102 protein-coding genes (2 of these 102 only partly in view) are annotated in these 115,343 nt (G+C 38.6%); 67 read left to right on the top strand and 35 right to left on the bottom strand.

Features of this window, described 5'->3' with window-relative positions; translation table 11 throughout:
* From pepN to I6E69_RS07320, 13 genes are all read left to right on the top strand, one after another.
* On the top strand, positions 1-516 hold the end of the coding sequence (gene pepN / locus I6E69_RS07260; protein ID WP_197120928.1) for an aminopeptidase N. Its footprint begins 2,079 nt before the window's first position; the window shows 516 of its 2,595 coding nt (coding positions 2,080-2,595); its start codon lies off the left edge, out of view; the stop codon is at positions 514-516.
* Positions 517-738 carry a DUF2835 domain-containing protein gene (locus tag I6E69_RS07265; RefSeq protein WP_197120929.1) on the top strand — a complete coding sequence of 74 codons (222 nt, stop codon included), beginning with the start codon at positions 517-519 and terminating at the stop codon, positions 736-738. It abuts the gene before it with no gap.
* A gap of 252 nt (positions 739-990) precedes the next feature.
* On the top strand, positions 991-3,090 hold the full coding sequence (locus I6E69_RS07270) for a DUF1302 domain-containing protein (protein WP_076924576.1): 2,100 nt from the start codon (positions 991-993) through the stop codon (positions 3,088-3,090).
* Between the two features lie 13 nt (positions 3,091-3,103).
* Complete coding sequence (locus tag I6E69_RS07275) at positions 3,104-4,468, top strand: DUF1329 domain-containing protein (protein ID WP_170070824.1); 1,365 nt, start codon at positions 3,104-3,106, stop codon at positions 4,466-4,468.
* Positions 4,469-4,599: 131 nt separating this feature from the next.
* A complete protein-coding gene (locus I6E69_RS07280) occupies positions 4,600-5,595 on the top strand; it encodes a YCF48-related protein (RefSeq protein ID WP_197120930.1) in 996 nt (331 codons plus the stop codon).
* Entirely contained in the window at positions 5,595-7,916 is a 2,322-nt protein-coding gene (locus I6E69_RS07285) for an RND family transporter (RefSeq protein ID WP_076924579.1), read from the top strand. The genes I6E69_RS07280 and I6E69_RS07285 overlap by 1 nt, the downstream gene beginning before the upstream one ends.
* A gap of 208 nt (positions 7,917-8,124) precedes the next feature.
* Positions 8,125-12,966: an NAD-glutamate dehydrogenase gene (locus I6E69_RS07290; protein WP_076924580.1), complete on the top strand. Its 4,842-nt coding sequence runs from the start codon at positions 8,125-8,127 to the stop codon at positions 12,964-12,966.
* Between the two features lie 120 nt (positions 12,967-13,086).
* Positions 13,087-14,097, top strand: a complete 1,011-nt coding sequence (pyrD, locus tag I6E69_RS07295; protein WP_197120931.1) for a quinone-dependent dihydroorotate dehydrogenase — start codon at positions 13,087-13,089, stop codon at positions 14,095-14,097.
* Between the two features lie 117 nt (positions 14,098-14,214).
* Positions 14,215-14,745, top strand: a complete 531-nt coding sequence (locus tag I6E69_RS07300) for a cell division protein ZapC (protein ID WP_002961896.1) — start codon at positions 14,215-14,217, stop codon at positions 14,743-14,745.
* Between the two features lie 91 nt (positions 14,746-14,836).
* Entirely contained in the window at positions 14,837-16,954 is a 2,118-nt protein-coding gene (gene rlmKL / locus I6E69_RS07305) for a bifunctional 23S rRNA (guanine(2069)-N(7))-methyltransferase RlmK/23S rRNA (guanine(2445)-N(2))-methyltransferase RlmL (protein WP_138489126.1), read from the top strand.
* Positions 16,947-17,186, top strand: coding sequence for a glutaredoxin family protein (locus I6E69_RS07310; protein ID WP_002961779.1), 240 nt, complete (start codon positions 16,947-16,949; stop codon positions 17,184-17,186). Before rlmKL ends, I6E69_RS07310 begins: the two co-directional genes overlap by 8 nt.
* A gap of 15 nt (positions 17,187-17,201) precedes the next feature.
* On the top strand, positions 17,202-19,115 hold the full coding sequence (locus I6E69_RS07315; protein WP_197120932.1) for an ABC transporter ATP-binding protein: 1,914 nt from the start codon (positions 17,202-17,204) through the stop codon (positions 19,113-19,115).
* Between the two features lie 11 nt (positions 19,116-19,126).
* Positions 19,127-20,872 (top strand): DUF3466 family protein, encoded by a 1,746-nt coding sequence (locus I6E69_RS07320; protein ID WP_197120933.1) that lies wholly within the window; start codon positions 19,127-19,129, stop codon positions 20,870-20,872.
* Positions 20,873-20,973: 101 nt separating this feature from the next.
* Here the strand turns inward: I6E69_RS07320 and I6E69_RS07325 are convergent, their stop codons facing one another.
* Positions 20,974-21,480, bottom strand: a complete 507-nt coding sequence (locus tag I6E69_RS07325; protein ID WP_024595571.1) for a DUF2062 domain-containing protein — start codon at positions 21,478-21,480, stop codon at positions 20,974-20,976.
* Here I6E69_RS07325 and I6E69_RS07330 point away from each other — a divergent pair.
* The 7 genes from I6E69_RS07330 to tcdA are packed head-to-tail and all read left to right on the top strand — an operon-like array spanning position 21,460 to position 28,921.
* On the top strand, positions 21,460-23,727 hold the full coding sequence (locus tag I6E69_RS07330; RefSeq protein ID WP_197120934.1) for a DNA internalization-related competence protein ComEC/Rec2: 2,268 nt from the start codon (positions 21,460-21,462) through the stop codon (positions 23,725-23,727). The genes I6E69_RS07325 and I6E69_RS07330 overlap by 21 nt on opposite strands.
* Before the next feature lie 60 nt (positions 23,728-23,787).
* Complete coding sequence (gene msbA, locus I6E69_RS07335; RefSeq protein WP_149602576.1) at positions 23,788-25,533, top strand: lipid A export permease/ATP-binding protein MsbA; 1,746 nt, start codon at positions 23,788-23,790, stop codon at positions 25,531-25,533.
* The gene (gene lpxK / locus I6E69_RS07340; RefSeq protein WP_197120935.1) at positions 25,530-26,510 is read left to right on the top strand and encodes a tetraacyldisaccharide 4'-kinase; all 981 of its coding nucleotides are present in this window, start codon (positions 25,530-25,532) and stop codon (positions 26,508-26,510) included. Before msbA ends, lpxK begins: the two co-directional genes overlap by 4 nt.
* A complete protein-coding gene (locus tag I6E69_RS07345; RefSeq protein ID WP_002961789.1) occupies positions 26,500-26,697 on the top strand; it encodes a Trm112 family protein in 198 nt (65 codons plus the stop codon). Before lpxK ends, I6E69_RS07345 begins: the two co-directional genes overlap by 11 nt.
* Positions 26,685-27,446, top strand: a complete 762-nt coding sequence (gene kdsB, locus I6E69_RS07350) for a 3-deoxy-manno-octulosonate cytidylyltransferase (protein ID WP_165743201.1) — start codon at positions 26,685-26,687, stop codon at positions 27,444-27,446. Before I6E69_RS07345 ends, kdsB begins: the two co-directional genes overlap by 13 nt.
* Positions 27,443-28,123 carry a TIGR01621 family pseudouridine synthase gene (locus I6E69_RS07355; RefSeq protein WP_002961792.1) on the top strand — a complete coding sequence of 227 codons (681 nt, stop codon included), beginning with the start codon at positions 27,443-27,445 and terminating at the stop codon, positions 28,121-28,123. The genes kdsB and I6E69_RS07355 overlap by 4 nt, the downstream gene beginning before the upstream one ends.
* Positions 28,124-28,921: a tRNA cyclic N6-threonylcarbamoyladenosine(37) synthase TcdA gene (tcdA, locus tag I6E69_RS07360; RefSeq protein ID WP_002961793.1), complete on the top strand. Its 798-nt coding sequence runs from the start codon at positions 28,124-28,126 to the stop codon at positions 28,919-28,921.
* 66 nt (positions 28,922-28,987) lie between these two features.
* Here the strand turns inward: tcdA and I6E69_RS07365 are convergent, their stop codons facing one another.
* The 3 genes from I6E69_RS07365 to I6E69_RS07375 form a co-directional block, all read right to left on the bottom strand.
* Positions 28,988-29,404, bottom strand: coding sequence for a SufE family protein (locus tag I6E69_RS07365; protein WP_002961794.1), 417 nt, complete (start codon positions 29,402-29,404; stop codon positions 28,988-28,990).
* Positions 29,405-29,437: 33 nt separating this feature from the next.
* The gene (locus I6E69_RS07370) at positions 29,438-30,664 is read right to left on the bottom strand and encodes a SufS family cysteine desulfurase (RefSeq protein WP_197120936.1); all 1,227 of its coding nucleotides are present in this window, start codon (positions 30,662-30,664) and stop codon (positions 29,438-29,440) included.
* 115 nt (positions 30,665-30,779) lie between these two features.
* Entirely contained in the window at positions 30,780-32,066 is a 1,287-nt protein-coding gene (locus I6E69_RS07375) for a citrate synthase (protein ID WP_002961796.1), read from the bottom strand.
* Between the two features lie 420 nt (positions 32,067-32,486).
* Between I6E69_RS07375 and sdhC the strand changes: the two genes are divergently transcribed.
* The 8 genes from sdhC to sucD all read left to right on the top strand — a co-directional run bounded on the left by sdhC (position 32,487) and on the right by sucD (position 42,350).
* Positions 32,487-32,864, top strand: coding sequence for a succinate dehydrogenase, cytochrome b556 subunit (sdhC, locus tag I6E69_RS07380; RefSeq protein WP_197120937.1), 378 nt, complete (start codon positions 32,487-32,489; stop codon positions 32,862-32,864).
* Positions 32,855-33,202, top strand: a complete 348-nt coding sequence (gene sdhD, locus I6E69_RS07385; protein WP_002961798.1) for a succinate dehydrogenase, hydrophobic membrane anchor protein — start codon at positions 32,855-32,857, stop codon at positions 33,200-33,202. Before sdhC ends, sdhD begins: the two co-directional genes overlap by 10 nt.
* Positions 33,203-34,975, top strand: a complete 1,773-nt coding sequence (gene sdhA, locus I6E69_RS07390) for a succinate dehydrogenase flavoprotein subunit (protein ID WP_002961801.1) — start codon at positions 33,203-33,205, stop codon at positions 34,973-34,975.
* Positions 34,976-34,985: 10 nt separating this feature from the next.
* The gene (locus I6E69_RS07395) at positions 34,986-35,702 is read left to right on the top strand and encodes a succinate dehydrogenase iron-sulfur subunit (RefSeq protein WP_002961804.1); all 717 of its coding nucleotides are present in this window, start codon (positions 34,986-34,988) and stop codon (positions 35,700-35,702) included.
* Positions 35,703-35,793: 91 nt separating this feature from the next.
* Positions 35,794-38,613 (top strand): 2-oxoglutarate dehydrogenase E1 component, encoded by a 2,820-nt coding sequence (gene sucA, locus I6E69_RS07400; protein ID WP_033021680.1) that lies wholly within the window; start codon positions 35,794-35,796, stop codon positions 38,611-38,613.
* A 3-nt stretch (positions 38,614-38,616) separates the two neighbouring features.
* A complete protein-coding gene (gene odhB / locus I6E69_RS07405) occupies positions 38,617-40,134 on the top strand; it encodes a 2-oxoglutarate dehydrogenase complex dihydrolipoyllysine-residue succinyltransferase (protein WP_039487977.1) in 1,518 nt (505 codons plus the stop codon).
* A 177-nt stretch (positions 40,135-40,311) separates the two neighbouring features.
* Positions 40,312-41,478 (top strand): ADP-forming succinate--CoA ligase subunit beta, encoded by a 1,167-nt coding sequence (sucC, locus tag I6E69_RS07410; protein WP_002961809.1) that lies wholly within the window; start codon positions 40,312-40,314, stop codon positions 41,476-41,478.
* Positions 41,478-42,350 (top strand): succinate--CoA ligase subunit alpha, encoded by an 873-nt coding sequence (gene sucD, locus I6E69_RS07415; protein ID WP_024599573.1) that lies wholly within the window; start codon positions 41,478-41,480, stop codon positions 42,348-42,350. The genes sucC and sucD overlap by 1 nt, the downstream gene beginning before the upstream one ends.
* Positions 42,351-42,409: 59 nt before the next feature.
* Here sucD and I6E69_RS07420 read toward each other — a convergent pair whose 3' ends face one another.
* Positions 42,410-43,480, bottom strand: coding sequence for a DUF3083 family protein (locus I6E69_RS07420; RefSeq protein WP_197120938.1), 1,071 nt, complete (start codon positions 43,478-43,480; stop codon positions 42,410-42,412).
* Positions 43,481-43,698: 218 nt separating this feature from the next.
* Here I6E69_RS07420 and glnS point away from each other — a divergent pair, with 218 nt between their 5' ends.
* Positions 43,699-45,357: a glutamine--tRNA ligase gene (glnS, locus tag I6E69_RS07425; RefSeq protein ID WP_197120939.1), complete on the top strand. Its 1,659-nt coding sequence runs from the start codon at positions 43,699-43,701 to the stop codon at positions 45,355-45,357.
* Positions 45,358-45,466: 109 nt separating this feature from the next.
* Here the strand turns inward: glnS and fur are convergent, their stop codons facing one another.
* The 5 genes from fur to I6E69_RS07450 form a co-directional block, all read right to left on the bottom strand.
* Positions 45,467-45,910 (bottom strand): ferric iron uptake transcriptional regulator, encoded by a 444-nt coding sequence (gene fur, locus I6E69_RS07430; RefSeq protein WP_007586857.1) that lies wholly within the window; start codon positions 45,908-45,910, stop codon positions 45,467-45,469.
* A 186-nt stretch (positions 45,911-46,096) separates the two neighbouring features.
* The gene (gene fldA, locus I6E69_RS07435) at positions 46,097-46,624 is read right to left on the bottom strand and encodes a flavodoxin FldA (protein ID WP_007586856.1); all 528 of its coding nucleotides are present in this window, start codon (positions 46,622-46,624) and stop codon (positions 46,097-46,099) included.
* A gap of 14 nt (positions 46,625-46,638) precedes the next feature.
* Positions 46,639-46,917, bottom strand: a complete 279-nt coding sequence (ybfE, locus tag I6E69_RS07440) for a LexA regulated protein (RefSeq protein WP_002962928.1) — start codon at positions 46,915-46,917, stop codon at positions 46,639-46,641.
* 2 nt (positions 46,918-46,919) lie between these two features.
* On the bottom strand, positions 46,920-47,141 hold the full coding sequence (locus I6E69_RS07445; protein WP_002962930.1) for a DUF2788 domain-containing protein: 222 nt from the start codon (positions 47,139-47,141) through the stop codon (positions 46,920-46,922).
* A gap of 95 nt (positions 47,142-47,236) precedes the next feature.
* Positions 47,237-48,004: an alpha/beta fold hydrolase gene (locus I6E69_RS07450; RefSeq protein ID WP_024599569.1), complete on the bottom strand. Its 768-nt coding sequence runs from the start codon at positions 48,002-48,004 to the stop codon at positions 47,237-47,239.
* A gap of 220 nt (positions 48,005-48,224) precedes the next feature.
* On the opposite strand from I6E69_RS07450, the gene seqA reads away from it, so the two are divergent.
* The 7 genes from seqA to I6E69_RS07485 all read left to right on the top strand — a co-directional run bounded on the left by seqA (position 48,225) and on the right by I6E69_RS07485 (position 56,204).
* A complete protein-coding gene (seqA, locus tag I6E69_RS07455; protein ID WP_076924595.1) occupies positions 48,225-48,821 on the top strand; it encodes a replication initiation negative regulator SeqA in 597 nt (198 codons plus the stop codon).
* A gap of 9 nt (positions 48,822-48,830) precedes the next feature.
* Positions 48,831-50,468 (top strand): phosphoglucomutase (alpha-D-glucose-1,6-bisphosphate-dependent), encoded by a 1,638-nt coding sequence (pgm, locus tag I6E69_RS07460; protein ID WP_024599567.1) that lies wholly within the window; start codon positions 48,831-48,833, stop codon positions 50,466-50,468.
* Positions 50,469-50,587: 119 nt separating this feature from the next.
* Positions 50,588-51,640 carry a succinylglutamate desuccinylase gene (gene astE, locus I6E69_RS07465; protein WP_197120940.1) on the top strand — a complete coding sequence of 351 codons (1,053 nt, stop codon included), beginning with the start codon at positions 50,588-50,590 and terminating at the stop codon, positions 51,638-51,640.
* 265 nt (positions 51,641-51,905) lie between these two features.
* Positions 51,906-53,120: a thiamine pyrophosphate-dependent dehydrogenase E1 component subunit alpha gene (locus I6E69_RS07470; protein ID WP_197120941.1), complete on the top strand. Its 1,215-nt coding sequence runs from the start codon at positions 51,906-51,908 to the stop codon at positions 53,118-53,120.
* Complete coding sequence (locus I6E69_RS07475) at positions 53,120-54,097, top strand: alpha-ketoacid dehydrogenase subunit beta (protein WP_024599564.1); 978 nt, start codon at positions 53,120-53,122, stop codon at positions 54,095-54,097. Before I6E69_RS07470 ends, I6E69_RS07475 begins: the two co-directional genes overlap by 1 nt.
* Positions 54,098-54,105: 8 nt before the next feature.
* Positions 54,106-55,689, top strand: a complete 1,584-nt coding sequence (locus I6E69_RS07480) for a dihydrolipoyllysine-residue acetyltransferase (protein ID WP_197120942.1) — start codon at positions 54,106-54,108, stop codon at positions 55,687-55,689.
* Between the two features lie 149 nt (positions 55,690-55,838).
* Complete coding sequence (locus tag I6E69_RS07485; protein WP_197120943.1) at positions 55,839-56,204, top strand: DUF805 domain-containing protein; 366 nt, start codon at positions 55,839-55,841, stop codon at positions 56,202-56,204.
* 69 nt (positions 56,205-56,273) lie between these two features.
* Here the strand turns inward: I6E69_RS07485 and I6E69_RS07490 are convergent, their stop codons facing one another.
* Both I6E69_RS07490 and I6E69_RS07495 read right to left on the bottom strand, forming a co-directional pair.
* Positions 56,274-57,449 carry a putative manganese transporter gene (locus tag I6E69_RS07490; protein WP_197120944.1) on the bottom strand — a complete coding sequence of 392 codons (1,176 nt, stop codon included), beginning with the start codon at positions 57,447-57,449 and terminating at the stop codon, positions 56,274-56,276.
* Positions 57,450-57,609: 160 nt separating this feature from the next.
* Positions 57,610-59,235 carry a M28 family metallopeptidase gene (locus I6E69_RS07495; RefSeq protein ID WP_197120945.1) on the bottom strand — a complete coding sequence of 542 codons (1,626 nt, stop codon included), beginning with the start codon at positions 59,233-59,235 and terminating at the stop codon, positions 57,610-57,612.
* Between the two features lie 113 nt (positions 59,236-59,348).
* On the opposite strand from I6E69_RS07495, the gene I6E69_RS07500 reads away from it, so the two are divergent.
* From I6E69_RS07500 to I6E69_RS07515, 4 genes are all read left to right on the top strand, one after another.
* On the top strand, positions 59,349-60,161 hold the full coding sequence (locus I6E69_RS07500; protein WP_170070844.1) for a DUF3025 domain-containing protein: 813 nt from the start codon (positions 59,349-59,351) through the stop codon (positions 60,159-60,161).
* Positions 60,158-60,946, top strand: a complete 789-nt coding sequence (locus tag I6E69_RS07505; protein ID WP_007586825.1) for an ABC transporter ATP-binding protein — start codon at positions 60,158-60,160, stop codon at positions 60,944-60,946. The genes I6E69_RS07500 and I6E69_RS07505 overlap by 4 nt, the downstream gene beginning before the upstream one ends.
* On the top strand, positions 60,939-62,147 hold the full coding sequence (locus I6E69_RS07510) for an ABC transporter permease (protein ID WP_197120981.1): 1,209 nt from the start codon (positions 60,939-60,941) through the stop codon (positions 62,145-62,147). Before I6E69_RS07505 ends, I6E69_RS07510 begins: the two co-directional genes overlap by 8 nt.
* A gap of 275 nt (positions 62,148-62,422) precedes the next feature.
* Positions 62,423-65,482, top strand: a complete 3,060-nt coding sequence (locus tag I6E69_RS07515) for an ATP-binding protein (RefSeq protein ID WP_197120946.1) — start codon at positions 62,423-62,425, stop codon at positions 65,480-65,482.
* A 25-nt stretch (positions 65,483-65,507) separates the two neighbouring features.
* On the opposite strand, the gene I6E69_RS07520 is transcribed toward I6E69_RS07515, so the two are convergent.
* The 6 genes from I6E69_RS07520 to I6E69_RS07545 form a co-directional block, all read right to left on the bottom strand.
* Complete coding sequence (locus I6E69_RS07520; RefSeq protein WP_197120947.1) at positions 65,508-66,341, bottom strand: UDP-2,3-diacylglucosamine diphosphatase; 834 nt, start codon at positions 66,339-66,341, stop codon at positions 65,508-65,510.
* 580 nt (positions 66,342-66,921) lie between these two features.
* Complete coding sequence (locus I6E69_RS07525) at positions 66,922-68,646, bottom strand: proline--tRNA ligase (protein ID WP_024599556.1); 1,725 nt, start codon at positions 68,644-68,646, stop codon at positions 66,922-66,924.
* An 89-nt stretch (positions 68,647-68,735) separates the two neighbouring features.
* Positions 68,736-69,440 (bottom strand): tRNA (N6-threonylcarbamoyladenosine(37)-N6)-methyltransferase TrmO, encoded by a 705-nt coding sequence (gene tsaA, locus I6E69_RS07530; protein ID WP_197120948.1) that lies wholly within the window; start codon positions 69,438-69,440, stop codon positions 68,736-68,738.
* 205 nt (positions 69,441-69,645) lie between these two features.
* Complete coding sequence (locus I6E69_RS07535) at positions 69,646-70,215, bottom strand: outer membrane beta-barrel protein (RefSeq protein WP_002961225.1); 570 nt, start codon at positions 70,213-70,215, stop codon at positions 69,646-69,648.
* A 259-nt stretch (positions 70,216-70,474) separates the two neighbouring features.
* Positions 70,475-70,939 (bottom strand): acyl-CoA thioesterase, encoded by a 465-nt coding sequence (locus I6E69_RS07540; RefSeq protein ID WP_002961226.1) that lies wholly within the window; start codon positions 70,937-70,939, stop codon positions 70,475-70,477.
* Positions 70,940-71,071: 132 nt separating this feature from the next.
* A complete protein-coding gene (locus I6E69_RS07545; RefSeq protein ID WP_197120949.1) occupies positions 71,072-72,718 on the bottom strand; it encodes an electron transfer flavoprotein-ubiquinone oxidoreductase in 1,647 nt (548 codons plus the stop codon).
* Positions 72,719-72,939: 221 nt separating this feature from the next.
* Between I6E69_RS07545 and I6E69_RS07550 the strand changes: the two genes are divergently transcribed.
* On the top strand, positions 72,940-73,689 hold the full coding sequence (locus I6E69_RS07550) for an electron transfer flavoprotein subunit beta/FixA family protein (protein WP_182715514.1): 750 nt from the start codon (positions 72,940-72,942) through the stop codon (positions 73,687-73,689).
* Positions 73,690-74,616, top strand: coding sequence for an electron transfer flavoprotein subunit alpha/FixB family protein (locus I6E69_RS07555; protein ID WP_002961229.1), 927 nt, complete (start codon positions 73,690-73,692; stop codon positions 74,614-74,616).
* Between the two features lie 128 nt (positions 74,617-74,744).
* Here I6E69_RS07555 and asnS read toward each other — a convergent pair whose 3' ends face one another.
* Complete coding sequence (asnS, locus tag I6E69_RS07560) at positions 74,745-76,142, bottom strand: asparagine--tRNA ligase (protein WP_002961230.1); 1,398 nt, start codon at positions 76,140-76,142, stop codon at positions 74,745-74,747.
* 297 nt (positions 76,143-76,439) lie between these two features.
* Here asnS and I6E69_RS07565 point away from each other — a divergent pair, with 297 nt between their 5' ends.
* A complete protein-coding gene (locus I6E69_RS07565) occupies positions 76,440-76,874 on the top strand; it encodes an ATP-binding protein (protein ID WP_002961231.1) in 435 nt (144 codons plus the stop codon).
* An 89-nt stretch (positions 76,875-76,963) separates the two neighbouring features.
* On the opposite strand, the gene I6E69_RS07570 is transcribed toward I6E69_RS07565, so the two are convergent.
* The 5 genes from I6E69_RS07570 to bioA all read right to left on the bottom strand — a co-directional run bounded on the left by I6E69_RS07570 (position 76,964) and on the right by bioA (position 82,808).
* Positions 76,964-77,980: an ABC transporter ATP-binding protein gene (locus I6E69_RS07570; RefSeq protein ID WP_197120950.1), complete on the bottom strand. Its 1,017-nt coding sequence runs from the start codon at positions 77,978-77,980 to the stop codon at positions 76,964-76,966.
* A gap of 14 nt (positions 77,981-77,994) precedes the next feature.
* Positions 77,995-79,494 (bottom strand): iron ABC transporter permease, encoded by a 1,500-nt coding sequence (locus I6E69_RS07575; RefSeq protein WP_197120951.1) that lies wholly within the window; start codon positions 79,492-79,494, stop codon positions 77,995-77,997.
* Positions 79,494-80,534 (bottom strand): extracellular solute-binding protein, encoded by a 1,041-nt coding sequence (locus tag I6E69_RS07580; protein WP_039487939.1) that lies wholly within the window; start codon positions 80,532-80,534, stop codon positions 79,494-79,496. The genes I6E69_RS07575 and I6E69_RS07580 overlap by 1 nt, the downstream gene beginning before the upstream one ends.
* Complete coding sequence (locus I6E69_RS07585; protein WP_193226447.1) at positions 80,535-81,347, bottom strand: hypothetical protein; 813 nt, start codon at positions 81,345-81,347, stop codon at positions 80,535-80,537.
* Positions 81,348-81,506: 159 nt separating this feature from the next.
* Positions 81,507-82,808 carry an adenosylmethionine--8-amino-7-oxononanoate transaminase gene (gene bioA, locus I6E69_RS07590; RefSeq protein ID WP_197120952.1) on the bottom strand — a complete coding sequence of 434 codons (1,302 nt, stop codon included), beginning with the start codon at positions 82,806-82,808 and terminating at the stop codon, positions 81,507-81,509.
* 94 nt (positions 82,809-82,902) lie between these two features.
* Between bioA and bioB the strand changes: the two genes are divergently transcribed.
* The 7 genes from bioB (at position 82,903) to I6E69_RS07625 (ending at position 90,242) form a co-directional block, all read left to right on the top strand.
* Positions 82,903-83,943 (top strand): biotin synthase BioB, encoded by a 1,041-nt coding sequence (gene bioB, locus I6E69_RS07595; protein ID WP_002961242.1) that lies wholly within the window; start codon positions 82,903-82,905, stop codon positions 83,941-83,943.
* 12 nt (positions 83,944-83,955) lie between these two features.
* Positions 83,956-85,107 (top strand): 8-amino-7-oxononanoate synthase, encoded by a 1,152-nt coding sequence (locus tag I6E69_RS07600; protein WP_197120953.1) that lies wholly within the window; start codon positions 83,956-83,958, stop codon positions 85,105-85,107.
* Positions 85,104-85,979: a methyltransferase domain-containing protein gene (locus I6E69_RS07605; protein ID WP_197120954.1), complete on the top strand. Its 876-nt coding sequence runs from the start codon at positions 85,104-85,106 to the stop codon at positions 85,977-85,979. The genes I6E69_RS07600 and I6E69_RS07605 overlap by 4 nt, the downstream gene beginning before the upstream one ends.
* Before the next feature lie 47 nt (positions 85,980-86,026).
* Positions 86,027-86,710: a dethiobiotin synthase gene (bioD, locus tag I6E69_RS07610; RefSeq protein WP_197120955.1), complete on the top strand. Its 684-nt coding sequence runs from the start codon at positions 86,027-86,029 to the stop codon at positions 86,708-86,710.
* 121 nt (positions 86,711-86,831) lie between these two features.
* On the top strand, positions 86,832-88,415 hold the full coding sequence (locus tag I6E69_RS07615) for an FAD-dependent oxidoreductase (protein ID WP_197120956.1): 1,584 nt from the start codon (positions 86,832-86,834) through the stop codon (positions 88,413-88,415).
* 212 nt (positions 88,416-88,627) lie between these two features.
* Positions 88,628-89,491 carry a protease HtpX gene (gene htpX / locus I6E69_RS07620; RefSeq protein ID WP_197120957.1) on the top strand — a complete coding sequence of 288 codons (864 nt, stop codon included), beginning with the start codon at positions 88,628-88,630 and terminating at the stop codon, positions 89,489-89,491.
* Between the two features lie 232 nt (positions 89,492-89,723).
* Positions 89,724-90,242, top strand: a complete 519-nt coding sequence (locus I6E69_RS07625) for a hypothetical protein (protein ID WP_197120958.1) — start codon at positions 89,724-89,726, stop codon at positions 90,240-90,242.
* Between the two features lie 98 nt (positions 90,243-90,340).
* Here I6E69_RS07625 and gloA read toward each other — a convergent pair whose 3' ends face one another.
* Positions 90,341-90,868, bottom strand: a complete 528-nt coding sequence (gloA, locus tag I6E69_RS07630; protein WP_193226439.1) for a lactoylglutathione lyase — start codon at positions 90,866-90,868, stop codon at positions 90,341-90,343.
* Between the two features lie 120 nt (positions 90,869-90,988).
* On the opposite strand from gloA, the gene I6E69_RS07635 reads away from it, so the two are divergent.
* Entirely contained in the window at positions 90,989-91,429 is a 441-nt protein-coding gene (locus tag I6E69_RS07635; RefSeq protein ID WP_197120959.1) for a GNAT family N-acetyltransferase, read from the top strand.
* Positions 91,430-91,520: 91 nt separating this feature from the next.
* Positions 91,521-92,030, top strand: coding sequence for a DUF421 domain-containing protein (locus I6E69_RS07640; protein WP_197120960.1), 510 nt, complete (start codon positions 91,521-91,523; stop codon positions 92,028-92,030).
* A gap of 71 nt (positions 92,031-92,101) precedes the next feature.
* On the opposite strand, the gene I6E69_RS07645 is transcribed toward I6E69_RS07640, so the two are convergent.
* Entirely contained in the window at positions 92,102-92,722 is a 621-nt protein-coding gene (locus I6E69_RS07645) for a trimeric intracellular cation channel family protein (protein WP_007586765.1), read from the bottom strand.
* Positions 92,723-93,114: 392 nt separating this feature from the next.
* Between I6E69_RS07645 and I6E69_RS07650 the strand changes: the two genes are divergently transcribed.
* The 4 genes from I6E69_RS07650 (at position 93,115) to dgt (ending at position 96,409) form a co-directional block, all read left to right on the top strand.
* Complete coding sequence (locus tag I6E69_RS07650) at positions 93,115-93,759, top strand: cold shock domain-containing protein (protein ID WP_197120961.1); 645 nt, start codon at positions 93,115-93,117, stop codon at positions 93,757-93,759.
* A 281-nt stretch (positions 93,760-94,040) separates the two neighbouring features.
* Complete coding sequence (locus I6E69_RS07655; protein WP_197120962.1) at positions 94,041-94,355, top strand: hypothetical protein; 315 nt, start codon at positions 94,041-94,043, stop codon at positions 94,353-94,355.
* A gap of 258 nt (positions 94,356-94,613) precedes the next feature.
* Complete coding sequence (locus tag I6E69_RS07660; protein WP_197120963.1) at positions 94,614-95,072, top strand: hypothetical protein; 459 nt, start codon at positions 94,614-94,616, stop codon at positions 95,070-95,072.
* Positions 95,073-95,206: 134 nt separating this feature from the next.
* Positions 95,207-96,409 (top strand): dGTP triphosphohydrolase, encoded by a 1,203-nt coding sequence (gene dgt, locus I6E69_RS07665; RefSeq protein WP_197120964.1) that lies wholly within the window; start codon positions 95,207-95,209, stop codon positions 96,407-96,409.
* A gap of 334 nt (positions 96,410-96,743) precedes the next feature.
* Here dgt and I6E69_RS07670 read toward each other — a convergent pair whose 3' ends face one another.
* Entirely contained in the window at positions 96,744-97,346 is a 603-nt protein-coding gene (locus I6E69_RS07670; RefSeq protein ID WP_197120965.1) for a thiamine biosynthesis protein ThiC, read from the bottom strand.
* Positions 97,347-97,686: 340 nt separating this feature from the next.
* Positions 97,687-98,388: a metal-dependent hydrolase gene (locus tag I6E69_RS07675; RefSeq protein WP_197120966.1), complete on the bottom strand. Its 702-nt coding sequence runs from the start codon at positions 98,386-98,388 to the stop codon at positions 97,687-97,689.
* A 264-nt stretch (positions 98,389-98,652) separates the two neighbouring features.
* On the opposite strand from I6E69_RS07675, the gene I6E69_RS07680 reads away from it, so the two are divergent.
* Entirely contained in the window at positions 98,653-99,075 is a 423-nt protein-coding gene (locus tag I6E69_RS07680) for a hypothetical protein (protein WP_197120967.1), read from the top strand.
* Positions 99,076-99,106: 31 nt separating this feature from the next.
* Here the strand turns inward: I6E69_RS07680 and I6E69_RS07685 are convergent, their stop codons facing one another.
* The 4 genes from I6E69_RS07685 to I6E69_RS07700 form a co-directional block, all read right to left on the bottom strand.
* The gene (locus I6E69_RS07685; protein ID WP_197120968.1) at positions 99,107-100,738 is read right to left on the bottom strand and encodes a sensor domain-containing diguanylate cyclase; all 1,632 of its coding nucleotides are present in this window, start codon (positions 100,736-100,738) and stop codon (positions 99,107-99,109) included.
* Positions 100,731-101,171 carry a hypothetical protein gene (locus tag I6E69_RS07690; protein WP_138489075.1) on the bottom strand — a complete coding sequence of 147 codons (441 nt, stop codon included), beginning with the start codon at positions 101,169-101,171 and terminating at the stop codon, positions 100,731-100,733. The genes I6E69_RS07685 and I6E69_RS07690 overlap by 8 nt, the downstream gene beginning before the upstream one ends.
* Positions 101,171-102,433 carry a hypothetical protein gene (locus tag I6E69_RS07695; RefSeq protein WP_197120969.1) on the bottom strand — a complete coding sequence of 421 codons (1,263 nt, stop codon included), beginning with the start codon at positions 102,431-102,433 and terminating at the stop codon, positions 101,171-101,173. The genes I6E69_RS07690 and I6E69_RS07695 overlap by 1 nt, the downstream gene beginning before the upstream one ends.
* Positions 102,434-102,767: 334 nt before the next feature.
* On the bottom strand, positions 102,768-103,682 hold the full coding sequence (locus I6E69_RS07700; protein ID WP_197120970.1) for a 2OG-Fe(II) oxygenase family protein: 915 nt from the start codon (positions 103,680-103,682) through the stop codon (positions 102,768-102,770).
* A 323-nt stretch (positions 103,683-104,005) separates the two neighbouring features.
* On the opposite strand from I6E69_RS07700, the gene I6E69_RS07705 reads away from it, so the two are divergent.
* Positions 104,006-104,245 carry a hypothetical protein gene (locus I6E69_RS07705; protein ID WP_002962631.1) on the top strand — a complete coding sequence of 80 codons (240 nt, stop codon included), beginning with the start codon at positions 104,006-104,008 and terminating at the stop codon, positions 104,243-104,245.
* A 68-nt stretch (positions 104,246-104,313) separates the two neighbouring features.
* On the opposite strand, the gene msrA is transcribed toward I6E69_RS07705, so the two are convergent.
* Positions 104,314-104,913: a peptide-methionine (S)-S-oxide reductase MsrA gene (msrA, locus tag I6E69_RS07710; RefSeq protein ID WP_039487894.1), complete on the bottom strand. Its 600-nt coding sequence runs from the start codon at positions 104,911-104,913 to the stop codon at positions 104,314-104,316.
* 281 nt (positions 104,914-105,194) lie between these two features.
* Here msrA and I6E69_RS07715 point away from each other — a divergent pair, with 281 nt between their 5' ends.
* Positions 105,195-105,389 carry a CPXCG motif-containing cysteine-rich protein gene (locus tag I6E69_RS07715; RefSeq protein ID WP_002962627.1) on the top strand — a complete coding sequence of 65 codons (195 nt, stop codon included), beginning with the start codon at positions 105,195-105,197 and terminating at the stop codon, positions 105,387-105,389.
* 58 nt (positions 105,390-105,447) lie between these two features.
* On the opposite strand, the gene I6E69_RS07720 is transcribed toward I6E69_RS07715, so the two are convergent.
* Positions 105,448-105,648, bottom strand: a complete 201-nt coding sequence (locus tag I6E69_RS07720; RefSeq protein ID WP_002962626.1) for a hypothetical protein — start codon at positions 105,646-105,648, stop codon at positions 105,448-105,450.
* A gap of 107 nt (positions 105,649-105,755) precedes the next feature.
* Here I6E69_RS07720 and I6E69_RS07725 point away from each other — a divergent pair, with 107 nt between their 5' ends.
* The 3 genes from I6E69_RS07725 to I6E69_RS07735 all read left to right on the top strand — a co-directional run bounded on the left by I6E69_RS07725 (position 105,756) and on the right by I6E69_RS07735 (position 107,923).
* Positions 105,756-106,238, top strand: a complete 483-nt coding sequence (locus I6E69_RS07725; RefSeq protein WP_002962624.1) for a GNAT family N-acetyltransferase — start codon at positions 105,756-105,758, stop codon at positions 106,236-106,238.
* A 162-nt stretch (positions 106,239-106,400) separates the two neighbouring features.
* A complete protein-coding gene (locus I6E69_RS07730; protein ID WP_231619735.1) occupies positions 106,401-106,922 on the top strand; it encodes a MarC family protein in 522 nt (173 codons plus the stop codon).
* Positions 106,923-107,041: 119 nt separating this feature from the next.
* Positions 107,042-107,923 (top strand): alpha/beta hydrolase, encoded by an 882-nt coding sequence (locus I6E69_RS07735; protein WP_197120971.1) that lies wholly within the window; start codon positions 107,042-107,044, stop codon positions 107,921-107,923.
* Positions 107,924-108,703: 780 nt separating this feature from the next.
* Here the strand turns inward: I6E69_RS07735 and I6E69_RS07745 are convergent.
* Positions 108,704-109,912, bottom strand: coding sequence for a porin (locus I6E69_RS07745; RefSeq protein ID WP_188160771.1), 1,209 nt, complete (start codon positions 109,910-109,912; stop codon positions 108,704-108,706).
* 637 nt (positions 109,913-110,549) lie between these two features.
* Between I6E69_RS07745 and I6E69_RS07750 the strand changes: the two genes are divergently transcribed.
* The 5 genes from I6E69_RS07750 to I6E69_RS07770 all read left to right on the top strand — a co-directional run.
* Positions 110,550-112,139: an ABC-F family ATPase gene (locus I6E69_RS07750; protein WP_076914937.1), complete on the top strand. Its 1,590-nt coding sequence runs from the start codon at positions 110,550-110,552 to the stop codon at positions 112,137-112,139.
* A 151-nt stretch (positions 112,140-112,290) separates the two neighbouring features.
* The gene (purE, locus tag I6E69_RS07755) at positions 112,291-112,773 is read left to right on the top strand and encodes a 5-(carboxyamino)imidazole ribonucleotide mutase (protein ID WP_002962540.1); all 483 of its coding nucleotides are present in this window, start codon (positions 112,291-112,293) and stop codon (positions 112,771-112,773) included.
* A 2-nt stretch (positions 112,774-112,775) separates the two neighbouring features.
* Complete coding sequence (locus I6E69_RS07760) at positions 112,776-113,927, top strand: 5-(carboxyamino)imidazole ribonucleotide synthase (protein WP_197120972.1); 1,152 nt, start codon at positions 112,776-112,778, stop codon at positions 113,925-113,927.
* A gap of 112 nt (positions 113,928-114,039) precedes the next feature.
* A complete protein-coding gene (locus I6E69_RS07765; protein WP_197120973.1) occupies positions 114,040-115,203 on the top strand; it encodes an endonuclease/exonuclease/phosphatase family protein in 1,164 nt (387 codons plus the stop codon).
* A 132-nt stretch (positions 115,204-115,335) separates the two neighbouring features.
* Positions 115,336-115,343: the 5' end (the start) of a prolyl oligopeptidase family serine peptidase gene (locus tag I6E69_RS07770; protein WP_197120974.1), read on the top strand. The gene runs 2,497 nt beyond the window's last position; the window shows 8 of its 2,505 coding nt (coding positions 1-8); it begins with the start codon at positions 115,336-115,338; its stop codon lies off the right edge, out of view.

Here is a 115,343-nt window from a genome sequence, read left to right on the forward strand (position 1 = left end):
TTTATTAAGGAGGCTGCAAGTTCGACTAATATGACTAATGTACTTGGCGCCCTAAGCGCAGTGGTAAAAGCTTCACACCCTGTTCGACAAGCGCTTTTGAGTCATTTTGATAGTCAGTGGCGTCATGATGTTTTAGTCATGGATAAGTGGTTTGCACTGCAAGCTATGCAATCAGGCAGTAATGCGATAGAAAATATTAAAGCACTTTATGAACACCCGTGTTTTGACTTTTCAAATCCTAACCGTGTACGTGCACTTGTAGGAAGTTTTAGCCACTTTAATACAGCGCAATTTCATCGATCAGATGCTCAAGGCTATGCGTTATTAGGTGATTTATTAATAAAACTTAATGCAATTAATCCACAAAATGCGTCTCGTATGCTTACACCATTTATGTCGTGGAAGCGTTACGATGATGTACGTTCACACGCAATGAAATTGCAATTACAGCGTTTAGCCAACCTCGATGGCCTAAGTGCTGACTTGTATGAAAAGGTTGAAAAAGCGCTCGCATAAATGATTGAGTATTATTTTAGCCTAAGATTGAGCTATAGCGAGTGCATGGATTACTACCATGGCCGTTTTAGCTCATTACAAGTTGTAGAAGATGGCGGGAAAACAGTACGTTTTTCTGCTAATCATTTAAGACCTTTTATTACCAGCCTAGGTATAAGAGGGCGTTTTAGAATGTTATTAACCCCCGAAAATAAATTCATTCGTATTGAACAAGTGGCTTAGCTCCCTGTTTTTATGTTATAAAACCATAAAAATATTGTATTTTTGTTAATTTCAATTTGTCCTATTGTTAAATAACGTGTATAAATTATCTGGTACGACGTCTTACCAATACGTAAGCGTTAACCAGAATAAAAAGTATATGACTGATTTGAGCGAGTATTTGTAATTTCACTGATTCGCTTCTATCGTTATGATTACACTAAAAACAATAACTTGATCACACAAAATGACCCGCGACAGGGGGGAACCAAAATGATAAGAAGATCGCTTTTTGTTAAAAATAGAATCGCTATAGGTTTAGCAGCCGCTAGTTTAGGTTTATCTGCAGCAAGTACTCAAGCTGTAACATTTGAAGCTGGAGGTTTTGATATTACCTTCGATTCAACTTTTTCATATGGGCAAAGTGTTCGCGTAGAGGATAGAGACTTTAACCTAATTGGTAAAAGTAATAATCCAGCATTTGATTGGACAGGATACAATCCTGCGCTAAGTAACACTATCTATTCATCTCAAGATGTATGGGCTCAACCTGGGTCTTATTCAAATAACGGTGATGCTGGTAATTTAAATTTTGATAGTGGTGACTCATTCTCAAAACTATTGAAGGGAACACACGACCTTTCAATAAATAAAGATAACTATGGTTTGTTCACTCGCTTCATGTATTTTTACGACTTTGCTTTAATGGATGGCTACCACGCTTATTCAAACCCTACATCAGGGCAAGGTGTTGATCCATGTGATGATAAAGACACTAAAGCACAAAGCTGTGCCGACATACGTTTATTAGATGCGTTTGTATGGGCCGATTTTGATTTAAATGATGGTAATAACCCTTTATCTGTCCGTTTAGGCCAGCAAGTAGTTAACTGGGGTGAAAGTACGCTTATATCTCATGGTATTAACGTAAACCCAGTTGATATAGATAGGTTAAAAGCTCCAGGCGCTGAGTTAAAAGAAGCATTTATACCAATAGGTATGCTTTGGGCATCGCTTGGTATTACTGAGAACATTACGCTTGAAGGTTTCTACCAATACCAATGGCAGGAAACGCGTTTACCAGCAGCAGGTACATACTTTTCTACTAATGACTTTGCAGCAGAAAATGGTTATCAGCAGAATGTTCAATTAGGCTTTACGTCTAATCCTGATATTGATGTTGCTTTTTTAACAGATAGTTTGAATAACCTAACATCCGATTTTGCATTAGCAGCCGCTGCTCAAGGTATTGATCCTTCAAGTGCTGAAGGGAGTGCTTTATTAGCCCAGATGTATCTTGCTTATCCAACTAAGGTTGCGCTTAAAGGCAAAGGGGATAATGGTAAAAATGAGCCTGAAGATGGTGGCCAATACGGTTTACGTTTAGGTATATTTTTACCTGAGTTTAATGATACTGAGATTGCATTATACCATGTGAATTATCACAGTCGTCGCCCGCTTATCTCTGGTCGTGTATCAAACTTTTCGCAGGCAGCAATTGCACAAGATTTAGCAATGATCATGACAACAGAAATTACGTCAGATAATGTTGCTGATTTAACCGCTTTTTCAAAAGCTGAAAATGACTACCCTGAAGATATTAAACTATATGGTTTAAGTTTTAACACAACTATTGGTGAAACAGCCTTTGCAGGTGAATTTGCGTTTCGTCAAGATGAGCCTCTGCAAATTGATGACGTAGAGCTACTGTACACAGCTATGCCTGAGCAGTTAGCGCTTGCAGGTCTTCGTCCAGATTTTGCAGGTATTTCGCAAATGAGTTTTGGCGATGATATTAGTTCTGTTGCTGCGGGTGAAGTTGCTCAAGGCTATATTGAACGTGATACGTCACAAATTCAATTTACTGCTACTCACTTATTTGGCCCTTCTTTAGGTGCAGATAGTTGGGCTGTTGTTGGTGAAGTGGGTGCGGTAAAAATTCATAATATGCCAGAATACGATGAGATGCGTTTAAATGTTTCGGGTACTGGCCGCAGTGGAACAATTACAGGCCCTGGTACAACTGATTACTCAACATTGCAACTTGGTTTATCAAATGGCGCTGAAGAAAAATCATTTGCTACTGCGTCTTCTTGGGGGTATCGCTTAATTGCTAAAGGTGATTACTTTAACCTATATAACGGTATTAACTTCTCGCCACGTTTTGTATTTTCTCATGACGTAAATGGTAATACACCAGATCCTATGTTCTTATTTATCGAAGATCGTAAATCTTTAGGTGCAACCATGAACTTTAACTACCAAAATGCGTGGTCACTTGATGTGAGCTATAACTCGTTTTGGGGCGGCGGCGATATTAATACTTTCTCAGACCGCGATTACGTTTCTTTTAACTTAAAATATTCTATTTAGGGGTAACATTACTATGATTAAAAAACCTACCCTCATCGCTACAGCATTTTGTAGCTTGTTTGCAAGTAGCGCAGCTTTAGCTAAATTAAGCGCTGATGAAGTTGCTCAATTAGGTCAAAACTTAACGCCAATGGGTGCAGAAAAAGCAGCTAATGCTGATGGTTCTATTCCAGCTTGGAATAACGGCATTACAGCAGCTCCTGCAGGTTATGAAGCTGGTATGCATCACCTTGACCCATTTACAGCTGATAAAGTACTTTTTACTATCGATAAAAGTAATATTGAAAAGTACAAAGCCAATCTAAGCCCGGGTCAAATTGCTTTATTTGAAGCATACCCGGACACATTTAAAATGCCAGTGTATGAAACACGCCGCTCAGCTTCGTACCCTCAGTTTGTTTATGACGCGACTAAAAAGTTTGCACCTACTGCTGAATTAATTGAAGGCGGTAATGGTATTAAAAATACAGCGATTGGTATTCCTTTCCCTATTCCTAAAACTGGTTTAGAGGCAATTTGGAATCACTTATTACGTTACCGTGGCCAATCTATTGAGCGTTTTGGTGGTCAAGCCGCACCGACTGCATCTGGTTCTTATAACTATGTTGGTTTTGATGAGCAGTTATTAGTTAAATACTCAGACCCTAGTGCAACACCTGCGGAGCTTCAAGACTCAAATATTTTGTTTAAGTTTAAACAGAGCGTTACAGAGCCTGCGCGTTTAGCGGGTACTGCGTTATTAGTTCATGAAACGATGGACCAAATATTAACGCCGCGCCAAGCATGGACTTATAACTCGGGACAACGTCGCGTTCGTCGTGCACCTAATGTTGCATATGATGCACCAGGCACAGCAGCCGATAGCCTGCGCACTACCGATGACTTTGATATGTTTAATGGCTCGCCAAATCGTTACAATTGGACGCTAAAAGGTAAGCAAGAGTTATATATACCTTACAACAGCTATAAACTTCATAGTGATAAGCTAGAGTACGATGATATTTTAATGCCTGGTCATATCAATCCAGAACATACACGTTACGAAAAACACCGTGTTTGGGTTGTTGAAGCTAACTTAAAAGACGATACACGCCATATCTATAAAAAACGTGTGTTTTACATTGATGAAGATAGCTGGCAAGTACAGGTTACGGATATTTATGATAACCGCGACCAACTTTACCGTGTAGCAATGGCTTATGGCCTTAACTATTACGAAGTACCTACTCAGTGGAGTACGCTTGAAGTTTATCATGATTTAAATTCACGTCGTTATTTAGCAATTGGTTTAGATAACCAAGAAAAAATGTACGATTTTTCACAATCGTTTAATGATAACGAATTTACGTCAAGCGCATTACGTCGCGCAGGTAGATAGTTAGAAGTAAGGCACTTAACTTATGTTAAGTGCCTTTTCCTTTCACATCGCGTTTGTCTTATACCAAATCGCGCAACGCTTTCCTCAGTATATAAAGACAAACAATTCTCTCGTTCAAGGCGATTAAAATTATGAAGTATTTAGTATATGCCAGCCTGATCATAAGCGGTGCGGGTGTTGCCCAGGATGTTCCTGAAAACGCAATCAGTGCAATTAATGCAGATAAAACCCTACTTACCGATATAACAAACACAGGTAACGGGCTAATTGCAGTAGGCAAACATGGTACTGTTATTAAAAGTGAAACAGGTAATAAATGGCAACAAGCTGAACTTGTACCGACTCAAGTGCTATTAACAGCTGTTGACTTTAGCGATGAAAATAATGGCTGGGCATGTGGCCACGATGCAACAATAATAAATACTACTGACGGTGGTGTTAATTGGCAATTACAACAAGCACAACCAGAATTAGACAAACCATGTTTAGATATTCTATTTGAAGATGACTTGAAAGGTTTTGCAGTGGGCGCTTATGGTATGTTTTACCAAACTAGCGATGGTGGTAAACATTGGCAAAAGCGCTTTTTAGATTCGTTACTATTCAGTGATGACAGAGATTATTTAAACGATTTAAAAGAAAACGACCCCGAAGGGTATGAAGCCGAAACAGCTTCAATTTTACCGCACTTTAATCGAATCGAAATAACAGATAACGGATTAATGTTGGTTGGTGAAATGGGGTTAATGGCCAGGAGCATTGATGATGGTCAAACTTGGCAAAGGATAGAGGAAATTTACCCTGGTTCATTTTTTGCGGTTGCATCAGATAGCACACAAGAAATTGTGGCAGGGCTTCGTGGCAATGTTTTTGCGAAGCAAAATGGTGAACAGCAGTGGCAGCATTTCGAAAATGTAAAAACTGCGACGATCAACAACATCATTAATTACAATAATAAACAATGGCTCATGCTCGCCAATAGTGGCGTTATTTTTCATCTTCAAGATGGGTTACTCACCCATGAGCAGTTAGCCGATGGTAAAGCAATTTTAGATGGCGTGATTTTAAATAACAAACTAATCATGGCTACAGAAGATGGCATTAAAGTGAAGGAGTTAACCCCTTAATGCATAAATTACTCGATTTTATTGAAAAGGCGATTTTTAGACATCGCTTAATTATGCTTATAAGTTTTGCGCTTATAACGTGTTTACTTGTATTCAAAGCAACTCAAATTCAATTAGATGCCTCGTTTAATAAAAACATCCCGTTAAATCACGACTATATGAAAGTATACACTAAGCATGAAAAACAGTTTGGTGGTGCAAACAGTATTTTGATTTCAGTGTGTGATGACAGCGGTGATATATTTAATCCAGAATTCTTTACTCAGTTAAAAGCGGTCCATGATCAGCTTTATTTTATTCCAGGCGTAAATCGTCCATTAGTTAACTCTATATTTTCACCCAGTGCTCGTTTTGTTGAAGTAGTCGAGGATGGCTTTGCAGGCGGTCCAATTATTCCTGCCAACTTTAAAGCTGACAAACGTGGCTTAGGTGTTGTAAAAGAAAATATCGAAAAAGCAAAAGTGGTAGGACGTATGATTGCCAGCGATTACTCGTGTGCAATGGTAACAGCTCAACTTTTAGAAACAGATCCACAAACACAACAAAAGTTAGACACATTAGCTTTTGCGCAAAAGCTAGAAAGTGATTTAAGAGAGCCTCTAAGTACAGAAAAAGTAAGCATCCATATTATTGGCTTTGCAAAAATGGCCGGTGATATAGCAGAAGGCGCTAAAGGGGTGGTCGTATTTTTTGCTATTGCTATCGCCTTTACCTTTATTATGGTATGGCTATTTTGTGGCAGTTTAAAGCTGACCATTTTGCCTATCGCGTGTTCTATCATTGCTGTTGTTTGGCAATTAGGTCTGCTTTCAAGTTTAGGTTTTGGCCTAGACCCTATGTCTATTTTGGTACCGTTTTTAGTATTTGCTATTGGTGTAAGCCATGGTGTGCAGATGATAAATGCGATTGGTAAAAAAGTCGGTGAAGGTAAAACAACACGTATTTGCTGTCAGTCAAGTTTTAGGGCTTTATTGGTCCCAGGTGGTATAGCACTCCTTTCAGACACTGTCGGTTTTTTAACATTACTTACCATCGATATTGGTATTATTCGCGAACTTGCCATTACAGCGAGTTTAGGTGTGGCAGTAATTATATTTACTAATTTAATTTTACTACCAGTTTGGGCTTCGTACATGAACTTTGAGAACAGTGTACATATTCAATCTGGTGATGCTACTAAGCCTAACATGCTTGATAAAATTCGAGACCTTCTTGTAAAAGCAACAGATCCTAAAGTTGCTAAAATGATTATTGGTTTTACACTTGTTTTATTTGCTTTAGGTTACTGGCAAGCAGATAAAATGCGTATAGGTGATTTACACGCAGGGGCGCCATCTCTGCATCAAGATGCGCGTTATAATCAAGACACATTCTTAATATCTGATAAATATACTATCTCGTCTGATATCTTAAAGGTAATTGTAGAAGCATATCCTGCTGCATGTACTGAGCATAGTGTGATGGAGCGTATAAGCCGTTTCCAATACAAAGTAGAGAATGTGGCCGGTGTACAGTCTGCTGTAAGTTTGAGCTCTGTAGCTCAATCGGTTAACGCAGGCTACAACGAAGGCAATCTGAAGTGGCAAAGTTTGCCACGAAATTCAGCAAGCTTAGTACAGTCAACATCTAGAGTTGAAACGAGTACAGGTTTACTTAACGGTGATTGTTCAGTTATGCCAGTGATTATATTTTTAGATGATCATAAAGCACAAACTATCGATACTGTAATTAAGAGTGTTAAGCAATTTGCACAAGAAGAGGGCACTGATAAATTAGCATTTAAATTAGCGTCAGGACCTGTTGGCGTAATGGCAGCTACTAATGAGTCTGTCTCAGAAGCGCAAATACCAATGATGCTTTACGTTTATGGTGCTGTTATTATTTTATGCTTAATGAGCTTTAAAAGCGTAAAAGCAACGATTGCCGTAGTATTACCGCTTTATATCGTATCAACGCTTGCACAAGCACTTATGGTGCAATTAGAAATAGGCTTAACCGTTTCTACTTTACCAGTTATTGCTTTAGGTGTGGGTATTGGGGTTGATTATGGTATTTATATACTGTCGTCGATGATGGGGCAGCTTAAGCAAAATGTACCATTGAGTGTTGCTTATCGAAATGCGCTTGTTGAACGTGGAAGTGCGGTTCTATTTACCGGTATAACATTAGCTATTGGTGTGAGTACCTGGATATTCTCAGATCTTAAATTCCAAGTTGATATGGGTATACTGTTAACCTTCATGTTTTTAGTGAATATGTTAGGTGCAGTGTTGTTATTACCTGCTATTGGTAGTCTTCTCTGGACTGACCAGAAAAAATAATGTGAATAATTTTGCTCCTAAATGGCCTGTAAAGGCCATTTATATCTACAATTTGTGAATAGATGACCAAATAGCTGAAATGCTTAAAATGTTTTCATCGAAAAGGCTGTTTATTAGCTGTAAAAGGGTTAGAATTTAATTGACTCCACGCTAATGAATAGCTGTACAAATTCCTGCTCCTGAGCAGTAATAGATTAAGGAACATACAATGACACGAAATGAAGGCCAAGCCTCGGTTATCCTAGATAATGTCTGTAAGCTGATCCAGAAAAAAGTTCGCGCTGATAATGTGTTACTCGTTGAGAAATTCGCCAAAGCCTTGTACAGCAACATGTCTAAAGAGGATTTGGCAAACCGCAACGATAGTGACCTATATGGCGCAGCATTAAGCCTTTGGAACTCGCTAGAAAAAAATACTACCGACGACGCTGTTATTCGCGTTTTCAACCCTGAAGTGGCAAAAGATGGCTGGCAGTCATCGCATACAATTGTAGAAATTATTACTAAAGACATGCCGTTTTTAGTTGATTCTGTTCGTATGGCCATGACACGTGAAAATATCGCCTCTCACTTATTACTTCACTGCCCATTAAAAATTAAGCGCGATGAAAACGCTAAAATTTCTGGTTTATCAAATTTAAAAGCAGAACAAGAATCTTCATCTACTAAAACAGTATTCTTTATTGAAATCGACCGTCAAACAGATTCTTCTGTGATTGAGTCTTTCAAAAAAGAGTTAGAATCAGTTCTTGTTGATGTGTCGGTTGCTGTTGATGATTGGCAGCCAATCCGTAAAAAATTGATGGCAGTAACTAAAGAGTTACCCAAGCGTCATCATAATAAAACGAAAGAAGAAGTTTCAGAAACAACTGAGTTTTTAGATTGGTTAGCTAAAGATAACTTTACCCTAATGGGTTACCGTGAATATGAGCTAAGCCCAGTTCAAGGTGATTACCAATTAAAAGGTAAAATGGAATCAAGCCTTGGCTTGATGAAAAACTCTACTGAAGAACACACACGATTACTATCAGAATTACCAGAGGTTGCTCGCCAAGAAGCACGTAGTAGCAACCTACTGATCCTAACAAAAACTAACTCTGTTTCTCGCGTTCACCGTCCAGCCTACATTGATTATGTAGGTATTAAGCGTTTTGACGACGAAGGCAATGTAATTGGTGAAGACCGCTTTATTGGTTTGTTCTCATCAAGCTTTTACAATAACAGTGCTACTGATGTGCCAGTATTAAAAAGTAAAATTAATCGCATCATGGAAATGTGTGATTTTGCTAAAGGCACGCATGCTTACAAAGCTGTTTTAAATATTTTAGAAACCTACCCACGTGATGAGCTTGTTCAAGCGCGCGAAAGTGAGCTACTTGAAGTTGCTATGGGTGTGTTACAAGTACAAGAGCGCGATATGTGTCGCTTATTTGTACGTAAAGATGCGTATGGTCGCTTCTTATCTTGCATGGTTTATGTACCTCGCGAGCGCTATAACACGGCACTTCGTCGTGAAACGCAAGATATATTAGCCAATGCATTTAATTCTGACGATAAAGTCGAATTTACTACTTATTTCTCTGAGTCAACACTTGCGCGTACTCATTACACCGTTCGTGTGACCGACAACAAGATCGAATATAACGTGAAAGATATCGAAAACAATTTAGTAGAAGCTGCACGTACGTGGGAAGATAAACTTCAATCTGCACTTTTAGAATCTGCGGGCGAAGCACGTGGTAACGATTTAAATCGTAAATACTGTAATGCGTTTGCACGCTCATACAAAGATGAAGTGCTTCCAAGTGCTGCGGTTGTTGATATCGAAAAGTTAGAATTACTTAGTGATGAAAACAAACTAGAAATGCTTTTCTACCGTCCTCAAGAAGAAGCTAATAGCAATATTGTACGATTAAGCTTATTTCATAAAGACGAACCAATTCACTTATCTGATGTTATGCCAATGCTTGAAAACTTTGGTCTGCGCGTCGTTGGCGAAACGCCTTATTCAGTTAAAACAAGCGATGGTCGTATTAATTGGATCATGGACTTCTCGATGCTTATTGATAGCAAAGGGATGGCTGATTTTGATAAGATTTCAGCACGTTTTCGCGCTGCATTAACAAATGTTTGGGGCAACCGCCTTGAAAACGATGGTTTTAACCGTTTAGTGTTAATGGGTGGCCTAACTGGCCGAGAGGCCTCTATTTTACGTGCTTACGCTAAGTATATGCGTCAAATCGGTGTTACGTTCTCTCAGACTTACATTGAAAGCACATTTGCTAACTATCCAAATATTGCTGCGCAAATTGTTAACTTATTTGCTAAAAAGTTCTCAATTAAGAGCCCAGCAAGTGCCAAAACACTTGAGAAGCTAAGCACACAAATCTATTTAGAGCTTGAAAATGTAGCAAACCTAGATGACGACCGTATTATTCGTTTATACGTCGATATGATTGTTGCAACGCTTCGTACTAACTATTTCCAAAAAGATGATGCAGGTCAGTTTAAGTCGTATGTATCATTTAAAATACAACCAAGCTTAATTCCTGATGTACCGCTTCCTCTTCCAGCGTTTGAGATTTTTGTTTATTCTCCGCGCGTAGAAGGTGTGCATTTACGTTACGGTAAAGTAGCGCGTGGTGGCTTGCGTTGGTCTGACCGTCGTGAAGACTTCCGTACTGAAGTACTTGGCTTAGTTAAAGCGCAACAAGTTAAAAATACAGTAATTGTACCTGTTGGTTCTAAAGGTGGCTTTGTATGTAAACAATTACCTAGTGAGCGTGAAGCGTTTATTAAAGAAGGCCAAGAGTGTTATAAAATCTTTATCCGTGGTCTTTTGGATATTACAGATAACATTGAACGCGGTGAAATAGTGCCAGCTCGGGATGTTGTTCGCCACGATGAAGATGATGCTTACTTAGTGGTTGCAGCGGATAAAGGAACTGCTACTTTCTCTGATATCGCAAATGGCATAGCTAATGAATACAATTTCTGGCTTGGCGATGCATTTGCATCAGGTGGCTCGGTTGGTTACGATCACAAGAAAATGGGTATTACAGCTAAAGGCGCATGGGAGTCAGTTAAACGACATTTCCGTGAAATGGATATCGATTGTCAAACGACTGACTTTACAGTGGTAGCTATTGGCGACATGGCGGGTGACGTATTTGGTAATGGCATGTTGTTATCTAAGCATATTCGTTTACAAGTTGCCTTTAACCATATGCACATTTTTGTTGATCCGAACCCAGATGCTGCTACTTCTTATCCAGAGCGCGAACGTTTATTTAATATGCCGCGTTCATCGTGGGAAGACTACAACAAAGAGTTAATTTCTGCCGGTGGTGGTGTTTTCTCTCGTGCTGCTAAATCAATTACGCTTAGCCCAGAAATGAAAAAAATGTTGGGTACTAAAAAAGCAAGTATGACCCCAAATGAGTTAATGAAAGCTTCATTGATGATGGAGTTCGATTTACTGTGGAATGGCGGTATTGGTACATACATTAAAAACTCTAAAGAAACTGATGCAGATGTAGGGGATCGTGCAAATGATGCACTACGTATCAATGGTAGAGATTTAGGCGCTAAAATAATTGGTGAGGGCGGTAACTTAGGGGCAACTCAATTAGGTCGTGTTGAATTTGCTGCTAAGGGTGGTCGTGTTAATACAGACTTTATTGATAACGTAGGGGGCGTTGCTTGTTCAGATAACGAAGTTAACATTAAGATTTTACTTAATGGCTTGGTTGCTGAAGGTGACTTAACACGTAAACAACGTGATGAGCTACTTTACTCAATGACAGACGAGGTATCTGAGTTAGTATTAAAAGATTGTTATCGTCAAACACATACTATTTCAATTACGCAGTCTAAAGGTACTTCAACGCTTAAAGAAAAGATTCGCTTTATTCATGCACTTGAAAAAGATGGCAAGTTAAACCGTGCTATTGAGTTCATTCCAAGTGATGAAGAATTGGCAGAACGTGCAGCCGCTGGTAAAGACTTAACTCGCCCTGAGCTTTCAGTGCTAGTGTCTTACGCAAAAATGGTATTAAAAGAGTCTTTAGTAAGTGATGAAATTACTGAAAACCCTTACTATCGCCAATTGCTTGTGAAGTCATTCCCACGTCCTCTTCGTGAGAAGTTTAACGATGCGATGAACAACCATCCACTTCGTAAAGAAATTATTGCAACTAAACTTGCTAACAGTATCGTTAATGATATGGGTTTAAACTTCATGGTACGTATGCATGAAGAAACCGGTGCAAACGAAGCTGAAATTGCAATGTGTTACTCAATTGCTAGCGAAATATTTGAAATGCGTGATACATGGTCTTCTATCAGCGCACTGGATAATAAAATACCAGCAGCGGTACAAACTGAAATGCTTTACCAACTTCGTCGTACTGTTCGCCGTACAACACGTTGGTTCTTACGTCATCGTAATAAGTCACAAACGATTGAACAAGGAATTGAATTCTTTGCGCCAACATTTAAAGATTTAAGTGATAACTTAAATACATACATGATTGAAAAAGAAAATGACCGCATTGTAATTGAAGCCAATAAGTTAATTGATGCCGGCGTTCCTGCAGATATAGCTAAGCGTATTGTTTCATTATCAAGCTTATTCTCTGTGATGGATTTAGCTGAAGTTGCTAATAATTCAGGTAAGAGTATTTCGATGGTATCGAATACTTACTTTAAACTAGGCGCAAGAATGGGTCTGCATTGGTTCTTAGAGCAAATAACTAAGCAACCAGTAGCAAATCATTGGCAAGCACTTGCTCGTTCATCTTACCGTGAGGAGCTTGATTGGCAGCAACGTACGTTATCTGAAGTGGTTTTAAATAGCTTTGAAGGTGATGAGAGTGATGTTGATAGTCAAATAGATCAGTGGATGGATAGCCAAGATTTATTACTTCAACGTTGGAAACAAATGCTGGCTGAGTTTAAAACATCACAAAGCCACGACTTTGCAAAGTTCTCAGTTGCACTTCGTGAACTTATGTTATTAAGTCACAACTGTGATACATCAGGAAAATAATTTAGCTTTAATCTATTATTTGTTTAGTAAATAAATAACTGATTGTTAAATTTGTTATACAATACCTCAGCCTTGTCTGAGGTATTTTTTTGTCTGAAATTTAAAAAGAGGATTATATTGATGTTTTATGATTTAGCTCGCCGTTTTATGTTTACCCGTGATGCGGAGTGGGCGCATGAGTTTGCACTTAATAATCTTCGTCGTTTTGCTAATACGCCTCTAAATCTAGCTTGGTCACAAAGTGTTTCAGATAAACCCGTAAACTTCTTAGGTCTTGAATTTAAAAATCCAGTAGGGCTTGCTGCTGGTCTTGATAAAAATGCAGAATGTATTGATGCTTTTAGCCAAATGGGGTTTGGTTTTATCGAAGTAGGCACAGTTACGCCTCGTCCCCAAGAGGGCAATGAGAAACCGCGTATTTTTAGATTACCAGAATCAAACGCTATTATTAACCGTATGGGTTTTAATAACAAAGGCGTTGATAATTTAGTCAAAAATGTAAAAGCAGCAAAGTACAGTGGCATACTCGGTATCAATATTGGTAAAAATAAAGATACTCCTAATGAGCAAGGTAAAGATGACTACATTCATTGTATGCGTAAAGTATTTGAGCATGCTTCATACATTACGGTAAATATTTCATCCCCAAATACCCCAGGACTTCGTGATTTACAATATGGTGCTGCACTTGATGACTTATTGCAAAGTCTTAAAAACGAACAGTTAGATTTAGTTGCAAAGCACAATAAACAAGTGCCTATGCTTGTAAAAATTGCACCGGATCTAGATCAAATTCAAATAGAGCAAGTAAGTGAATCACTTTTAAATAATAAAATCGATGGTGTAATTGCCACCAATACCACGCTTGAGCGAGCTGCAGTTATGGGCCAGCAATATGCAGAAGAAGCCGGCGGTTTATCAGGTCACCCTGTTAGAATGCGTTCTACAGAGGTAGTGAGTGAATTGAAACGCTTAACACAAGGTAAATTACCAATCATCGGAGTAGGCGGAATAGATGATGCGCAATCAGCAAAAGAAAAGTTCGATGCAGGCGCAAATTTAGTCCAGGTTTATACTGGGTTCATCTACAAAGGTCCACAATTGGTAAAGTCGATCGTTAACGGCTTATAAGGATCAGTTATCTAAGCTTTTGATCGTTCGATAAATGTTCTAAGCAAGCATTTTAAAAGTGGTCAAAAGCGGTTATACTGTGAGCAATAATTATTCAACATACCCAAGGAGGAGTAAATGTTACAAGCATCAAAGCAATGGCAGTGGATTACTTGTCCTAATAAAAATCGTTTGTTACTTGATTTAAATGACGACATGCAATTATGTACGCCCTATAAGTTAAGACAACTCACCGATTCTGTTTTTAAAAATCCACGTTTTAGTTTAGAAGATGCTGCATTTTATGAACAAGTTTATAACTATTTAGATGGGTTTGAATTGTGGTCTGCTGCTCAAATTTGTCAAATATCGCTAAATGCAACCGCTGTTAAGTATCATTTAAAACCCGTTTTATCAAAAAGCTGGTTTTTTGAAGAGTACACTGGAACAGAGCCTAGTGTCGAAGCAATAGTTAAATTAATATCTAAAGCGCAGACTGGTGATTTTTTAATTGTAGAGCATTGCCCTGATGCATCTATTTGCTTAAATTTAAGCGAAACCTTCAAATTAGACGAAAATTTATCTTTAGCACAATTTGAAGTAATCCGTATTTTGAATAATCGAGTACACCCCATTCTAAATCAGCAATATCAAAGTCAAACCGCCTAACCAAATTTAAGTCTTAAGCGTGTCTTTATGGCGTGTTTGTCGCCCAACCTATGTTATAATCCTGCGCAATTAGCTATTAAGGGTTATTACTTTGCAATTTATCGCACTTACTTCTATCGGAATCGAAAATTTATTGGTTGATGAACTAACAGAACTTGGCGCAACTGTGTCTAAGCAAACTGTTGGTTCTGTTCGTTTTGAGGCTGACTCATTACTGGCGCAAAAGGTTTGTTTATCAAGTCGTTTTGCAACGCGTGTGCTTATGCTTATTGAAGAAAAAGAAGGCGTAGATGACAAGAATAGCCTGTATAATTTTGCTCGCTCGCAACCTTGGCAAGAGTGGTTTGGACCAACTCAAACATTCGCTGTCGACTTCAACGGTACCAATGACTCATTAAAAAACACACAATTTTCGGGTCTTGTAATAAAAGATGCGATTGTTGACTACTTTAATGATTTATACGAGCAGCGTCCTAACGTTGATAAGCAAGATGCAAATGTGCGTGTTGTTGCGCGATTAAATCGTTACGGCGTTTCTATGTATATTGACTATTCGGGCCCTCGTTTATCTGAACGTGGTTACCGCCAAGGCCAAGGTAAAGCACCAATTAAAGAACATTTAGCTGCTGCATTAATTAAACGAAGTGGTTGGCTTGATAATGTAAAACAACCTTTATTCGATCCATGTTGTGGTGCAGGTACTATTTTAATCGAAGCGGCTGGCATGGCACGAAACGAAGCGCCGGGATTATTTCGTGAAGGCTTTGCTTTTGAGCGTTTACCCAGTTTTAGAGCCGCTAAGTTTAAAGAACTTAAAGAAGAGTTACTTGCTAACATTACCGATCCTAAATTGTGGTTAATTGGCCACGATTACGATGAACAAGTTTTAAATAAAGCGATTGATAATGCCAAACGTGCTGAGCTTGACGATGTTATTAAGTTTAAGCAAAGTGATGCCACTAAACTTACTGCTGTTGCAAAATTACCGGGTGTTGTAATTTCAAACTTACCTTATGGTGAACGTATTGGTTCTATGGCTGAGCTTGTTGATTTACACCGTAATTTAGGTGTTGGCTTTAAAAAGCACTTTAATCATTGGAAACTTGCCTTACTAGGTATGGACGAGAGCTTATTTAAACTTTTAAAACTTGTGCGCCTTAAGCGTTATAAGTTTAAAAATGGCCCACTTGATGTTGAACTTAACTTATATCAATTAGATGATAAGCAAGTAAGTTTGACTACCGATGATAAAAAAGCGCTTAATTTTGAGGGCTCTACGTCATTCGCAAATAGATTGAAAAAGAATAAGCAAGGCTTAAAAAACTGGCTTAAACAAAATAAAGTAGACGCTTATCGTGTTTATGAAGCGGATATCCCTGAGTACAATGTTGCTGTAGATATTTACGGTGACTCTGCGGTTATTTTTGAATATGCAGCGCCTAAAGAAATTGATGAAAAAACATCAGAAAAACGCCTGCAAGACGTAATAACATTGACTTCGCAACAACTTGATATCTCACCTGAAAATATTGCTGTAAAAGTGCGTAAAAAGCAAAAGGGCGAAGAGCAGTATACGGCCATGTCTAAACAAAACCGAACTATGGTAGTTGAAGAGTTTGGTGCTAAGTTTAAAGTTAATTTATTTGACTACTTAGACACAGGTTTGTTTTTAGATCACCGTTTAATGCGTCGTTATATTCAAGAAAATGCGAAAGATAAGCGCTTTTTAAACTTGTTTGCATACACAGGTACTGCCTCTGTGCATGCTGCACTTGGTGGCGCTAAAGCAATTACAACAGTTGATTTATCTAAAACCTATTTAAAATGGGGCCAAGATAACTTCGATTTAAACAATATCAGTAATACACGTTACCGTTTTGAACAAGCAGATTGTTTAAAATGGTTAGAGCATGCGACAGCACAATATGATTTGATATTTTTAGACCCTCCAACGTTCTCAAACTCAAAACGTATGAAAGACGCGTTTGATGTGCAAAGCGATCACATTAAATTATTAACGTGGGTAAAAAAGATCTTAAGTCCATCAGGTACTTTGATTTTCTCTAATAACAAACGTGGTTTTGTAATGGATGAAGTTGGCCTGATTGGTTTAGGTTTAAAAGCCGTTAATATCTCAGATAAAACGTTATCACCAGACTTCAAACGTAATAAAAAAATCCATAATAGCTGGCTAATTACGCATGGCTAAATGGATTTTATATCATACTGATGGCTGCCACTTGTGCGAACAGGCTGAGCAACTTATCACTGATGTACTAAATGACAACAGTGAGTTATTACTAATCGATATTATGACTGATGAGCAGCTTATTGCTGAGTATCAAATTACTATTCCTGTATTAAAAAGTGAAAAAGGCGAGAAATTATATTGGCCTTTTACTTTACACTCTGTGCGCGAATTTTTAGCACAAGCAGAATAAGAGCAAATAAGAACTATGGACTTAATAAGAATTTTAAAAGCACAACTTGCTTTTGGTACACATGCTTTGCTTAACAAAGCAGACGCTGTTATAGAAAGTGGCGAAAGAGTGTGTGTAGTTGGTCGAAATGGCGCGGGTAAGTCAACGTTATTAAAAGTACTCGATGGACAAGTTGTTTTAGATGACGGTGAAATAAATCAGCTTGGTGGCATTCGAATTTCTCGTTTAGAGCAAGATCCACCAAAAGGTGCAAGCGGAACTGTATTTGATTACGTTGCGCAGGGTATGCCGGAAATTGCTAACCTACTCATTGATTTTCATCATGTTAGCAACGAACTGCAAACACAATGTACTGATAAGTTATTAAATAAACTTGAACGTTTATCAAACCAACTTGAAGCCGCTGATGGTTGGCGCTTTGATAGCCGAATTCAATTAGTTTTGACACAGTTAGAATTAACACCAGAGGCTAAACTTGAGTCTCTTTCTGGTGGCTGGTTACGTAAAGTAGCACTTGCGCGTGCACTTGTAAGTGAGCCTGACTTATTATTACTAGATGAGCCAACAAACCATTTAGATATGGCAAGTGTAATGTGGCTCGAACAGTTTTTAAAAGAATTCAAAGGCGGCATTGTATTTATATCGCATGACCGTGCGTTTATTCGCGCTGTCGCTACGCGTATTTTAGATTTAGATCGCGGTAAACTTATTTCGTACCCAGGTGATTACGCGACTTATCTAGAGCAAAAAGCGCATGATTTAAAAGTAGAAGAAGCGCAAAATGCATTGTTTGATAAGCGTTTAGCTGAAGAAGAAACGTGGATTCGCCAAGGTGTTAAAGCGCGAAGAACGCGTAACGAAGGGCGTGTTCGAGAGCTAAAACAGCTACGTAATGAGCGCAAGCAACGTGTTGATCAAGTTGGAAAAACTGACTTTAATATTGAAACAGCTGATCGCTCAGGTAAGTTGGTATTTGAAGCTAAGAACCTTTGCCATGCATTTAAAGACAAAGTTATTGCTGATGATTTTTCGACACTTGTAATGCGTGGCGACAGAATTGGCTTAGTAGGCCCAAATGGTATTGGTAAAACAACATTATTAAAACTAATGTTTGGTGATTTAGAACCAGATAGTGGTATTACTAAGCAAGGTGTTAATTTAGAGTTTGCTTACTTTGACCAATACCGTGAAAAACTTGACGAAGAAGCAACTGTTCAAGATAACGTTGCCGAAGGTAAACAAGAAGTGATGATGGGCGGTCGTTCACGCCATGTTTTAGGTTACCTGCAAGACTTTTTATTCCCTCCAGCTCGCGCTCGAACCCCGGTTAAAGCACTCTCTGGTGGTGAAAAAAATAGACTGCTATTAGCTAAACTGTTTTTAAAACCATCTAATATACTTGTTCTCGATGAGCCAACGAATGACTTGGACATTGAAACGTTAGAGTTACTAGAGGACATTATTAATCAATATCAAGGTACAGTGCTGATTGTAAGCCATGACCGAGAATTTATTGATAATACATGTTCTAGTGTATGGGCATTTGAAGGCAATGGTAAAGTAACAGATATCGTCGGTGGTTATAGCGACTATGAAGCTTATGTAGGTTACTTAGCTGAACAAGAAAAAAAAATTCAGCAACAACCAGTAAAAAAAGTTGAAAAAGTAGCCGCTCCAGCTTCAAAACCAGCAGCTAAGACAAATAAACTCTCTTACAAATTAAAACTTGAATTAGAGCAACTACCGAATAAAATGGAAAAACTAGAAGCTGAAATTGAAGCTCAACAAGCTGTAGTAAGTGACGCAAACTTTTTTAAACAAGAGAGTGATGTAACAACTAAAGCATTGAACCATTTAGCACAACTTGAGTCTGACCTTGAAGCTGCCCTTGAGCGCTGGGAAGAACTTGAAGAATTACAGAATCAGTAGTAAGGACTAAAATGAAATATAAATTACTCGCTGCCAGTATTTTAGCGACATTAAGCACTTCAGCAACAAGTGCGACGTACCAGTTAAGTGAATTAGGGACTCTTGAAGACGCTAAATATTCTTATGTAACAGATGTAAGCGAAAGCGGGCATATTATTGGTTTCGCAAATGGTTTATACAATTTACCTATTGATACAAGCTATATAGATTTTACTGAAAACCTTATTGAAAATAGCTATGACAATACAGAGGCAGCATTTGAATTAAGTGATAAAGAGATTACCTTCACACTTGATGACATTGAAAATAATGATGCAGTACTGACTAATGCTGATGCACACACTTTCATGGTTAGTTTTTTATCTTCAATTTCTACAAATTTTGAATATCAAAAATTAAGCTCATTAGTAGGCATAAAATATAATGATACACAAATAACTGAGCAACCATTATTTGATGTTGCATCTGTTGATTATGACGGACTAACACGTTCAACTACTAACCTTTTTAATGCTGTAACTGAAGATGGTGTTACAGTCGGTTGGGGAAGCGCTCCATACGATAAAGTATCTTTTACACCTGATGGCGAAGATGATGCAGAAACGTGGTTTACTCATGAATTTATAGAACGTGGAATTGTAATAAGCGCTGATGGCAGTGTAAGTGTTGAGTTAGAGCCTGAGTTTAATGAATACGGTGGTACAAGTCGTGCCAACGATATTATTAAAACTAACAGTGGTTATACCGTTGTAGGTAACATGTCTACAAGCATTCCAGATGACAGACAAGACAATATTGATGATAACTGTGATAATGAAGACGAACCAACGTCAGTATGTATCAACTTGTTAAATTCAAATATTTCACGCGGTATATTTAATAAGCGCGCTGTTAAATGGGAACTTGATGAATCACTCAATATCACGTCTGTTGAAGAGCTTGGTATGGCACTGACACCTGATGAAGGTGAAGCGGAAGATGACGCATTTACAAGTACTGCTTTAGCAGTGAACAGCAACGGTACAATTGTAGGTTCATCGAATACACGTTATTACAAAAATGACGATACAATTCTTACAATGCCAGTTTATTTTAAAGACGGTGCGGTTGTTGATTTTATTAATCAAGAAGATGACTGGCAGTCTGGTAAATCAATTGCTATTAATGATAACGATGTTATTACAGGTTATGCGACTAAGCGTATTGAAGGCACTCTTCGTAATAAATTCTTTTACCATGATATCGCAACGGGTAGTACGGTTTTCCCTACTGATTACTTTTCAAGCTCAAGTTCTTACGGTAACGATATAAATAACCAAGGTTATATTGTAGGTGAAGGAGAAGTGGGTGTTTCTGATAGCTCGCGACTAAAAGAAGCCTTTATTTACAAAATTGGTGAAGATAAAATCACTAATCTAAACGATTTACTGCCTTGTTATGACACCGACGGTGAAACTGATTACGCTTATACTATGGTTGAAGCGACAGCTATCAACGAAAATAATGAAATATTTGGTACTGCGACTAAAACAGTTGAAAAGCTTGATTCATTAGGCGGTGTATTAACTGATATTAATGGTGAAATTGAATATGAGAGTATTGCAATAGCAGTTAAACTAACTCCCATTGCAAATGGTGAAGTAGAAAGCTGTGCTCCAGTAGAAGCGGAAGCTTATGAGCGTAACTCTGCTAGCTTCCCTTGGTATACATTATTGTTATTACCACTGGTTGGCTTAAGGCGCGTATTTCGCTTTTAAAGTTTATTGATTATAAAAAAACCAACTTAATAAAGTTGGTTTTTTTTCGTCTATAATATTTTATTAGATTAGAATTGCAGTGATTATTTAGCTTTAACGCCCTAATTATTTCGTGATAACCATGCTTTTTTCACAGAACGGCGCCAAATAATATCGATACCAAAATATCCGATAATTGATGCAATAGAAGCACATACTAATGAACCTAATAAAAATGCAGGACCAATTGTTTCTATACTTTCTAAAAACCAAGACCAACTGGCTTCAAATACAAAGTGTTGTTCTGGCTGATTAAGTATTAACGTACCCACTAAGTATGAGCCATAAAAGATAGGTGGCATGGTTAATGGATTCGTAAGCCATACTAAAGCAACTGATATGGGTAAATTAACCCTAAATAATATAGCACCTGCTGCGGCTAAAACCATTTGAAAAGGAACAGGGATGAAAGCAAAAAATAACCCGACCGCGAAGGCCCCTCGAGCTGAACGTCTATTTAAATGCCAAAGATTTGCGTCTTGCAAAAGTCGTCCAAATATTTTTAGTGATTTATGATGTCTAATTTTATTTGGATCAGGTAAAAATCTTTGGATCGTTTTTTTAGCCATTTAAAGCAACCATTTACATCAGTGTGGATAAGTCTTGGGTTTGTAATTGGCTGTGTAGCAACCGTGTTTTATTATCAAACTCTCGAATTTACAGTCTTCACAATTTTCATTGTAATAGTGAGCGCTTATTTTAAGCCGTTTTTAAACGTATTGTTAGGCTTTATTTGTGCAATTTGCTTTGTTGGTATGTATTTTTACCTTTTTTATAGTTTTGAAATACCAAAACCGAACGAAAAGTATGCACTTGATTCTACATTAGTTGTTGAAGAGGTTATTTCTGATAAAAAACCTCAGTATATCAAAGCCAAAATAGTGGCATTAGACGGGAGTAGTTTTTCGAATTTTAGAGCACCCAAAGCAATGCTCAGTGTTAATTCTGCACAGCCTTTTACAGTCGGCGATGAATTCTCTGCATTAATCCATTTAAAATATTTTCGCAGTAATAAAAATTTTAATGTGTTTGATAATGAACGTTATGCATTTATAAATAGAATATTATTTAAAGGCAAAGTGCTCAATAAAGAGCTTAATATAATACACAGCGATAAACAAAGCATCGTGCTAGATTATCAAAACTTCATTAAAAATACCTATACAAATACAAGATTGCAGTGGCTCTATTATGCATTACTCAGTGGTGATAAATCGTTAATGAGCTATACAGATAAACAATTAATGCAATCACTTGGGTTAAGTCACTTACTGGCTATATCGGGCTTACATATTGGTTTGATTTTTAGCTTTGGTTACTTATTCATTCGATTTATCTGTACGAAAATAAACTTTTCAATTGGTCAATCATTTAACCTTACACTTTACTACAGTTCGTTCGGTTTTATAGCTGCATTAGTTTACGTATATTTAAGTGACTTTTTAGTATCAGCAACGCGAGCACTAATTATGCTGGGTTGTTATTTGTTACTTTATTTTCTTGCTAAGCAGCCGCTGCGATGGCGTAGTATTTTATTTGCCTTGGTAATAGTGCTTGCTGTTAACCCATTTAATTTACTTAATCCAGGTCTGTATTTTTCATTTTTAGCAGTCGCTATAATTTTTACTGTTATTAATAAATTACCAATATTAAATACACGAATAAAAAACAAAATTATTGCGTTATTTGTTATTCAAGTAGCATTATTTATCGGTTTATTACCACTTTCACTTTATTTTTTTAATGGCGTAAGTATTGCGGGACTAGTGATTAACTTAATTGCGATACCGTTTCTTTCCATCATTATTTTACCATTTTTGATTGTTTTTACATTACTGAGTACTTTTATAGATATAGGTAATTTAATACATTTGTTTGATACAGGGTTATATGCGTTATTTAAATTACTTTATGAAATACCCGAGTCGTTAAGATGGCTGACAACAGGAAGAATCGAGTTAATATTCGTCATTTTTACCTATATTACTATGTTGATGATTTACTTCCTCCCCTATAAATTGCTCTGTTTCATTCCTTTAACAGTACTTTTATTGAATAATCTTCTAAAAGAAAAGCCTAACTGGCAACTTCATGTGTTTGATGTTGGGCATGGTCTCATGGCATTAATTGAAAAAGATAACCAAGTGCTTATCTATGATTTTGGTCCAAGTTATTTTAATCGTTTTAGCCGTACGCGAAGTATTTTATTGCCTTATATAAAAGCAAATAATTTCACAGTAAAAACAGCAATTCTAAGTCATGAAGACAGCGATCACGCTGGAGGAATACAGCATTTTATTGAAGCTGGATTTGGGGAAACATTAAAGCAATTTCATCCTGAAAATACACTTAATGTTTGTGAAGTCCAAAATGTTGATTTTGTTGGTTTAAGAGTAGAAAGCTTTAGCACTAGAGGGTATGGAAATGAAAACGACGATTCATGCGTTGTTAGAGTATCAAGTAATACTCATAGTGTGTTATTTACAGGTGATATATCAAAATCCCGTGAAGCCTCTTTATTAGCGAATAATACATCGTTGAAAAGTACAGTCATGTTAAGCCCGCATCATGGCAGTGATACATCCTCAAGTGTTAATTTTATTAGTTATGTTGCCCCTAAAGTTGTGATTCATTCAAGTGCTTATAAAGGACAGTGGGAATTTCCCAAGCCCGTTGTTGTCGAGCGTTACAAAGCAATAAGCGCAGAGCAATTTACAACAGGCGTTGAAGGACAAATTAGCATTAAATTCTACTCAAACAATTTGGTCATAGAAACAGCAAGAGGGCAGGAAAGTTATTGGTTTATCAAAGATTGACGTTTAGTTTTATCTCATCGAAGGATACAATACAGGGAGTTACTGTATTTAGAGAGTGTTATGGATCAAAGTACTGCACAAATTTATAAACGTCTTGTCTCGTATGTTGGCGCATACAAAAGTGTCGCTTTTATCGCAATTGTTGGGATGATAGGCTATTCAGCAATGGATGCTTTATTCATTCAATTAATGAAGCCGTTTATTGATCAAGGTTTAAACCAGCGAAATACAGAAGTTTTAAAGTACGCTCCTTTTGTAGTTATCGCGTTAGTACTAGGGCGTGGTGTTTTTAACTTTATGTCTTCGTACTGTTTAAGTTATGTGGGCTCTCAAGTTGTACGCTCTTTACGCCAAGAGTTATTTGAGCACATATTGCATTTACCCGTTTCTTTTCATGACAAAAACTCAACGGGCGATTTAATTTCAAAAATCACTTTTGACACAGAGCAAGTTCAACAAGCAATTACTAAAGCGTTACTTATTGTTGTACGTGAAGGGGCCTTTGTTGTCTTTTTACTTGGTGTAATGTTTTATACCAGTTGGAAGCTCTCACTTATATTTTTAGTCATCATCCCTCTCGTTGCCATTATTGTAGCGGTTGTATCGAAACGTTTTCGCCATATTTCTAAAAGTATCCAATCAGCTATGGGGCAGGTTACACGTAGCTCTGAACAAATGCTTAGCGGACATAAAGTTATTCATGGATTTGGCGGACAAGACCAAGAAATAAACCATTTCTCAAAGATTAATAATCATAACCGCCAGCAGCGCATTAAAATGGATGCGACAAAAGCTTTAAGTGTATCAATTATTCAAATATTAGCAGCAAGTGCTATGGCTGTTATTTTATGGGCTGTATCTCTTCCATCAATGATTGATACGATTACCTCAGGTGACTTCATGGCATTAATTGCCTCAATGATGATGCTATTGCGACCGCTAAAACAACTCGCCAATGTTAATAGCGATATGCAGCGTGGTATCTCTGCTGCTCAAAGTATATTTTTAGTTTTAGATGAAGAAATGGAAAAAGATACTGGCACCGTTTCAGTCGATAAAGTTAAAGGGTTAATTGAAGTTAAAAATGTAACCTTTAAGTACCCAACAAAAGATGAAGCCGTATTAAACGATTTGTCGCTAACGATTAAAGCGGGTGAAAGTATTGCCTTAGTTGGGCGCTCAGGCTCGGGTAAATCAACAATTTCTAATTTATTACCACGCTACTATGACTTAGAGTTACCGAGTGAAATATTACTTGATGGTATAGCCCTGCAGGATTATAAATTAACAGATTTGCGTCGCCAATTTGCTTTAGTGTCTCAACAAGTCGTGTTATTTAACGATACGATTGCTAACAATATTTGTTATGGCATAAAGCATGATGTGTCTGAGGAAGAATTAGAGCAAGTTGCTAAACAAGCGCATGTTTGGGAGTTTGTTAAAGACCTGCCAGAGCAATTAAACACCATGGTAGGTGAAAATGGTGTAATGCTCTCCGGCGGTCAACGTCAGCGTATAGCGATAGCACGGGCAATATTAAAAGACGCACCTATTTTGATTTTAGACGAGGCTACATCAGCACTTGATACCGAATCTGAAAAGCTTATTCAGCAAGCATTAGAAACGCTAATGAAAGATAAAACCTCAATTGTTATTGCGCATCGCTTATCTACAATCGAAAACAGTGACCGAATCTATGTTATTGATAATGGTCGTGTAATAGAAAGTGGCGATCACAATAGCTTATTAGCAAATGACGGTACTTATTCAGCCCTTTGCAAAATGCAGTTTGGTGATCAGGCGTGAGTAAAATAGAACAAAGCTGGTATAAACCATTTGGTCTAATTACTTTGCTGTTATTACCATTAAGTGCTTTGTTTTGGGTTGTATCGTCATTTCGAAAATACTTATACAGCACTAAAATACTTAAACCTTTTGAGTGCAAAACGCCTGTAATTGTAGTTGGCAATATAAGTGTTGGCGGTAATGGTAAAACGCCTTTTGTTTTGTGGCTGTATGGTCATTTAACAAAGCAAGGTTTATCAGTGGGAATTATTAGTAGAGGGTATGGTGGGCAATCAGAAAATTACCCGCTGTTAGTTACTGAGCTTGTAGATGCTCAGCAGGCTGGAGATGAGCCCGTACTTTTATACCATCGTTTAAAGTGCCCAATAGTGGTTGGGCCTAATAGACAACACAATATCGATTTATTAGAAAATAATTATACACTCGATGTTATTATTTCTGATGATGGAATGCAGCATTATAAAATGCCTCGTAGCATTGAGTGTTGTATTGTTGATAGTGAGCGTCGTTTTGGTAATGGCTTTGTTATGCCAGCAGGGCCACTTCGTGAAACAACTAAACGTTTGCAAAGTGTCGATATAGTAATTGAAAATGGTGGTGAGGCTAATAATAGCTACACATTACAAGTAAGTAATCTTCGCTTAGTTAACTCAAGCGATTATGCAAAAAGTAACGTAAGTGAAGCACATGCAATAAGTGCAATTGGGAACCCTAAACGGTTTGAAAACTCATTAGAAGCACAAGATATTACGTTATTATCGACTCATCATTTTAGAGATCATTATGCTTATACAGTAGATGATTTTGCCCAATTTGGTGATGATTGCATTATAATGACCGAAAAAGATGCCGTTAAATGTAAGTCCTTTGCAAAGCCTAATTGGTATTATTTACCAGTAGATGCACAACCTACCGATAGCGTAATAAACAAATTAAATTCAATATTAAAAGAAAAAGGAATACTCAATGGCCTTTGATACAAAATTACTCGAGATAATTGCGTGCCCTGTTTGTAAGGGAAAATTACGCTTTGACAGAGAAAACAACGAACTAATTAGCACAGCAGCTAAGCTTGCTTATCCTGTTCAAGATGATATTCCAGTATTACTTGAAAATGAAGCACGTGAGTTATCTTTAGAAGAGGTTGAAAAGTGGAATTCGTAGTTGTAATTCCTGCTCGTTTTGCATCGACCCGACTACCAGGTAAACCGCTTGCTGATATTTGTGGCAAGCCAATGGTTCAACACGTTTACGAAAAAGCATGTTTATCAGGTGCTAGTAAAGTAGTTATAGCAACCGATCATCAAAAAGTATTTGATGCAGTAAGTATGTTTACTAATGATGTAGTAATGACGCGTGAAGATCACCAGTCGGGTACTGAACGATTAGCTGAAGTGGTTGATTTCCTTAAACTTGATAGCAATACAATTGTGGTTAATGTACAAGGCGATGAGCCACTACTTGCACCAGAAAACGTATCCCAAGTTGCTGCACTATTAAGTGATTCAACAGCACCAATGGCAACGTTAAGTGTTGCTATTGAAGAACGTGATGAAGTATTTAATCCTAATGCCGTTAAAGTGGTTAGCGATATAAATAAAAATGCCCTGTATTTCTCTCGTGCAAGTATACCGTTTGATAGAAATACGATGATGGATGATAGCACTGCCCTTAATTTAGCCCCGTTTCAACGCCATGTAGGTATTTATGCGTACAGAGCGGGTTTTATTAAACAATATATAGAGCTGAGTGTATCACCACTAGAATTACTTGAATCACTTGAGCAGTTACGTGTTTTGTATCACGGTTATAAAATTAAAATAGAACAAGCTCAAATAGCTCCTCATGCAGGTGTAGATACGCCTGATGACTTAGCTAAAGTGATAGCGCATATTAAAAGTAAAAACGTGTGAGTGAGCAAGTAAGTAAGATATTAAAAGTTGTTTATACACATAACGACTTTTATATTTTAGAAAAGCCAGCGGGTCTTAATTTTCATTCTGAAGAGGGACCCGGCTTTGTTGTTTTAGCCGAACAACAATTATCGCAAAAGCTTTATGCCGTTCATCGTTTAGATAAAGTGACATCAGGGCTGATTATTTTAGCGCGAAACAAAGCCGCTGCGGCCACCTTTACTGTTATGTTTACTGAGCATGCAATTGCTAAATTTTATTTAGCGATTAGTGATGCTAAACCAAAAAAGAAGCAGGGGTGGATAAAAGGCGATATGGCTAAGTCTCGCCGTGGCTCGTTTAAGTTACTAACGAGTACACTTAACCCTGCAATCACCCGATTCTATTCTCTGAGTTATAAGCCAGGGTTTAGAGGGTATATTTTAAAGCCTTACTCTGGTAAAACACATCAACTAAGAGTGGCACTAAAAAGTGTGGGTGCAGCTATTTTAGGCGATGCAATGTATTCAGGCTCGCTATCAAATCGTACCTATTTACATGCATATGCATTGAGCTTTTTATGGCAAAGTGAACAAATACAGCTAACTTTATTACCCGATAATGGTGATGAGTATTTGGCGTTAATTAAACATCAAGATTTTCAAGCATGGCAATCGCCATGGCAACTGGATTGGTAAATGAGCGAAAAAGTTACAGATATACGTTTTGGTGGTATTAAACGTTTATATGGTCATCAACAGTTTGATTGGCTTCAAGAAGCACATTTTTGTGTAGTAGGTATTGGTGGTGTAGGAAGTTGGACAGCAGAAGCACTTGCACGTACTGGTGTTGGTAAAATAACACTTATAGATTTGGATGATATTTGCGCCACTAACGTCAATAGACAAATTCACGCGTTAACGGGCACTATTGGTCAAGCTAAAGTCGATGCAATGAAAGCGCGCTGCGAGCTCATTAACCCAGAATGCCAAATTAGTGTAATAGATGATTTTATTACACTTGATAATATTCAAGAGCATATTCAAGGTTTTGATTATGTAATTGATTGTATTGATGCAGTTAAAGAAAAAGCAGCATTAATTGCTCACTGTAAACGTAATAAACTACCTATAATTACAACTGGTGGTGCTGGCGGGCAAACAGATCCTAGCCAAATAACTTTTGGTGATGTAGCTAAAACTACGCAAGACCCATTACTTGCAAAGGTGCGCTATATTTTGCGCAAGCAATATAATTTTAGTAATAATCCTAAACGTAAGTTTAATATTGATTGTGTTTACTCAACAGAGCAATTGGTTTACCCAGGAAGCGATGGCAGCGTATGTCATGCTAAGCAAAGTGCTGATGGCACGATGAATATGGACTGTAATAATGGTTTTGGCTCTGTGACTATGATCACAGGAAGCTTTGGTTTTTTTGTTGCTGCTAAAGCTGTACGTAAATACCTAGATAAAAAACAACGCTCGCAAGCCTAGGATCTGCCTTGCCTAAATACCAAACAGACTGCTGCAATTTAACTTTGAAAGATCAACAGACCTTGGTTAACTAAGCTTGTGTTGTGCCATGGTTTGAATTTTTTCAACCATGGCTTTAATACCATTACCACGTGATGCGCTTAAGTGGCTGATAAGGCCTAGCTTTTCAAATTCTTCATACGCATTTTTATTCACTACCTGTTCTGGTGTGAGCCCGTTATAAAGCGCTAAAATAATAGCTAATAATCCTTTTACTATACGAGTATCAGAGTCACCTATTACAACAAGTGTATTTTCGGTTAAGTCAAATTCAACGAACATCCATACTTTGCTTTCACAACCAGAGACAAGTGCGTCATCAGTTTTTAAAACATCAGCTAAAGCCGGTAATGTTTTTCCTAAAAGCATTATTTCACGATATTTTTGCTGCCAAGCAGGTGCATTTTTTATAGATTCTGTGACTTTGTTAAACGTATTTGTCATGAGTTATCCTAATTAATTCTATTAAACTGGCGTTCAATCTAATAAAGCGATACATTTTTTTAGTGAATCAATGAATATATCTACATCTTTGTAGGTATTATAAAAAGAAAAACTCGCTCTTAACGTTCCATTAAGCCCTAAATGTGTCATTAACGGTTGCGTACAATGGTGTCCGCTTCTGACTGCAACCCCATATCCGTCAAGTAAAGTTGCCAAATCATAAGGATGTTCATCTTTAAAATTAAAACAGAGTGTACCAACATTGTCAGATAGGTTGCTGAATATGGTAATGCCATCCACCTTTACCAATTTTTGTGCCGCGTAACTAAACAATTCTTGTTCATATTGCTGTATTTGCACGTGATCCAATTCATTTAAATAATCTAAAGCGGCACCAAAGCCTAAAACTCCAGAAATATTTGGTGTGCCAGTTTCAAATTTTGCAGGCGCAGGGCGATAAGTGCTATGAGTTAAGTAAACTTTATCGATCATTTCACCGCCGGATTGGTAAATATCTAGCGTATTTAGCTCTTCATATTGGCCATAAAGTACACCTAAGCCTGTTGGACCGAGCATTTTATGGCTTGAGCAAACATAAAAGTCACAGTTTAATTCACGTAAATCGGGTTTTAAATGCAGTGCACCTTGGGCTCCGTCCACTAAAACAAGCGAATTCACCTCTTTTGCAGCTACAATTAGTGGCTTTAAATCAGTGATATTACCCAGTGTGTTCGATGCTTGTGTAATAGCTAATAAGGCAGGTTTTGTTTCTTTTATAAATTCACAGCATTGTTGTATGTTTAGCGTGCCGTTATTGTTAAGCGGCAGAGAGACTAATTTAGCTCCCGTCTGTTGGCTTACTAGTTGCCAAGGCACTATGTTTGCGTGATGCTCAAGCGGAGATATTATTATGGTATGACTTTCATCTAAACGCTTTTTTAAGCCGTTAGCGACCAAATTTATGGCTTCTGTAGCACCTTTAGTCCATACAATCTCTTTACTTAAGACATTAAAAAACCTTGCAGTTTTATCCCGGACTTGTTCATAAGAATAAGTGGCCTGTTCGCTAAGTGTATGGCGTCCACGGTGTACATTTGCATTTTGAGACGTATAAAACTCAGTAATTGTATCTATAACTGATTGAGGCTTTTGTGAGGTTGCTGCTGAGTCTAAATAAACAAGCGGGCAGCCGTTTATTGTTTGATTTAATGTCGGGAAGTCTTTTCTAATTTTATTTATATCAAACTTTAAAGTAGGCATAGCTCATCTACATAGTGTTTTTAAGGCAGGGATTGTAATCGGTTTATGATAATTCTCAAGTGCTGTTAATAAAAAAGGCCGCAAAATGCGGCCTTTTTAAACTAACCAGCGTTAATTAACGCTTGTCAGTTGATACGTAGTCACGTTGAGTGTAACCAGTATACATTTGGCGAGGACGGCTGATCTTATGACCAGGTTGAGATAGCATCTCATCCCAGTGAGTGATCCAACCAACAGTACGTGCCATTGCAAAAATTACAGTAAACATGCTTGTTGGAATACCAATCGCTTTTAAGATAATACCAGAGTAGAAATCTACGTTAGGGTATAGTTTCTTCTCTACAAAGTACGGGTCTTCAAGGGCAATTTGCTCAAGCTTCATAGCAATATCAAGAAGTGGATCTTGGATATTTAGCTCAGCTAAAACTTCATGACACGTTTGACGCATTACTGTAGCACGTGGGTCGAAGTTTTTGTAAACGCGGTGACCAAAGCCCATAAGGCGGAATGGGTCAGCTTTGTCTTTAGCTTTAGCAACGTATTCATCAATACGGTCCACAGAGCCAATCTCTTCTAACATGTTTAAACATGCTTCGTTAGCGCCGCCGTGAGCAGGTCCCCATAAAGAAGCAATACCAGCTGCAATACATGCATACGGGTTAGCACCTGATGAACCAGCAAGACGAACTGTTGAAGTCGATGCATTTTGCTCATGATCTGCATGAAGCATAAAGATTTTATCCATAGCTTTAGCAGTTACAGGGTTAACTTTATATTCTTCAGCAGGTACAGAGAACATCATGTGTAAGAAGTTTTCTGCGTAGCTTAAATCGTTACGTGGGTATACAAAAGGTTGGCCGATGTTTGTTTTATAAGCCATTGCAGCAATAGTTGGTAACTTAGCAACTAGCTTAACTGCACTTGTTTTACGTTGTTCTGCATCAGTAATATCAAGGTCTTCATGATAAAAAGATGATAACGCACCCACTACGCCACAAAGCATTGCCATTGGGTGAGCGTCAAAGCGGAAACCTTGGAAAAAGTTAGCAATCTTCTCGTCAAGCATAGTGCTTGTAGTGATTTCATTCTTAAAAACTTCGTATTGTTCTTTAGAAGGTAACTCACCATTTAAAAGTAAGTAGCAAAGCTCAATATAGTTAGAATCTTCAGCTAATTGCTCAATTGGGTAACCACGGTGAAGTAGTACACCTTTACCACCATCAATATAGGTGATTGCAGATTCACAAGAACCAGTCGACATGAAACCTGGGTCATAAGTAAAGTGACCATGTGAACCTAACGTACGTACGTCGATTACATCTTGGCCAGCAGTGCCTTGATAAATTGGAAGTTCGATTGGATCTAGTCCATCAATATGGACTGTGGCTTTTTTATCTGCCATCGCTATGTATCTCCTATTAAGATATCTATTCTGATTTTTAGATTTTAAAGTTCTGAAATCTGTTTTAAGCACATCTTCGCATTTTAACGTGAAAGAGGGGGTTAAAGTCAATTTTTATAAACATTATGCATATATGTATAATAAATATTCGGTATTAATTAAATATAATACTATTGGCTAATTCGCAAACATCTCTAAATAAACAAGAATTGTAAAAAGTCCTGTGGGTATATATACTAACGGTGGTTTTAAACCGTATTGTATTTGGGTAAACATATTCTTAACAGCTTAAAATTTACTGTTTTGTGAACTTTAACTATTTTGATACGTTTATTCTGATAGTTCCATCAGTAATATTTGGTGGGTTTTTAGAAAAACAAGTAGATGAGCTCCACTGTGAGCAAAGATGGGCAAGTAACTGTGAAAAAGCAAAGACCTGTAAATCTAGATCTAACAACTATATCTATGCCGGCAACGGCTAAAGCTTCAATTTTTCACCGCGTCACCGGTGTTGCATTGTTTTTTGCTTTAACGTTTGTCATTTGGGCTTGGTCTGAGTCTCTCTCTTCAGCTGAAGGTTTTGAATTCGTCAAGGGTCTGTTTAACGGATTCATTGCCAAATTTATAGCTTGGGGCACTGTTTCTGTATTAGGTTATCACCTTATTGGTGGCATCCGTCATATGATTATGGATATGGGACATTGGGAAGAACTTGAATCAGGTAACCTCAGCGCTAAAGTATCAATGGTTCTTGGTGTTGTGTTTGCCGTATTGGCAGGGGTGTGGATATGGTTTTAAATCAAGCAACTCTAAAACGTGATGGTGTACAAGATTTCGTATCTTTACGTACCACGGCATTAATAATCAGCGCGTACGCGATTTTTATTATCGGCTATTTTTTAGCGACGCCAGAAGTCACTTTCGAAGCCTGGACAGGCCTCTTCTCTAACCTAGCAATGAAAGGGTTTACTTTAATTACCCTTATTTGCATTATGGTTCATACCCGCATTGGCCTTTGGCAAGTTCTTACAGACTATGTTAAGTGTTCGAAGTTGCGTGCTGTTTTAGGTTTTGTTTTAAACCTAATGGCCGTTGCTTACGTAGCTATTGGTCTAATCGTATTATGGGGTGTTTAAGTGAAATATTCTGTTCGTGAATTTGACGCCGTAGTAATTGGTGCAGGTGGTGCTGGTATGCGCGCTGCTTTAGCAATTACAGAATCTGGCAAAACGTGTGCATTAATATCTAAAGTATTTCCAACGCGATCACACACTGTATCTGCTCAAGGTGGTATTACAGTAGCGCTTGGTAATTCACACGAAGACAACTGGGAATGGCATATGTACGATACCGTTAAGGGTTCCGATTTTATCGGCGACCAAGACGCTATTGAATACATGTGTCAAACTGGCCCAGAAGCTATTACTGAATTAGAAAACATGGGACTACCATTTTCTCGTTTTGAAAATGGCCGTGTTTACCAACGTCCTTTCGGTGGTCAATCGAAAAACTTTGGTGGTGAACAAGCCGCACGTACTGCTGCTGCAGCTGACCGTACTGGTCATGCTTTACTTCATCTTCTATATCAACAAAACGTTAAAAACAAAACAAATGTATTCTCTGAGTGGTATGCACTTGACTTAGTTAAAAACGACAATGGCGATGTAGTAGGGTGTACAGCAATTGAGATTGAAACAGGTGAAATCACTTTCTTCAAATCTAAAGCAGTTGTATTAGCCACTGGTGGTGCAGGTCGTATATTCGCATCAACAACAAATGCTCACATTAACACCGGTGACGGTGTTGGTATGGCAACACGCGCTGGTATTTCTATGCAAGACATGGAAATGTGGCAGTTTCACCCAACGGGTATTGCAGGTGCTGGTACGCTAGTAACTGAAGGTTGTCGTGGTGAAGGCGGTTATCTTTTAAATAAAGATGGCGAGCGCTTCATGGAACGTTACGCACCAAATGCAAAAGACTTAGCGTCTCGCGATGTTGTTGCCCGTTCAATGATGACTGAAATCCGTGAAGGTCGTGGTTGTGATGGTCCTTGGGGTCCTCATATCAAGCTGAAACTTGACCATTTAGGTGAAGAAACGCTTAACCTACGTCTTCCTGGCGTATGTGACCTAGCTAAAACTTTCGCTCACGTTGATCCAGCTAAAGAGCCAATTCCAGTAATTCCTACTTGTCATTATATGATGGGTGGTGTTCCTACTAACGTAAATGGACAAGCACTACAAATCGATGCTCAAGGCAACGAAAAAGTAGTTGAAGGTTTATTTGCTGTTGGTGAGATTGCATGTGTATCTGTACACGGTGCAAACCGCCTAGGTGGTAACTCATTACTAGATTTAGTTGTATTTGGCCGTGCTGCTGGTAACTTCTTAGGTAAATACCTTAAAGATGTTGAAGTATCAAAAGCGGCTTCAGAGTCAGATTTAGAAGCGTCTCTTGCACGTTACAACCGTTGGGAAAATTCAACGGCTGGCCAAGGTGAAGATCCAGTTCAAATCAAAAAAGACCTACAGCAATGTATGCAGCTTAACTTCTCGGTATTCCGTGAAGGCGATTCAATGGCTTCAGGTCTTCAAGAACTTAAAGAAATTCGTGAACGTCTGCAACATGCTCGTCTTGATGATAAATCATCAGACTTCAATACGCAGCGTATCGAATGTCTTGAACTAGATAACTTAATGGAAACAGCTTACTCAACTGCAGTAGCTGCAAACTTCCGTACAGAAAGCCGTGGTGCACATTCTCGCTTTGACTACCCAGATCGTGATGACGAAAACTGGTTATGTCACTCAGTATTCAATCCTGTAACGGATGAAATGAGTAAGCGTGATGTAAACTATGCGCCTAAAACGCGTGAAGCTTTCCCACCTAAAGCACGTGTTTACTAGGAGATAGACGATGGCACAAGTACAATTTTCAGTTTATCGTTATAATCCAGATGTTGACAACGCTCCTCGTATGCAAGAATACACCTTGCAAACAGAGGAAGGTCACGACATGATGGTGTTAGATGCACTTATTCTTTTAAAAGAACAAGATCCTACACTATCTTTTCGTCGTTCATGCCGTGAAGGTGTGTGTGGATCTGATGGTGTTAACATGAATGGTAAAAATGGTTTAGCATGTATTACTCCTTTATCTACGCTACAAAAAAATGGCAAAGGTAAAATTGTAGTACGTCCGTTACCAGGCTTACCTGTGGTTCGTGACCTTGTTATTGACATGAGTCAGTTCTACACTCAGTACGAAAAAGTTAAACCTTATTTAATTAATGATCAGCCTGCAGCAGGCGAGCGTCTTCAATCTATTGAAGAACGTGATAAATTAGATGGGCTATATGAGTGTATTTTGTGTGCATGTTGTTCGACATCGTGTCCTTCGTTCTGGTGGAATCCAGACAAGTTCATTGGTCCAGCAGGCCTTCTTCACGCTTACCGTTTCTTAGCTGATAGCCGAGATACAGCAACTGAAGAACGTTTAGCGGATTTAGACGATGCGTTCAGTGTGTTCCGTTGCCACAGTATCATGAACTGTGTTAGCGTTTGTCCTAAGGGTCTTAACCCGACTAAAGCAATTGGGCAAATCAAATCTATGTTATTAAACCGAGCGGTTTGATTACTTAGTAAACGTAAGATGGCTAATACAGATTATTAGCCATCTTGTTATGATAACTATTAATTTCTGCGCTAAAGAAAAGGGCTTATAAATGCACGAAGGTGTGATGAAGGCATGGCTAGAATCTTCACATTTAAACGGCGGCAACGTTGCTTATGTAGAAGAGCTTTATGAAGCGTATTTAGACGATGCGACTTCTGTGCCAGATGAATGGCGAGAAGTGTTCGAACAATTACCTAAAGTTGATGGTGTGGATGTTGAAGTAAAACATTCAGAAGTTCGAACGCAGTTTGCACAGCTTGCAAAAAACAAGCATAGAGAAGTAGTGGTAGCAGAGGGTAGTGGCGGTGACCTTAAACAGGTTAAAGTTCTACAACTTATTAATGCTTTCCGTTTTCGTGGACACCAAAATGCAAACCTAGATCCATTAGGTATTTGGCAACGAGAGCGTGTACGAGATTTAGAGCTAGAGTACCACGACTTATCTTCAAGTGATTTTGACCGCGAGTTTAACGTAGGATCGTTTGCCGTAGGCCGCGATACTATGCCTTTAGGTGAACTATACCAAGCACTAAAAACTACATATTGTGGTTCAATTGGCGCTGAGTATATGCACATCACATCAACAGAGGAAAAGCGTTGGTTACAACAGCGTTTAGAATCTGTCCAGTCTAGGCCAAAATTCGAAAAAGACGAAAAGCTGCGTATCCTAAAAGGATTAACTGCTGCTGACGGACTTGAAAAATATTTAGGGGCTAAGTTCCCAGGTGCTAAGCGTTTCTCACTTGAAGGTGGCGATGCGTTAGTTCCAATGTTAAAAGAGCTTATTCACCGCGCTGGTGAAAGCGGCCAACAAGAAGCTGTTATTGGTATGGCTCACCGTGGTCGTTTAAATGTTCTTGTAAATGTACTTGGTAAAAATCCATCAGAGTTATTTGATGAGTTTGCTGGTAAACATAAAGAAACATTAAGTTCTGGCGATGTTAAATACCACATGGGTTATTCATCTGACTTTGCTACTAAAGGTGGCAATGTTCATATGGCGCTTGCGTTTAACCCGTCTCATCTTGAAATTGTAAACCCAGTTGTTATGGGCTCAGTACGTGCTCGTCTTGACCGCTTAGGTGACAGTTCTGGTATTAAAGCTTTACCAATTACAATTCATGGTGATTCTGCGGTTACAGGCCAAGGTGTTGTACAAGAAACGTTTAACTTATCACAAACTAACGCGTTTAGTTGTGGTGGTAGTATTCGTATTGTTGTAAATAACCAAGTTGGTTTTACTACATCAAAACAAGACGATGTACGCTCTACAGATTACTGTACTGACATTGCTAAAATGGTTCAGTCACCTATCTTCCATGTTAACTCTGATGACCCTGAAGCAGTTGCATTTGTTACTCAAATTGCACTTGATTTCAGAAACCAGTTTAAACGTGACGTAGTAATCGATTTAGTATGTTACCGTCGCCATGGTCACAATGAAGCTGATGAGCCTAATGCAACTCAGCCTGTTATGTACCAAAAAATTAAAAAGCACCCAGTTCCACGTTTAATTTACGCAGATCAACTTATAGCTGAAGGCTCTTTTTCTGAACAAGAAATAAAAGCACTTGCTGATGAGTACCGTAATGCATTAGACGAAGGCAACTGTGTTGTTTCAGAAATTCAACCAGAGACATCGCATTCTTCAGATTGGGCAAAGTATGTTGGCCATGAATGGGATGTTGATTACGATGCCAGCGTACCTGTTGAAGAGCTCAAAGCACTCGGTGAGAAAATCGCTTCTTACCCAGAGCAATATAAAGCACAGTCACGCGTTAAAAAGATTTACGATGATCGTAAATTAATGGCTTCTGGTGAGAAACCTCTAGATTGGGGTATGGCAGAAACACTTGCTTATGCAACAATCGCAACTGAAGGCACTGACATTCGTTTAACTGGTCAGGATTCAGGGCGTGGCACATTCTTCCATCGTCATGCTGTTGTTCACAGTCAATCAGACGGCGCTACTTATACACCTCTACAGCACTTAAGCGAAGATCAAGGTACTTTTGAAGTATTTGATTCTGTTTTATCTGAAGAAGCTGTTGTTGCTTTTGAATACGGTTATGCAACTGCAGAGCCTACTTCATTAGTGCTTTGGGAAGCACAGTTTGGTGATTTCGCCAACGGTGCACAGGTTGTATTTGACCAATTCCTAAGTTCTGGTGAGCAAAAATGGGGCCGTTTATGTGGTCTTACAATTTTGTTACCACATGGCTACGAAGGACAAGGTCCAGAACATAGTTCAGCTCGTTTAGAGCGTTTTCTACAACTATGTGCTGATCACAACATGCAAGTATGTGTTCCATCTACTCCTGCACAAGTTTACGCTATGCTTCGTCGTCAATCAGTTCGACCACTACGTCGTCCGTTGATTGTTATGACGCCTAAGTCGTTGCTTCGTCATCCTCTTGCAACTTCATCGCTTGAAGAGCTATCGCATGGTGTTTTCCATAATATGATCGACGAAGTTGATGATATTAACCCTGAGAAAGTCGAACGCGTTGTATTTTGTAGTGGTAAAGTTTATTACGAACTATTACAAGAGCGTCGTAAGCTTGAGCAAGATAATATTGCTATTGTTCGTGTTGAGCAGTTATATCCGTTCCCACATGACGAAATGCAAACAATTATGGAGCGTTACCAACACGTAACTGATTTTGTATGGTGTCAAGAAGAGCCACAAAACCAAGGTGCATGGTATTGTTCACAACATCACTTTATTGATGCAATCCCACAAGGTGCTAAATTAAAATATGCAGGACGTAAAGCGTCTGCATCACCAGCGTGTGGTTACATGTCAGTACATACTAAAGAACAACAAGCGCTCGTTGCCGACGCGCTTACTATAGAAAATAAAGGATAAGCAATGAGCACAGAAATTAAAGTTCCTGTTCTTCCTGAGTCGGTTGCAGATGCTACCGTTGCTACATGGCATGTAAGTGTTGGCGACAAAGTAACTCGCGATCAAAACTTAGTAGACATTGAAACAGATAAAGTGGTTTTAGAAGTTGTTGCACAGCATGACGGTGTAATTACAGAAATATCACAAGAAGAAGGTGCAACCGTACTTGGCGATCAAGTTATGGGTTTACTTGGTGATGCTGATGCAGCGCCAGCAAGTGAAGGTTCATCTAAAGAAGAATCAGCACCAGCTAAATCAGAAGACGCGCCAGCGGCGCAATCAGCACCAGCATCAGAAGGTAAAGAAGTGGACATTAAAGTACCTGTACTTCCAGAATCAGTTGCAGACGCAACAATTGCTACATGGCATGTACAACCAGGTGACGCAGTAACACGCGACCAAAACTTGGTAGATATTGAAACAGATAAAGTTGTTCTTGAAGTAGTAGCTCAAGAAGATGGCATCATGGGTGATATCATTCACAACGAAGGCGATACTGTACTAGGCGAGCAAGTAATTGGTTCGGTTAAAGCAGGCGGTGCACCAGCGGCTCCAGCTGCAAAAGCAGACGAAACGCCAGCAGCAGATTCTAGCGAAAGTTCAGATGTGTTAACACCATCAGTTCGTCGTTTAATTGCTGAGAAAGGCTTAGACGCTTCTAAAATTAACGGCACAGGTAAAAATGGCCGTGTAACTAAAGAAGACGTTGATACGTTCTTAAAAGCACCAGCGCCAGCGGCTAAAAAAGCAGAAGCTTCTGCTCCTGCAGCACCGATGGGCGATCGTACTCAAAAACGTGTTCCAATGACTCGTTTACGTAAAACGATTGCTACACGTCTTCTTGAAGCTAAAAATTCAACTGCAATGTTAACAACATTCAACGAAGTGAACATGGAACCAATCATGAGCCTTCGTAAGCAGTACCAAGAAGTATTTGAAAAGCGTCATGGTATTCGTTTAGGTTTCATGTCTTTCTACGTGAAAGCGGTAACTGAAGCACTTAAACGCTTCCCAGATGTTAATGCATCAATTGATGGTGACGATATTGTTTACCATAACTATTTTGATATTAGCATTGCAGTATCTACTCCACGTGGTTTAGTTACTCCAGTACTTAAAGATTGTGACAAACTATCTGTTGCTGAAATCGAAAAGGGTATTCGTGAATTAGCACTTAAAGGTCGTGATGGTAAGCTAACGCTTGCAGATATGACCGGTGGTAATTTCACTATCACTAATGGCGGCGTATTTGGTTCATTACTATCTACACCTATCATTAACTTGCCACAGTCTTCAATTTTGGGTATGCATAAAATCCAAGACCGTCCGATGGCTGTAAATGGTAAAGTAGAAATACTACCTATGATGTATTTAGCACTTTCTTATGACCACCGTATCATTGATGGTAAAGAATCTGTTGGTTTCTTAGTGACTATTAAAGAGTTACTTGAAGATCCAACTCGCTTATTGCTAGATGTTTAATCTAGTTGTATGAAATGTAAGCTGTGAATGAACATTCACAGCTTTTTTTTTGCGCCTTTGGTCTTACTGGGGTTTTCATGTTAAGCCTTGGGATCTATACTAGGTGCGCAATTTGGGATAGTTGTTTATTTGAAAAAATATTCAGCTCTTTTAGTATAAAAAATTGGATAAAGCATCATGAATTTGCATGAGTATCAGGCAAAACAACTTTTTGCCGAATATGGTTTACCAGTTTCTCAGGGTTTCGCTTGCGATACACCTGAAGAAGCTGCAGCAGCTGCTGAAAAAATCGGCGGTGATATGTGGGTTGTTAAAACTCAGGTTCACGCAGGTGGACGTGGTAAAGCTGGCGGTGTAAAGCTAGTAAAAACTATCGACGAAGTAAAAGCGTTTGCAGCTAACTGGTTGGGTAAAAACCTAGTTACTTACCAAACAGACGAGAAAGGTCAGCCAGTAGCTAAAATTTTAGTTGAAAGCTGTACTGACATTGCTAACGAATTGTACCTAGGTGCAGTAGTTGACCGTGCATCTCGCAAAGTAGTTTTCATGGCGTCTACTGAAGGCGGCGTTGAAATTGAAACTGTTGCAGAAGAAACACCAGAGCTTATCCACAAAGCTGAAATTGATCCATTAGTGGGTCCTCAAGCTTACCAAGCACGTGAACTAGGCTTCAAATTGGGTCTTAACCCAGTACAAATGAAGCAGTTTGTTAAGATCTTTATGGGTCTTGGTAACATGTTTACTGATTTTGATTTCGCACTACTTGAGATCAACCCGTTAGTAATTACAGACGAAGGTAACCTTCACTGTCTTGACGGAAAAATCGGTATTGATGGTAATGCACTTTACCGTCAACCTAAAATCCGTGAGTTCCACGATCCATCTCAAGAAGATGCACGTGAAGCACACGCAGCAAGCTTCGAGCTTAACTACGTTGCTCTAGATGGCAATGTTGGTTGTATGGTTAACGGTGCAGGCCTAGCAATGGGTACTATGGACATCGTAAACCTACACGGCGGAAAACCGGCTAACTTCCTAGATGTTGGCGGCGGCGCGACTAAAGAACGTGTTTCTGAAGCATTCAAAATCATCCTTTCTGACGATAATGTTAAAGCTGTTTTAGTAAACATCTTTGGCGGTATCGTACGTTGTGACATGATTGCTGAAGGTATCATTGGCGCAGTTAAAGAAGTTGGCGTAAATGTACCTGTAGTTGTACGTTTAGAAGGTACTAATGCTGAATTAGGTCGTGAAGTTCTTAAGAACTCAGGTCTAGATATCATTGCTGCTGAATCACTAACAGACGCTGCTGAGAAAGTTGTTGCTGCTGCGGAGGGCAAATAATGTCTGTATTAATCAATAAAGATACAAAAGTTATCTGTCAAGGTTTCACTGGTGGCCAAGGTACTTTCCACTCAGAGCAAGCGCTTGAGTACGGTACACAAATGGTTGGTGGTGTAAGCCCAGGTAAAGGCGGTCAAACGCACCTTGGTCTTCCTGTATTCAACACAGTTCGTGATGCTGTTCAAGAAACTGGCGCAACTGCTTCAGTTATCTACGTACCAGCTCCTTTCTGTAAAGATGCAATCTTAGAAGCTATCGATGCTGGCATCGAGCTGATTGTTTGTATCACTGAAGGTATCCCTACGCTTGATATGGTTGATGTTAAAATCAAACTAGATCAAACAGGTACTCGTATGATCGGGCCTAACTGTCCAGGTGTTATCACTCCTGGTGAGACTAAGATTGGGATCATGCCTGGTCATATCCACAAACCTGGTAAAGTAGGTATTGTTTCTCGCTCTGGTACTTTAACGTACGAAGCAGTTAAGCAAACTACTGATGCTGGTTTTGGTCAGTCTACGTGTGTTGGTATTGGTGGTGATCCAATTCCAGGTACTAACTTTATCGACGTTCTAGAAATGTTCGAAAAAGATCCACAAACTGAAGCAATCGTAATGATTGGTGAAATTGGTGGTACTGCAGAAGAAGAAGCTGCAGAGTACATCAAAGCAAACGTAACTAAACCTGTAGTATCTTACATTGCTGGTGTTACTGCACCAGAAGGTAAGCGTATGGGTCACGCTGGCGCAATCATTGCCGGTGGTAAAGGTACTGCTGATGAGAAATTTGCTGCATTAGAAGCTGCGGGCGTAAAAACTGTACGTTCACTTGCTGATATCGGTAAAGCACTTAAAGAGAAAACAGGCTGGTAATCGCTTGTTTCCTTTAAAAAGGCCCGCATATGCGGGCCTTTTTGTTATTAGCTGAAAATTTAGAACGGGTAACTGATATGTTGGAAAAAACGTACAGATAAATCTTGTCGCTGCTTATTTATGGCTAGCTCATTGCACAGAGAATGAATTGTTTTTTCCACTTGGTTCATAAATCGACCGTACCCCATTTCATGTTTATCCTGTTGCGTAGCAACCACTACAAAATGTAGGGTCTCTACTAGTTTACTTGCCTCATAAAAATACTTAATCTGATTTTCATTAGAGTCAATATCAAAACTTAATTTTTGAAGTTCTGCATTGCCTTCACTTTTATCAATTTTACTGTTTCGTATAATAGGTGTTGCGCCATTAGCAACCATAGCGCCATGATTCAGGTTGTTATTTTGACACGCACGTATAAATGAGTAGGCAAAGTAGTCATAAAATTTAGCATAGTCATTTGTGTTCATTAGTGTTTGAAATTGCGTTTTAATAGCGCGCGAAACCGGTATAGTAAAAGTCGCGTAAGTCATCTCTGCGTAATCATTGGGTATGCTGCATTGTCTTGACTGATAGCGAGGGAAAAGGCTTCTTAATTTGTAACCATAGCTTTCTTTATTGCCTTTTTCTTTAGCAAATAGGTCATATGTTAAGTGTTGATGATCGCGAAGCTTAAACTGGGATTGATTTACTAAAAGTTGTTCTTGTAGAGTGTTTAAGACTTTTTGAACTTTATTATGAAATTCTGCAGAGTTGGCTCGTAAATCATCGCCTGTAGCTAAAAATAGAATACGTATTTTTTTACTCGGTGTACCTTCAGTGTAATAAATCTTATGCGCTTCATGATAGCAAGGGTTATAAAAAAAGAGCATCTGTTTATCTGTCTCAAACTGATAAGACTCATCATTAAACCTTACAACGGGCAGTTTATCATTCGCTAATAAGTGCACATTATAAAGCTCATATTCATCGCAAGAAGCAAACAGTTGGCGCGCAATACGTTCATAGCAACAATTTATATCACTAAAACTTTTGTAAAAATCTTGATTAGGGGTGATTTCTGCTAAAAGGTAGTGGTTTGCGCGTGCGTTAGTTGGAATATATACACGATGTTGATTAAGTGTAGCCATCTTCGAATCCTTATAAAGTAGGTTATTTTGCTACTATAATTGGCTTTGATGACTTAAATATTGCGCTAAAACAAATTTTATTCATAAACAAGAGTTAAGCTGAATTAAAGTTAAGCAATATCTAAAATAAACCTTAATCTATTGCTGTATGTTAGTGTATGTTTTTGTAATAATGCATTAGTTTTGTTATTACGTAATATTTAGAGGACTGCACTCCTATGGCGGAAACTGAGAATCGCCCAAGTAACTTTATTAGAACCCGAATTGATGAAGACTTATCAAGTGGAAAACATGCCACTACGCATACACGTTTCCCACCTGAACCAAATGGTTTTTTGCATATTGGTCATGCCAAATCAATTTGTTTAAATTTTGGCATCGCAAAAGATTACAATGGTTTATGTAACCTACGTTTCGACGATACAAACCCAGAAAAAGAAGATATTAACTACGTTAATTCTATAAAAGAAGATGTTCAGTGGTTAGGTTTCAATTGGGATGGTGATATAAAGTATTCTTCTAATTATTTTGATACTTTATATGGCTACGCTGTTGAGTTAATTGAAAAAGGTTTAGCGTACGTTTGTTTTTTAACAGCAGATCAAGCACGTGAATATCGTGGCACATTAAAAGAGCCAGGTAAAAACAGCCCATACAGAGATACTTCAGTTGAAGAAAACCTAGCGTTATTTGAAAAAATGCGTGCTGGCGAATTCAAAGAAGGTGAATGTGTCTTGCGTGCAAAAATTGATATGGCAAGCTCATTTATGGTGCTTCGCGATCCAATTATTTACCGTGTACGTTTTGCTCATCATCATCAAACAGCAGACAAGTGGTGCATTTATCCAATGTATGACTTTACGCACTGTATTTCTGATGCGCTAGAGGGCATTACACATTCGTTATGTACATTAGAATTCCAAGATAACCGTCGTTTATACGATTGGGTACTTGATAACATTAGTTTAGAGTGTCACCCACAGCAAATTGAGTTTTCACGTTTAAATCTTGAATACACAATTATGTCTAAGCGTAAGCTAAGCGACTTAGTGGTAAATAACCATGTAGAAGGGTGGGATGACCCACGTATGCCTACAATTGCAGGCCTACGTCGCCGTGGTTATACACCTGGCTCAATTCGTGAGTTTTGTTTGCGCATTGGTGTAACAAAGCAAGAGAATATGGTTGAAATGGGCATGCTTGAAGCGTGTATCCGTGAAGATTTAAACGAAAATGCACCGCGTGCAATGGCCGTACTCGATCCTGTTAAAGTTGTTATTGAAAATTACGATGCAGACAAGGTTGAGGTTTTATCTGTGGCTAATCACCCAAATAAAGAAGAAATGGGTCGCCGTGATGTACCATTTACTCGTGAAATCTATATAGAACGAGAAGACTTTAAAGAAGAAGCGAATAACAAATTCAAACGTTTAGTGCTTGATAAAGAAGTACGTTTACGTGGTGCTTATGTTATTAAAGCACAGCGTGTTGAAAAAGACGAAAACGGCGAAATCACAACTATTTTCTGTACTTACGATGCTGAAACACTGGGTAAAAATCCAAGTGACGGACGTAAAGTAAAAGGTGTTATTCACTGGGTTTCAGCACCAGAGTCTATTACCGCAGAAGTTCGTTTATACGATCGTTTGTTTAGTGTGCCAAATCCAGCAGCCGCTGATGAGTTTGAAACAACATTAAACCCAGAGTCACTGGTTGTTTTATCAAACGCTAAATTAGAGCCATCGCTTGCCAATTCACAAGCTGAGCAGGGCTTTCAGTTTGAGCGTACAGGTTATTTCTCTCGTGATTCTAAATCAGAGAACGTTGTATTTAACCAAACAGTGGGTCTTCGCGATTCATGGTCTAAAACTCAATAAGTAATATCTAAACATACCCAGTTTTTACTGGGTATGTTTATTACAAGCGTATTTTAGACACAAAAAAACCTGCACTTAGCAGGTTTTTTATTGCTTTTTAAAAGCGGTATTAGCTGTTAGCGTCGCTAAACTCTTTACACGCTGCTTTATCATTACACTCACCGTATAAATATAAAGAGTGGTTTGTAAGTGTAATACCATTTTCTTCAGAAATTTCAAGTTGACGACGTTCAATCATTTCATCTTCAAACTCTACCACTTTGCCACATTTCAAACATACTAAATGATCGTGGTGTGTGCTTCCAGAAAGTTCAAATACTGATTTGCCACCTTCAAAGTGATGACGGCTTACAATACCCGCATCATCAAATTGGTTAAGTACGCGGTATACAGTTGCAAGACCAATTTCTTCGCCTAAATCCAAAAGAATTTTGTAAACATCTTCAGCGCTGATGTGTTGGTTATCTGGAGATTGTAAAATCTCTAATATTTTAATACGCGGTAAAGTTACTTTTAAACCGGCTTTTTTAAGTTCCAAGTTATGATCAGTCATTAAATCTGTCTCAATTTTATTTGGTTATACTAGACATCTTGCAAAGATGTACACGACACATTAGCAACAAACAGGATAACGTGCCTAAGCGTTAAGTGCAAAGAACAATTGATTTATATTGCCACTAAAGCTTAAAACGCTAACTGTTTGATAATTATTTAAACAGTTAGCGATATATGCAGTAAATTAGTCAGCTAATTCACTTAAACACATTTCTTCATATACTTGAGCAGACCATGCTTTAACACGTTGTTCTGTAAGCTCTGGTTGGCGGTCTTCGTCGATACCCAAACCTACAAAATGTTTATCATCAGCCATGCCTTTAGATGCTTCAAAGTCATAGCTTTCACTCGGCCAATGACCAACCACAATAGCGCCACGCTCAGTAACGATATCGTTGATCATGCCCATAGCATCTAAAAAGTACTCAGCGTAATCTTCTTGGTCTCCACAACCAAAAATAGCGACAAGTTTACCTTCAAAGTCTACTTCTTCAAGCTCTGGAAAAAAATCATCCCAGTCACATTGTGCTTCGCCGTAGTACCAAGTAGGGATACCGAATAAGATCAAATCAAATTCAGCAATCTCTTCTTTAGAGCTTTTTGCAATATCATGAACAGCCACTAGCTTTTTACCCAATTCTTTTTGGATCATTTTTGCTACGTGTTCTGTGTTACCTGTGTCACTTCCGAAAAAAATGCCTACACTTGCCATGGATTTAAAACCTTTTATGTATCAATAGCCAATCTTTCTTGTAAAATTGTTTCAATCAGCGCACTGCGGCTAATATTTTGTGCATCTGCCATATCACTCAATGCTTGATATAACTGCGATGAAACTTTAAATTCAACACGCTTTAAACCACGTGCTTTATCTCTTTTTATTTGATTACGTTTATTTACCTTTAACTGCATATCCCGTGAAAGGGGATTGGTTTTAGGTCTGCCTGGGCGTTTTTCGTATTCAAATAAATCGAGTGTAGTTCTATCTGTTTCTGACTTCGCCATGCTTAACCTACACCTGCGCCTTGCCAAAATACTTGAATAAGCCCTTTAGCAATAAAGCCCGAACAACCTAAAAAGAGCACGCCCCAGACAATGTATTGTCCGAACTTAGGCACATTGCCACTTTTTAGTACGTCTTTAATTGCCATGCCGATGAATATGAAAATACCGGCTAAGCCAAAATACAACCCTAGGGTATCAAATTCGTTAATTAACTGACTGACCATCAACGTATAACCTTTAAATTAAACGGCGCGTACTATAGCATATAATTATTCATATATTTAGTGCGCAAAATCAAAAACACGCGATTAAAATTACTTTAAACCGCAGTTAAAAAGTCGTTTATCGCTTTATTTACAGCAAGTGGCTTTTGAGCATGAAGCCAATGGCCTGCGCCATGAATTATTTTAGCTTTAGTATTTTTAAAGCGAGCTTTAATTGCAGTACGATGCTCAGGCAAAATATAGTCAGAATCATTACCTTTAATGAAAAGAGTATCGCATGAACAAGAATTATTTTCATTAACATTGGATGTGATTGTAGAATATTTTTCGTCAAGCACATTTAAGTTAAACCGCCATGCAAAATGACCTTCCTCATTTTTAGCGAGACTTTTAAGTAGAAACTGTCGCACTCCCAGTTCTTCTATATAAGGTTGCATAATTACATCAGCTTGCTTTCTATCGTCTATTGACTGCGCTGAAACCGCTTTTAATGCTTGTAATATTTTTGTGTGGCGAGCGGGGTAACTAACAGGTGCTATATCAAGTACAACAAGCTTATTTACAAGTTCAGGATGTGTAAGCGCTAATTCCATTGCCACTTTACCACCCATAGAATGCCCAACTAAATGTGCTTTATCTATGTTCAAATCTGCTAATAACTCAACAATATCTTGAGCCATTGCCGGGTAGTTCATTTCCTTGCTATGCGGTGAAAGTCCGTGGTTGCGTAAATCAACGTTAATAACATTAAAGTGTTCACTTAATGGTTTTGCGATTACATTTAGGTTTTCTAATGATCCAAAAAGCCCATGTATCAAAATAACATTAGGACCTTGCCCTTGTTGCCTGTAATTTAACTGCATACCCGCCTCCTGAAAATTTCGCCATAGTTTGCCGAGCATTGCTCTAAAAAGCAAAAAATACAGCGACTATTTATTAAATTGGGCTTTTGGGCGTTAAATCAACAACAATTAGGTAAATATTAATATGTTTACGGGAGTGCTTGTTGTAACTCGCATTTCTGATTGGTTTGGGTATAATCACACGGGAGAAAAAAATGTGACCCGTAATGACAGGAAGAACATGAAACAAATCGACATAGACGACGAGTTATATCAATATATTGCAAGCAATACGCAAAGTATTGGTGAAAGTGCATCCACTATTTTACGTCGTTTATTAAATCTGAGCGGCGAAAAAATTCAAACCGCAAACGTAGAACTAACTCAAAATAATCAAACTGCGACTACGTCTACCGCCACATTAAAAAGCTCAGAGCCATCTGCTGCTGAGACTGCAAAAAAACAAACGCCTTTAGCTCACGCACCAGTGAAGCAAAAAAGCGATAATGTTTTTAATGTATTAAATAAAGAAGAGCTGGCAATGCAAAAGGGCGTTGTTGGACGCTTTTTGTTTATTTTAAGTGCATTTTACCGCACACATAAAACTGATTTTTCTGCGGTATTAGACATAAAAGGGCGTGACCGTGTTTACTTTGCTACTAGTAAAGAAGCTTTAGTAAACAGCGGGAGTAGTATGAACCCTAAGAACATAACCGATAGTGAATATTGGGTTATGACTAATTCTAATACAACACGTAAAAAAATGATGCTTCATGAAGTTGCTCTTTGCCTTGGATATAGTGCAGAGCAAGCTGAAAAAATTCGCGATTACCTGTAAGGAAATATAATGGCTATTCACTCAGGCGCAGGCAAAACTGCTCCACAATCGGCATTGGTTAACGTACCTAAATTAGTATCTGCGTACTACTTAAACGAACCTGATCTTGAACAAAATCCAGATCATTGTGTTGCCTTTGGTACTTCAGGGCACCGTGGTTGTTCTTACGATGTTAAATTTAACGAGTCACACATTCTAGCGATTACTCAGGCTATTTGTGATTACAGAAAACAAAATGACATATTTGGTCCGTTATTTTTAGGCAAAGACACACACGCATTGAGTGAAGCGGCATTTAACTCGGCTATTGAAGTATTAGTTGCTAACGAAGTGCAAGTGATAACGCAAGAAAACGGTGATTTTACACCAACGCCAGTTATCAGCCACGCTATAGTGAGCCACAATAAACTACACCCAAATGAATTAGCAGACGGGATTGTTGTTACGCCTTCGCATAACCCTCCTGAAGATGGTGGCTTTAAATACAATCCACCTAATGGCGGACCAGCTGATACCGACGTAACTAAGTGGATTGAAGACAGAGCTAATCAACTTTTATTAGAAGATTTAGTTGAAGTTGAGTTATTCCCATTCGCTAAAGCATCGCGTTCGGGCTTTATCCGCTACGAAGATTTAATGACTCCTTATATTGATGACTTAGCAAATATCGTTAATCTAAAAGCAATCAGCGATGCAGGTATTAAAATTGGTATTGATCCATTAGGTGGTTCAGGTATTAATTTTTGGCCAGTCATTGCAAAAAAATATAATTTAGATTTAACCGTAGTTAATGATGTTGTTGATCCACGTTTTGCTTTTATGCCACTTGATAAAGACGGCAAAATTCGTATGGATTGTTCATCACCTTATTCAATGGCAAATCTTATTGCACTAAAAGATGATTTTGATGTGTCTATTGGTAATGACCCTGACTACGATCGTCACGGTATTGTAACGCCAGATGGCTTAATGAATCCAAACCACTTTTTAGCAGTGGCAATCGATTACTTACTTAAACACCGTGATTGGAATGAAACCGTAGAAATTGGCAAAACATTGGTTTCTAGCTCTATGATCGACAAAGTAGCTGCTCGCAACAACCGTAAGGTTAAAGAAGTACCAGTAGGCTTTAAATGGTTTGTTGAAGGCTTAAGCAAAGGCAAGCTTGCCTTTGGTGGCGAAGAAAGCGCAGGTGCTGCATTCCTACGTTTTGATGGTTCTGTATGGTGTACAGATAAAGACGGCTTCATTATGGGTTTATTAGCCGCAGAGATTTTGGCTGTGACAGGTAAAACGCCATCAGTGCTTTATAAAGAATTAGAACAAGAGTTTGGTTCTCCAATTTATAAACGCCTAGATGCACCAGCCACAAGCGGTCAAAAAGCACGTTTAAAAGCATTGAGTGCTTCTGATGTTAAAGCAGATACACTTGCTGGCGAGCCTATTTTGCAAAAATTGACTCATGCACCAGGTAACGATGCCGCCATTGGTGGTTTAAAAGTGGTAACTGAGAACGGCTGGTTTGCAGCGCGTCCATCAGGTACCGAAGATATTTATAAAATATACCTTGAATCATTTAAAGGTGAAGAGCATTTAGCATTACTTGAAAAAGAAGCTAAAAAGCTTGTAGATTCAGTTATAAGCTAACTTAATCTAATAATTCTAAAACGGCTGATTTATTCAGCCGTTTTCGTTTCTATACCTTGTGTATATAAAAATATATTCATAAGAGTCTACTCTCACATTATTTTTTAAGGGCTTATTATATGTCAGCCAATCCATCTTACTTAAATGAATTAAAACACACTGGCGATTTTTTAACGCTTAGTTGCAATAACGAATGGCATTTAGATGCAGGTGAGTTTGTTTTAGATAATGGAACTCGTGTAAATATACACGATACCGGTGTAATCGAGTTTCAACCTGCTGTTACAACGTCAAAAGATGTAGTTTATTCAAGCGCCGTACACGGTAACGAAACTGCGCCAATTGAAATTTGTGATGCACTTATTAAACAAATTATAAAAGGCGAGCTGATACTTAAACAGCGCGCTTTGTTTATTTATGGTAATCCACAATCAATTAATATTGGCCTGCGTTTTGTAGAAGAAAACTTAAATAGATTATTTAATGGTCATCATACAGTTGAAGGTGTACCAATGAATAATGAGCGTACCCGTGCTGCAAAGCTTGAGCAATACGTAAGCGATTTTTATACGCGTGGCGAGCAAGGCAGTAGCCGGTGTCACTACGACTTACACACTGCAATTAGAGGCTCTAAAAACGAAAAATTTGCTGTGTATCCATTTTTACATGGTAAGCCTTGGAAAAAGTCGCAGTTACAATTTTTATTGAGTTGTGGTGTAAATACCGTACTTATGATGAAATCTCCTGCAACAACATTTAGCTATTATTCGTCATTTATACATGGAGCTGATTCATTTACCGTAGAGCTAGGTCAAGTTAAACCATTTGGCCAAAACGACATGGCTCGCTTTGAAAAAACAAAGCAAACCTTAACTGCATTAATTAGTCAAAATGAAGTTGAATATCCTGAATTTAATGCAAACGATTTTGAGTTATTTGCTGTCCATCGCACAATTAATAGAACGCAGGACGATTTTAGTTTTCCTTTTTCTGATAATGCTGAGAACTTTACTGGCTTTGCGAAAGGTGAACTACTTGCAACCGACGGTGATAAAGCGATTTACGCTGACGTTGAAGGAGAGGCTATTATTTTCCCAAATGCGAGCGTAGCATTAGGGCAAAGAGCACTCCTTACAGTTATTCCAATGGATATTGATAGCAATTTCGTCTAATTAAACTCATCAGACCACTGATGTCTTCAAGTTAACTATATGATTACTATTAATTAAAGTAATCGTATCGTTAACTTGCCACTTATTTAACCTGTATTTGCTTTTGTTTCGTCCCAGATCTGTTGAATAACACTTTACGTTAACGTAAAGTGTTGGCAGCTTTAATTAAAGATAGTGCAGATGTTGCAAAGTTTAACCAGCAGCAATCACCCATAATAATAATTTAAAGGGGCACTGTTTTACCGACAACAAAAGAAGGTAGGTTATGAGTAATCCAAATAACGTATCGCTGAATATTAACCACGAGCTTGAATTTATTGATGGTCAAGCGCTTAATATTCCAACCCTTAGTATTTTAACTGAGGACGGCGACATTCATCCTAGTGCAACCGCACCTGATATTTCAAAACATACCGCTATTAAGTTATATGAAACAATGCGTTTTATACGTTTGTTAGATGAACGTATGCAAGGCGCGCAGCGCCAAGGCCGTGTTAGTTTTTATATGCAATGCCTAGGCGAAGAAGCCGCAGTTACAGCCTCTGCTGCTGCACTTGATCAAAACGATATGATCATGGCTCAATATCGTGAACAGGCAGCACTGCATTATCGTGGCTTTACGCTTGATCAATTTATGAACCAAATGTTTTCAAATGAATTGGATTTAGGTAAAGGCCGTCAAATGCCAATTCACTATGGTTCTAAAGCGCTAAACTACATGACGATCTCATCGCCATTGGGTACGCAAATACCACAGGCAACAGGTTATGCATATGGCCAAAAAATAAAGCACATCGACGCTAAAACAGGCGAGCTTTCCAGCACAATTGATAATGTAACCATTTGTTATTTTGGTGAAGGTGCTGCATCTGAAGGTGACTTTCATGCCGGTTTAAATATGGCAGCGGTTCACAGAGCGCCGGTTATATTTTTTGCACGTAATAACGGTTATGCCATATCAACCCCTGCTGATGAGCAGTTTAAAGGCGATGGTATTGCCTCTCGTGGTGTGGGCTATGGCATTAAAACAATTCGTGTTGATGGCACAGATGCACTTGCTGTTTATGCGGCAACTAAAAAAGCACGCGAAATTACCTCAACACAAGGTGAGCCTGTACTTATTGAATCGATTGCTTATCGTTTAGGAGCGCATTCTACGTCAGACGATCCAAGTGGTTATCGTTCTAAAGATGAAGAAGCGAATCATCAAACGTGTCCTATTGATAAATTTAGAAAATGGCTGGTCAAGCAAGACTGGTTAAACGAAGAAGACGATATAAAAGCAAAAGAGTCGATTCGTGAAGAAATTTTAGCAGCGCTTAAACGTGCTGAAGTTGTTGCGAAGCCCGCTTTAGAAGAATTGATATCTGACGTTTACGATACACCAATTCCATTATTGCAACGCCAGTACGAGCAACTAAAAGAACATATAAAACAGCATCCAGATGCTTACCCAGTAACCGCAGGGAGAATTAAGTAATGGCTAAAATGAACATGCTCCACGCAATTAACTCTGCTCTGGATATTACGATGAATGAACACCCTCAAGCCTGTATTTTTGGTGAAGATGTTGGTTACTTCGGTGGTGTATTTAGAGCAACATCTGGCTTGCAAGAGAAGTACGGTAAACATCGTGTTTTTAATACGCCTTTAACCGAGCAAGGTATTTTAGGTTTTGCTAATGGTTTAGCGGCTTTTGGTGCGCCTGCATTAGCAGAAATTCAATTTGCTGATTATATTTTTCCAGCGTTTGATCAAATAGTAAATGAAGCCGCTAAGTTTCGTTATCGCAGTGGTAATGAATTTAATGTCGGTAACTTAACTATTCGTACGCCCTATGGCGGTGGTATTGCCGGTGGTTTGTACCATTCACAATCACCCGAAGCGTATTTTGCGCACACACCAGGTTTGAAAGTAGTTGTACCGCGTAACCCTTATCAAGCTAAAGGGTTATTACGTGCATCAATTAAAGATGATAACCCGGTCATATTTTTTGAGCCTAAGCGTTTATATCGTGCATCAATTGGCGAAGTGCCAGAAGAAGATTATAGTATTGAATTAGGCACGGCTGAAGTAGTACAAGAGGGTAGTGATATTACGCTTTTAGCGTGGGGTGCTCAAATGGAGATTATTGAAGATGCAGCAAAGCAAGCAAGCGAGCAAGGTATAAGCTGTGAAGTAATTGACCTTCGTAGTATTTTACCTTGGGATGTTGAAACGATTGCTAAATCGGTTACTAAAACCGGCCGTTTAATCGTGAGTCATGAAGCGCCTATAACCAATGGCTTTGGTGCAGAGATAGCAGCAACAATACAACAAGAGTGTTTCTTGCATTTAGAGTCGCCAATTTTACGTGTATGTGGTCTAGATACCCCATACCCGCTGGCACTTGAAAAAGAATACGTACCGGATGCACTAAAAGTGTTGGCTGCAATTAAACAATCAATGGATTTTTAGGGGTTACCATGGCTAAAGATTTTATATTACCCGATATTGGTGAAGGCATTGTTGAATGCGAAGTAGTTGAGTGGCTAGTACAAGAAGGCGATACCGTATCTGAGGATCAGCCAATTTGCGATGTTATGACAGACAAAGCATTAGTACAAATTCCGGCAGTGCATGATGGCGTAATTTCAAAGTTATATTATCAAAAAGGAGAGATTGCTAAGGTACACGCTCCTTTATTTGCTATGGATGTAGCAGGTGAAAGCATTAGCAATGAAGTAGTACAAGAGCCAGTACAAGCTGGAAATAAAACTAATGATGCAGCTGATGTGGTTGAGGACTTTATATTACCAGATATTGGTGAAGGTATTGTTGAGTGTGAGATTGTTGATTGGTTAGTTGCTGAAGGCGACGAAATAGAAGAAGACCAAGCGGTTTGTGACGTAATGACCGACAAAGCATTAGTACAAATTCCGGCAAAATATACAGGCACTGTACAAAAGTTATATTATCAAAAAGGCGAAATAGCCAAAGTACATAGCCCGTTGTTTCAAATGACAATTGCGGGCAGTGCAGCTAAGCCAAATGTTGATATAAACCAAGCGGTCGTAAAGGCACAAACTAATGCTAAAGTTGAAAAAGTTGCCCCTGTTAAAACGCAGCAAGCTGCTAAAGTTATCAATCAAAAAGCGGTGGCATCGCCTGCGGTTCGTCGAAAAGCACGTGAACTTGATGTTGATTTAACCTGTGTACCAGGTAGTGGTAAAAATGGACGTATTTACAAGCAAGATATTGAAGAGTTTGTAAAAGGCGAAGTGCCAAATACTATTGATACTTCACCGCTTGATAGCGATGTTTCTCAAAGTGCAGTACAAAACCAAACGCAGAATCATAGCGGTGGCGTAAGAGTCGAACAAATTAAAGGCATTAAAGCGGCCATGGCCAAGCAAATGGTAGCGTCGGTTTCAACTATTCCGCACTTTACGTTTAGTGACGAAATAGACTTAACACAGCTTATAGCTTTGCGTAGTTCTTTAAAAGAGCAGTACAAAGCACAAGGCGTAAAACTCACTATGATGCCATTTTTTGTAAAAGCATTGTCGCTAGCAATGAAAGAGTACCCTGTACTTAATTCAAAAGTGAACGATGAATGCTCAGAGCTTACCTATTATAACGATCATAATATTGGTATAGCGGTTGATTCTAAAATCGGCTTGTTAGTGCCTAATATTAAATCGTGCCAGAGTAAGAGCATTGTTGATGTGGCAAATGATTTAACCCGCTTAACTCATTCAGCGCGAGAAGGGCGTGTTGCACCGGATGATTTAAAAGGTGGGACAATTAGCATCTCTAACATTGGTGCGATTGGCGGCACTATTGCGACCCCTATAATTAATAAACCAGAAGTGGCGATTGTTGCGCTTGGTAAACTACAGCATTTACCGCGTTTTGACGAAAGTGGGCAAGTTGTAAGTAAAGCTATTATGCAAGTGAGCTGGTCTGGCGATCATCGTGTTATTGATGGGGGCACTATTGCTCGTTTTAATAATTTATGGAAATCGTACTTAGAAAATCCATCAGCAATGATGATGGCTATGAGTTAACAGCTAAATTGTTAATATGTAATAAAAACCAGCTTTTAGCTGGTTTTTTGTTTTAATTTGAGCTGTTTTTAATTAAGATACAAATGTTACTAAAAAGTAATTAGATTAACCCCGTTAGGGAATATAAAAAATAACACTAAGGAAATTTCATGGAACATTATATGAACGCGTTGCGTAGCTACGCAGATTTTTCAGGCCGTAATCGTCGTAAAGCATATTGGATGTTTATATTATTTAACTTCATTTTTTCAGTAGTTTGTAATGCGATTGATGGTGTACTAGGTACAATGTTCATTGGCTCTATTTATAGCTTAGCGCTATTAATTCCTGGCTTAAGTGCGGGTGCACGTCGTCTTCATGACACAGGCCGTTCAGGCTGGTGGCAGTTACTTTGGTTAGTACCAATCATCGGTTGGATTGTTTTAATTGTTTTTCTTGCGCAAGATTCGCACGAAGGCGAGAACGATTTTGGTCCAAATCCAAAAGAATTAGCAGTAGAACCAACTACTGTATAAGTAAGAATAACTTAACATGTTAAAAGCTCAGCAATTGCTGAGCTTTTTTGCGTTTTTAAATCTCATTTTTTAAATTTCAGCAAAAAAATACAATCCATAACCAACTATTAATGCGGGAATAGACGTATAAAGTGTAGCTATAACTGCAGCTTTGGGCGCCATTGCTATTGCTGGGAATAACGCATCACCATCGTTAGAAATTGCGTTTCCTGCTAAAGCACTAAAGGGAATAATGCCTTGAATATAAAGCGTTGTAACAATTATTTGCGGGCCACAGCCGGGTAGAAATCCAATAAGCACTGCAATTAATGGGGCTAAATAGGCGTAATGTACAAACCACGTTTTTAAATCAAGTCCGGCAATGTTAACCAAAATCTCAAATAGCATAAAAGAGGCTACAACCCATGCCGTAACAAAATGGGTATCTTGTAATACTTTTATTATTTTAGAAGGAGGGTTACATGCATCGTCTTCTGACGTTACTTCTTGATAGCTTTCACCTCTTGACGAAAGTGCCCAAATACTAACAATAAATAAAGCCATTAATGCACCAAATAGCGCAATTACAGTGCTTGTGTTTGAACCAAACTGTGAAAAATCAACATTAAACGCAATCAAAAAGGCAATTATAAGGCTTGGGATAATTGCTACCATCCAAACCGGTTTACTGATTTTAATAATGTTAGTTGAGAGTATTTTAATTTGGTGCTTTTGTTCTTGCACTGTTGGGCGTAAAAAGTCTTTTTTGTGTATTGTATTAACCAGTAAACCACTAAATGTACCCACAACTAACCCTATTCCCATAATTAACAAGCCTTCAGTAGGGTGGGTAGCAAGTAATAAAAATGCTGCATCGCCCATTGTAGCTGTTAGCACAGCAACAATAGCACCAAAGCTTGCTTGGCCTTTCGTAAATTGAGTAACCACAATAATAGCGCCACCACAGCCAGGTAATGCACCTAAAACCGCTGCAAAGCTAATTTCTAAAATAGGGGACTTGGCACTTAAATAACTAAGCTCTAATTGAGGTAAGTGTTCTATAGCGTAGTAATAAATTAAAAGGGTAGCAGCAACAAACACACTTACTTGAAAAAATGCATCACTGAGTGCGGTCATTGTTATTTCGCGTAATTGCGGTATTGCAAGGCAAGTTAAAATAAATAAAGGCAGCAGTAAGCGTTTATTTTGGCTCAAAAATCGTTTTGAGGCAGGAGTAATAAAACCAATGTGAGGAAGTGAAATCATACAATGCGACCTAATAAATTAACTAGGTCACACTGTATATTTTAATTAAATGATAATCAATATCATTTGCATCTATTTAAATCGATTACTCTGTTTGAGTTTTTCGATAGCTAAACTCAAATTAGTTTAAACTTAAATTTTAGGCTGTGATTAAATAGAACTACTTACGCTGAAATTCAGAGTTTGTATTCCAGATTGGCCACTGTTCTGTTTCAGAAATATCAAAACCTACCTTATAAAATAATTGTAAATCTTGAACAGCACCCGATAAATCCCATTCATCACGGTAACGGTCACATGGTTGATGGTAACAACCGCGAAGTACTAAGCTCATACGTTTACGGTAATTAGCCGTTTCTTCATCAGCAGCGACGGTGCCGCCACCTGCGTACATAGCCGGAATACCCATGTTAGCGAATGCAAAGTGATCAGAGCGGTAATAGCCACCAGATGACGGTTTAGGATCGCCTGATATTGTTCTGCCTTGCTCTTTAGCTGCAGTTTCTAAAAACTCATCCATTTGTGATTTACCTATACCAACCACATTCATGTCTTTTACTTTGCCTAATAAATTTAAGCTATCCATGTTTATGTTAGCGACTGTTTTATCCGCTGCAATTACTGGATTTGCCGCATAGTATTTAGAACCTAATAAGCCTTGCTCTTCAGCAGTTACCGCTAAAAATGTCATTGAGCGGCTAGGGTGCTTAGGTAGTTTAGTAAAGGCTTCAGCTACTTCAATTAGCCCAGCGGTACCCGTTGCATTGTCGTGAGCACCGTTATAAATTTGATCGCCTTTACGTGTTTTATCTGTACCTAAGTGATCCCAATGAGCCGAGTAAATAACATGCTCATCTGGTTTCTCACTACCAGGTAAAGTGGCAATAAAGTTATACGACACTGATTTTTTAATCGTATTTTTAACATTAACAGAAGCAGTTAAATCGCCCATATCAACATGGTAAGCACCTTTAGCAGCATTTGTTTTAACGGTATCAAAATCTAAACCTGCTTTAGTAAAGAGCTCTTTTGCTACGTCAGTTGTAACCCAGCCTTCAACGGCTACACGGTCCATGTTGTTGTTTTCTTTTTGAAAACCAAACTGCTCGCCGCTCCACGAGTTTTCAACAACCGACCACGGGTAAGAAGCAGGTGCTGTTTCATGAATAATAATTGCACCAGCGGCACCTTGTCGACTAGCTTCTTCGTATTTGTATGTCCAACGACCATAATAGGTCATCGCGTCGCCAGTAAATAAAGTAGGGTCTTTTGTTGCAAAACCTGGATCGTTAACCAGCATTACAACCGTTTTGCCTTTAACGTCTAATCCTTCGTAATCATTCCAATTGTATTCAGGTGCGTTAACGCCGTAGCCCACAAATACAAGTTCAGAATTTTCTATGCCTTCTTGTGCGCTTATGCGGCTGCTACCCATAACCATGTCTTTTTTGTATTGATAGTCTTTACCACCAATACTTAGTACCATGTTTGCATCAGCCTCAAGCGACACAAGTGGAACTTCTTGTAAGTAGCTGTCGCCATTACCTGGCTCTAAACCTAGGGCTTTAAACTGCGCAGTTAAATAATCAAGCGTTAGCTTTTCGCCAGGTGATGAAGGAGCACGACCACCAAATTCATCTGATGCGAGTACTTTTACATGTTTAGCCAATTCATCAGCTTGAATACTGTTATAACCATTTGTTACATCAGTAGGTGTAATACTTGTTGTTGCGCAACCTGCTAAAACAGCAGTAGCGAGGAGTGAGAGAGAGAAATAATGTTTCATGTCAGCTCTTTTTTTGTTTTAAGTTGTGATTAGTATATTAACTTCTATTAAGTAGAACCAGTTTTTGCGGTAAACTTCTCGTAAATTATAGGCATAAATTGTTAAAGGTTTAAATGAAGCGTTTTACTCCCCCCGAGCAGTGGCAAATCAGTAGTTTAGAAACCGGTGCATTTTCGCACTTACGTGAGCTATTTAAAGTTAACGAACTAACTGATTGGCCGGCTCCGCAGTGGTTTTCTCCATTTTTAACCGCTATTAATGCGAATAATATTCCTATTACTTTTGAAGATGATGCAAAGGTAGATTTTGGCGATCGTTATTACGAACAAGTTATTTTTGAAACGGGTGTTGTACCTACGCGCAGTGAGAATTGGCATGACTTGTTTGGTGGCTTTATTTGGTGTTTATTTCCTAAAACCAAAGCGCTTATTAACCAGCGTCATGTACAAGATATAGCTGAGCATGGTTTGCAAAAGCGTACTAAACATCGTAATGCATTAACGCTCTTTGACGAATGTGGTGTGGTATTGGCAATAAGCGATACTAAATGGCAAGAATTGCTTCGCGATCACCAATGGAAAAAAGCATTTGTTGAGCATAAAAGTGAATGGGGAAAAAGCATTAAAGCGTTTATGTTTGGCCATGCTAATTATGAAATGCTCACCAAGCCTTATATAGGTTTAACGGGTAAAGCATTGTTTGTTTGTGTACCAGATGAAACATTTTGTAAAGATTTAGTTACTCAATATCAGTACCTAGACCAAGCCCTTTATGAGATGATTAAAATAGATAACTGCTTAGCCGATAACAAACAGCTTTCACCACTGCCGTTATTAGGCGTGCCTGGCTGGCATGATGAAAACAAAGACGACTCTTTTTATAACAATACAGATTATTTTAGGGCGAAACGAAGGATACGAACATGATAGAAGTTGCTGGGCTTAAAAAGAAATTTAAGCTAACTAAAGATCACAAAAAAAATAAAATAGACGACATCGATCCTCGTGAAGATAAAGACTATTTTCATTCAGTACGAGACGTAAGCTTTAGCTGCGCGAAGGGTGAGGTACTTGGATTACTAGGACCCAATGGCGCAGGTAAAACAACAACACTTAGAATGATATCAACCGCATTAAAGCCCGATGAAGGTTCAATAACAATTGCTGGAAACGACATTGTAAAAAAACCGTTATTAGGGCGTAAGTCTATCGGTTTTTTATCAGGTTCTACCGGCTTGTATGGCCGCTTAACCGTAAAAGAAAACATAGAGTATTTTGCAAAGCTTCACGGTATGAGCAAAAGCGATATTGCATCGCGTTGTGATGAGCTATTTACATTGCTTGATATGCATAAATTTGTAGATAAACGCGCTGAAAACCTATCAACTGGTATGAAACAAAAAGCGAATATCGCTCGTGCTGTTGTACATCGCCCAGCAGTAGTGGTGCTCGATGAGCCAACAACGGGGCTCGATATAATGACCACACAAACCGTTATTCAATTTATTAAGGGCTTAAAAGCGCAAGGTACTCCTGTTATTTTTTCTACCCATCATTTAGATGAAGTTGCACTTTTATGTGACCGAGTCGCTGTAATTAACGAAGGTATTAGCTGCTTTGACGGAACAGTAGATGAATTTAAACAAGCAGGTAATAGTGATGAGCTTAATCAAGCGTTTATGAACATATTAACGGAGAAACATGATGTTTGAGGTATTTAAAAAGGAATTAAGAGAGTTATTACGCGACAAAAAAACGCTATTATTTGTTGTTGCGCTCCCTGTAGCAATTTTTCCGTTATTGTTTGCTGTAATGGCATTTATAAGCTCACAAGCAGCGATGGATGCAGAACAAAAAGTAAATACGTATGCCATTATTAATGGTGAATACGCACAAGAGTTTACTGATAAAGTGTTTTATCACAAAAGTTTTGAGCTTTATAAAGGCACTAAAACCTTTAATAACATTGAAGAGCTTAAAGCTGGCGTTATAGCTGGCGATATCGATATGGGTATCTATTTACCAAGCCATGCTGAGCAAACACTAGATAAAGGTGAACAAAGCCAGTGGCAGGTTGTATTTAACGATTCAAAATCTATCAATTTTTTATTCGAACGCGTTAAAGAGCTCGCAAAAGAATACAGTGACGTGCTACAAACTCAAAAGCTAATCAGTTTTGGTATTGAAGAGTCTGTTCAAAAATCCATTCTTAATCCAATTGAAGTCATTAAAGTAGATACAGCCGATAAACGTGAAAACCTTGGCGAAAAAATTGGAGGGTTTTTACCTTACTTACTTATACCATTAGTACTAATGGGGGCTACTTACCCAGCTATTGATTTAGGTGCTGGCGAAAAAGAGCGCGGCACGCTAGAAACACTCCTACTTACACCTATTACGCGCACAGAGCTAGTGCTTGGTAAATTTATAACTTTGTTAACTACATCCATTGCCTCCACAACCATAACTGTCTTAAGCATGGGCTGTTGGATAGCACTGGCGTTAGCATTTGCTGATCTTGATTTTATTAAAGCCGCGTTTAGTACATTAGCGGTTACCGATTTACTGATGATATTTGTACTGCTACTACCTGTGGCTGCTATATTCTCAGCCTTAGCTTTAGCTATATCTATTTATGCGCGTACGTTTAAAGAAGCGCAAAACTACATGGCTCCGCTTAGCATGGGTGTATTTTTCCCTATTATTATTTCAATAATGCCAAATATGGAGCTTACTGCTAAAACTGCATTCATTCCTGTTACAAACGTGGCTTTAGCGATTAAAGAAATAGTAAAAGGGACTGTTGATTACACATTTGTGGGTTTAATATTTTTAGCTACTGCAATCATTGCGGCTGGGCTACTGGCATTTTGCGTTAAATGGTTTAACAGAGAAGATGTACTATTTAGATAATATAGATTTAGCACTCTAAAAATATATAAAAGGTAGCAATGGCTACCTTTTATATTTTAAAAAGATAATCGGTTGAAACAACTATTTTATAAATTGCGTGAGTCAATATGGGGACGCTTATTCATTTACAATTCATATAGAGAGTGAGCTTTAAATAAAACTAATGATTTAGTCTTTTTATTATAAAAATTATAGCGATAACTGATTAGTTAGATGGTCCAATTCTTTCGTTAATGCTCTATACTAATAACAATAAAAATTTATGGTGAAGGTAAATGCTAAAAAGAAAAATTTTGTTGAATGTAACAAAAAATAATAAATTAATGCTCGTTGCAACAATAATATTTGTTCTTATAGCTTTGCCTTCTCTATATATGTTCGATCAAAAAGTAAGAAGTGACGTTTACCATTCAGCTCAAATAGAATTAAAACGTGAGCTTGAAACAAAAAGCCTTTCACTAAAAAACCATCTCAAAGATAGTGTTACCGCTATTCGCTTTTTAGACGCTACCCCCCCGATTAAAGGTATTACTCGCGCCACTGAAAACAAGAAAATTGATCCCTTGTTAGGCACGCACATTGACGTTTGGGAAGAACGCTTAGCGAGCATTTTTAGTGGTTTTATGCGCACAGATGACAGCATACTTCAGGCTCGCTATATTATTCTCGCAGATGGTGGGCAAGAAGTTGTTAGGGTTGATCGAAACCAGCTAGGGGAAATTAATCGACTGCAAGGCCTGCAATTACAAAAAAAAGGTCAACGCGATTACATGATAAAAGCGAGCATGCTCGATAATAAAAGTGTTTATATTTCTCCTATTAATTACAACCGTGAAAATGGGCAGATACAAGAACCCTATATAAGTACTTTTCGTGTAGCTAAGCCTGTTTTTGATGAAAAAAATAAGATATTTGCAATATTAGTCACTAACTACTTTGCTGATAAATTAATAAAAAGTTTAACGGTTGAATCGCCAGATGGAACACACATTTACCTCATGAATAATGAAGGTGAATTTCTATATCATCCAAACTCTCAACTGCGCTTCGGATTTGAATTTAATAAAGCGAAAACGTGGACTGAAGAATTTTCCGCTGCAACCACAATGCTAGAGCAAGGTACTTTACCGCTAAGTAATTACCCAATTGCTTATACATTAAAAAAACGTATTTCGCTTGAGGGTGATATTGCGATGTTACCTTTAGAGCTTGGTGTAAGTGTTAATACTAAAACGTTGTTAGCAAAGGTTAGTGAAAGACGTCAAAACTTTATTGTTATGCTACTCATTTTTTTTGGTATATTTTTAATTATTGCCTTTTTATACCAACGTTTCATCAACCGTAAATTGTTAATTAATTCGTTAAAAGAGCAAAATAATAAAGTAATTGAAAACTCACTGGATGCTATTTTTACAATTGAGCAAACTGGCGAAATTGTTCACTTTAACAGCACGGCTAAAGAGGTTTTTGGTACTTCAATTACAGGTGTTAGTCCTGACTTTGTCTCTTTATTTAACTTAAATGAAGTCGATAACAACTGTATAGAAGAGACAATTTCAAACGGGTCAAAAATGCCGTTTGAAGCTATTTACACAGATGGTTATGGCAATAAACAATACTTTTCAATTACGCTCAGCAGTATTTTTGATGTATACAATAACCGTTATCAAGTAGCGGCTATTTTAAGAAATATTAGCTCGTTAAAAAACACTCAATCAGAGCTTGAAGGTTTGAACAGTACTTTGGAGCTAAAAGTATCACAAAGGACTGTTGAGCTAGAGCGCGCAATTGATCAAGCATTAGCAGCAAGCCAAGCAAAAAGTGATTTTGTAGCAAATATATCCCACGAAATACGTACACCGATGAATGGCGTTTTGGGTATGCTTGAAATGCTCAAAGAAGATGGCTTAAGTGAACAACAATATCATTACCTAAAACTAGCCAACAGCAGTGCTAACTCACTGATGAACTTGATTAACGATATTCTCGATTTTTCGAAAATAGAAGCGGGTAAGCTTGATATTGATAATCATACATTTGATGTTGTTACAGTATGTAGCGATATGATTAGCTCTTTAGCGTTACAGGGCCAGCGCAAAGGTCTTGAAGTATTTTTAGATACTAAAGATGTAGTAGACAGAATGGTTATTGGCGACAGCCATCGCCTTAAACAAATTTTAATTAACTTAGTTAATAATGCTTTTAAATTCACTCACCGAGGTGAAGTAAGTCTAACAATTGGTTCTAAGTACATTACCGACTCAAAGTTATTAATGAGCTTTACAATAAAAGACACTGGTATTGGTATAGCACCAGAGAACATAGACAAACTATTTGAAGTGTTTACACAAGAAGACTCAAGCACAACCCGCCACTTTGGTGGTACAGGCTTAGGTTTATCTATATGTAAAAAGCTCGCTCAGTTAATGGGTGGTAATATCACTGTTATAAGTGAAAAGGGCGTTGGTAGTACATTTACAGCAACGGTTGAGCTACACGTCGCACAAGAGAAAAAACTAAACACAGGTATTGAACTTGCTACTAGCATTAGCGTAGCTGCATTAATAGCGCGCGATAATGTCTATCAAAATGTGTGCGATTTATTGCTATTAACTTGTAAAGTAAATGCAGAAAACATTATAAGACTCGACTACTTTAGTGAGCATAAAGAGTTTGAGGCTGACTTATTATTGATTGATGATGAGCACCCTCAAATTGATGCCCTTATTAATTACTGTAAACAGTTTAATAAAAAGTATGTTTTAATTTTACGCGACATGGTGACCGATAAACCAACTAAAATGGTGTTACCTGAAGGTAGCCATATTTTAAATAAACCTCTTACCCAAGATCAATTCAGCTATAAATTAGCAAGCTTATTTGGTGCTAGTAATGACTGTATTATAGCGCCACCCAAAGGCTTAACAGAAGAACAAGTAGATCCTGACCTTTCTGCTTATCATATATTATTAGTAGACGATAATATGATAAACATTGAAGTAGCTAAGGCGATTTTAAAACGAACTAAAGTAAAAATCACCTGTGCATCAGATGGCGTAGAAGCATTAGAAGCATTGAGAGAAAACACAGAACAATCCTTTGATGTAATTTTAATGGACTGCCAAATGCCTAATCTAAATGGGTACGATACAACAAGTGAAATCAGAAATAGTAAAGCCGGAGTCGATTACACACACATTCCTATTATTGCGATGACAGCAAGCGCGATGGAAGGTGATAGAGAGCGTTGTTTAACTGCAGGCATGAACGACTATATTACTAAACCAATCAAGCCAAGAACGCTAAAAGATAAGTTAATCACCTGGCTAAGTTAATAGTTATTAATTGTGAATAAGCTGCTTATGCAGCTGATTTTTTTGGTTTAGCATCCGTCGATATATTTAACTTTGTTATGTCGGCGCTATCGAGTACGGATTGTGTGTCTGACCAATGTAGTAATTCAATTTTTCCATCTTGCTGCTCTACTAGCGCTGTACAGCTCTCAATCCAATCTCCATCGTTACAATACATAATTCCGTCATCAATTTTTATTTTGGGATGATGAATGTGTCCACAAATAATACCGTCTACGTTTTGCTTTTTAGCTTCATGAATTGCGGCATCTTCGAAGGCTTTAATTGCTTCACGTGCTTTGTGTACGCGAGCTTTTATCCATGATGCAAGCGAGTAGTAATTACCACCAAATAGCTTTCGAATACGATTGGTCCAGCGGTTTAAAAATAATAAAAAGTCGTATCCTGCATCGCCCGCGATACTAATAAGTTTGTTATAGCGTGTCGCGGAATCAAAATCATCACCGTGTACGAGTAAAAAACGTTTATTAGCTTTAGTGGTGTGAATAAACTGCTGGTGGATTTCAATACCAAATAACGTTTGATTTATATAGTTCCTAAACGTTTCGTCATGATTACCGGGTATATAAATGATGCGTGTACCATTAACTGCTTTTTGTTGTATACAGCTCAATACTTGATAATGCGAAGGGTGCCAATAAAACTGTCTTTTCATCGACCATAAATCAATAATATCACCCACTAAATAAAGTGTGTCGGATTCTACCGAGTTTAAAAAATCGAGCAAATAATCGGCTTTACAGTCTTTGTAACCTAAATGAACATCTGATATCCAAATAGTAGGGTAGTGTTGTTTCTTACGCTGTTGATTGTTTGTCATGCCCGTTATCCATAGTGTAATAGTTAACACTGTAGATAAACCCAATGACACTTATGAGACACTTTAGCGAAGCCTCTATGACAATTTATACAAAGTCATGCAATTAAAATACTTATATAGAGCTAGGGCGTGTTGACCTTTCGTGATTGATTTTACAGCAGGCTGTTTGGTTTTAGGCAAGGAAGAGCATATGTAGCGTGGTTATTCCCCATAAATAGGCGATAACGCAGTATAAATGCCAAACATGCGCTGCCCTTTGAGTTCTTAAGGGACTATTAGCTCTTTGTTGCCTACATAGATGTCGGTAAGGGCCGTAAGCAGGACGCGGAAGCCTTGCTCGGCTTTTTAATGGATGTAAGTCAGTAGAATAACGCAGGAGCAGTTATCGAGTCTACTAGGTTACAAACTTCGCGCTGCGATTAAATCGTCCCTAGATTGAGCGAATTTCGATCCACGAGATCAATACGCCCTAGGAAAGGTGAGTCGATGATCAGCTACCAGTACGCATTGCTATTAATTGCGCATAAAAAAGGCCGCATTTTAAATGCGGCCTTATAGTCTGCTCTAAGCGTGGGTGTTATTAACCTTTAACGGCTGCTTTAATTGCATCAATTGCTGTGTCGATATCAATCATTAGCTTTTCACCTGTACGGCGGTTTTTAAGCTCAACTTTATTCTCGTCAAGGTTACGCTCACCAATTACTAGCGTAAATGGCACACCGATTAGCTCCATGTCATTAAACATAACGCCAGGGCGCTCTTTACGATCATCAAATAACACATCAAGACCTGCATCTTTTAAACCTTGGTAAAGGTTATTTGCAATATCAGGAATACGATGCGATTTGTGCATGTTCATTGGAACAATTGCTAAATCGAATGGCGCGATTGATTTTGGCCAAATGATCCCGTATTGATCGTTGTTCTGCTCAATTGCAGCGGCAACAATACGTGAAACACCAATACCGTAACAACCCATAGTCATTGTTTGGTTTTTACCACCTTCGTTTAACACGCCGGCTTTCATGGCTTCTGAGTATTTAGTGCCAAGTTGGAAAATATGCCCAACTTCAATACCGCGTTTAATTTGCAAAGTACCTTCACCACATGGGCTCATATCGCCTTCAACAATATTACGAATATCAGCAACGTCGTAATCAGTTACGTCACGATCCCAGTTAATACCGCTGTAATGCTCGTCGTCTTTATTTGCACCGGCAACAAAATCAGCAAGTATGTTAGCTGTTCTATCAACAATAATAGGCATTGATAAGCCAACAGGGCCTAATGAGCCAGGCTTTGCGCCAATAGCAGCAACAATATCCGCCTCTGTTGCCATTTCAAGCGGAGAGTCTACTAATGGGTGTTTTTCAGCTTTTAGTTCATTTAATTCGTGATCGCCACGAAGTACTAAGGCAACTAAACCACGTACTTCATTTTCATCAGGCGTACCATAAACAATTAACGTTTTAACACCGCGATGTGGCTTAACACCGTAGTGTTTTTTAAGCTCGTTAATAGTTTTAGCGTCAGGTGTTGGAAACGCTTTAAGCTCTTTTGATGCTTCAGGGCGAGCTTCAATAGGTGCCAGTGCTTCAGCTTTTTCAATGTTAGCGGCGTAATCACTGCCATCACTAAATGCAATTGCATCTTCGCCCGACTCAGCAAGTACATGAAACTCATGCGATACGCTACCACCAATAGAGCCTGTATCGGCTATAACAGGGCGGTAATCAAGGCCTAAACGCTCAAAAATGTTACAGTATGCTTTGTGCATTGCTTGATAAGTTGCATCTAAACACTCTTCACTTAAGTGAAAAGAGTAGGCATCTTTCATTGTAAATTCACGAGCACGCATTACACCAAAACGGGGACGACGTTCGTCGCGTACTTTAGTTTGTACTTGGTATAAAGTAACCGGTAGTTGTTTGTAGCTGCTTATTTCTTTACGAACAAAATCTGTAATAACTTCTTCGTGTGTTGGGCCAAGTGCAAACGTACGGTTATGACGGTCTGTAAAGCGCATAAGCTCAGGACCAAATTCATTCCAACGACCAGACTCTTCCCACAAATCAGCAGGTTGAATAACAGGCATTAGCATTTCAATGGCGCCAGCTTTGTCCATTTCTTCACGTACAATGTTTTCTACTTTACGTAGCACGCGTAAACCAGAGGGTAACCAAGTGTATAAACCCGAAGCGACGCGACGGATCATACCGGCTCTAAGCATTAACTGATGCGATACAATTTCAGCATCTGAAGGCGTTTCTTTAAGTGTTGCGAGTATATATTGGCTTGTACGCATGTTTTTTCCGAAATAGAGTAATTATATTCTTTTAATAGAGCTTAAGTTTACCAGCGGATGCTTTTACACTAAAGCGCTAAGTGAGTTATTTAGGTTTTTTCTATGCTTGTTACTAAGTTATGTGCATTATTAACCTGCCAGCGAATATTAAAGTCATAGAGAGTCATCCCGTAGCTTTGCATTTCTTCTTTTTGTTTTTTATAAGCAGGGCGAGGATCTTGTTTTAAAACATTGGCTATAAAATCATGTAAGTCTGGGTATTGTGATTGGGCATTAACGAACTCAATTGCCTGAGGGCTAAATTCAACCGTCATTTGTGTTTCAGGGCGCGTGTCAGCAAAGCCAGCGCTTGCATCGGGCATTGAGTCTGAATAAGGCAAATACGGTTTTATATCAATGATTGGTGTGCCATCAAGTAAATCAATCCCAGCAAGTAATAAGCTAAGCTGTCCGTTTTTATATTCAATGCCTTCAAGTTTTACAGCGCTCATTCCAATCGCGTTGGGTCTAAATGTAGCGCGGGTAGCGAATACGCCTTTTCGCTCATTACCACCTAATCGTGGAGGGCGTACCATAGCAGAATAACCTTTATCAGCTGTTTCATGAAAACGAAATAGCAACCAAATATGAGTAAATTCATCGAGCCCGCGTACAAATTCTTCGCGATTAAAATCAGGTGCAAAAATAAGCTTTGCTTTAGCTTGGGGCACTAAACGCGGTTGCCTAGGTATAGCAAACTTTTGTTTATAAGGAGATTCAATGTGGCCAATAGCCGAAATGGTGTAATCGCTCATAGTACTCGGGTACAAATAAAATAGAGCGCTATTCTACCCGCATTTAGTCTTTATCGCATTAAGGTAAGAAAGTTTATTACTTATAAACCGCTCGGTTTAAATCTTTAATTAGACTGAATGGTTTATATGAGTGTATCAATTAAAAAGAGCCTGAAACAAAAAAGGTAAGCCCTTAGGCTTACCTTTTATACATGTTAAATATTAATTAAAACATGTACTGAACTGATACAGATGCTACATCCATATCTGGATCAATATCGTCATCAAGTTTGTAGCGTTCGTACTCTAAACGAAATTGTACATTTGTTGTAAGTGCGTATTCAATACCCGCACCATAAAACGCATCACCACCATCTGTAGAAGCTGTTACACCGCCTACTGGTAAATCTTGTGTGTAATCTGCATCCCACTCAAGCCAACCGCCTTTTGCATATACCGAAAAGCTTTCTGTTATTGGGTAGCCCAAACGTGCGGCAAGCGATACGCCATCAATTTCAGCTTTGCTGTCTATATCACTTACTTCATCAAAGTTTTGATAAGCAAGTTCTAAGCTTAGGTATTCGTTAAACTGAGTACCAATATAGCCTTTAAGCATTTGTGCATCGTCGTCAAAGTCAGTGTCGTTGTCACTGTCTTCAAATTCAAAAGAATATTGACCGTAACCGATACCAGTATAAATACGTGGAGAATCGAAATCAGAAATGTCAGCGTGTGCTGCAGAGTTAAAACCCAGTGTTGCTAGTGCAATAGCTGAAAGAGAAAGTGTTTTAATCATTGAATAGCTCCTTTACAAAAAATAATCAAATGCTTGATTTCATTAATCAAACTTCAATTACTTACTTGCAGCGAGCGTGCCAATATTAAAATGGATTAAAAACACGCCATAATTAGTTCTTTTGTATTGGTTTTTACATTATTTAGCGTGTTTTATAATCAAAGTGAACTTTTGTGTAATCGTGTACTCTAAAATAAGTTGTATGTTTTACAAAGTATAATGAGTTTTTTACATAGCCTTACTTTATTTAAATTACTAATTAGACTTCGTGAAGTAAGTTTTCTGTTTCAATTGCTATTTCTTTCATTTTTATAGCGTAATTTTCTAATTTAATGTCTTCATCGGTCACTGCTTTAAACGAAGGCACTTCTATTGGGTAGCCCGTTTCATCCATTGCAATAAAGCTGATAACACAATGGTTTGTTTCAACCATATTTTGCGTTTTTGGATCGCCACACCTAACTTGAATAAATATTTGCATGCTACTTCTACCCGTATGGGCAATTTTAGCTTCTACTTCGACTATTTGACCCACTAAAATAGGGCGTCTAAATTTAACACCCGCAACCGAAACAGTTACGCAGTAATGACCACTCCAACCTGCAGCGCACGCATAACCTGCTTGGTCAATCCACTTCATGACGGCCCCACCATGAACTTTACCACCAAAATTAACATCAGTAGGCTCTGCTAAAAAACGAAAAATAACTTTTGACGACGGCATAAATAACACTCTTATTATTAAAACTACTATTAGCATAACGTAAAAAAGGGGCCGAAGCCCCTGCAATTTAGGATATGTTTATAATTTATATGTAAAAAACGTAGTTATATAGCTATACAGCGCATAATTTAGTTACATATTAGGATAATTTGGCCCACCTGCACCTTCAGGTGTTACCCATGTAATGTTTTGGCTTGGGTCTTTAATATCGCAGGTTTTACAGTGCACACAGTTTTGGGCATTAATAACAAACTCTTTATTGCCTGCAATTTCTTGTACTTCGTAAACGCCTGCTGGGCAATAACGTTGTGCGGGTTCATCAAATTTAACTAAATTTACGTTAATAGGAATTGACGCATCTTTAAGCTTTAAATGACACGGCTGTGATTCTTCGTGGTTAGTATTTGATAAAAACACACTTGAGAGTTTATCAAAGCTAAGGTGTCCATCTGGTTTTGGATACGCAATTTTGTCAGCGGCGTTAGCATCAACAAGGGTAGAGTGATCGGGCGTATTATCTTTAAATGTAAACGGTAAACCGCCATTAAAAATATTTTGATCAAGCGTGTTATACGCACCACCTAAAAATTTACCGAGCTTGTGCATTGCAGGGCCAAAGTTACGAGATTGATATAACTCTTTATATGCCCACGATTGCTCAAACGCAGTTTGATAATAAGTTAAATCGGTATTTGCCAACTCATTTTGCAATGCTTCAAAAATAACTTCAGCGGCAACCATTCCCGATTTCATTGCAGTGTGATTACCTTTAATTTTTGCAAAATTAAGTGTGCCTGCATCGCATCCTACAAGTAGGCCACCTGCAAAATGCATTTTTGGTAATGAATGTAAACCGCCCTTAGCAATAGCACGCGCACCGTAAGCAACACGTTCAGCGCCTTCAAGTACGTTTTTAAATACTGGATGGTGCTTCATTCGCTGAAACTCATCGAACGGGCTTAAATGAGGGTTTGAGTAATTTAAATCAACAATTAAACCCACAACAACTTGGTTGTTTTCACTGTGATACATAAATGCACCACCATTAGTATCGCCGCTAAGTGGCCAACCTGTACCATGAACAACTTTGCCAAGCTCATGCTTACTTTCATCAATTTGCCAAATTTCTTTAAAGCCTAAACCGTAATGCTGCGGCGATGAATCTGCATCAAGTGCAAACTCATTAATTAGCTGCTTACCTAAATGACCTCGGCAACCTTCGGCAAAAATAGTGTATTTTGCACGAAGCTCCATGCCTGGCATGTAACCGTCTTTTTCATTACCATCTTTGTCTACACCCATATCGCCAGTAATAATGCCTTTTACTGCTTCATCTTCAATTATTAAAGCGTGTGCGCTAAATCCTGGAAATATCTCTACGCCTAAGCTCTCAGCTTGCTCTGCAAGCCATCGACATACATTGCCCATAGATACAATGTAGTTACCATCATTATGAAATGTTTTTGGTGTAGCAAAGTAGGGGATTGATGTCGCTTTTTGCTCGTTATTAAACCAATAAATTTCATCGTTAGTTACTTTGGTTGTAACCGGTGCGCCAAGCTCTTGCCAATTAGGTAGTAGTTCATCCAAAGCTTTGGTTTCAAAAACAGCACCAGAGAGTACATGTGCACCTACTTCGGAACCTTTTTCGACTACGCAAATCATGCACTCTTGTTGTTTTTCTTGTGCTAATTGCGCGAGTTTAATTGCACTTGAAAGCCCAGCAGGGCCTGCACCAACAATTACTACATCAAATTCCATGGTTTCACGTTCGACCATAATAACCTCTTTATCTATGACGGACTTATTTGAATGTTTACTACGCATTTAAATAAGGTGTACAGCCTATTTATAACCTTGCAAATTAAACGTTACAGACTGTGAATAGTTAAAGGTTATTTTAGGTTGACGTTTACGTCAACAGGAAGTAGTCTAATTTCATAAAATAAATAGGTTGACGTGCACGTTACCTTGTAGGTTTAAATAATTATGGAGTTCCTATGAAAGTTCTCGTACCAATAAAAAGAGTGATTGATTACAACGTAAAAGCACGCGTTAAAAGTGATAACAGCGACGTTGATTTAACCAACGTTAAAATGGCAATGAACCCTTTTTGTGAGATTGCTATAGAAGAAGCAATTCGCCTTAAAGAAGCCGGTACCGCCACTGAAGTGGTTGCCGTAACTATTGGTCCAAAAGCATCACAAGAACAATTACGCACAGCATTAGCATTGGGCGCTGACAAAGCCATTCACATCGAAACCGATGAAAAGCTCGAGTCACTTCATATTGCAAAGTTACTCGCTAAAATTGTAGAGCAAGAAACGCCTGAACTTGTCATTTTAGGTAAGCAGTCAATTGACTCAGATAATAATCAAACAGGTCAAATGCTTGCTGCATTAACTAATCGCGGGCAGGGTACATTTGCATCAAAAGTAGTTATTGAAAATGGCAAAGTAAACGTAACACGCGAAGTTGATGGCGGGCTGCAAACGGTAGCACTTAACTTACCGGCGGTTGTTACAACTGATTTACGCTTGAATGAGCCTCGCTATGCATCACTGCCAAATATTATGAAAGCCAAACGTAAGCCGCTTGAAGTAATAGCAGCAGATTCGCTTGGTGTTGATTTAACACCGCGTATGCAATTAATAAGTGTAGAAGAGCCAGCTAAACGCACCGCAGGAATTATTGTTGAAGACGTAGCGCAGCTTGTAGAAAAATTAAAAACAGAGGCAAAGGTGATTTAAATGAAAACACTCGTAATTGCAGAGCACGACAACGGTGCCTTAAAACCAGAAACCTCAAAAACTATTAACGCCGCAGTAAAAATGGGTTTTTCTATTGATGTACTAATTGCAGGTAACAACTTAAGCGCAATGAGCTCACAAGTTGCCAGCATTGATGGCGTAGCTAATGTTTTAGTTGCCGATAATAGCGTTTATGAACATCAGTTAGCTGAGAGCATGAGCGATTTAGTTTTATCAATTAGCGACAACTACAGCCACATTGTTGCAAGTGCTACTACAACGGGCAAAAACTTTATGCCACGTGTTGCCGCGCTATTAGATGTTGCGCAAATTTCTGAAATTATCGCAGTAGTGGACGCCGATACATTTAAACGTCCAATTTATGCAGGTAATGCAATCGCCACGGTTAAATCACTCGACAGTAAAAAAGTAATTACCGTACGTGCCAGTAGCTTCGATTTACAAGGTGAGCAATCAGCCGCTGCTATAACAAATATTGATACAGTATCAGATTCGCAATTAAGCAGCTTTGTAAGTGTTGAGCAAACAGAATCAGAACGCCCTGAGCTTACAGCAGCTAGTGTGGTCATATCGGGTGGTCGCGGTATGCAAAACGGCGAAAACTTTGCATTACTTAATGGTATTGCCGATAAACTAGGTGCAGCTATTGGTGCATCGCGCGCTGCAGTTGATGCGGGCTTTGTACCTAACGACATGCAAGTAGGGCAAACAGGTAAAATTGTAGCGCCTAACTTATATATTGCAGTAGGTATCAGCGGTGCTATTCAGCATTTAGCCGGCATGAAAGATTCAAAAGTAATCGTCGCGATTAATAAAGACCCAGACGCACCTATTTTTCAAGTTGCAGATTACGGGTTAGTGGCTGATTTGTTTGAAGTACTGCCACAGTTAGAGAGTGCTTTATAGCCTTTAAATAAACAAACTTATTCTGGTTGAAAGCCGTGGTGCTCATTGAGTGCTGCGGCTTTTTTATACGGTTAATTCAAGACACAAAAAAACCAGCCAATTGGCTGGTTTTTACGGCTAACTTAGTATTAGTAAGTTGCGCTGCCTTTAGTACGAGGGAAGGCAATAACGTCACGTACGTTGCCCATACCTGTTACGTAAGCAACTAAGCGTTCAAAGCCTAAACCAAAGCCTGAATGTGGCACGCTACCGTATTTACGTAAATCGCGGTACCAGCTGTAATCTTCTTTGTTTAAGCCCATTTCTTCTAAGCGTGCATCAAGCACATCAAGGCGTTCTTCACGTTGTGAACCGCCAATGATCTCACCAATACCAGGTGCTACAACGTCCATTGCGGCAACGGTTTTACCGTCTTCGTTTTGGCGCATGTAGAATGCTTTAATATCACGTGGGTAGTTTTTAATAACTACCGGTGCTTTAAAGTGCTCTTCAGCTAAGTAACGCTCGTGCTCAGACTGTAAATCTACGCCCCATTCAACAGCGTACTCAAACTTTTTGCCACAGTTTTTAAGGATTTCTACAGCGTCTGTGTAGTCAACTTGTGCAAAGTCTTTATCTACAAACTCTTCTAAACGTGTAATTGCGGTTTTTTCTACACGTTGTGCAAAAAATTCCATGTCATCACGGCGCTCTTCAAGTACGGCTTTAAACACATACTTAAGCATGTTTTCAGCAAGTTTTGCTATGTCTTCTAAATCTGCAAACGCTACTTCAGGCTCTACCATCCAAAATTCTGCAAGGTGGCGAGATGTATTTGAATTCTCTGCGCGGAATGTAGGGCCAAATGTATAAATTTTTGACATTGCAGACGCGTAAGTTTCGCCATTTAACTGACCAGATACAGTAAGGAATGCTTCTTTACCGAAGAAATCTTCGCTGTAATCAACATCGCCTTTATCTGTAAGCGGTAAGTTTTGCATATCAAGCGTAGATACACGGAACATTTCGCCAGCGCCTTCACAGTCACTTGCCGTAATGATTGGCGTGCTGATCCAGTAAAAGCCTTGCTCGTGGTAAAAACGGTGAATAGCTTGTGCTAAACAGTTGCGTACACGAGTTACCGCGCCAATCATATTTGTACGAGGGCGAAGGTGAGCGTGCTCACGTAAGTACTCAATGCTGTGGCGCTTTGCCGACATTGGGTATGAATCTGGGTTTTCTACCCAACCTAACACAGTCACTGAGTTAGCTTGAATTTCGTAAGATTGACCCTGGCCAGCAGATTGAACTAAAACACCAGTAACCGACACAGAACAACCGGCTGTTAAGCTAGTAACTTCATCATAATTATTCAGTGAATTAGGAACTACCGCTTGAATAGGATCAAAACACGAACCGTCATGAACGGCTAAAAATGAAATTCCTGCTTTTGAATCGCGGCGAGTACGGATCCAGCCTTTAATTGTTACTTGGCTGTCTACCGCAACATTGCCTTTTAATAGCTCTGAAATCGCTAAATGGCTCATCTTCACTCCAATGATATAAGTTGCCTAACTATTTTATTTTAACTGTGCGCAACACGCGGGCATAAATTGCACATAAACGGCGCTGCACTTGAACCCTGTATCTTACCTAGTAAAGTTAAATAAAAAAACTATTGTGGGCAACTCTTTAAAAGTTTTTATGCATGCGGTTTATTTTTAAACAGTTTTTAGAGTTTAATTGCCACTATTATGATTTGTTGCTCTGAAATTTAATGATTTTGTGGCATTATTAACATCCAAACTAAATTAATATTTATTCACCCTTAAAAAATCGATGCTATGAAACAAGTTTTTATTTTACGAGGACTACCAGGAAGTGGTAAGTCTTACTACGCGCAAAGCCTTGCTGACGAATTAGGTGGAGCCGACGAAAGTCAGTATCTAATTTGCTCAACTGATGATTACTTTAATAATGAGCAGGGCGAATATCATTTCGATAAATTTAAGTTACCACAATTTCATAATTTAAATTTGGCGCGCTTTATAAATGCACTTGCTCAAGGCATTCCATTGGTGATTGTAGATAACACCAATATTAAAAAGTGGGAATTTATAGCTTACTCTCAAGCTGCCGTTGCTTTAGGTTATCAAGTAAAAGAAGTGATAGTGGGTGAAGTAAAAGACAAAGCTATGCAGCACCTATACGCTAAACGAAACTCACATAATGTGCCGTTAAAAACCATAAGTAAAATGGCCTACATGTTTGAGTGGTAGTGCTTCGAGTTTAGTTAGTAACATACATAGCAATACCTATTAAAAAGCCCATATATGGGCTTTTTTGGTTTATGTAAGTTACAAGGTAGTTAAGCTTTTCGTTTATAAACCGCTAATGGGTGCGATGTGCTTAGTGATACGTGCACTTCATCGCCTGGGTTTACCACAACTTCATGGCTTACTCTGCTAGTTACAACCGTAGAACACGCAAGTTTTACAGCGCACAAGCGGCTGCCACCTTCAAAACGTACCCAAATTACTTCGCCGTTATTGCCAACACTGCTTTGTACAAGTAATACATCGTCTGGTCGAAGTAGTACATCAACGTCGCCACTTTCACAGTCAACGCCATGAGCGGGCGCATTACCAATTGAGGTAGTGGCTTGTCCTTGGTTAAATTGGCCGCTAATAAAGCTGGCTTCACCTAAAAAGCGTGCCACAAAGCGATTGTTTGGGGTACTAAAACAGCGCTCGGGTGTATCGATTTGCTGAATTTTGCCGCCTTTAAGCACACCAACACGATCGCCAACGGAGAGTGCTTCTTCTTGGTCGTGTGTTACCCAAATAGCAGGTACGCCAGCGGCTTTAAGTGCGTTTCTAATATCCCAACGAAGCATGTCTTTAAGGGCAGCATCTAAGTTTGAAAGCGGCTCATCAAGTAATACAAAGTCAGGTTGGTGGGCAAGGGTACGCGCAAGTGCAACGCGTTGCTTTTGTCCGCCAGAAAGCGTTGCTGGTTTTTTATCTCTAAAATCGCTCAACCCAAGTAGGTTTATCCAATACTCAGCAGGGGCTGTATCTTTTAATCTAAAGCAAATGTTTTGCTGTACGGTTAAGTGCGGAAATAACGCAAAATCTTGAAAAACCATACCTACACTGCGTTTTTCAGGAGGTATTGTTAATTTGGGTGTAGCGCGCCATTTACCCGTGTTTATTTCGCCTTCGCTAATAGGTATAAGGCCAGCAAGGGCTTGTAAAATTGTACTTTTACCACAACCTGTTGGCCCTACAAGCATAAGGATTTCGTTTTCACCCAGCGAAAAGTTTAAATCGCTTACTACGCGGTTACTGCCATAATCTATAGACAACTGACTTACAGATAGCATTGTTTCTTAAATCCTTAATGTTCAAACTGGTCGCGTTTTTCGCCAGACATCATAATAGCTAACCCGCAGGCAGATATCACTACTAACAATAACCCAGGAATCGCGGCGCGACCAAAATAGCCCGCTTCGTATACACGCCATAAATAAGTAGAGAGGGTTTCAAACCCTGTTGGACCAAGTAGTAGCGTGGCTTCGAGTTCGCGCATTGACTCTAAAAACACCAGTGCTGCACCGGCAATAATACCGCGCATAGTTAAAGGTAGTGTTATGCGAGTAAATACTTCACGTGGGCTTGCCCCTAATACGCGGGCAGACTTCACTAAGCTTGGATCTAAGTGTTCAGTGCTTGTTCTAACAGAGCCTACAGCAAGTGGTAAAAATCGCAGCATATAAGCAATAATAAGCAATCCCAGTGTTTGATATAAAAACGGTAACTGCAAACCACCGTAAACAAGCGCTGTGCCCATTACTATGCCCGGTATACCAAAACCAAAGTAAGTAACACGCTCCATTATACGACCCGCTTTTCCACTCAGTGCGGCATGTGCAACAGGGATCGCAACGATAACAGCTACAATTGCCGCAATACCCGATGCATACGTAGAGTTCCATGCAATATTAAAATCAAATGAGCTAAAACCATCGCGAGCTAACCAAAGCGAAAATATAGCCAAAGGCAAGCCAATAGCGAGTAGTAAAACAGGTGCAAACGTAACAAACATCGCACTTAATTGTAATTTACTTGGAAATAAAATTAACGGGCGACCATGGCGCTCAGGTGCTGTTTTTATTTGTGATTCAACTAAAAGTAAAAAGCCAACAATAACCATCAGTTGAAGCGAAAGCATTGCAGCGCGTCCTAACGCAAAGGCGTTGTATTCAACATAAATTACGCGAGTAAAGGTATCTAAGCGCATCATTGCGGGCGTACCAAAGTCAGATAACGTATAAAGCGCGACTAACAATGAGCCTGCTGCAATACCGTTAACTACGCGCGGTAATATCACTTTGAATATACTTTGCGTCATCGACATGCCCAGCGTACGCGCAGCGTTAACCATGCTTGCGTCAAGGCTTAGTAAGGATGAGCGAGTTGTCATCATTACAAACGGGAAGGTATAAAGCGTCATTACAATGGCGGCACCTGTTAGGCCATACATAGATGGTGTTTCTATTCCTGTTAAGGTATTTATTTCGCCACCGGGGCCAAAAGCAGCATAGAGGGTAAATGCGCCAATATAACTGGGAATTGCCAGTGGGGCTGCAAATACAACCAGCCAGAGCTTTTTAAATGGTAAATGCACATACGCGCTAATAAACGCCAGTGGCACACCAATTAAAATAGATCCGAGTACCGTTAAACCCATTAACGATAACGTGTTACCTAAAATTTGAAGATTGTGGGTGTCAAACACTGAGCTTGCATCACTTGCAAGCACAATTAATACATAAACAGGGGTAAGCGCAACAAGCGCTGCAAGCAGCGCCATTGGATAAGAGGCAGGTATTTTCATTACAATACGCCGCTGCTTCGCATCAAATCTATAGTAGGGCGTAAATCAGCTAGCTGTGTTAAATCTACTTTAGGTGGAGAAATATTAGCAAGTGACGGTAAACCCTCAGGTTGGGTAATACCATTTACTAACGGAATTTCGTACGCTTCACTGGCTAAGTAACCTTGTACTTCTTTACTTAGTAAGTAACGCATAAAGTTAGTTGCAAGCGGATCGTCGTTAAGCGCTAATACACCCGATGCATTAACTAAACAGCCCGCATCATTTTGTGTAAATGCTAAATCTAGCTTGGCATCAGGCTTACCTGATTTTAAACGCAAAGTGTAATAGTGATTTGCAAAACCAATATCAACTTCACCGCGCTCAACGCCCATAACAACACCTAGCTCGCCGGCGTATGTTTTAGCACGTTTTTGAACCTTTTTAAGCCACTTAGCGGTTTTGTCATCGCCTTCTAAGATTCGCATTGCGGTTACAAACGATTGAAAAGAAGCGTAGGCGGGCGCCCAGCCAATACTTAAATCGCTGTCGGCAATTTCCATAATACTTGTTGGAATTTGATCTTTGGTCAAACGCGACGTGTTATATGGCAATGTACGAATACGGCCAGTTACTGGTGCCCACTCTTTATATCTAAACTGTGGTTGTAACTGAGCAGATAAATCACCCGGGATAGGTTGTGCAAGGCCTGCATCGGTTACTAAACCAATTGCGCCTGAATCAACCGCCCAAAATAAATCAGCGCGGCGAACGCCGGCTTTAGCTTCTGCAACAATCGTATTTGCTAAAGCAGCAGTAGGACCTCGGCGTATACCGAGTTTAAAGTCTGGATTTTTTTTCTGGATTGCTTGTAATACGTTTTCATACAAACCACCTTCGCCTCGGCCTAAATAAAGCGTTAACTCGCCTTTAAGCTTTGGTAAATCGTCAACAGAAACAGGGTTTGCTATATCAGCGGCTAGCGCACGAGAAAGAGGCAGTGGCAATGAGCCAACCACCCCTAACGCAGCTAGGCCTTGAATAAAGGTCCTACGCTTCACTTAAAATACATCCTTACGGGCTTTTTCGGCTTTTTCTATTAAAACCTTAGCGCGGTCTAATTTGGTTTGCATGTCACTGATCACATCGCGTACTTCGTCTACGCTTTTGCTGTTTTTAATGGCTTGTGGCAGTGTTACGTTAAAGTCTTTTTCCAGCACTTCAACTAGTTTTGCATCTTGTTCAATAAGTGTACCTTCAACGCCTTCAAACAGGTGCAGATAAGTATCGTGAACAATTTCAGTTGCTTCGTCTCGTAAACGCTCAGCAAATTTAGCTACTACACGGTCTAATTTGTGCTTAATTTCATCAATTGTGGCACTTTGTGTCATTTCTTTTGTAGCGGTTGCTTTTACAGTGTCTAACAAGCCTTTTTGCTGGAATTTTGCAGCAAGCTTAACAGCCCCAAGGCCTTGCCACAAGGCTATGTTCATCGCTTTTTGCTGTTTACGAACTTCCTCAGCAGGCTCTTTATTATCAATGGCCATTTTTACGCCATAAAGACCCTGCCAAATAGAAGCGTATACTGGTACAAAGTTAGTTTCTATTGCGCTGTGAAACTTAACTGATTCCCAATATTCAATTAAATCATCAGTTTTTACAGATTTTGCGCCTTTAGTGTCGTAGTCGCTTACCATGGTATCAACTTTGCCTACCATCCATTCTACTTCTTCTGCGTAACTTTTAAGGTTAGCTTGAAGATGATTAACATGCTCGCCAATAGGGCCGTTAGCTAATACTGGTTGAGCCATAAACGCCGAGGCTAGTAAAAGGCTTGCACCTAAAGTTTTGGCTGGTTTAAATAGTAATTTCATAGCAAAGAAGTCCAAAAAGGTAATTGTAAATGATAGACATTATCATATAGCTAATTGTTAACGAGATCAATAACCACAAACTCGCTTAATAGATAAAAACACTAAATGTAGCGGTAGGTTACAGTAAATAGCGCTATAACCAGTATTCACTACCAGCTATTAAGCGTAATGCTTGCCTTTAATGGCATCGTAAATGGCATCACAAAGTGTTTTTATACTGGTGTCGTCACTTATATACGGTGGCATAAGGTAAATTAGTTTACCGAATGGGCGTATCCATACACCTTGCTCTACAAAATAAGCCTGAATTTTAGCAACATCAACATTGCCCGCAGCCTCGTTTAGTTCAACAACACCTATTGCACCTAAGGTACGCACATTGGCAACCGCATCTAGTTCACTGCATTTCTTAAGTTGTTGTAGCTGGGTGTTTATTTGCTTTATTCGATGTTGCCAGTTTTGCTCAAGTAACAAGTCAATACTTGCACAGGCCGCTGCACAGGCAAGCGGATTACCCATAAAAGTAGGGCCGTGCATTAAAACACCTGCTTCACCTTCGCTTATGCCAATGGCTATTTTATCGCTAGTGATAGTGGCCGATAGCGTCATTGAACCGCCAGTTAATGCTTTACCAATACACATTATATCGGGTTCTATATTGGCGTGCTCTACAGCAAATAATTTACCTGTACGGCCAAAGCCTGTGGCAATTTCGTCGCAAATTAGCAGTACATTATATTGGGTGCACAATTTACGCACGCAGGCTAAATAATCAGGGTGATAAAAGTTCATACCACCTGCGTTTTGTACAATAGGCTCAATGATAAAGGCGGCTACTTGGCTGTGGTTTGCTTTAAAGTATTCTTCAAGCTCTTGGGCTTCGGTTTGGTTAAACTCGCCCCCAAATTGACTAACCGGTGCGGGTACAAATACATGCTCAGGTAAAAAGCCTGAATATAAACTATGCATTGAGTTAACTGGGTCGCATACGCTCATGGCTGCAAAGGTGTCGCCATGGTAGCCCTTGTAAGGCGTCATTAGTTTTTGTTTTGTTGTAATGCCTTGGCTTAACCAATATTGCAGCGCCATTTTAATTGCTACTTCAACACTTACTGAGCCGCTGTCGGCTAAAAACACTTTAGTTAAACTAGGCGGCGTTATATTTACTATTTTTTTGCAAAGCTCTACCGCGCTGTTATGCGTAATACCGCCAAACATAATGTGGCTCATATTATTAATTTGCTCAATCATGGCGTTATTTATAACAGGGTGATTATAGCCATGTATTGCGCTCCACCACGAGGCCATGCCATCGATTAATTGCTCACCAGTTTCGAGGTGAATAATGTTGTGATTTGCATGTGTAACGGGGTATACCGGAATTGGCTTAGTCATAGACGTATATGGGTGCCAAATGTGCTCACGATCAAAATCAAGGTCAATCGTATTCTTTTTAGTCATATGTAAACTTTAACTTGGTTGGCTTCGTTGACAATGGTACTTCAACTCGTAGACTAAGCCAATATCACCGTTATGAAAAAAATAAGAGAGTATTATGGAACTTGCACCTGTTCGTCACGATTGGACCCACGCTGAAGTTAAAGCATTATTTGAAATGCCATTTAACGATTTACTGTTTAAAGCCGCATCGGTTCACCGTGCTAACTTCAACCCAAATGAAGTGCAAATTTCTACGTTGTTATCAATTAAAACAGGCGCTTGCCCAGAAGACTGTAAGTACTGTCCGCAGTCGGGGCATTACCGAACAGATTTAGAACGCGAACGCTTAATAGAAGTAGAAAAAGTAGTAGAACAAGCACGCCTTGCAAAACAAAAAGGCGCTACCCGTTTTTGTATGGGGGCTGCATGGTCAGATCCAAAAGACAGAGACATGCCATACATTTCGCAAATGGTTAAAGAAGTAAAAGAGCTAGGGTTAGAAACCTGTATGACGCTGGGTAAACTCACAAACGAAAAAGCCCATGAACTTAGAGACGCTGGGCTTGATTACTACAATCATAACCTTGACACGTCTCCTGAGTATTACGAGCAAATTATATCAACCCGTACTTTTCAAGATAGATTAAATACCATTGACCACGTACGCGATGCTGGTATGAAAGTATGCTCGGGCGGAATAGTAGGTATGGGCGAGCAAGCAAGCGACCGTTTTGGACTACTTATGCAATTAGCTAATTTGCCACAACAGCCAGAAAGCGTGCCTATTAATATGCTCGTTAAAGTTAAAGGCACTCCGCTTGAAAACGTAGACGATTTAGATCACTTTGAATTTATACGTACCATAGCAACAGCGCGCATTATGATGCCACACAGTTATGTACGTTTATCGGCAGGGCGCAACGCCATGAACGAGCAAATGCAATCTATGTGCTTTTTTGCAGGCGCTAACTCAATATTTTATGGTGACAAACTACTTACCACCGAAAACCCAGACGCTGATGCCGATATGAACCTAATTAAAAAATTAGGCATGAACCCAGAAAAACGTCACGACTATTCAGACGAAGCAGTTGAAGCCTCGCTTTCATCGCAAGTAGCCGACAAAGCAACCTCTGAATTGTTTTACGAAGCGTAGGCTTTTATATCTATGCCTTTTGATTTTATAAATACGCATCTGCAGGCTCGCCAGCAAGATGCACTGCTTCGTAAACGCCACGTAGTACAACACGCTACAGCGCGCACCATAACGGTTAATAATAAAACCTATCTTAATTTTGCCAGTAACGATTACTTAGGTTTTGGTGATGTGGCTGTTAATCTTAATGACTCCCACGCATTAGGGAGTCACAGCTCAGCATTGGTTACGGGTTATCAGGCTCAGCAAAAAGCGCTTGAACAATACTTATGTGAGCAGTTCGGTTATGGCGCTGCAATGTTATTTAACTCAGGGTTTAGCGCTAATAGCAGCGTAATTAAAGCGTTGTTTCAAGATAAAGCCACTGCTCAAAACAGCGCTATTTTTCAAGATAAGTTAAATCATGCAAGCTTGATTGACGGGGCTATGCACTCAAGCGCGGCTTTAGTGCGTTTTAATCACAACGACATGAACCATTTACGCTCACGGCTCGAAAAATCAAAAGCGCAAAACAAGCTTATTATAAGCGAAGGTGTGTTTTCGATGGATGGCGATACCGCGCCTCTTAAAGAATTACTCGCACTTGCAAAACAGCACAACGCATGGCTAATGATTGACGACGCACACGGCTTTGGTGCATTAGGTAAAACAGGTTTGGGCAGTTGCGAAGCGTTTATTACTCAAACGCTGCCAGATATATTAGTCATTACTTTTGGTAAAGCAGTGGCTAGTAGTGGCGCGTGTGTATTAGGCAGTAAACAGTTTATTGATTACATGCTGCAATTTAATCGCGATTACACGTATTCAACCGCTATGTCGCCGCTTATGGCAAGCCACACACTTGCGCGTATTAAAAGCATAAAAACAGCTGATGATAAACGCGATAAGCTAAATGCCAATATTGCATTATTTAAGCAACTCGCTAAAAGCCATAATATTGCTGTAATGGAGTCAAACACAGCCATACAACCCATTGTATTAGGCTGCGCTGAGCAAACGTTGCAAGCGGCAGATAAACTTAAACAACAGGGTATTTGGCTCACTGCAATTAGACCGCCCACAGTTGCACATAACACCTCACGTTTGCGCATTACTTTAACCGCTGCACATACCGAGCAGGACATAACGCACTTAGTTAAGCATTTAGTAGGTGCAATAGCATGACTGCTCAGCCAGTATTAAAAACAGATCTAGTGCAAACACAACTTGTAAAACCGTGCCTAGTAAGTAGCGATTCAAATAAAGAATTAAATAACGAGCCAAATCGAGAGCTAAGCAAGGAGCTTAAAAAGTCTACCCAAAGTAAGTTCTCAAAGGCGGCAGCGAGTTATAACACCCATGCAAATGTACAAAAACATGCTGCGAGCGATCTATTTTCGCTAATAAAACCAGGCATTAATAAAAATAAGCTTTGTGTTGATTTAGGCGCAGGCCCGCTTGTTAATACACAACGCTTACAAAGCGTATTTGCAAGCGTTATTGCCATGGATTTGAGCTTAAACATGTTGCAAAGTAGTGATTTAACCGCACCAAAAATATGCGCAGATATGGATAACTTACCGCTACAAGCAAACAGTGTTGATATAATTTACAGTAATTTTGCAGTGCAGTGGTCTGCCAATTTTTCGGCTTTAATGCAATCACTTTACAGTATATTAAAACCAGGCGGGCAGGCGTACATAAGCACTGTGGTAGAGGGCTCACTTAACGAAATAAAAACAGCCTTTGCAGCGCTTGATTCAAACAGCCATATAAATACTTTTAATAGTGAACAGTATATAAACCAATCAGTCCAAAATGCAGGCTTTACTATTAATAGTGCTAAAAAACGTATTTACACCGATAAATACACAACACCTTTAAAAGCTATTGCCTCAATTAAAGCTATAGGTGCAACTACGCAAAATCATAATAATACGCGCCAAGGGTTACTTACCAAATCGGCGCTACAAAAAGTATGCAGTGCATATCCGCTTATAAATAACAAAGCATGTGTGTCTTATCATGTGGTGCTGTTATCATTAGAAAAACACTAAATAAGCCCAAAGACATTAAATAAGCCCAAAGGCATTAAAGGCAACGCATGAAAGAATTTTTTATAACAGGCACCGACACTGATGCCGGAAAAACCCACGTTACCAGCTTGCTATTAAAGTTACTTGCCCAACATAAAAAACAAGCTATTGGCTTTAAGCCCCTTGCTGCTGGCTGCGAAATGGCGTTCGATCAGCTGGTAAATGCCGATGCTCTCATACTAATGGAAAGCGCAACAGTGAGCGCTAAATACGACGTAGTAAATCCGTTTGCGTTTGCACCCCCTATTGCGCCGCACATAGCCGCTGAGCAAGTTGGGATTAGTATTACTGTAGATAAACTAAGTGATGCTTATAAAAACGTAAAACAACAGGGCGCTGACATTATACTTACCGAAGGTGCTGGTGGTTGGGCATTACCTATTAATAAAAACGATTATTTATACGACTGGGTTAAAGCGGAAAAAATGCCGGTAATACTCGTTGTTGGTATGAAACTAGGTTGCTTAAATCATGCGTTACTAACCGCTGCGCATATGCAAAGTATGGGTATAAACTGCGTTGGCTGGATTGCAAACCAAGTAGATAAAAATATGGACGAGTACCAAGCAAACCTTGATTCACTTAAAGCACGTTTACCGTTTCCAATACTTGCCATAAGCCCATACAGCGAGCAAACTCCTAAGTTACAAATATACAAAAGCTTGCTTAGTGCGTTATCTATAAACACTTAAGTGGTTTTAAAAAAGTTACTTTTTTAGGTAAATCTTGAAATAGTCAGCCTTAGTACACATATAAACATTTATAAATACATAGCTTGCTTAAAGACAATGTTACTAAGGACATAACGACTATATGACGCACCCATTTATTGAAAACTACGCCCCAGATGCGCACGTAAGCGCTGAGCCAAAAGCACTAAACTATGGCTTACCTAAAAAACGCGTAGGTATAATAGGTGGAGGCACAGCTGGCGCCACAATAGCCATTAGACTTGCTGCGTTAGGGTTAGAAACTTATGTGCTTGAAAAGAAAAAGTCGTTAATTGATGGCCCTCCAATGTGCCATTTGCATGCAGGTGGCAACTTATACCGTGAAATACCCGATGAAGACTGCATAGATTTACTCAAGCAATGTATAGATATTGCTCGCCTTTACCCTCACACCATCGATGTTCGCCCCACAGTATTTGCAGTGCCTAAGCGCGATGACGACTCACCGGAAGATTTATTTCCGCGTTTAAATAAATTAGTAAAAGCCTACAGCGAGCTTGTACAGCAAGACAGCGCTAACAAAGTATTAGGCGAGCCTGAGCATTATTATCAGTTATATAGTTATGAGCAAATGCTAAAGCTTGCCAAGCAAAAACAAGTAGCCAAGCCCACGTCGTTAGATGAGTGGATGATACCCGTGGCTAAGCATTTAGATTTAGACAAGCTAAAGTTTCCGCTTATTGTTGCACAAGAATATGGCTGGAATATATTTCGTTTATCGGCCAGTGCACAACTCGCCCTTGCACAGTATAAACACGCTCATGTTTTAACAAGCACCAGTGTTAAAAACGTATCGCCAGTTATAAATACCAATAATGATAAGCAAACACTTAAATGGCACATTGAATACCAATCAGAGCCAAGCCTTAATGAACAACCTGATACTTCAACCGATACACAAGTCGATTCACAAACCATTGAGGTAGATTACCTAATTAATGCGTGTGGTTTTCAAACCGGTATTATTGACGACCTGGTTGGGGTAGATGTAAAGCGCATGGTTGAATTTAAAGCCTCTTACATTACTCATTGGCAAGGTGCTGGTGGGCAAATACCCGAAATAATTATTTATGGTAACCGTGGTACGCCAGAAGGTATGGCGCAGCTAACCCCTTACCCTAATGGTTACTTTCAAATACATGGCATGACTAACAACATTACATTGTTTAATGATGGGTTAGCTGATGCCACGCCAATGAGCGCACAACCTAAACTTCCCAATAAATACCTGCATTATATTAAAGATGGGTGGGACAAAGCTGCATTGCAAACACGCACCCTAACAGCAATTGATTATGTAGCCGAGTTTGTTCCTGCGTTTAAAACTGCTAATACACAAAATAATGCCTTGTATGGCGGGCAACAAATCCCAGGTGAGGACGACACCTTGCGCGTAGCCGATGTAAGTTTATATTCGCATATTAGTTACGCACGGGCCGAAAATGTTAAAGCATCGTCAACGTTAATAGCGGCAGATCAAATAGTGGGTGAGTTTATAAAATTAGGAATAATAAGTAGCGATCCTGCTGTAAATCATCACCGCAGTACCCACCAATGGTCGTACCTTAAACATAATAGCGGCGAAAAAATTGACGAAGTTGCACGCATATTGGCACACGAGCGTGGTTTTCCAATTGATATGGCAGAGCTAAATAACAGCTTGTAATAAGCTGACTTATAAAGAAACTTTAGTCTTAAATTTGCTGTAAAACCCTTCTTAAAAAAATTATCAATAAACACATAAATAACACTTGTGTTATGACATAGTTTGTCACAGAATAGCGTTAACGTTATGACATAGTGTGTCATAACGCAGTGATTGCTTTAACCTAATTTAATTTTATGTTCGGTGATCAAACCTATTTTTGTGAGGACAATATGAAACGTATATTTTTGTTTTTATTAACTAACCTAGCGGTTATGTTGGTATTAGGTGTAGTGCTTTCAATAATAATGAGTGCGCTGGGCTTAAGCCATCGTAGCCTTGGCGGAATTTTACTTATAGCCACAGTATTTGGTTTTGGTGGATCGTTTATTTCGTTATTTATGTCGAAATGGATCGCTAAAAAATCAACAGGTGCGCATGTGATTACGCAGCCTCGAAACGAAACCGAACATTGGCTTGTACAAACGGTATCTGCGCAAGCACAAAAAGCAGGTATTAAAATGCCAGAAGTGGCTATTTACGACAGCCCAGAAATGAACGCGTTTGCAACGGGCCCAAGTAAAAACAACTCGTTAGTGGCAGTAAGCACAGGCTTAATGCACAACATGACCAAAGATCAGGCCGAAGCCGTACTTGCCCACGAAGTATCGCACGTGGCTAACGGCGACATGGTAACGCTTACGCTAATACAAGGCGTGGTAAACACCTTTGTAATATTTGCCGCAAAAGTACTGGCAGGCATTGTAGATAACTTTATTAATAGCGATGAGGAAGAGGGCGGCAGTAGCTGGACATACTTCTTATTCGATATGTTATTCCAAATATTATTTGGTGTACTAGCAAGCATAGTGGTTGCAAGTTACAGCCGTAAACGAGAATTTGCAGCCGACAGCGGCGCAGCAAAACTAGTTGGTGCTGATAAAATGCGTTCAGCCCTTGAGCGATTAAAGCAAAACCATCCTTCGCAATTAGAAGGCTCAATGATGGCCTTTGGTATTGCAAGTGGCAAAGGTGTTGCTGAGCTGTTTTCATCGCACCCACCGCTTGATGCGCGAATAGACGCACTACGTAAGTAACTATGTAAGTTAGTAAATATTCTAAGCCAGCTTAACTGCTGGCTTTTTTATGTTTACGTTAAAATGCTAAAATCGCACGCACTGTATTTATATACAGTGTGTTATGTTGCATTATAAAATAGTTACTTTTTTAAGCTATATGTGTTTACGGGGTTACTAGGTACGAGTAAAGTAAAGTACTTTAAAGCCAGCAATACTTAACATTTAATACTTAACAAGGATGCTTATTGTAATGGAAAAGGTGCAACACACTAAAGAATGTATTATGTGCTTTAGCGCTATAGATTCACGGGCTAAAAAATGCCCACAATGCACCTCACTTCAAGCCAAATATTCTAACTTAGAAAACAATCCCATTATTATTGGTGCATTAGCACTTAGTATTGTTGGTATTTTTGGGTTTATTTTTTATCAAAATATTTATGTAGCAGGGCTCGAAGATCAAGCACAAAAAAACTTAATCGCTAATGTTAGCCAAATTCATACTAAAAATGAAAACGATGCATTGTATGTTGCATGCATAGGGCAGGTAAAAAACGAGTCGGACTTTTCGTTTAAAAATATAAAGTTTAAGGTCGATTTTTTAACAGATCAAAACGCACTAGTCGATACGCTATCAATAACCGACGAAGACCTAATTATACTTCCTAATGACTCAACAAACTTTAGAGTAAGAGGTATTGCGCAAAAACAAGCGGCTAGTTATAACAATTGCCAAGTAACAATAACCGATGCCTGGGCTTATAAATAACTTGTTGTAGTTATTTAAAGCTATTTAAAGTGTGAAATTAGTGAGTAAAAATAATTAAGAAAACCAACTCTAAGCTGGTTTTCTAGTATAAACAGTGATTACTGAGAAAGAATAATCTCAGTAATGCCCTCAGCAGATAGTATTTCAATCCAGTAGCCGTCAGGGTCTTTAATAAATGCTAAGCCTTTCATTGAGCCATCATCTGGTTTTTTAACAAACTCAACATCGTATTTTGCAAAGCGCTCACAGGCTTCGTAAACATCCGGTACGCTAATACCAATATGGCCAAAGCCTTTAGGTTCTTGGTTACCACTGTGGTATCCCTCAAAGCTGTCGTCGTTTTCAGTGCCCCAGTTATGGGTAAGCTCAATTAGCGCAGGGCGACGAAACACCCATTCTGCTTTAGTTTTATCATCACCTTGTGGCAATTCTAGCTCGTAGCCTAAAAAGTAAAGCGTAAACTTCATACCAGGAAAATCATACTTACCTAACAGCTTCATACCTAATACATTTTGGTAAAATTCAAGCGACGGCTTTGGATCTTTAATACGTAACATAGTTTGTTGCATAACAAAGCCCTGAGTGGCCTGTTCAACTTGTTCTGGAGATTCGTTATAGTTAGACATGGTGATCCTTTCAAAAATGATAAAGCGAAAATAAAGATATAATGCTTAAACCATCATAATCAACCGTAGTTTAAATTTAAACTGTCTAGGTCAAATCATATAATAAAAACAAGGAATTTTATGGCTATAACTATAACCACAGGCACAATTGATGATGTAACCGCAGTGAGTGAATATATCCCTGAACTACTAACAGCCATTGATAGTGACACTTTACGTAACCGTTTAGAAAACAAAAAAGCATTGATATTAGTAGCACATAAAGAAGATACATTAGTTGGTTTTAAAATTGGCTATGAGCTATCTAATACACAATTTTATAGTTGGCTTGGTGGAGTGCATTTTAACTATCGTAGATTAGGTATTGCTAAAAAATTACTTGTCCAACAAGAAAAGTGGGCTTATGAACAAGGTTTTACCAATATACACGTTAAATCGATGAACCGGTTTCCTCAAATGCTAACTATGCTAATCACTAATGGTTATCACGTTTGTGGCTACGTTGATAAACAAAGCACAGAGCTAAGCAAAATTAAGTTTGTAAAACAACTAACAAAGTAAATGCAGGCACTTTATTCATCGTTATTTAACTTAGTGCCATGTAGGGTTATAAGCAAAAGCTAATTGCCACCTTTAATAGCAAGGAACCACTATGTTTTATGATGATATGCAGGGATTATTACGTGTACTTACAATAGGTGTACTGGGTTATATTGCACTGGTGTTTTGGCTGCGTGTATCGGGTAAACGTACGCTTTCAAAGTGGAACGTGTTCGACTTTATAGTCACCATTGCGCTGGGCTCTATATTGGCGTCTGTTATTATTTCAAAAAGTGTTCCGTTAGCTGAGGGCATACTCGCCTTTGTAGTATTAATAGGGCTGCAATATATTATTACGTGGCTTAGTGTGCGCTCGTCAAAATTTGCTGCGCTTATAAAAGCAAAACCCACGTTATTACTAAGTGATGGTGAATACTGCACGGCTGCACTTAAATCGCAGCGCGTAACAAAGTCAGAAATTCGCGCCGCTATTCGTGGCGCTGGTATACTAGCCATAGAAGATGTTGCCGCAGTAGTGCTAGAAACTGATGGCAGTTTTAGTGTACTTAAGCAAAATAACAGCGGGTTAAAAACCGCGTTAAGTGATGTAAGCGGGCATTAAATTAATACGCTAATAGTTATATTAACTAAGGCAGGTATATTACCTGCCTTATTTTGTATTAAAGTTTATTTTTATTTAGCGTGTTGCTCTAATAAACTAAAGGTAGGTAAGCGCCATTTAAAGCGTATTGATGCCATACGTATTAAGTAGCCAGCAACAAGGCTTACAATAATGCTAATGTTATCGTCAATATTGTAATGGTGTAGCGCTAAGTATAAACAGGCAACAAGTAACGATACACTCGCGTATAGCTCGTTATGTAATACAAGCGGCGCTTGGCGACATATTAAATCACGCAGTAACCCACCAAATACGCCAGTAACAACCGCAGCCACTACACAAATACCGTAATGCAGCCCCATATTTAGCCCCACTTGGCAGCCAATAATACTAAAGGCTGCTAAACCAAGGGCGTCTAGGCGCATAAATATGCCTTTAAATTTAACCACCCATTTAGCAAGCCACGTAGTGACAATACCGGCAATACAGGTAATTAATAAATACTCTGGGTGTTGCACCCAAGTAAGCGGGTAATTGCCTAGTAATATGTCTCGCACGCTACCACCACCAATTGCCGTGGCGCTGGCTACTAGCACTACGCCAAACCAATCCATTTTCATTCGTCCTGCGCTAAGTGCGCCGGTCATGGCTTCTGCGGTAATACCAATAATATAAACAACGGTTAGTAACATGAGATAATCACTTAAAATACGTGCGTAAAAATAAGGTGTGGATTGTATAGATAAATTAAGTAAATAACGAATGAAAAATCGTACTAAAAACGGTTAATTTAGATAGAAATAGCTAATGACAAAACCTAGTGTAAACAAGCTGTTAAGTTGGTAGGTGAGTGCGTAATGGTTGATGTGAATTAAAGGACATTTGGCCGCAAATTATAAATAAAATAAGTTGAGTCTTAGTTGTTTTTAGCACGTTTATTTTGAGTTTATTTTATTAGATAAAGCCTAAAAATTAACGCAATATGAATATTTGGTTGCATGGTTTTAATTTAGGAACGTATAATAACAAGTGTTAACTAAATGGAATTTGCGTAAAACGCAGCTTAAGCATAATAGGCGGATACATGCACAAAGGATTGTTAAAGACGTGGAAAACCGACAAAGGTTTTGGTTTTATTAAATCAGACACCCTAGAACACGACACGTTTATACACATATCAGCGCTCAAACACATGAGCCGCAAGCCAAAAGTTGGCGACACCATTTATTTTGAAGTAGCTACGCAGCCCGACGGTAAAACCAAAGCAGTTAACTGCCGTATAGAAGGCGTTGCAGAGCTTAAAGCCCCTTATCAAAAACACAATCAACAGCCGCATCGCATTGCCAAATCTAATTTTGCCAGTAGCTTTTTAGGCAAAGTTGCTTCAATTAGCATTATCGCTGTGCTTGGCTTTGTCGCAGTAAATAAATACAACCATTATCAAAGTAACGAGCAATTTAATAACCACACACCTGTTATTACTAACGCCGATTTAGCCACCTTTGATGAAAAATACCCAAAACTCGTTATTCCAAAAAGCGTTATTCCAAAAAGCGTTATTCCAAAAAGCACGCAAAATTTTACCTGTGATGGCAGGCAGCACTGTAGCCAAATGACTTCCCGAGCAGAGGCTGTATTTTTTATTAATAACTGCCCAAATACAAAAATGGATGGCGATAGAGATGGTGACCCTTGTGAGAGGGATACAAGGTTTCAAAATGAGTGGTAATTTTAGAAATCGATTAGTCAAAGGTTAAGTTTAAAATAGGTTTTACTGTATGCTGTATATAAATACAGTGTTGTGCAATTTGTCCCATAACATTATTAAAATGGGTTATAGGGTTAAATGATAAAGGCTACTGAATGGCAATTGTTATTGTCTAATTATAAACGAGTTGTTTGGTGTAATTATCGAACAACGTAATACCCGCCATTTTGGGGTGTTAGAAACCCCCAAAGTGGGGTTCAACAAGCTGTTATGTGATCACTAAAAATAAAATTAAGGGATATATGAGTAATAGAAATCGAGAGAGAGAAATGATGCATTGCATGGTATCTCCAGAGACAGATAAAGCTACCCAATTAGCTCTTGCGAAATACCAGTTAATTTACTCAATAATCGGCCTTGCCGTTGGTCTTGTTTGCGTGCTAGGTGGTATTTACCTATTTATTAAGGGTGTAATGGGTGAAATGGACTGGAGTTTGAAAGTTTTTGGTAATGAATCAGTGATCGCTAACGCAGCTCCGGGAGCTGTTTTGTTTATAGTTGGTTTGTTTTTGGTAATAGTTACCAAGTTTAAGTTTAAACATATTCAGCCTAAATAATCGCGTAAACACATAACTAGTCAATTAACTAAGTGCTTTTCAGCCGCTTGATGCATTAAAGCTACGCAGTTATGGAGGTGTTGAGGCTGTAAAATTACTCTTTATTAGGAAAAACAGCCTGTTTTATAGTTTTCTATAATGCAACCCTAATGCTTTAAAAACGCTCAGAGCTAATTACAGGAACTCGTTTTTTAAATTGAATTTGGCTATTTGAGTTATTCTGCAGTCTCGTTATATTTAAAAGAAGGAGTCCTGAGCATGGAACACAATTTTGAAAAGCTTAAAGAGTATATCCTAGCGTTATCTAGTGCTACTGATTTTTACCATGCAAAAAATGAGTGGAAACTTGTTGGGGTTGAAATAAACGAAAGTTGGGATAACTGTCCTTGTGGTCAAGCCATAAAAGAGCTTTGTTATATTGAAAATCAAATTAATAAGCGAAAAACTTATGTGGGTAACGTTTGTATTAATAAATTTATTGGTATAGACACCGGTAACTTATTCGCAGGACTTAAACGTATAGCCAAAGACAATTCAGCTAACGCAAATGAAGATCTAATAATCCATGCTTATAAGTTAGGTTATATCTTTGAAACAGAATATCGATTTCTCATGGACACTAAAAACAAGCGTAAACTTTCGGAAAAGCAGCTTGCTTGGAAACAAAAAATTAATAACCGTATAACTAATCAAACAGTCGTTCGTATAAACTCGTAATTTATGTATAACGAGTTAATTAAACGGAAAAAATAGCTTGCTGCGATCGTTCCTCGCTATTGTAGCAAGCCATTTTCAGTCGCTTAGCAAAGCGTTATGAGCCAAATTTCATTATTCACTAATATGAGAAGACTATGTACGATAAAGAAGTAATTGAATACGCTATTGAACAGGAATTGATGTTATCGCCATTAGAATATCGAATGCATCAACATGATGACGGACGTTCTGATAATCGCAATAGTTTGATGCGAGATTACGCAAGAATTTTATACTCCTCTTCATTTCGTCGATTACAAGGGAAAATGCAACTGCTCGGAGTCGATGCGAATAAATTTAATAGAAACCGACTAACACATAGTTTAGAAGTTGCACAGATCGCCCGCTCAATAGCTTTTGACTTAGGCCTTAAGAATACTGTAGTAACAGAAGCTGCCGCTTTAGCTCATGATATAGGTAACCCACCATTTGGTCACTATGGTGAAGTTGTTTTGAATGAATTGAGTTCAGGCTGTGGTGGGTATGAAGGAAATGCTCAAGCTTTTCGAATTTTACGACTTCTCGAGAAAAAGCATCATGTTTACTCGGGATTAAATTTAAATATTCGTACCTTGATGGCCGTTACTAAATATTTTTACAATAGAAAAGAAAACCCGAAAAAATTTCTTTATGACACTGACTATGATTTTTTAAAAAATGAACTTGATAAGAATGAAATTAAAATAAAGAAAAGCATTGATGCTGAAATTATGGATTTGTCAGACGAAATCGCATATGCCGCACATGATTTAGAAGATGCTCTTAGCTTTGGGATGATAAGTTTAGGTGAAATAGTTCATGAATTTAAAATAAGTGAAAAATATAAATCAGCTTTTCCAAAGATGGCTGAGATTGCAAAAGAGGTTCAAAATGTTGCTATGAATGCAGATAGCATAGGAACCTCTGAAGAATATGCAATTGTTTTGAAAAAAGAGCTGACATCTAAAATTGTCAATACATTGTGCTCTGACATTGGGTTGGTTGATGGCATTCTAGGTTATAAGCAATATGGAAAACTCGCAGAGGGCTTAAAGAAGTTACTTTTTAAAGCAATACTACGCAAAAAAGATATACAACTATATGAACGAAGAGGGGAAAAAATTATCCGTGGCCTTTTTGAAGTTTATACTGATAAAAAATACAACAAAGATAATATTTTACTCCCTCCTGAATTGAGAGCAATTAATGACTGCAAAGTGCGTTTGGTAACAGACCATATTTCAGGAATGATGGACTCATATGCAGCATTAGAATATGAGAAGTTTTTTGGTAAGGGCAGTGCTGAAATAATTTATTAATTGCTATTAGCTTAGATAATCGATGCCAAATCTTGATTTCAAACATCAAAGCTAAAGGGGTCCAAAGCTAAAGGAAGCTAAAGGGGTCAAATCTTGACTTCACACATCAAAATATGAATTGGTTAAATCTGTTGATTCAAGCTATTTATAGCCTCTAAAAGCGAAGCGCCTCATAGCCTCTTTGTGAATTAGTCTTTAGATTACTGAAAGAGAACAAACTAGGTGTGAGCTAACTTATACATCAATCGCAAAACATCGGCGAATTAGCAATCTAATACCCGCCGATGTTTATACTTTTTTTCAAATGAATATCTTACTCATAAGGCATTAAGCCTTAGTCTGCTTTACGGTAAAGGCTTATTAAACAGATTGCTAAAAGTAACGTTGCAATCATGCCTGAAGCGCCAGCAACAGCTGATGGAAGAAATCCATCGCGGCCAAAGGTGATTAAAATGCCATTGGCAAGCACTGCAACTGTGCCTGCTAGTGCTGTAAGGCCGCCAATGGCTTTGCCACCTTTAGCTAAGTACGACAGGCCAAATACAAGTGCTGCTAACCCTAATAGTACCTTGGCTGCGTAGTAAATCATGAATGATAGAGACACCACGCCACCAATTAAAGGTTGTGCGCCTTCTACTGTGCCCGCAACTTTACCAAATGTTGAAAACAACGTAAGGCCAATACTTACCTGCACTATGTTAAGTACTGCACTAAACGCGATAGCCGACCAGCCTAGTTGAGCGTTTTTTGCTTGCACCATAGCTGTGCCTGCAAAGGCAACTAATAAAGTAAATACCAACGCTTCTAGCCCCCAAGCAACCTGCCTTGAAAAACTAATTTCAGCACTGTAAAGGGCTGAATAAATACCCTGTGATATCGCCAATACCAACAATAACGATGCTGTAATTAGGGTGGTGCGTTTATGTGTAAATTCCATTATGGACCTCTTTTGATTTTATATTTGACGCTTTCAACAGCTGTTGCGGATTTGAATGTATCAAACTGCTTAGTATTTGTATTAAATAGCGTTTATCGTTGTAGGTATAAGACAGGTAAAGCGAGTAAATTATTTCACTTAAACCTATAAAAGTATTAATTAATAACAAACAGGCTCAGGCTATTGCTTTTAATTAAACCTAACTTTGCAAAGGCGCTTTGGTTTAGCTATGCATGACTCTAAAAGCGCAGTGCCTCATGCCCTCTCAGTAAATCAACATTTGATTACCAAGAGGGCACACATTTTGAATATATGGTTAAACGGCTTATTACTTATGGCGTTAAGATAAAAACGTAAATTGAGACCAATCACTTAACGCAGTAATAGTTTGTTCTGTGGGAGGGGCAACATAGATCAAACCTGCAATGGCAATAATTGAAGCTAGCGTAATTAGTTTATTATCGAAGTCAGCTATTTTTAAAGCGGTGCCAAAAGAGCGCTTAATTGTGACGTTACTTAAATCTACACTGTAAATTTCATCCAGCAATAAATGAATCAACCCGCCGAGTAAAATAAATCCACCCGTTAACCAGGCAAAAACGGCAGCTTGTGTGGTTGATTGGTCATTCAGTTTCCATGTTAGTTGAGTTGTTAATAGCGCGCATAACAGTATAAATAGTAAAGAGTGGCAACTACCTCTGTGTACTGTGATCCATTCAAAAATGGGTCTAATAATGTATTTCATAAATCCGTAAACCAATAACGGCACTACAATTAACTCGATAAAGCTAATTTCAATAATGAGCTCGGTAGTTATGTAATGCAGTACCAGTAATACAGCGCTCAGTGCAAATAAGTTAAAAATAGTATCGAGTGATGTTGAGTTATCTGAATCTATATCTGGCAATAAGCCGCCAATAGAACCTAAAAACCAAAGCCAGAGTGCGCCCTTTAAATCGATATGGCCTGCAGATAATAAAGTGGCCGAGCCTAAGCCTGTGATGATTACGGCAGTATTAAGGTGAGTATTGAAGTTTGCCATTGTATCTCTTTATGGGAAAAAGTAGGGCATTCTATCAATTGAAAAGTTTATTGTTCAATATTCTTTTTAATTAGATTTTTTATTACTTTGATTAATTGCTAATAGTACAATTTTTATTCTGTATTGTGGTTGGTGGTGCAATCATGTTGTAATTTTTTTGATAAAAATCAATAATACAGATAGTTTTTATTGTCTATTGGCCTTTTGTGTTTTTAATAAAAGCCTAGCTATCAACTTATATAAAACGGCTTAACTGGAATTCACATGAACCAAAATAGATATAAAGCATCGTTTCCTGCGCCTAATATTGGTAGTGACTATTTTGTCTCATCAACTTGGAGCAGTTATGGTTTCTGGGCTTTATTAGCACTGACTCCGCTTGCTCATTACATGATGTACTATACCGAAGATGGTCTAGCGCATGGGGAAGATTTAAACACTTTAGTGTATGTAATACTTGGTGCTATTACCTTGTTTGTTTTAAATATTGCAGCCCAATCTATATGTTGGTTAGGCAGGCTTTTGGCAGTGGTTTGCTTTAGCATTAGTCTGTTTTTTATATTATTGCTTATTTACCTCAATGTATATTCACACTTTCCAATTGCTTATTTAGGTGCTATTTCTTATTTTGGGTTAGCGGCTTATTTTTATAATAAAGACTATTTGAAAGCCATAAAAACATTATAGCATTTACTATGTAGTTACTAATTCACGCCATCTAATTTTTTATATCGTCATAAAAGGCAACTTTCCCTCGGCCTGTTTCTTTTACGTGATAAAGAGTTTTATCACCGTTGTGCATTAATTGATGTAGTTCATTACCATCATATGGGGCTATTGCAATTCCTATGCTTGCACCCACTGCGCATGTTTTTGTGTTTGAAATACTAACCTGCTGTTGTAGCTCATTTAGTAAGGCGATTGCTTTTTGTTGTGTTGCCGTTTTATCGTAGGTTTTAATTTGCTGCGCAACAATAAATTCGTCACCGCCTAGGCGGATACACATGTCGTTTTTTTCGTGAAAAAGTGTTTTAAATCTGTGCGCTATTTCAATTAGCACTTTGTCGCCGGCTTCGTGGCCGTAGGTGTCGTTAATGGGTTTAAACTTATCTAAATCAATCATCATAAGCACTAAATGTTCATTATGTTTAATACATTCACGTAGTGCTTTTTTAAGGCGTTTTTCACCGGCGCGTCGGTTTAATAAGCCAGTGAGTGGGTCGTGATCGGCTTCAAAGCGGGTTTGCTGTTCGCGTTCGGCGCGCTCGGTTACATCGTGTAAAATTACTTCTACTAGCTGCTCTTGTTTGGGGTTTCGTTTGGTATCTCTTTGGTCTGTTAACCTTACAAATAAACAATGAAACCATACCGTTTTATAGCCAACTTTACACTCTACATCTAAGGTGGTTTGTGGTGGGTTTTTAGCAGAGCGAATATCTGCCAGTAGGCTTTGTAATTCGTCTACATTGCTAAGTAACTCAGGAAAATGCAAGGTTGGTAATTCTTCTTCACCAGGTACGGTAAAGTAATGCTTAAATGCAGGGTTAAAGGTGGTGATAATGTTTTTGTCATCGAGTAAACAAATACCTGCGCTGGCTTGTTCAAAAATAAGTCTAAATTTAGCTTCTAGCTCTTGAGTTTTTTTACGCAGTGTTTGCTCATTACTAATAGTTAAATGTAGCTCGTGCATTAAGGCATTTATACCTTGGGTTAAACGGCTTATTTCGTCCCGCTTGCCTTGCTTGAAGGTTAGCATTTTAAGGGTTTCTGGCTCGCTTGGATTTATTTTAGCAAAGCTGTCGGTTAGGTTTTGAATAGGCTGTGTAAGCCAGCGCTGAACTACCAGCGATACAAAAAATGCGATAACAATGGATTGAATCAGCATTAAGATAAATTCTTTTATAAGCGCTGACTGTGCTTGTTGTTCAATAAAGTTATCATCAGGGTATATGGCAAGTACACCTATAAAAGTGTCTTCTATAAAAGGGTGAACTAATTTAATTAAAACAGCTTCATTTTTTTTGTTAGTAGATCCTTTTGCTATAAATAAATCCATCTCTCCTTTAGGGTTTACTTCTCCTTCTAGGCTTGCGCCTTGCACTAAGTCATTACTGAGTAGGCCGTTAATAATTTCTTGGCTTAATTCTCTGTCGTTTAGGTAGGCTGCTATGGCGGCTGTTTTTTCCATTGTTTGCGCTAACTGTTGAACGAGTAAGTAATTTGTATTTTTTTTCTCTTTAAAGCCTGAGTAATAAGAGAGCATAGACGAGACTAAAGACACAACAATAGCAACTAACGCAATTGATATAGCGACGCGTATGTAGAGTTTTTGGCTAATAATTTTAATCAAATGTGTATACCACTTTTACTTCATCTGTAACTTGCGATAGCGGAATGTAGCCAATTGCAAATTGTGATGCTGCTATTTTGTTTATTGCGTCTTCTACCGATGTTGAAGGAGTGGGTGGCTTTGCGCGCCCTGAAAATAAAAGCCTTGCCCAATAAGCATTAATTTTTTGCTCATTTTTGTTGACCAGCTGCAGGTAAAAGTCGTTTTTTAATGTTGATTGCGCGGGCAAATCAAGCGGTTTTGATGTCTCACCATCAGGGAAAGTTAAATACCTGCCCATGTAAATATCAATAATTTCTCGTTTTGATAATGCGTTAATCGCATTGCTTTTATTAACCACGACTACAAACTCTGTAGATTTAGCATAAAAGCTCATAAAAAGCAGGCACAAGGGCAGCAATGCAGTTATAAACAAGTTGCGAGGGCTCATCATTAAAACACCATACTAGCATTTAGACTAAGTATATGTACTTTGTGGCCCTCATCAACATCTGAAGGGTTGCTAAGACTCCATAAGCCAGCGCCTTGAGGCTTTATATCAAAGCGGTCTAACTGGGCTTTTAATGCTATGCGCTCAGACAGTTGCCATTTTACGCCTACGTTAATTGAGTGTTGGTGAACATTGGTAACTTTAACAGCAGACTGACTGGCAACTGCGAGTTGTTGTATAGGCACTGAAAATTGCTCGGGAGTGCTTGGCGGAAAAGCAGGATCGTTTACTTTTATTACGTCATGTCGGTGTTTAGCCGCTGTAAAACCTGTATAAAATATTGCGTTATCTACACGGTAACCTGCACTAATGTAGCCACTAAGAACTGACGGAGCAACTATCCAATCTGATTCTGAAATACCCATCTCAGATTGGATTAGCCAATTGTTGTGATCGTAAGTAAGCCCAAATGCGGCGTATTCTATACTGTTGCCTTTGGTGTTAAATTTGTTTGATATTTTTTGCGCTTGCGGCCATATACTTTGTGGTATTGCGTTGAGTGCGGCTAAATACTCATCTAAGGAGGTTAACTTATAATCCCCAAAGTCTGACTTTGATAATGAAAAACGCATAGTCCAAGCATCTAAAGAGTAGGTTGCGCTAAAAGTTGTTAAGTTATCAAAATCAATAAAAAAGTCGTCATTATAGGCTTGTAGCTTGGCTGTTGTACTACCATAAGCAAGTTTTAAACGTAAAAAACCGTCGTTAATTGCTTTGCTGTATTCAACATCTACACCATCGAAATTTCCTGCAATGTTTGCAAACGAGTAGTGCGAATGAGGCGGGCGCACCCATAAGTAGGCATATCCTACGTAAGGGTATTCCGATAGTAAGTAAAGGTCACTATTTAACCTGCCTGCACGAATAGCCCAATGACGGGTAGGGCGATAGCGCACAAAGGCGAGCTCTAAAAAATTATCAAAGCTTTTAAAGGCATGATCTTGAATAACTACTTGAAACACAGAGTCCCAATTTTTGGCCAATGATATATTAGCCTGCCCACCTAAAATTGAATCTCGCGTTGCTGAAAAACCAGATTCGTTGACATTTGAATAACTCGATGCAAAGCCAATATCTGAATCGTCCGTGTAGCTGAGTGTTAAGGATGCAAAACCGCTAAATTGCACGTCTACTTCATCTGCATAGCTTTTATTAGCAGCGGAAATTACCAATATAGCTATGGCAATTGTACCTCGGAACAACATGTTAGCGCTTATTTTTATGATATAGATAGTAAAAAGATAGCACAGTTTATTAAATTACCAACTTAAGCATTACAGTGGCTTATCAATTAAATACAAAAAAACATACCATCCCTCTAAATTTTGTACTTTGTTAAGCGAAGTACTGGGACATAAGAAAAGCAAGGCGGAAAATTTGTGTTATCTATTGTTATAAGTGGCGACAATATAGATTATGAATAGGGCGGTTTTTTGATATTACTAAATTTAAAACGTGTTGGTTACTGGATGAGCTTTATTTTTATAAGGCTGCTTAAATTAGGCAGCCATTTGTATTTAAAACTTTAAAAGCGATTACTTAAAATGGTGCATAGCCATCATTTGGTTTGTTTGGGTTGCTCCAGCGCTGTTTAACATCAACAGGAATGCGTGGTGCACCTTGTGCTGGTAATCGACCGCGCTCCCCATACAACCACAATACAAAGTTAGTTCGCTCGCCACTGGTAATAGGCTTGGCTGCGTGTGCAATATTGCCTCGATGTAACATGGCAGTACCAGGCTTAAAGGTAAGTGATTTAATGTCACCTGTGTACGGGTGATAAAAGTCCACTTGTGATCCTGTAAACTCTTCGCCTGGTAAATTTAGGTTAATGTTAAGCGTTACAGCTGATGCGTCGGTATGTGGGCGAATTGACGAATCTGTATTTGGCTCATAATAAATTGAAAAGCCAAATGTTTGTGTATCAAACCCCATAACTTCCGGGAACAGCATACGTGAAATAGGGCGCATATAAGTGTTTAGTATTTCGTTATAAAATGCTTGAAAGCTTGGCGCGGCTAAATAACCTTCTGATCGGCTATCAAGCATGGCACCACGGCGATTTAACACTATGCCGTATGGCGGGCGCATAGGGATTTGCGAATTCCATACTTGTTCTAAATATCCGCGTAATACTGCTAGGCGTTCAGGATCAAAAAATTGAAATTGAAACACATCAGGTGCTACTTCGTGTAATAACGCTTTTACGGCTAGCTCTTTTGATGGATCTTCCCATGCTTGTTTTACTGCTTCACGCAGGTTTTTATCAAGTAGTGTGTCGTCAAGCGTAAACGTTGAGCTATCTATTGATGTTGCTTCCCATTCGCTCCACGCGTTTGTAATTAGGTCGGTGTTGCTATTCCAAAAGTGTTGTACTGATTGTTCACGGTAAAGCATGGCTTGTCGTGTTGGTAACTCTAGAGCACGCGCTAGTTGTAATTGGTTGGCAAACATTTTGTGTAACTCCAGTTATTGAATTTGGTTTATATCAATTTAGGAGTGCAATTTATTGTATTTGATTTAGTAGATAAACAGCCTGCTTTAGGAAACAGAATATACTATTTATTGATAATCAATCCTAAAACTGAGTATCTTAAGTCAAGCAGTGCTGTCCACTTAAAGCGAAGTGACATGTATCCTATTTGCTATTCAAGCATTTAGCTTAATAACAAAGGCTTTATGAAATAGACGGTGTATAAATAAACCTTTATTATAAATTCCTTATTTTGCCTATGTTATAGCTAGGATTTAATAGCAATATAAAATGGAGATTAATTGTGGAAGATAAATTAAAAGAAAAAAGTGTGACACAGAAATTTTTTGGTGAATATTCTTGGATGTATCAAGTTTCAGCGTTTGTTGCTTTTATTATGGTTATTTACATTAGCTTTAATGGAGAAGGAAATGTTTGGACACAGCTTGTGAGAGGTGATTTTAATTCTGCTTTGCTTGTTAGCATTGTTGGTTATTTATCTGAATTTAGATATCGATTTATTAAAGAATCTCGCAATAACTAAAATATTAAAAAGCTGATAATTAAACCAGCCTTTTAATATTTTACTGTGGTATACCTGATTTAACGCGATTAATGGGTTGCTCTGTCGCCCCAAATTTCTTCTAGGCGGCTGTCGCGACCACAACGCCAACGATAAGTGTTGTATCGGATTGGATTGTTTTTGTAATAATCTTGGTGAAAGCTTTCCCTCCCTTTTATAGGGTAAAAGGTGCTTGCGTTTAGTATAGGTGTAACCACAGTTTGATTAGGGAACTCGGCTACAACAGCTGCTTTTGTTTTTTCAGCTAATTTACGTTGTTCGTCGTTTTGTACAAATATAGCGCTTAAGTAACTAGGGCCTTTATCACAAAATTGGCCTTTGGCATCAAAGGGATCAATATTTACCCAGTAATGATCAAGTATGCCCTGATAGCTTACTATGGCCGGATCGTATGTGATTTCTACGGCCTCGTAATGGCCTTTATGATTACCATTGTATGTCGGGTTTTTAAGTTTACCGCCAGTAAAGCCCGATATTACATCGGTTACACCTTCTAGCTTTTCAAAGTCACTTTCCATACACCAAAAACAACCTCCAGCTAGAACGGCTTTTTCGGTTTTAGCTGCATGGGAAAATGTACTAAACAAAATAACGGCAGATGTTAATGCAAGCGTAAGTGATTTTTTCATAAAATTATCCATCTGTACTGTGAGTTTATAAATACTTATAAAGTTAGACCCGCTAAGTGCTAATACAATTTCATTGTAGAGGGCTGGCCAACTTATATATGGTGAAAAATATTGTGCTTTGACAAGTTTTATAGGGATAAGGTTAGTAACAAGATCACTATTTAAGTTAGTAGCATGGTTTAATTGGGTTAGCCAAGTATGCGTTATTTAATGGGGTGTTGAATTATGCTTACGTGTTCATTAAAGTGACAACATTCGTGATATAAATTAGCAGGTGATAAATGAACCAGTTAACAGAAACATCAATAAGCTGCCCTTATTGTGGAGAAAGTATAGAAGTATTACTTGATGCAGCAGATATTGATGAGCAATACATAGAAGACTGCCAAGTATGCTGTAAGCCTATTTCGTTTGTGGTATTTGAAAATGATGACGAGCTAAACGTTAATGTTTACAGCGAAGACGATGCATTTTAACTCGTTAATTAGATAGTAGGCTGCAAAATAGCAGCCTTTTTACTGTGTATGTGTTTGGTTAGCTATTTTGCTCACGCGCTAATTGGTTAGGAAGAAGTTCTTCTACTATTTCGCGTGCTGGAAGCGTATAGCGTGTGCCGTCAAACATTACTGAGGTAAACTCGTTAATATTAGTAATGCCTGTTAAGGTCCAGCCTTCGCCGCGCTTTGGGCAATATACTGTGGTAGTGGGTTGTATTACTTTAAAATCGTCACTCATTACGTTCTCTTACTCTTTTTGCTTTAAAGATAATGCTTGTTAAAGGGGTATGGTAAGTTAATAATGCGTGCCCATAAAGAGCTAATTTAACTAACCACTTAAATAAAATGTTTAACACCACAAAGCTTGAGCGCGTTACGCTACGTTTAGTTACCCACAAACACGCAGCGTGTTTATTTAATATTTTAAATCACCCGCACGTGTCAGAATTTAACGACTACGAAACACCACTTAGCAAAACGCAAATTAAACAATTAATACAAGATGATATTAGTGCATATTACGAAGGTGAAGTAATTCGAGTAGCAATTGAACATAATATATCTGGAAAGTTAATGGGTACTTGTGGGCTTTATAATTTAACCCCGTGTAAAAGTAGTGCGTTTATAGGATTTGAGCTGCATCCTGACTTTTGGGATAAGGGCGTAATGTTTGAAGTGGTGACCGGTTTTATTGAAACTCTAGTTAAGCATATTCCGCTTAAACATTTGTCTGCTGAGGTGAGTGCACATAATGCACGTTCCCATAATTTACTTATGAAACTGGGCTTTAGTTTAAGAGAAAATTCTATTTGGCATAAATCACTTTAACTCAAGACGGCAATTATAAGTGCTTACCTTTTTTCAATCCTCAATCCTTAAAGCTCAGTAAATAAAATACAAAAAATAGCGGCTTTCTATTATAGTTAAGCGTAAGCAAATGAATTTGTTACCCGTGTTTTATTAAACATTTACGCTTAACAAGGATTTTATATGCTAGAAAAACTCTCTCAAGATGCGCTTGTAATTTGGGCGACCATTGACCCAATAGGCACTATGGCGCTGTTTGCTGCGCTTACTTCTCATTTAACTGATCAACAACGCCGTAAAACTGCATTTAAAACGGTACTTTATGCCGGGGGCGTATTATTGGGTTCTATTTTAATAGGGCAACTAATACTTAATGCGATGGGAATTAGGTTGGTGTCGTTTCAGTTAGGGGGCGGAATTATATTGTTTTTGTTTGGCCTGCAAATGATTTTTGGAAACGATTCTAACAAAGCCAAACAAGACCCCGATCACGATATAGCCGTGTTTCCGCTTGCTATACCTGCAACGGCGACTCCTGGCGCTATTTTGGCGGTAATACTACTTACCGATAACCACATACACCCAATTACTACTCAAATAGGCACAGCGCTTGTTACACTTGGTGTGTTGGGTATTACCTTAATACTGTTGCTGCTTTCGGGTAAAATTATTAAGCTAATTGGTACTGGCGCGCGTCTATTTTAACGCGTGTGATGGGGATGATTTTAGCCGCGTTTTCGGTTGAGCTTATTATGACCGCGCTGGAAATAAAGCAATGGGTTAAGCTCGATTAAATAACTCCTAAACATTGAAAGGAATGCCGTATGGCAATAAAAATAACAAAACACTATATTATTAATTTAAGTTTAGCCGTAGTCATTTTTGCTATTGGTATTTTAGCTATACGTTATTATAACCATTATGTATCGGCCTATACAGATGTAACAATTAACTCAAGCGTGCTTAATGAGTCGCGCAAAGTGTTTATAAGATTGCCCGCTAATTACAATCCTAAAAAAGCGTATCCGTTAATTATTAAAACCGATGGTAACTTTAATTTAGATACATGGGATAAAGCACTTACAAAACAAGCTAAGAGCGAAAAAGGGGATAAGGCTATATTGGTGTCTATTCCTAATTTGTTTTTTACAGATACACGTAATCGCGATTTAGTGCCCCCTTATGCTCGCCAAGATGTAAATACACAAGCGCGTCCAGAGCATGAAACACTTATTGAACCAAATGGTGAAGCCGACAAGTTTTTAGCGTTTATTGAAACTGAGTTACTCCCTTATTTATCAGCAAAATATAAGCTTAGTAATAACCGTGTATTAAGTGGTTTTTCGGCAGGTGGTAGCTTTGTGCTTTATACACTGCATACAAAGCCTGAATTGTTTAATGGCTATTTTGCTTTTAGCCCAGCGGCTTGGTATGACGATATGACCGTAGTTAATAATTTAGAAGCGTTTTTAAGTGCTCAAGATAACAAAGTTAAATCGTCTACTTATTTATATCTTTCGGTGGGTGGGGCAGAGCATCCGTTAATGTTAAAAGCGTTTAGTAATTTAGAGACCGTTTTAACAGCCAACCCTAACAATAACCTTGTGTGGCAAAGTGCTATAAACAAAGGTGCTGAGCATTCAGATAATCCATCAATTAGTGTGGCTAAGGCATTAGCTGGTTATAGTACGTTTAATAAAAAGTAGGTTAGATAGGTTTAAGCGACAACTGTATACATATACAGTTGTCGTTGTTTTATCTATTTATGATAACTAATCAGCTTTATAACAATTCACTTAGTTCAATATTATTAACGACTTACAAAAAAAGGTAGGTTTAAATTACTTTTGCACAGCAATTACATGTACTGTTTTTATATACAGTACACAACTATTAAATTAGAATACCGTCAGTACCCATGAAGCATATACACATCTATTTGTTACTGCTTTTAATCAGCCTTTCGCCTTTGTGATCAGCAATAAGCAGTGTAAGTACTTTGCAATTTCAATATAGTTTCAGCATCTTTTTATACTCTTAATGCAGTTAATATAAGTTGGCTGGTGGCTTTACAGTAAAAGAACACATCATACTAAGTGTTATTATAATGCTAAGCTTAGCAATAGAGTCAAATTAGAAAAAAGTAATCAAAGAGGTAATCAAAATAATAAAGCCTGCGATAACTACATCCACTAAAAATATAAATGCCGAGTGTGGAATATGAGTGCTTAATTAAAGTTTTCCCCGCTCATTGTAATGAGCAGCAAAACGGTAAACGTTAAAAATAGGGGCATCGTGAATGGTGCTATTACAAATTAAAAAAGCAGATACCAATGCGGCTGTTAATGCCTTTTTTGAAATAGCCTTAAATGCAAAATTGAGTATTGAAAAAAGTATGGCGGAATAAAAAAAAGCCCAGTTAAAAAAGTTAAAAGGGCTAAAAGGGTTGTGCTTAGGGAAGTTGTAGTCGTTTTATAAACTTATATTTAAAACTTATATCTAAAACCAAATGCTATACCGTCATCTTCCGACTGTTCCATTTGTGCTTGTTGATCGTCGTTATCGCTTTCAAAGTCGCTAAAGTCTTTACGCGCTTCTACGTAGGCAATAGTGTCTTCGTCAATTAAGTAGTGAAGGCCAATAACAGCAAACTGACGCTTAAATATATCGTCTGGGTCGGCGTTAAAGTTTGGCTGAATTACGTAATCATCACCGGCATCAAACACGTTGTAGGCAATAAAAGGGCGAAAATCGTTATCAAAGCGGTAAGATGCAAATGTTTCTACACCGATTGCGTCTTTAATTAAGCGACCAATGTTATCTGTGTCGTGGTTTTTGTTTTTATTTACGTTGGCTGCAACGTATAGGCCGGGCTCATCAATGTTGCCCCACATAATACCTGCACCATAAATTAAATCTTCAACATTGCGAGTAGAACCATCGCCAAACGTTAAATCAAACTCACCACGGTTAACACCTGCTGTAAGTGTTAGCATGTCAGTTGGGGTATAAGTTACAGACGCACCAAATGTGTAATTAAATTCAACTTCTTGGGCTGCACTATCGCCAGAGTTCCAAAGTGCTTCACATTCTTCTTCTGAAATGTCGGTTACGTCACAGGTATAAAATTCGCTGTTTTTAAGCTGCGCTTGTACTGCAAAACTAAAATCATTATAGCTATTGCGGTACTGCACTAATTTATCTCCACGGCCAGTGCCATTAACAGCGCCATCGTCTTTGTTATAGGTGTAAACACCAGCCGCATTACCATCCCATACAAAGCTATTATTTGTGCCGTAAACTACGTCGTACCATGCACCCCATTGTTTACCAATGGTAAGTTGGCCATATTTTTCGTGCGAAAGCCCTGCGTAACCTAAACGGTTGTATAAAAACTCATCCTGGATAGACTCAAAACGATTGTTATAAATAATATCGCTGCTGCCAACAGGGTTTACACCCCATTCTACGAGTGCGAGTGCGGTCCAGTCTTTCTTAAGCTTTCGGGTAAATCCAAAGTTAATGCGCGAAGTACCGTTAACAACTTCGGTTTCGTTTTGTGTATTAATAACACGCACATCAAGATATCCACCAACTTCAACAGTATTTTTGTCATCTTTGTATAATTCTACTGCCGAAACAGCGGGTGCGAATACAATACTTGCGCTAATAAGCGTCGCTAATTTTTTGCTCATCTTGTGTGTTGCCCTGTGTAAATTGGTCAATTTTTTACGTAGGTAAAAATTCAGATTCGAAGACTAACAAAGCAATAAACGGCTCAAAAGTGAAAAATACTCAATAAAATTAATCGTTAAACTTAACGGATATTCACTAAAGGTTAATTTTGTTTTTCAGGTGTTGCAAAAGTTTATGTTTTTAATGATTTGATAGGTAAATAGGGTGAGGAATTAGCGATGTGTAAAAATTGTAATTTGAATTATTTTCATCTTGGTTAAAAAGTAGTAACTAGTGTAAAAGCTCTAAAAGTACTTTATTTTCATAAATATAACTTTTTATTATTATAGGGTGAACAAAAATGAGTTAAGTAGACACACAAACACGTTAAAAGTGTTTTTACTCTAATTTGTATCGTAATTTCTAATCTCTTATGCCTGTATGTAAAACATACTTTATGGATTTTAATTAGAATAAGTTGAATAAAAATTAACGAAACCATTAAATCTAATCCGTTATTTTTACTACTAACTACATAGCCATAATAAATGGCTAAAACGAAGTGGTTTGCCTTTAAACTTTCATAGAAAAACAGGCCATTTTGGTTTAAACTGCGCGCAATTTAAATACATCATTACTCCTTTGGAGGGTAGCGCTATTATTAGTACAGCTAATGTCACCATGCAATTTGGTGCTAAACCATTATTTGAAAATATCTCAGCAAAATTCGGCGATGGTAACCGTTACGGTTTAATCGGTGCAAATGGTTGTGGTAAATCAACATTTATGAAAATTTTAAGTGGTGAGCTTGAAGCGTCTTCAGGTAATGTAAGTACTGATCCTAACGAACGCGTTGCTAAACTTAATCAAGATCAGTTTGCCTACGAAGAATACTCAGTAATCGATACCGTGATTATGGGCCACAAAGAGCTGTGGGAAATCAAACAAGAACGTGACCGTATTTACTCTTTACCTGAAATGAGTGAAGAAGACGGTATGAAAGTAGCCGATCTTGAAACTGAATTTGCTGAAATGGATGGTTACTCTGCTGAATCTAAAGCAGGTGAGCTTTTATTAGGTGTAGGTATTGGCACTGACCAACACTTTGGCCCAATGTCAGAAATTGCACCGGGTTTTAAGCTGCGCGTACTACTTGCACAGGTATTATTTTCAGACCCAGACATTATGCTACTTGATGAGCCTACTAATAACTTGGATATTTACACCATCAAGTGGTTAGAAGACGTGTTAAATCAGCGCGACTGTACCATGATAATCATCTCGCATGACCGTCACTTTTTAAACTCTGTGTGTACACACATGGCCGACATTGACTACGGCGAGCTTCGTATTTACCCAGGTAATTATGACGAATACATGTTTGCAGCAACGCAAGCACGTGAGCAATTACTTAACGAAAACGCGAAAAAGAAAAACCAAATTGCTGAACTTCAACAGTTTGTATCTCGTTTCTCTGCTAACGCATCTAAAGCTAAGCAAGCAACATCGCGTGCTAAACGTATCGACAAAATCCAATTAGACGAAGTTAAAGCATCTTCACGCCAAACGCCGTTTATCCGTTTTGATCAAGAAAAGCAGTTATTCAGAAACGCACTTGAAATGACAAACTTAACACAAGGTTTTGACGACAATACGTTGTTTTCTGGACTTGAAGGTTTAGTAGAAGTTGGCGAACGTATTGCTATTATTGGTGAAAATGGTGTTGGTAAAACAACATTACTTAATACATTAGCAGGGCGCTTAGCCCCTAAAGCTGGTGAGTTTAAGTTCTCGGAAAATGCGAATATTGGTTACTACGCGCAAGATCACGCTGATGAGTTTGCAACCGACATGAACTTGTTTCAGTGGATGGAGCAATGGCAACAAGAAGGCGACGACGAGCAAGTGGTTCGTAGCTTCTTAGGCCGTATGTTATTCTCTCAAAACGATATTAAAAAATCAGTTAAAGTAATTTCAGGTGGTGAGCAAGGCCGCATGTTGTTTGGTAAAATTATGATGCATAAGCCAAACATATTGTTAATGGATGAGCCAACTAACCACATGGATATGGAATCAATTGAAGCGCTTAACTTAGCCCTTGAAGCTTACGAGGGTACATTGATGTTTGTTTCCCACGACCGTCAGTTTGTATCGTCGGTTGCGACCCGTATTTGGGAAATTAAAGACGGTAAAGTTATCGACTTTAGAGGCAACTACGCAGAATACCTAGCGAGTAAAGAAGCTTAATTAGCTATTTACCTGTTAACTCTAAAAAGCCATGTTTAAACATGGCTTTTTTTGTTTTTGTGAGTCGCAATTAAACTTGGTTTGGGTATAATACCCGCCTAAAACCGGACATAAGTCCGCTATTTTTAAAATACATTACTGAGGAGTATTTATGACTGTTGGCATTATTATGGGTTCTAAATCAGATTGGCCAACCATGGAACATGCAGCACTTATGCTAGAGCATTTTGGTATTAAGTACGAAACCAAAGTCGTGTCTGCACACCGCACTCCTCAATTACTTGCTGATTACGCAAGTTCAGCCGCAGAACGTGGTATTAAAGTTATTATTGCTGGTGCTGGCGGCGCAGCGCATTTACCTGGTATGGCAGCTGCTTTTACGTCGCTTCCTGTACTTGGCGTACCTGTAAAATCAAAAGCATTAAATGGTGTTGATTCACTTTTATCTATTTGCCAAATGCCTAAAGGCGTTGCAGTAGGTACGCTTGCAATTGGTGAGCCGGGCGCAGCAAACGCGGGTTTATTAGCTGCACAAATTTTAGGATGTCAAAATCCAGAAATTTTTGCAAAAATTGAAGCTTTTCGTAAAGCGCAAACCGACACTATATTAGCTAATCCAAACCCCGCAGAGTAATAATGAATATTTTAATATTAGGTGCAGGGCAACTTGCACGCATGATGAGCCTTGCAGGCGCGCCGCTTAATTTAAACGTTGTTGCGTACGATGTAGGCAGTAAACAAATTATGCACCCGCTAACCGGTGACATTTATAACACGTCGCTTGAGCAAGCAATATCAAACGCTGATGCCATTACTGCCGAGTTTGAGCACATTCCTGATGATGTTCTAACCCTTTGCTGTAACAGTAATAAGTTTTACCCAGAAAAAGCCGCTATTAAAACCGGTGGCGATCGCTCGCTTGAAAAGACATTGCTTGATAAAACAAACGTAACTTGTGCGCCGTACCAATTAATTACTGAAAAAGCGCATTTAGAACTTGCCGTTAAAACTCTAGGTAAACCACTTGTAATTAAAACATGCCAAGCGGGTTACGACGGAAAAGGCCAATGGCGTTTAAAATCGGATGATCAAATAGACGAAATTTGGTCACAAATGGCTGATTTTATTGCATCAGGCACCGAACTTGCGCCACATACGATTATTGCTGAAAAAATGATCCCGTTTGATCGTGAAGTATCTATTATTGGTGCGCGCGATAAACACGGTAACGTTGCTATTTATCCGCTAACAGAAAACGAGCACACAAATGGTGTATTAACGCTTTCTATTGCCGGTAAAAATAATCAAAGTGTTGAAGCTCAAGCAAACGATGCATTTACAAAAATAGCAAATGAGCTTAACTACGTTGGCGTGTTAGCTATTGAGTTTTTTGATGTACATGGCACGTTACTCGTTAACGAAATTGCACCGCGCGTACATAACTCAGGCCATTGGACGCAACAAGGTTGCCATTGCTCGCAGTTTGAAAACCACATGCGCGCTGTTGCAGGCTTACCGCTTGGTAATACAGAGCTTAAACACATTACCGCGATGATAAACGTATTAGGCCAACCAAGTATTCCAAGTGAAGTATTAAAAACGGTTGATGTAACGAGCCATTGGTACGGTAAAACAGCTAAGCCAGGTCGTAAAATGGGCCATATAAACGTATCGGCTGCTAATATGAGCGAACTAGCAGACAAACTTGGTGAACTTACAGAGTACCTACCAGAGCAAGATTATCCCGGTATTTTAAAAGCAGCTGCCAATTTAGTGCTCAGCGAATAGTTATCATACCTTTATATAAATACCGGCTTAAGCCGGTATTTTTTTGTCATAAAAATGGGCTTTGAATATGTAATACTGTTAAAGTCTAATTTTAAATTTGTGAAGTAAAACAATGAAACTAAAAACAATATCTGGCGTGCTAGCCATTACTGCATTATTTAGCTTAAATACATTTGCATCGGAATCTATTCGTGTTGCAACTTTTAATGTAAGTATGGATGCAACTAATCACACGCCTAAAGGTGAGCAAGTTAAAAGTGATGCTTTAGTTAATGCACTTAAAGCTAACCACCAGCAAATTAAGAACATAGCGGAAATTATTCAGCGTGTTCGCCCTGATATTATTTTACTTAACGAATTTGATTACATCCCAAAAGAGCAAGGCATTGAATACTTTAATCAGTATTATTTAAACGTAAGTCAGCAAAAACAAGCCGCTATTAACTACCCTTACTCTTATATTGCACCAGTAAATACAGGCCTAGCTACCGAGTTTGATTTAGATAACGATGGCAATAAAAATGGCGTGATGGGCGATGCACAAGGCTTTGGCTTTTTTGAAGGGCATTATGGTATGGCTATTTTGTCAAAATACCCAATCGATTTTGATAAAGTAAGAACCCTTCAAACCTTTAAATATAAAGACATGCCAAATGCACAAATGCCTGTGATGCCTAAAACAGGTGAAAACTGGTATAACGCACAAGAATGGCAAACACTTAGGCTCAGTTCTAAATCGTTTTGGGATTTACCTATTAGCGTAAATGATAAAACAATTCATGTTATTGCATCTCACCCAACACCGCCTGTATTTGACGGTGAAGAGGATAGAAACGGCAAGCGTAACCACGATGAAGTAAAGTTAATTGCCGATTACGTTTCAAATGCTAAGTATATTTATGACGATAAAGGCGAAAAGGGCGGTTTAAAAGCTCACTCTCGTTTTGTTATTTTAGGCGATTTAAATGCAGCCCCTGAAGGGGACAAAGCCCGTACAAATACCACCGACCAATTACTTAAAAACCCACTTATCAACGCAAGCTTTGTTCCAAAAAGCGAAGGTGCTAAAGAGCAGTATGATGTGCCTTATGCACAAAATTACAGTGCTAATTGGCAAGCCCGTGTTGATTACGTTTTACCGTCAAACTATGGTTTAAAAATTAAGGACGGTGGTGTGTTTTGGCCTACTAAAACGAGTAGTGAATATCGTTTAATTAAAGATAGAAACGCATCGAGCGATCACCGCATGGTTTGGCTTGATTTGGTAATTGAATAACGCCTGTTAACAAGAGAAGCGCTAGTAAACAGAGCTTTACCCTGTTTAATGGCTATTTATCTTAAAAAATTGCAATAACTTAAGTGCTTCTGCTTAAATACGGCTTAATTATAATAACCGTATAGAAGCACTATGATTTT

This window comes from Pseudoalteromonas sp. NZS100 (assembly GCF_015864815.1).
GTDB classification, from domain to species: Bacteria; Pseudomonadota; Gammaproteobacteria; order Enterobacterales; family Alteromonadaceae; genus Pseudoalteromonas; species Pseudoalteromonas distincta.

Excerpts from the sequence above, each read along its gene's own strand:
- I6E69_RS07265 (WP_197120929.1), top strand. The coding sequence starts at position 517 with ATGATTGAGTATTATTTTAGCCTAAGATTGAGCTATAGCGAGTGCATG.
- I6E69_RS07270 (WP_076924576.1), top strand. The coding sequence starts at position 991 with ATGATAAGAAGATCGCTTTTTGTTAAAAATAGAATCGCTATAGGTTTA.
- I6E69_RS07275 (WP_170070824.1), top strand. The coding sequence starts at position 3,104 with ATGATTAAAAAACCTACCCTCATCGCTACAGCATTTTGTAGCTTGTTT.
- I6E69_RS07280 (WP_197120930.1), top strand. The coding sequence starts at position 4,600 with ATGAAGTATTTAGTATATGCCAGCCTGATCATAAGCGGTGCGGGTGTT.
- I6E69_RS07285 (WP_076924579.1), top strand. The coding sequence starts at position 5,595 with ATGCATAAATTACTCGATTTTATTGAAAAGGCGATTTTTAGACATCGC.
- I6E69_RS07290 (WP_076924580.1), top strand. The coding sequence starts at position 8,125 with ATGACACGAAATGAAGGCCAAGCCTCGGTTATCCTAGATAATGTCTGT.
- pyrD (WP_197120931.1), top strand. The coding sequence starts at position 13,087 with ATGTTTTATGATTTAGCTCGCCGTTTTATGTTTACCCGTGATGCGGAG.
- I6E69_RS07300 (WP_002961896.1), top strand. The coding sequence starts at position 14,215 with ATGTTACAAGCATCAAAGCAATGGCAGTGGATTACTTGTCCTAATAAA.
- I6E69_RS07310 (WP_002961779.1), top strand. The coding sequence starts at position 16,947 with ATGGCTAAATGGATTTTATATCATACTGATGGCTGCCACTTGTGCGAA.
- I6E69_RS07315 (WP_197120932.1), top strand. The coding sequence starts at position 17,202 with ATGGACTTAATAAGAATTTTAAAAGCACAACTTGCTTTTGGTACACAT.
- I6E69_RS07320 (WP_197120933.1), top strand. The coding sequence starts at position 19,127 with ATGAAATATAAATTACTCGCTGCCAGTATTTTAGCGACATTAAGCACT.
- I6E69_RS07325 (WP_024595571.1), bottom strand. The coding sequence starts at position 21,480 with ATGGCTAAAAAAACGATCCAAAGATTTTTACCTGATCCAAATAAAATT.
- msbA (WP_149602576.1), top strand. The coding sequence starts at position 23,788 with ATGGATCAAAGTACTGCACAAATTTATAAACGTCTTGTCTCGTATGTT.
- I6E69_RS07345 (WP_002961789.1), top strand. The coding sequence starts at position 26,500 with ATGGCCTTTGATACAAAATTACTCGAGATAATTGCGTGCCCTGTTTGT.
- tcdA (WP_002961793.1), top strand. The coding sequence starts at position 28,124 with ATGAGCGAAAAAGTTACAGATATACGTTTTGGTGGTATTAAACGTTTA.
- I6E69_RS07365 (WP_002961794.1), bottom strand. The coding sequence starts at position 29,404 with ATGACAAATACGTTTAACAAAGTCACAGAATCTATAAAAAATGCACCT.
- I6E69_RS07370 (WP_197120936.1), bottom strand. The coding sequence starts at position 30,664 with ATGCCTACTTTAAAGTTTGATATAAATAAAATTAGAAAAGACTTCCCG.
- I6E69_RS07375 (WP_002961796.1), bottom strand. The coding sequence starts at position 32,066 with ATGGCAGATAAAAAAGCCACAGTCCATATTGATGGACTAGATCCAATC.
- sdhD (WP_002961798.1), top strand. The coding sequence starts at position 32,855 with ATGGTTTTAAATCAAGCAACTCTAAAACGTGATGGTGTACAAGATTTC.
- I6E69_RS07395 (WP_002961804.1), top strand. The coding sequence starts at position 34,986 with ATGGCACAAGTACAATTTTCAGTTTATCGTTATAATCCAGATGTTGAC.
- sucA (WP_033021680.1), top strand. The coding sequence starts at position 35,794 with ATGCACGAAGGTGTGATGAAGGCATGGCTAGAATCTTCACATTTAAAC.
- odhB (WP_039487977.1), top strand. The coding sequence starts at position 38,617 with ATGAGCACAGAAATTAAAGTTCCTGTTCTTCCTGAGTCGGTTGCAGAT.
- sucC (WP_002961809.1), top strand. The coding sequence starts at position 40,312 with ATGAATTTGCATGAGTATCAGGCAAAACAACTTTTTGCCGAATATGGT.
- sucD (WP_024599573.1), top strand. The coding sequence starts at position 41,478 with ATGTCTGTATTAATCAATAAAGATACAAAAGTTATCTGTCAAGGTTTC.
- I6E69_RS07420 (WP_197120938.1), bottom strand. The coding sequence starts at position 43,480 with ATGGCTACACTTAATCAACATCGTGTATATATTCCAACTAACGCACGC.
- glnS (WP_197120939.1), top strand. The coding sequence starts at position 43,699 with ATGGCGGAAACTGAGAATCGCCCAAGTAACTTTATTAGAACCCGAATT.
- fur (WP_007586857.1), bottom strand. The coding sequence starts at position 45,910 with ATGACTGATCATAACTTGGAACTTAAAAAAGCCGGTTTAAAAGTAACT.
- fldA (WP_007586856.1), bottom strand. The coding sequence starts at position 46,624 with ATGGCAAGTGTAGGCATTTTTTTCGGAAGTGACACAGGTAACACAGAA.
- ybfE (WP_002962928.1), bottom strand. The coding sequence starts at position 46,917 with ATGGCGAAGTCAGAAACAGATAGAACTACACTCGATTTATTTGAATAC.
- I6E69_RS07445 (WP_002962930.1), bottom strand. The coding sequence starts at position 47,141 with ATGGTCAGTCAGTTAATTAACGAATTTGATACCCTAGGGTTGTATTTT.
- I6E69_RS07450 (WP_024599569.1), bottom strand. The coding sequence starts at position 48,004 with ATGCAGTTAAATTACAGGCAACAAGGGCAAGGTCCTAATGTTATTTTG.
- seqA (WP_076924595.1), top strand. The coding sequence starts at position 48,225 with ATGAAACAAATCGACATAGACGACGAGTTATATCAATATATTGCAAGC.
- pgm (WP_024599567.1), top strand. The coding sequence starts at position 48,831 with ATGGCTATTCACTCAGGCGCAGGCAAAACTGCTCCACAATCGGCATTG.
- astE (WP_197120940.1), top strand. The coding sequence starts at position 50,588 with ATGTCAGCCAATCCATCTTACTTAAATGAATTAAAACACACTGGCGAT.
- I6E69_RS07470 (WP_197120941.1), top strand. The coding sequence starts at position 51,906 with ATGAGTAATCCAAATAACGTATCGCTGAATATTAACCACGAGCTTGAA.
- I6E69_RS07475 (WP_024599564.1), top strand. The coding sequence starts at position 53,120 with ATGGCTAAAATGAACATGCTCCACGCAATTAACTCTGCTCTGGATATT.
- I6E69_RS07480 (WP_197120942.1), top strand. The coding sequence starts at position 54,106 with ATGGCTAAAGATTTTATATTACCCGATATTGGTGAAGGCATTGTTGAA.
- I6E69_RS07485 (WP_197120943.1), top strand. The coding sequence starts at position 55,839 with ATGGAACATTATATGAACGCGTTGCGTAGCTACGCAGATTTTTCAGGC.
- I6E69_RS07490 (WP_197120944.1), bottom strand. The coding sequence starts at position 57,449 with ATGATTTCACTTCCTCACATTGGTTTTATTACTCCTGCCTCAAAACGA.
- I6E69_RS07495 (WP_197120945.1), bottom strand. The coding sequence starts at position 59,235 with ATGAAACATTATTTCTCTCTCTCACTCCTCGCTACTGCTGTTTTAGCA.
- I6E69_RS07500 (WP_170070844.1), top strand. The coding sequence starts at position 59,349 with ATGAAGCGTTTTACTCCCCCCGAGCAGTGGCAAATCAGTAGTTTAGAA.
- I6E69_RS07505 (WP_007586825.1), top strand. The coding sequence starts at position 60,158 with ATGATAGAAGTTGCTGGGCTTAAAAAGAAATTTAAGCTAACTAAAGAT.
- I6E69_RS07510 (WP_197120981.1), top strand. The coding sequence starts at position 60,939 with ATGTTTGAGGTATTTAAAAAGGAATTAAGAGAGTTATTACGCGACAAA.
- I6E69_RS07515 (WP_197120946.1), top strand. The coding sequence starts at position 62,423 with ATGCTAAAAAGAAAAATTTTGTTGAATGTAACAAAAAATAATAAATTA.
- I6E69_RS07520 (WP_197120947.1), bottom strand. The coding sequence starts at position 66,341 with ATGACAAACAATCAACAGCGTAAGAAACAACACTACCCTACTATTTGG.
- I6E69_RS07525 (WP_024599556.1), bottom strand. The coding sequence starts at position 68,646 with ATGCGTACAAGCCAATATATACTCGCAACACTTAAAGAAACGCCTTCA.
- tsaA (WP_197120948.1), bottom strand. The coding sequence starts at position 69,440 with ATGAGCGATTACACCATTTCGGCTATTGGCCACATTGAATCTCCTTAT.
- I6E69_RS07535 (WP_002961225.1), bottom strand. The coding sequence starts at position 70,215 with ATGATTAAAACACTTTCTCTTTCAGCTATTGCACTAGCAACACTGGGT.
- I6E69_RS07540 (WP_002961226.1), bottom strand. The coding sequence starts at position 70,939 with ATGCCGTCGTCAAAAGTTATTTTTCGTTTTTTAGCAGAGCCTACTGAT.
- I6E69_RS07545 (WP_197120949.1), bottom strand. The coding sequence starts at position 72,718 with ATGGTCGAACGTGAAACCATGGAATTTGATGTAGTAATTGTTGGTGCA.
- I6E69_RS07550 (WP_182715514.1), top strand. The coding sequence starts at position 72,940 with ATGAAAGTTCTCGTACCAATAAAAAGAGTGATTGATTACAACGTAAAA.
- I6E69_RS07555 (WP_002961229.1), top strand. The coding sequence starts at position 73,690 with ATGAAAACACTCGTAATTGCAGAGCACGACAACGGTGCCTTAAAACCA.
- asnS (WP_002961230.1), bottom strand. The coding sequence starts at position 76,142 with ATGAGCCATTTAGCGATTTCAGAGCTATTAAAAGGCAATGTTGCGGTA.
- I6E69_RS07565 (WP_002961231.1), top strand. The coding sequence starts at position 76,440 with ATGAAACAAGTTTTTATTTTACGAGGACTACCAGGAAGTGGTAAGTCT.
- I6E69_RS07570 (WP_197120950.1), bottom strand. The coding sequence starts at position 77,980 with ATGCTATCTGTAAGTCAGTTGTCTATAGATTATGGCAGTAACCGCGTA.
- I6E69_RS07575 (WP_197120951.1), bottom strand. The coding sequence starts at position 79,494 with ATGAAAATACCTGCCTCTTATCCAATGGCGCTGCTTGCAGCGCTTGTT.
- I6E69_RS07585 (WP_193226447.1), bottom strand. The coding sequence starts at position 81,347 with ATGAAATTACTATTTAAACCAGCCAAAACTTTAGGTGCAAGCCTTTTA.
- bioA (WP_197120952.1), bottom strand. The coding sequence starts at position 82,808 with ATGACTAAAAAGAATACGATTGACCTTGATTTTGATCGTGAGCACATT.
- bioB (WP_002961242.1), top strand. The coding sequence starts at position 82,903 with ATGGAACTTGCACCTGTTCGTCACGATTGGACCCACGCTGAAGTTAAA.
- I6E69_RS07600 (WP_197120953.1), top strand. The coding sequence starts at position 83,956 with ATGCCTTTTGATTTTATAAATACGCATCTGCAGGCTCGCCAGCAAGAT.
- I6E69_RS07605 (WP_197120954.1), top strand. The coding sequence starts at position 85,104 with ATGACTGCTCAGCCAGTATTAAAAACAGATCTAGTGCAAACACAACTT.
- bioD (WP_197120955.1), top strand. The coding sequence starts at position 86,027 with ATGAAAGAATTTTTTATAACAGGCACCGACACTGATGCCGGAAAAACC.
- I6E69_RS07615 (WP_197120956.1), top strand. The coding sequence starts at position 86,832 with ATGACGCACCCATTTATTGAAAACTACGCCCCAGATGCGCACGTAAGC.
- htpX (WP_197120957.1), top strand. The coding sequence starts at position 88,628 with ATGAAACGTATATTTTTGTTTTTATTAACTAACCTAGCGGTTATGTTG.
- I6E69_RS07625 (WP_197120958.1), top strand. The coding sequence starts at position 89,724 with ATGGAAAAGGTGCAACACACTAAAGAATGTATTATGTGCTTTAGCGCT.
- gloA (WP_193226439.1), bottom strand. The coding sequence starts at position 90,868 with ATGTCTAACTATAACGAATCTCCAGAACAAGTTGAACAGGCCACTCAG.
- I6E69_RS07635 (WP_197120959.1), top strand. The coding sequence starts at position 90,989 with ATGGCTATAACTATAACCACAGGCACAATTGATGATGTAACCGCAGTG.
- I6E69_RS07640 (WP_197120960.1), top strand. The coding sequence starts at position 91,521 with ATGTTTTATGATGATATGCAGGGATTATTACGTGTACTTACAATAGGT.
- I6E69_RS07645 (WP_007586765.1), bottom strand. The coding sequence starts at position 92,722 with ATGTTACTAACCGTTGTTTATATTATTGGTATTACCGCAGAAGCCATG.
- I6E69_RS07650 (WP_197120961.1), top strand. The coding sequence starts at position 93,115 with ATGCACAAAGGATTGTTAAAGACGTGGAAAACCGACAAAGGTTTTGGT.
- I6E69_RS07655 (WP_197120962.1), top strand. The coding sequence starts at position 94,041 with ATGAGTAATAGAAATCGAGAGAGAGAAATGATGCATTGCATGGTATCT.
- I6E69_RS07660 (WP_197120963.1), top strand. The coding sequence starts at position 94,614 with ATGGAACACAATTTTGAAAAGCTTAAAGAGTATATCCTAGCGTTATCT.
- dgt (WP_197120964.1), top strand. The coding sequence starts at position 95,207 with ATGTACGATAAAGAAGTAATTGAATACGCTATTGAACAGGAATTGATG.
- I6E69_RS07670 (WP_197120965.1), bottom strand. The coding sequence starts at position 97,346 with ATGGAATTTACACATAAACGCACCACCCTAATTACAGCATCGTTATTG.
- I6E69_RS07675 (WP_197120966.1), bottom strand. The coding sequence starts at position 98,388 with ATGGCAAACTTCAATACTCACCTTAATACTGCCGTAATCATCACAGGC.
- I6E69_RS07680 (WP_197120967.1), top strand. The coding sequence starts at position 98,653 with ATGAACCAAAATAGATATAAAGCATCGTTTCCTGCGCCTAATATTGGT.
- I6E69_RS07690 (WP_138489075.1), bottom strand. The coding sequence starts at position 101,171 with ATGATGAGCCCTCGCAACTTGTTTATAACTGCATTGCTGCCCTTGTGC.
- I6E69_RS07695 (WP_197120969.1), bottom strand. The coding sequence starts at position 102,433 with ATGTTGTTCCGAGGTACAATTGCCATAGCTATATTGGTAATTTCCGCT.
- I6E69_RS07700 (WP_197120970.1), bottom strand. The coding sequence starts at position 103,682 with ATGTTTGCCAACCAATTACAACTAGCGCGTGCTCTAGAGTTACCAACA.
- msrA (WP_039487894.1), bottom strand. The coding sequence starts at position 104,913 with ATGAAAAAATCACTTACGCTTGCATTAACATCTGCCGTTATTTTGTTT.
- I6E69_RS07715 (WP_002962627.1), top strand. The coding sequence starts at position 105,195 with ATGAACCAGTTAACAGAAACATCAATAAGCTGCCCTTATTGTGGAGAA.
- I6E69_RS07720 (WP_002962626.1), bottom strand. The coding sequence starts at position 105,648 with ATGAGTGACGATTTTAAAGTAATACAACCCACTACCACAGTATATTGC.
- I6E69_RS07725 (WP_002962624.1), top strand. The coding sequence starts at position 105,756 with ATGTTTAACACCACAAAGCTTGAGCGCGTTACGCTACGTTTAGTTACC.
- I6E69_RS07730 (WP_231619735.1), top strand. The coding sequence starts at position 106,401 with ATGCTAGAAAAACTCTCTCAAGATGCGCTTGTAATTTGGGCGACCATT.
- I6E69_RS07735 (WP_197120971.1), top strand. The coding sequence starts at position 107,042 with ATGGCAATAAAAATAACAAAACACTATATTATTAATTTAAGTTTAGCC.
- I6E69_RS07745 (WP_188160771.1), bottom strand. The coding sequence starts at position 109,912 with ATGAGCAAAAAATTAGCGACGCTTATTAGCGCAAGTATTGTATTCGCA.
- purE (WP_002962540.1), top strand. The coding sequence starts at position 112,291 with ATGACTGTTGGCATTATTATGGGTTCTAAATCAGATTGGCCAACCATG.
- I6E69_RS07760 (WP_197120972.1), top strand. The coding sequence starts at position 112,776 with ATGAATATTTTAATATTAGGTGCAGGGCAACTTGCACGCATGATGAGC.
- I6E69_RS07765 (WP_197120973.1), top strand. The coding sequence starts at position 114,040 with ATGAAACTAAAAACAATATCTGGCGTGCTAGCCATTACTGCATTATTT.